This window comes from Mesorhizobium qingshengii, assembly GCF_900103325.1.
Taxonomy (GTDB): domain Bacteria; phylum Pseudomonadota; class Alphaproteobacteria; order Rhizobiales; family Rhizobiaceae; genus Mesorhizobium; species Mesorhizobium qingshengii.
In genome coordinates this window covers 1-110,008 of sequence record NZ_FMXM01000008.1, presented here as the reverse complement: position 1 = coordinate 110,008, position 110,008 = coordinate 1, and the positions used below count along the sequence as shown (strand labels likewise).

Below are 110,008 nucleotides of genomic sequence, written 5' to 3'. Positions count from 1 at the left end.
GCAGTCCGCCCCAGAGCTTGTCGAAATGCCGCCAGATCAGGTTGAAATTGAGGGCATAGCCCATGCGTCCGCCTCAGTGCCGAGGGCCGTCGGGAGGCGGAAGGGCGCTGGATACGCCCTTCCGCCCGTTGCAGATCAGATGGCCGGGAAGCCGGGGTGGCGCGCCGGCGGCTCCTGCCCGAAATAGTCCTTGAACGCCGCGTCGTAGAGGGCGTTTTCGTGACCGAACATGGCGATGGTGAAGGTTGCGTTGACGAAGGTCAGCCAGTCAAGGTCGCCTTGCCGAAGTGCCGCGCCGTAAAGCATGCTCAGCCAGCTCTTGCCGGCGTCGAAGTATTTGTCCGGATTGCGCGAAGCGAGCCAGCGTACCGTGGACAGATCGACGGCGGCGGCGTCGACGCGCTTGGATTCCAGCGCCTGCAGCACGTTGGCCTGGGTATCGATCTGCATGACCTGGCACTCAGGCAGGACCGAATGCACCTGTGCCTCGGCATCGACATTCTGCAGGATGGAGACGCGCGTCGCGGCGCCGCCGGCAAGCAGCTTGTCGAAGGTCTTGTTCTCGGCGGTCGGAAGGCTCAGCAGGGCGACGCCCTCGACATAGTAAGGCCGGGAAAAATTCACCAGCTGCGAACGCTGCGCGCTCATCGTCATGAACTGGATGGTGATGTCGACCTTGTTGGTGGTCACGTTCGGAATGCGCTGCGCGGGGTCCTGCATGACAAATTCGACCTTGGTCGGATCGTCGAAAAGTCCCTTGGCAAGAATGCGTCCCATGGTGATGTCCATGCCGACGAGTTCGCCGGCGTCGTTCTCGAAGTGCCAGGGCGCGTTGGTGCTGCCGGTGCCGACGATCAGCTTGCCGCGGTCGAGCACCGTGCGCAGCAGGCTGTCGGGTGCTGCCTGGGCAGCGGCCTTCTGCGCATCGACCGTAGCCAGTACGCCGGCCGTGGCCAGCCCTGCCATTCCCAATTTCAGAAAATCACGTCTTCCGGATGTGTCGTTCACGGCGACCTCCTTTCGTGTTGTGTTCCCCTATGCACAGACAATACACGCATCGGTGGACTTCAGAGCGATCGTCTCTTACAAGAGACGTTTGTATCCTGTACAAGACAGATACTAACATCAGGAATCGACAATGCAAGATGGCAGTGCCTTGGCAGTTTCAGTTGGCCAGAAGACGGGTGGCTCCCGTGAAAAGGGCCTTAACCGGGTGCTCGAGATTCTGGAGTTTCTTCACACGACGCAGCGCGCGATCGGCATTGGCGACCTTGCCAAGGGGGTGAACGCACCCCGTTCGACGACCTACACGGTCGTGCGTTCGCTGGTCGAGGCCGGCTTGCTGGAAATGGCTGGCGACGGCAATCGCGTCTATTTCGGCAAGAAGCTCTACCTCTACGGAATGGACTATGTGCGGGGTAACGACCTGCTGAGGCGAGGGCGTCAGGAGGTCGACCATCTTTCGCGCGAAACCGGCGAGACCTCGGAGCTGTGCATGCTGCAGAGCGGCCGCTACACGATCGTCCATTCGAGTCCGGGAACCAGACCCTTCCGTATCAGTTCGGCCACCGGCCTGCAGATACCGCTGCCCTGGACCGCCTCGGGCCGGCTGCTGCTGGCGGGCCTGGAAAGGGCTGATATCGAGGCCATGGTGTCGGAAGACGATCTCACGCTGCCCGACGGCCGCCGACTGCTGTTGGACGACTTCATCACCGATATCGCGACCGCCCGGGCGACCGGCTATTGCGTCACATCCGGCCTGGTCGACGCCTATACGAAATGCCTGGCCGTTCCGGTGTTTTCCGCGCCCGGCAAGATTGAGGCGACGATGTGCCTGGTGGTTCCCATCGACACGTCAGAGGAACGGACCGGCAATCTCCTGGGCCTGTTGCGCGACCGCGCGGCCAGACTTTCGATCGGCGGATGAAGCGACCGGGCGTTGCCGCTCACGCGATGATGTCGGGAATGATCTTATCTTCCAGCGCCATCAGCCGGTCCTTGAGAACCAGCTTCTTCTTCTTCATGCGCTGGATCTGGAGCGGGTCGCAATTCGTGGCGATCATCGCGTTGATCGCCGCGTCGAAATCGGCGTGTTCCTGCTTCAGCCGGGAAAATTCGAGGCGAATATCGGCCTGTTCCTGATCGGACATTCTCTACCGTCTGCACGTCTGCGGCGCCCAAAAATGGGCCTGATTTGGGCGGGGCCGGCAACTTCTGCCACCGGCGCGCAGCCCATATCACATTTCACATTGTCGTGGAATGCTACCACGCAGCATTCGACATCGATGTCGGATGGTGGCACAGTGTCATGGTGCCGTCACAGAAGCGAGCCTGCGGTGGACGCGCCTTTGGCGGTTGCAATCGAGGAAACCATGAAAGGGAGAACCAATCATGTCTCTTGCTTCCCATCTTGATGAGTTGCAGCGGAAACACGGCGACATCGAACGTGAAATCGATGACGCGATGAACCACCCGTCGGTGGACGACCTCGAAATCGTGAATCTCAAGCGACGCAAGCTGGCACTCAAGGACGAGATTGAAAAACTGAGGGCGCAACCAACCACGCATTGATGCCCTTCTGACATAGCCGCTCACCATCCGCGGCCTCTCTTGCCGGCGGCAACTGCCGCCGGTGTGGTGGTTTTTGATTTTCAGTGCTGGCCACGATGCGAGTTGGACCTCCGTTCAGCTCCATTTTTTGCTTCGGCCGTCTCAAGCTCCATGGGTTGTTTCTGATCCCGGCGACAGGCCAATTGCGGCCAGTGGCGACCTGTCGCCATTGACAAGCCATCTTTGCTCCTCCACCTCATGCCGAACTTTAGCGCATCGGCCCGGGGCGCATTTTTGTGCGTCCAAGTGGACGCACAGTGCTCCAGAGACAAAAGGCTGCCGGCATGACCGGATATTTTTCCTTTCCCTTTCCTCGCCGCACGTCGGTCGGCGTTGATGTCGGCGGCGTGGTTGTCGGCGGCGGCGCGCCTGTCGTCGTGCAGTCGATGACCAACACCGACACCGCCGATGTCGACCAGACGGTCGCGCAAGTCGCGGCGCTGCACCGCGCCGGGTCCGAGATCGTGCGCATCACCGTCGATCGCGACGAGAGCGCGGCCGCCGTGCCACGCATCCACGAAAGGCTGGCTCGGCTCGGCATCAACGTGCCGCTGGTCGGCGATTTCCATTATATCGGCCACAAGCTCTTGGCCGACCATCCGGCCTGCGCCGAGGCGCTGGCCAAATATCGCATCAACCCCGGCAATGTCGGCTTCAAGGACAAGAAGGACCGGCAGTTCGCGGCGATCGTCGAGATGGCGATCAAATACGACAAGCCGGTGCGCATCGGCGTCAACTGGGGCTCGCTCGACCAGGAGCTGCTGACCCGGCTGATGGACGACAACCAGGCGCAGGGTTTTCCGCTGACGGCGCAGGAAGTGACCCGCGAGGCGATCGTGCAGTCGGCGATCCTGTCGGCGGAGATGGCGGAAGAGATCGGCCTTGGCCGTGAGAAAATCATCCTGTCGGCCAAGGTCAGCGGCGTGCAGGACCTGATCGCCGTCTATACCGAACTCGCCACCCGCTCCGATCATGCCCTGCATCTCGGCCTCACCGAAGCCGGCATGGGGTCGAAAGGCATCGTGGCTTCGTCCGCCGCGATGGGCATCCTGCTGCAGCAGGGCATCGGCGACACCATCCGCATCTCGCTGACGCCGGAGCCGAATGGCGACCGCACGCGTGAGGTGCAGGTGTCGCAGGAGCTGCTACAGACCATGGGGTTCAGGCAGTTCGTGCCGATCGTCGCCGCATGTCCGGGCTGCGGCCGCACGACCTCCACCGTGTTCCAGGAACTCGCCCAGAACATCCAGGCCGATTTGCGGAAGAACATGCCGGTGTGGCGCGAGAAATATCCCGGCGTCGAGAACCTCAAGGTCGCGGTGATGGGTTGCATCGTCAACGGTCCGGGCGAGTCCAAGCATGCCGACATCGGCATTTCGCTGCCCGGCACCGGCGAGACGCCGACGGCGCCCGTCTTCGTCGATGGCAAGAAGGCGGCGACGCTACGCGGGCCATCGATCGCGGCGGATTTCGAGAAAATGGTCACCGACTATATCGAGCAACGGTTTGGTCGCGGCAAGGCCGCGGCCGAATGAGCCCATGCGGAAAATCTACTCCGGCGGCCACCTGAGGGCGTCTTCTGCGCTTCCGGTGCTCACGGACCAAATGTCCGCTGCGCTCCGGTTCTCGAAGCCACCATCATGTGGCGCGCCGGAGCGACTTTCGGCACGGGCTCAGCGCGCGGTGCAGCGTTTCCTCAGGGCGACGCTGGTTCTGCTTTGCGCCCTGGTCTGCTCGACAGCTGTGCAGGCCGATCCGCCGCAATCGGCCAGGCAGAGGCTCATCGACAGGATCTGCAACCTGATCCAGGCCCATGCCGACCAGAACGGCCTGCCGCGGGATTTTTTCGCCCGCCTGATCTGGAAGGAAAGCCGTTTCGATCCCGACGCCGTCAGTCCGGTTGGCGCCGAAGGCATCGCCCAGTTCATGCCGGGGACCGCCAAGATGCGCGGCCTCGCCAATTCCTTCGACATCAGCCAGGCGATCCCGGCGTCGGCGAAATACCTCGCCGAAATGAAAACCAGCTACGGCAATCTTGGCCTGGCGGCCGCCGCCTACAATGCCGGCGAAAGCCGGGTGTCGCGCTGGCTGGGCTCCGGCGGCTTCCTGCCGATGGAGACCGAGAGCTATGTTTTCGACGTCATGGGCGAGCCGGTCGACAACTTCACTGACCGGGCCCATGCCGGAAAGGTCGAGCCGCTCGACGCAAAGGCGGATTTTGCCGTGGCTTGCCGCAAGCTGCCGGTGATCATGTCGCAAACCGTGGCGATGGCTTCGATCAATATAAAACCATGGGGCATCCAGGTGGCCGGCAACTTCCGCCGCAGTGCCGCGATCAGCCAGTGGCTGCGGGTGAGAGGCCGGTTTCCGGCCTTGCTTGGCGGGCATGATCCGGTGGTCAGCCGGGTGCGTACGCCGATCGGCCGGCGCGGCATCTACGCGGTCAGGATCGGCGTCGACGACCGCGCCGCCGCCAATGTCATCTGCCAGAGATTGCAAAGCGTCGGCGGGGCGTGCGTGGTGGTGCGCAACCGGTAAGGCCAAACCAACAAGCCCGCAGTCGAATCCAATAGAAATTTCGGTTATAGGCGCCCGCCATGACCGACAGACTCTACAGCGACCCCGATCTGGTCCAGTTCTACGATATGGAGAACGCAGGCGGCGACGATTTCAATTATTGTCTTGGATTCGCTGGCAATGCGCGCTCGGTCCTTGACCTCGGCTGCGGCACCGGTCAGCTGGCCGCGTCGCTCAGCGACGGGCGCAGCGTCACCGGAGTCGATCCGGCATCGCCGATGCTCGATGTCGGGCGCGGCAGGCCTGGCGGAGACAAGGTCGATTGGGTCGAGGGCGACGCGCGAACCGTACGGCTCGGGCGACGCTTCGATCTGGTGCTGCTGACCGGGCATGCCTTCCAGGTCTTCCTGACAGCGAACGATCAAGCGTCGGTGCTGCGCACCATCGCTATTCATCTTGCTCCAGGTGGACGCTTCATTTTCGACACCCGAAATCCCGCCGTCGAGGAATGGCGCGAATGGACGCCACAGCGCTCCGCACGGAAAGTGGCGCATCCCAGTCTCGGCACCGTCAAGGCCTGGAATGACGTGGAACACGATGTCGCCACTGGCGTCGTCACCTATTCGACCTTTTATGAAATTCCAGGCGGCGGATCGGCTCTGGGCGCTGAATCGAAGATCGCTTTCCCGGCAAAGGAGGATCTTGCCGGAATGCTGGATGACGCCGGCCTGCTCGTGGAGCAATGGCTCGGCAGCTGGCAGGGCGAACCTTATGTCGCCAACTCGCCGGAGATCATCCCGATCGGCCGGCTGCGCTGATCCGGCAGCCGGACTGGGCCTGAATTTACGCGGTCTTGGCCACCACCGTCTCGCTGAGCCAGGTGCCGATCTTGGTGCCGAGGCGGTCGGGCGAAACCGGTTTCGGCAAATAGTCGTCCATGCCGGCCTCGATGCACTTGTCGCGATCACCCTTCAGCGCATGCGCGGTGACGCCGATGATCGGGATGTGCGTGCCCGTCGAGACCTCGATCGCCCGGATGGCGCGGGTTGCTTCGTAACCGTTCATCTCCGGCATCGAGACGTCCATCAGGATCAACTTGGGGCGAAGCGACCGGTACATCTCGACCGCCGTGCGGCCATTGCCGGCGATGCGATAGCTGAGGCCCAGTCCATTGAGGATCTGGCCGAACACCAGCTGGTTCACGTCATTGTCCTCGGCAATGAGGATATCGATCGGGCCGTTCGGCGTGGCTGTCGATGCCGGTGCCGTCGCGGCTCGTATTGCCGGGCCGCGGATGACGGTGAAGGCGGGCGGTGCGGCCTGTGGAAGCGGCGGGACCGGTTCGCGGACGAACTGCGCCTTGCCAACCTGCGAACGGGCCTTCTGGACGACCGAAATGACGGTGCCGAGCAGGACGGCCGAGCGCGCCGGCTTGGTCAGATGCGCGGCAATGCCGAAGTCGAGGATCATCTTGCCGAAATCGACCTGGTCGACAGAGGTCAGCAGCACCACCGGAATCGAGGACAGCCGGCTGTCGGCGGCAATGGCCCTGGCGACATCGGCGCCGTTCATGCCCGGCATCTGGTAGTCGAGGATGATGCAGTCGACGGCGGCTCCCAGCTGGCAGGCGCGATCGAGGAAGGCCAGGCCCACGGCGCCGCTTTCGGCGGCGGCACAATCGAAGCTCCAGCTCCTGAGCTGCTCGAGCAGGATCTCGCGGTTGACCGGATTGTCGTCGATGACCAGCACGCGCGCGCCGGTGACGTCGACCGGCACGATTTCATCGCGCGCGGCGGCATGATGCGCGGGCAGCGGCACGGCAAACCAGAACACCGAGCCGCGACCAATCTCGCTCTCGACGCCGATCTTGCCGGCCATCAGGTCGACGAGGCGGGCGGCGATGGCGAGGCCGAGGCCGGTGCCTTCGTGGCGGCGGGTCGATGAGCCGTCGACCTGGGCGAATTTCTCGAACACGTTCTGCAGCTTCTCGGCCGGTATGCCGATGCCGGTGTCCTCGACGCGGACCTTGAGCTGGACGACATCCTTGACGATCTCGCCGCCGACATCGATCAGCACATGACCCTTCTCGGTGAACTTCACCGCATTGCCGAGCAGGTTGGTGACGATCTGCCGGAACCGCCCGGCGTCGCCGACGACATAGGCCGGCAGGCGCGGGTCGACACGCACGATCAGTTCGAGGTTCTTTTCGGCGACGCGCGCCGATACCAGCGTCGCCACATCCTCGACCGCTTCGGCGAGACGGAAGGGGGCTGGATCGAGGGTAAGCTGGCCGGCATTGATCTTCGAGAAATCGAGGATGTCGTTGATGATGGTGAGCAACGCATTGCCGGATTTGACGATGACTTCGGTGAAAGTCTTCTGGCGTGGGGTCAGGTCGGTCTTGGCCAGCAGTTCGGCCATGCCGAGCACGCCGTTCATCGGCGTGCGGATCTCGTGGCTCATATTGGCGAGGAATTCCGACTTGGCGCGGTCTGCGGCCTCGGCCTTGAACAGGGATTCGGCGGATTCGGCAAAGGCGCGGCGGATTGCCGATTCCATGGGGCGGAAGATCCAGAAGGCGACGACGGCAAGTGCTGCGAACAGGATGCCGCTCGCCCAAAGCAGCAGCCTGTCGCTGGAGGCATCGGCCAGGTGACGCTCATCGTCCATGGCGGTGCGGACGCGAACCAGCATGGGCTGGGCAAACAGGTCGTTCTGGTTGCGGATTTCGCGATAGCTCCATTCATCGACCTTCTGCGCCATCGACATCAGGTTGAAGTTGCGCACCATGTCGCGCGGCGACCAGAACAGATCGCCGTTGACGGAAGCGGATTCGAGCTCGTTGATGGTCTTGCGCGAAAGGCGCGGCTTTATCGCGGCAAGCTGCGCGGTCAGCGTCTCGATTTCGCCGGTCAGCCGCTCCGAATGGCCGCGCGCCGATGAGGTCAGGGCATCGCGTGTCTCGGCCCGCCAGGCGGTACCGGTCGTTTCGGCAAAGCTGGTCGCGTTGCGCAGGTCGCGGGTGAAGGCGACGAGATTGCTGCTCAGCGCGTCGATGTCATGGCGAAAGGAATTGACGCGATCGAGCGCAATCATGATGACGGCCGAAGCCAGCGCGAAGATCAGCAATCCTGAAATATAGCGCATCCGGACCGACCGGATGAAGGACGAATATTCCGGCATGCGCAACCCCAACACATACGCAACATTTTAATGGCCGGGATTACGCTTCATTTACATTAAAATTTCGTTCGTGCGGACAGGCATCAGCTTGCCGTTTTCGCGTTCGGACAAGGGTAGCCACGCCCTCCCGTGCGAAGCCGAAAGGCGGAATGAAATATTTTGCAGTGCAACATTGTGCGCTGCAGCAATCTCTGTTTTAGTCGTGACTTGACGACGGGGCGATTGGGGTCGCGGCGACTCGCACAACGTGCAGGTTCGCCGATGGCGATTGGGGCAGTGGATAACGTATATGGCTGATCGAGAGATTTGGCTTGATGCCGGCAGGAGGGCCGGCATCTTGCTCGACTTTGGCATGTCGAACGAGATTGTCCTCATCGTCGCTTCCATATCGATCCCTTGCGCGATCTTTGTCCTGTTTCGACGATCGCCGGCCTCATGGTTCCGGGGCGCGCCGTTCGGCGCGCTGGCCCGTTTCATTGCCACGATACGGCATGGAATTGGATGGAGGCTCGACGCATATGCCCGGTATGCGTCACTTCACCTCAAAGGCTATATGGCCAAGCAGTCGATTTCGCTGAGGTGGCTTTTCAGGCGGAAGGGTCGGCCAAGCGGATTGCAGGAGGGATTGATCATTTCCCTGACCTCATATCCGCCCCGTTTTGCCAGCCTGGCGCTTACGCTTCGATGCCTGCTTTCGCAGACCGTCTCCGCCGACAGGACCATTCTTTGGGTCACCGCAGAGGATTACAGGCTGCTGCCAGCGTCCGTTATCGATCTCAGGGATGAGGGACTGGAAATCCGATTTTGCAAGAACATCCGGTCATACAAGAAAATCATACCGGCGCTCCTGGCCTTTCCCGATTCCTATATCGTCACGGCGGATGACGATGTTTATTATTCTTCCAGGTGGCTCGAAGAACTTGTTGAGCTCGCCGGCAAGGGCACCATCGTTTGCCATCGCGCCCATTCGGTCAAATTTGACGAAGGTGGTCAGATCGAGCCCTATGACAAATGGGGCTACGAAGCAGCAGGCAAGGGGTCGCTGCTTTTTCCAACCGGCGTCGGAGGCGTGCTTTATGGTCCGGGCTCGCTTTCTCCCGATGTGCTGGACGAAGCCTTTATGCAGCTTTGTCCGCAGGCCGACGATGTATGGCTGTTCTGGATGGGCCGGCGCGCAGGCAGCGACTACGTCAAGACCAGGAAACGCTGGTCCGAGGTGCCGTGGAGCGGGACGCAAGGGTCGGCGTTGCATCTGACCAATGTCGCCGGCAAAGGGAATGACGAACAGATCAAGTCGATGGTGAACCGGTATGGGTTGCCCAGTCGGTCGGGTGAGCTGAAGCGACGGCCTTTCAATGCCGACGAGATGATCGCCAGGATTCAGCGGATGCTCGACACGCAGGGCATTTTGACCGCGGACGAATGTCGTTCGATATGGGCGGATGGCCCGACAATCACCGCGCCAATCCCACTTGCCGTGTCTTCTCCCGCCACTACCGGAATGGTCGAGGCGCCGGCGGATGTCACAGCCGATGCGGCTATTCCAGCCGCCCACTCCTGAGGCAAATCGGTGCCGAGGTGACGAAATGTCCGGCGCCTCTCGCGGTCAGCTGTTACGCGCGGCCACGAATTTCGCCGCTTCCTTTAGAAGCAGGGCACTGTCGCCGTAAGGCTCGAGCAATTCATGGGCCTGTTCGACAAGGCCGTTAAGCTGGCCGCGCGCCCAGGCCGCACCGTGCAGCGCCACCAGCGTCGCCTTGCCGGCGGCGGCGTCCTTGCCGGTCGCCTTGCCCATCTGGCTGGCATCCGCGGTCAAGTCGAGCAGGTCGTCGGCGAGCTGGAAGGCGAGGCCTATCGCGGAGCCGAATTCGGCCAGCCGCTCACGATCCTCGGCGGCAGCGCCGGCAATGAGCGCGCCGGCCTCGCAGGCAAAGCGGATCAGCGCGCCGGTCTTCATCGCCTGCAGCCGGATGATGCCGGCCTCGTCCGGCGGGGCCTGCTCGGCTTCGAGATCGAGCTTCTGGCCGCCGACCATGCCGCCGGCGCCGGCCGCGCGAGCCAGCGCCAGCACAAGGGCGGCCCGCCGCTCCGCCGGCAACACGGTCGCCTCGCCGGCGATGATGTCGAAGGCCAGCGTCAGCAAGGCGTCGCCGGCCAGGATGGCGGTTGCCTCGTCGAAAGCCTTGTGCACGGTCGGCTGGCCACGGCGCAAATCATCGTCGTCCATGGCGGGCAGATCATCGTGGATCAGCGAATAGCAATGCACGCATTCAAGTGCCGCCGCGACGCGCAGCGCTGCCTCGCCATCGGCGGAAAAAAGTGCCGCACTTTCCATGACCAGGAAAGGGCGCAGGCGCTTGCCGCCGTTCAGCACGCCGTGGCGCATCGCCGCCATCAGACGGTCGGGCCGCGCGATCTCGCCCGAAAGCGCGCGGTCGTCGAGCAGCCGCCGCAGCAGCGCCTCGACGGCGGCTGCCCGTGCAGTAAGCGCCATTTCGAACGCTGTTTCGTCGTCATTCGTCATGGTCGGGACCGGTAGCCGACACTCAGACGTTGCGCAAGAAGCCAAGCGCCATTATGCCGGAGCAGGGAGAAGCACGGGTTGGGCGGCTTGGCGGAACCGATCGTCGATCATGAAACCGAAAAGCTGGACATGGCGACGAGATCGAGAGGCGTGAACCGTCGCGGTCTCAAACGCTGGGTCCGGCGCGGCATCGTCGTGGCCGCGGTGCTGGCGCTTATACCAACGGTGCTGACGTTCCTCTATCTGCCATCGTTCGTGCATCCGGTATCGACGCTGATGCTGAAGGACCTGGCGACGTTCTCCGGCTATGACCGCCGCTGGGTTTCGATCGATGATGTCGCGCCGGTGCTGGCGCATTCAGTCATCATGTCGGAGGACGGGCAGTTCTGCTTTCACCGTGGCGTCGATCTCGGCGAGTTGAGGGGTGTTGTCGACGACGCGCTGGCTGGCGAGGCGACGCGCGGCGCCTCGACCATTACCATGCAGACGGTGAAGAACCTTTACCTCTGGTCGCGGCCGCTGGGCTCGGTGCGCAAGATCGTCGAACTGCCGCTGGCCGTCTATTTCGACGCGGTGATGTCGAAACGGCGCATCATGGAAATCTATCTCAACATCGCCGAATGGGGGCCGGGCATCTATGGCATCGAGGCGGCGGCACAGCACCATTTCGGCATTTCGGCAAAACAGCTGTCGCGGCGGCAGGCGGCACTGCTCGCCGTCACCTTGCCAAATCCGATTGCCCGCAATCCGGCCAAGCCCGGGCCGGGCCTGAGACGACTCGCCAATTTGATCGAACGGCGCGCCGGCCGCTCAGGCGCTTATGTCGGCTGTCTGCAGTAGCCAGCTCAAAAAAATTCAAGGCAGTGCTGGCCAAAACGGCACAGGGCGTGTATAGGCACCCGACTTTCTCAGATTTAGGCCCCGACATGGCCCTTTCACGAGGGCGGGCGGGGCTTTTGACCATGTAGTGGAGCATATCCATGGCCGTTCCGAAACGCAAAACCTCTCCGTCCAAGCGCGGCATGCGCCGCTCGGCCGACGCCCTCAAGGCCCCGACCTATGTCGAGGACAAGAATTCCGGCGAAATGCGCCGTCCGCACCACATTGACCTGAAGACCGGCATGTATCGCGGTCGCCAGGTGCTGACGCCCAAGGAAAGCTGAGACCAGCTTTTTTAAAGTCTTGAGTTAGCGAAGACCGGCCAGTGGCCGGTCTTTTTGCGTTTGGCGGTGCCGATAGCCTGCGTCTCGCGGCTCGGGCGGCATCGCCGGCACCTTCCATGCCTTTGCGATTGAAGCCCGCCTTTCTTTGGCGGTGAAGGGCCACCGCGCCGATCCATTCAAGTGTCGAGCTGCAACCGTGTCAGCAGGGCATCCGGCTGACACGGTTGTTGCATGCGGTCTTCGACCGTGTTCAGCGCTCCAACCGAAAAATCTTGACGGCGTGCCTGTGGCGCATTCTACAAAGGATTGCCCCACATGGAGACGCCAGATGTTCGGTGCCGTCCCGCTGCTGATCGTGCCTTTCGTGCTCTACAATCTCGGCTTGCTCGGGATATTCGGCAGCGGTGACGATCCGTGGGCGAGCGAAATCTTCTCGTTCCGCATGATGTCGGGCGGCGTATTCTCGATGACGCTGGGCGACCTGATGGTGCTGATCGGGCTGATCTTCCTGTTCGTCGAAATGGTGAAGTCAGTGCGCACGACAAACGCCTCGATCATGGACCATCTTCTGTCGACGCTGGTTTTCGTCGCCTTCCTGGTCGAGTTCCTGCTGGTGAAGGGCGCCGCCCATTCCGTCTTCTTCACGCTGATGGTCATCGCGCTGTTCGATGTCCTGGCCGGCTTCTCCGTATCGATGCGGTCGGCCAGCCGGGACATCAATTTGAATTAGAGCCGACCCTCAGCCTGGATCGGCGGTGAAGCCGGCGGCCTCGATGCCGGCGATCGCTGCGGCTTCGTCATTGTCCGAGGTGTCGCCGGAAATGCCGACGGCACCGATGATGGTGCCGGCCTTGTCGCGGATCAGCACGCCGCCGACGACCGGCAGCACGCGTCCACCCGACACGTCGGAGATGCCGGCGACGAGATGCGGACGCTCCTTGGCGAAGGCCTCGACCCGGCGCGAACCCATGCCGATGGCCAGCGCGCCATAGGCCTTGCCGGCCGACATCTGCGGGCGCAGGAACGAAGCGCCGTCCTGGCGCTGGAAGGCGACCAGATGGCCGCCGGCGTCAAGCACCGAGACGCCGAGCGGCTTGAGCTTGAGATCGGCGCCCTTGGCAAAGGCGGCATCGATGATCTCGATGGCTTTTTCGAGCGGCAGTGCGGTCATGGCAGTCTCCTGGTTGAAAAGCGCGTCAATCATCGACCGTCGGCCGGCAAGGCGAAATCCCGGTTTCGGTTGAAATTGCTTCGCGTGATGGGGTGGAATGGAAAACGGCGGCATGGCCTGGATAGTGTCCTTTACCGACACCATCCGGACATGGCGTTGCCGTTTGCATGGTCCAGACAGGCAGTCGATGGTAGCGGCCGGTCGCGTTATTTCTTCTTGGCGCGTGCCGGCTTCTTGGCCGGTGCGGCAGGCGCGTTGGCAAGGTCTTCCGCTTCCTTGGCGAGCCGGAGCGCCCGCAACTTGTTGGTCTTGGCCTGGCGGGCGTCGCTCTCGGCGACATATTCGGCCATGGCCTTCTGGCGGACGGTCGCCGCCTCTTCCTGCTTCTTGAAGCGCAGGTCGGCGCGCGCGCGGGCAGCATCCCGAGAGTTCTCAACCAAGACCTTATCCAATCCCGTGAATTGTGATTTTCCGCTTCTTCTAGCAGAGCCGGGCTCCAAACGGGAAAATAAGTTGGTCAAGCGGTCGTGCTGGCCCCGAGGGCCTTGCTGGCGACCACGGCCTCGTAGGCGGCCTGCAAGGTCGCTCGCACGGTGGCATCCGCCGGCGTATCGAGCGGCATGCCGAGATGCTCGTGGCGCAACTCGTCCATGAACTTGTCCCACATCGGCGGTCCGCCCTTTTCCAGCAGTTCGGCGCGGATCGACAGTTCCTCGCTGACCGGCAACCAGACGCGTCCCCAGGCGCCGAGATGGGCGAGGATCGGTACCAGCGTGATCGCCATCTCGGTCAGGCTGTAGATCGCCTTCTGCTTGTGCGAGGGATCGTCGGCCTTGGTCAGCATGCCGAGTTCCATCAGCCGCTTCAGCCGGTCGGCGAGGATGTTGGAGGCAATGCCTTCCATCGATCCGTTGAGCAGTTCGCGAAAATGGCGCCTGCCGCCGAAGATCATGTCGCGAAGGACGATCAGGCTCCAGCGATCGCCGAACACTTCGAGCGACAGATTGATCGGGCAGCCGGATCGGTGATCGAGGCTCATTCAATTTTCTCCGCAAAACCGGTTGCATTATCGTATCGGTTTTATTATCGTGCAACCGATTGCAAAATGCAATCAGTATTGCAGGAGAGGAGACCGCGCCATGACGACGACCGAACGCCCTGAAATCATCTCCGAGGCCTTTGGCGATCCGCAAGACCCGCCGCTGCTGCTGATCATGGGCGCGATGGCCTCGATGCTGTGGTGGCCGGAGGCGCTGTGCCGGAAGCTCGCCGACGCTGGCCTGTTCGTGATCCGCTATGACAATCGCGACACCGGCCGCTCGACCAAATATCCGCCGGGAAAGCCGTCCTACACGTTCGACGATATGGCGGACGACGCGATGCGTGTTCTCGACAGCCATGGTCTCCATAGCGCGCATGTGGTCGGCATGTCGGCGGGCGGGATGATCGCCCAGTTGGTGGCGTTGAAACACCCCTCACGCATCATCTCGCTGACGGTGATCAGCAGCTCGCCAATGGGGATGGACACGTCGCATCTGCCCGGCACGACCGCGGCCATCGAACACTCCGCCGAGGGCGCTGATGTCGACTGGTCGGATCGTAGCCAGGTGGTCGATTTCATCGTCAAGGATGCGCGGGCGATCGCAAGCACCGCGCATCCGTTCGACGAGGCGCGGATGAGAGCCTTCGTCGAGCAGGACTACGACCGCTCCGGCGGCTTCGAGAGCGCGACCAATCATTTCATGCTCAAGGGCGGCGACGCTTGGAAGGGCCGCCTGCGCGAGATGACGGCGCCGCTGCTGGTCATCCACGGCACGGCGGATCCGATCTTTCCGGTCGAGCATGGCGAGGCGCTGGCCGAGGCGGTGTCCGGCGCGAAAATTGTCCGCATCGAAGGCGGCGGCCACGAACTGCATCCGGACGACAGGACGGTGATATCGGCGGCAATCGTCGCCCACACCCGAGCCGGCTAAGGCGGGATGGGGCGGGGTCTTGACGAGCAAGTCTTGCCGCAATAGTTAAGTAAATGCTTCAGTGTTTAACCCTTGGCAGATGGCAAGGCACCCGCCACCGACGAACCGCGAAACAGGCGAGAAAAAATGTCCCTGACGCTTCATTTCCATCCGCTGGCCTCCTTCTGCTGGAAGCCGCTCATCGCGCTCTACGAGAACGGCATACCGTTCACTCCGGTCATCGTTGATCTCGGCAATGCCGAGTCGCGCGCGGCCTTCCTGAAGATTTCGCCGAGCGGCAAGATGCCGGCGCTGCGCGACGATGCGCGCGACCGCACGGTGCTGGAATCAACCATCGTCGTCGAATATCTGGCCGCGCACTATCCGGGGCCGGTCGAACTCGTTCCCGCCGACACCGACCTGGCGCTGGCAGTCCGCCAGGCTGATCGCTTCCATGATTTCTATGTACAGGAGCCGATGCAGAAGATCGTCGGCGACCGGTTGCGCCCGGAAGGCAAGACCGACCCGTTCGGCGTCGAGCAGGCTCGCGCCCAACTGCGCAATTCCTACGCCATCATCGAAGAGGACATGCGGTCGAAGAACTGGGCGATGGGCGAGGTCTTCACCATGGCCGATTGCGCGGCGTCTCCCGCGCTGTTCTACGCCAACAAGGTCGAGCCGTTCGGCGAAAAGTACCCCGCCGTGAAACGCTATCACGACCGGCTCGTGCAGCGGCCCGCCTTCGCGCGGGTGATCGAGGAAGCGCAGCCCTACTTCAAGTTCTTTCCCTACAACAACGGCTGATCGCGATGCTGCACGATCCTGCCCAGCTCGACCTGATGTTCCAGGCGCTCGCCGATCCGGCACGACGACAGATGGTCGACCGGCTGTCGCGGGGCCCCGCTTCGGTCAGCCAGCTGGCCGAGCCGCTGGCGATGTCGCTGTCGGCCGTCGTCCAGCATCTGAACCTGCTGGAGGCGAGCGGCCTTGTCCGCACACAGAAGCTTGGCAGGGTGCGCACCTGCCAGATCGAGCCCACGGCGTTGAGAGCGGCGGAACACTGGATCAATGAGCGGCGGCTCGCCTGGGAGCGTCGGCTGGATCGGCTGGGCGAGTTTCTCGCCGAAACCAAGGATGAGACCTGAAGGAGGCAATCATGACCAAACGATCCGTCGTCCATTCCACCTTCGTCGTCGAGCGCCTCTATCCGGCGGCGCCGTCGAGGGTCTTCTTCGCGCTCAGCAATCCGGCCGCAAAGCGGCGCTGGTTCGTCGATCCTCACGACCCGACACCCAGCCGGCATGAAATGGACTTCCGCGTCGGCGGCAAGGAGGTCAATGCCGGCTGCCCGAGCGACGGGCAGATGCATTATTTCAACGCGGTCTATCAGGACATCGTGCCGGACCAGCGCATCGTCTACAGCTACGAGCTGCTGTTCGGCGAAACCCGCGTCTCGGTGTCGCTGACAACGATCGAACTTGTTGCCGAGGGCAACGGCACGCGGCTTGTCATGACGGAACAGGGCGCCTTCCTCGACGGTCATGATACGTCCGCCACGCGCGAACATGGCACTGGTGAGCTGCTCGACGCGCTCGGCGCGTTCCTGGGTGCCGAAGCCTGATCGTGTGCTGCTTCAGTCAGGCTTCCCAGAACTGATCGAGCCAGATGTTGAGTTTGAGGAAGCCGGCATTGCTGACCGCATAGACGCGCCTCGTTCCTTCCGGCCTGGCGTTGACCAGGCCGGCTTCGAGCAGCACTTTCAGATGCTGCGACACGGCTGGACGCGAGACCGGCAGTCCGGCGGCCAATTCGTTGACAGTTTTAGGGCCGCGCCGAAGCTCTTCCAGAAGATGGCGCCGGTGGGGGTCGGCAATCGCCATGAAGGCGTCGGAAATGATCATGCCTTACTTGTGCGGCAAAGCTTTTCGAATCTCAACCGTCTGCTTCTGCTTTTCTTCGCGGGTCAAGCCGCAATGCTTCCGGTGTCACCGAGCGATCGGCCGGTTGCGTCGTGAACGCGTCGCGATCTCCGACCGGCACCGGGGCTCGGCGGCTGATGCGCAGCAGCGTATAACCCGCCAGGCACAGATGCGCGAAGGCGGTCGCCAGGAACAGGCCTTCCGGACGCATCCAGCCCATGAGGGCCGCTGCCAGCAAGGGGCCGATCATCGTGCCGAAGCCATAGAGCAGCAGCAGGCCGCCCGATACCTTGACGAAATCCTCTGATCGGGCGTGGTCGTTGGCATGCGCCACCGCGATCGAATAGAGCGTGTAGGCGAACGCGCCGTAGGCGGCGGTGAAGACGATGACAAAGACGCCGGAGCGTGGCTCGAAGAGGAAGATCGCCAGCGCGAAAAAGGCCGCGCCGAAGGCCGCACCGGCCAGCACGAAACGCCGGTCGGTCTTGTCAGAGAGACGCCCTGCCGGAAGCTGCATGGCCGCACCGGCGACGACCACAAGGCTCATCATCAAGGCGATCTCGGCGGTGGAAATGCCGATGCGGGCGCCATAGACGGCGCCCAGCGTGCCCCAGGCGCCGTTGGCGATGCCGATCAACACGCAAGCGACCGCCGAGACCGGCGAATTCGCATAAAGCCCCCTGACGTCGAGCGAGACATCCTGCAGCGGCTTGGGATGCGAGGCGGTCGAGACCGCGGTTGGAATAAGCGACAGGCAAAACAGGATGCCGGTGATCATGAACAGTGACGCCGATTTCACGTCGCCGCCGGCGACGATCATCTGCCCGCCCATGATCGAAGCGTAGGTGACCATCATGTAGAGGCCGAAGACGGTGCCGCGGTTCTCGTTGGTGGCCTTCTCGTTGAGCCAGCTTTCGATGACCATGAAGGCGCCGGCCATGGTGAAGCCAGTGAAAGCGCGCAGCAGGATCCAGACATATTCATCGATGATCAGCCCGGTCAGCAGCGCCACGATGGCGCCCGACGCGGCAAAGGCGCCGAAGGCCCGCACATGGCCGGCGCGGCGCACGATGCGCGGGGCGAAGAAGCAGCCGGTGACGAAGCCGCCGGCCCATGCCGTGCCCATCAGGCCGAGCGATGCGGTCGAGAAGCCTTCCAACTGACCGCGCAGCGGCAACAGCAGCCCGTGCAATCCAGACGCCGCGAGTAGGAAGGCGGTGCCGCGAAGCAGCGAGAGGATCGGTCTGTAGGTTGCGAACATTTTTTGATCCGGCTCGAGTTTGGCGGGGCGCTGGGTCTGAAGACAGTCGCATTCGGGCTTTTCGGCGGCGGGCTTTCGGCCCACCCGTCTATCCGCGGCGGAACAGTGCCTCGGCGGCCGATTTGGTGTTGTCCTTGGCCTTGAGTTCGCTTTCCAGCCGGGCGATCTCGTCGCGCAGGATGCCGATCCGCTCGGTCAATTCACCAACCGAAAGCAGCGACAGGTCCTGCCCGATCTCGTGCGGGCGCGCCTTCTTCTTGGGTTCGTCGTCGAAGATCGCCATCGTCGCTCCTCCCTCCGCCAAACCAGATTGGCCATTTGCCTGATTTGCCAATGAGCATACATAGGGCAAGGGCGCCGATGCAAACAGCCGATCGGACAACGGCGAGGAAAGACGGGAAACTTCATGGCGAGCGGACAGAGAATTCCGGCAAGGATGACGGTCATTGCGATCTCGGAACCCGGTGGTCCCCGGGTGCTGAAACCGGAAACGCGTGACGTGCCGCAGCCAGGACCCGGCGAGATCTTGATCAAGGTGCATGCGGCAGGCGTCAACCGGCCCGACGTGCAGCAGCGCAAGGGCGCCTATCCGCCGCCGCCCGGTGCGTCGGACCTGCCGGGCCTCGAGGTATCGGGCGAAGTGGCTGCCCTTGGCGACGACATATCGCGCTGGCGCATCGGCGACCGCGTCTGCGCGCTGACGCCGGGCGGCGGCTATGCCGAATATGTCAGGGTTCATGCCGGCAGCGTGCTGCCGTTGCCTGCCGGCTTTACCCACACCGAAGCGGCGGCGGTGCCGGAAAACTACTTCACGGTCTGGCACAATGTGTTCGAGCGGGGCGGCCTGAAGAGCGGCGAGACACTGCTCGTCCATGGCGGCTCGTCCGGCATCGGCACCACGGCGATCCAGCTTGCCTCGGCCTTCGGTGCCTATGTCATCACCACTGCCGGCAGCAAGGAAAAGTGCGACGCCTGCCTGAAGCTCGGCGCCGACCGGGCGATCAATTATCGCGAAGAGGATTTCGTGGCCGCGGTGAAGGAGGCAACGGGCGGCAAGGGCGCCAATGTCATCCTCGATATGGTCGGCGGCGACTATGTGGCGCGAAACTACGAGGCCGCGGCGATAGAAGGCCGCATCGTCCAGATCGCCGTGCAAGGCGGCGCGGTAGCCAGTGCCGACTTTTCGAAGATCATGGTCAAGCGGCTTACCCACACCGGGTCGACGTTGAGGCCGCGCACGGTCGAGTTCAAGGCGGCGATCGCGGCCGCGCTGGAGGCGCAGGTGTGGCCGTTGCTCGGCACACGCAAGGTGGCTCCCGTCATGGATATGATCCTCCCGCTCAGCGAGGCCTGGCGGGCGCATGAGCGGATGGAGGAAGGCGAACATATCGGCAAGATCGTGCTCGACGTCGGCTGACGGCGACATTGCCCGGACTCGGTCAGCAGGCTGACCGAGCGGCCCCTGCCTACAAGCTGAACAAAAGCTTAATGGTGCAATGCAGCATTTGCATCATTGGTATGCAAAATCGGTCATTCAAGTCCCGATCGATGATCACTATTTGTGCATCATCGAAACGAACAATCCTTGGAGGACTATCATGAACCCGATCCGCGCTTTCCGTAACTGGCGCATGTACACTGAGACCGTGCGCGAACTGAACCGCCTTAATGCACGTCAGCTCAGCGATCTCGGCATCAACCGCGCCGACATCGAAAAGATCGCCCGCAAGGCCATATGATGTTGAGCGTGGTCCGTTCCAAGAACCGGACCATGCTGTAGAAAAGCAAGAGCCGAAGCAGGCGGTTTAGCCGTCGCCGGTTCCGAGCCCGCTGGACCCTGTCCGGCGGGTTTTGTCTTTTTTGGGCCGGTTGGCCTCAGTTTCCAGCAAGAAATCTCGGCAGGCGAGGGATCGGTTGCCGCCGACGTCAGCATCAAGACCGGGTGTGCCTGTCTCGACCGGTTTCTCGCCAGACCGCCACCCGCCAGCAAAGCCAGCTTGTCGCACTGCCAAGGCGTGCGGAGCCGTTTCGATAACCGCAGGGTCCCCGGCTTCTGGCCGATTGCTTCCAAAAACATTGCGAAACGACCCGAGAGAGGTTATACAAGCCGCGAATTTCCCATTTTGGTGGCTCTAAACCACCGCCCGCGCGGGAACGCGGGCGAACGAGAAGGATTTTTGAATGGCCAATACGCTGCTGATGCCCAAGGCGACCGCCGTCTGGCTGGTCGACAACACCGCGCTCTCCTTCGAGCAGATCGCGCAGTTCTGCGGGCTGCATCCGCTCGAGGTCAAGGCGATCGCCGACGGCGAATCGGCGCAAGGCATCAAGGGCATGGATCCGATCATGACCGGCCAGTTGACCCGCGACGAGATCGCACGTGCCGAAAAGGACCCGAACCAGCGCCTGAAGCTTTCGGATCCCAAGGTGCGGGTGCCGGAATCCAAGCGCAAGGGGCCGCGCTACACGCCGCTGTCGAAGCGCCAAGACCGGCCGAACGCAATCCTGTGGCTGGTGCGCAACCATCCCGAGCTCAAGGACGCGCAGATCTCGCGTCTGGTCGGCACCACCAAGTCGACCATCGAGCAAATCCGTGAGCGCAAACACTGGAACTCGGCCAATTTGCAGCCGATGGACCCGGTGACGTTGGGCCTTTCCTCGCAGATCGACCTCGACATGGAAGTCAACCGCGCTTCGCGCGGACGCGAACAGGCGCAGCCGGTCGGCGACACGCTGCTGCCGGCGGCCCTGACCGAGCGGCTGGTGCCGGCTCCCGAGAAGCCGAAGGATGAGGATGCCGAACTCGACGCCAACGCCGTCTTCGCCAAGCTCTCGGCCTTGAAGTCGAAGAATACGGACAACGACGACGACCAGTGAGGTCTTTGACCACGCAAGAAAAAAGCCCGCTACGAGCGGGCTTTTTTGTGCGGTCCAGCAGTCTCAGGTCCGCGCCGCGCGATCCGGCGCCATGCCGTAGTCCTCGCTGCGTTCCACGGCCCGGTAGAAGTCGGCAAGCTGCTTGCCGCGCTCCGGCTTGAAGATGCGGCCGGCGATGACCACCGAGGCGATGCGATCGATGCGGAAGGCGCGAAAGTCGTCGCGCATCTCGCACCAGGCGACCAGCGTCCATACCTTGCCCCAGAACCACAGGCCGAGCGGGCGGATATCACGCGCGGTGCCGCGTCCGGCCTCGTCCGAATAGTCGATGGTCAGCACCTGGCGCTTTTCGACCGCTCGCTCGATCAGGTCGATCGCTTCGCGGGCGGCGTCGCTGACCACCCACATCGGCGTGTGGATCTCAGTGCGGGCGATGCGGTCCTTTTCGGCGTCGGGCAGCACGGCGCCGATCTTGACCAGCGCCTCGTCGGCGGCACGCGCCATGGCAGCGCCGCCAAAGGCGCGCACCATGCGGGCGCCGGCAACCAGCGCCACGATCTCGTCACGCGTGAACATCAGCGGCGGAAGGTCGAAGCCCTCCCTCATCATGTAGCCAACGCCGGCCTCGCCGTCGATCGGCACCCCGGTCGACTGCAGGTCTGCGATGTCCCGGTAGATGGTTCGCTCGGAAACCTCGAGCCACGTGCCGAGCTTCTGAGCGGTGACCAGACGGCCACCACGCAGATGCTGCACGATCTGAAAGAGCCTGTCGGCGCGGCGCATCGTATGGTTCCTCAATGTTGTTTCTATGCATGTCGTGGCCCCAAAAGCGGTGCCCGTTCCTGGGCGGCATGCACTATGGTTTCAGTCCTTCGCGCTTGCGCTGCGCGGCGACGAATTCCGCGCCGAAGGACAATTTCCTCGTTGTCGGCGTCTTCGCGTCGAGCACGCGCCAGAAGGGTGCTATGTCGCTCAACGCCATGCCGCGCTCGAGATCCTCAATGGCCGCTTCAGCAACAGTGCGCGAATGATAGCCTGTTGTGACCGGGCATGTCACTTCGGCGCCATGCTCGACGGCAAGTGCCGTGCGCAGTGCACGGACGTCCATCTCGACGCCTTCGGGAATCGAGCGGATGAAATCGTCGACCTGTCGCGGCGTCGGCACCAGCATCGGCTGGCCCTCGATGACGTCTCCCATCGTGCGGTGTCGGCCTGACGCCATTGATCCCAGGCGTGTTCAGCCTGTCATTCCAGCTTTTCATCGATCGTCAACTCCACAGCCGATGTGCAGTAATCTGCACCATCGCACGCGGCTCCTGACAGCATTCTGTCAGGAGCATTCAGCATATTCCTTGGCAAACAGCGTCCGCATCTGCGCGAGATCGCTGTCTCTTCCGGGATAAAGCGTCTTCAGAAAGGCAAGAGCGAAGGTGCCGGGCGCCGAACCCGGCGCGGAAACGACCGTGCCGTCGGCCACTGCATGCGGCACGTCCTGATAGTTGCGGTCGCCGGCATAGCCGGCTTCGTAACGGTTGATCCAGTCGCGGCCATTGCTGGTGTGCCTGGCCTTCTCGAACACGCCCGCCCGGGCCAGCGCCAGCGTCCCGGCGCAGATGCCGCCAACGACGCCGCCGCGCGACGCAACGGATTTGAGCAGTTCGGCGACATCCGGTGGCGCCTTGCCAAACCACTGGTCGGAGCCGATGACGGCGACGGCGTCGAGATCGGCATTCTCATCGGCGCCGGCCGAGCGATCAGGCACCAGCCGAAAACCGCTGATGCCTGTCACCGGCTTGCTGTCCGGCGTCAGCGACACGGCGCGGGCACCGAACCATTCGACCGCCGATGCCGCCAGCAGCCCATACTCCCAGTCGGCAAAGCCTTCGATGAAAAGAAAGCCAATTGTCTTCTGCTCGGACACAAGCTCGCTCCATTCCACGCACGCCGGACTTTGTTTTCATATCTGGGCGTTGGCAGGCCCACATCCAACCGCTGTGGCGAAAAATTCGTCTCAATTGCCGCGATGGCGACGGTCGGCATACATGTCCGGCCAGCCGATATCCTTGCGAATGTCCGCCGGCAGCGAGTTCATGAACCGCTGGGTGCGGATCTCATTGCGCATCGTGCGTATCTTGCCGACATAGTGCTGCATGCCGCGCAGAATGGTAAAACCGTTCATGGCTATTCTCCTCTCTATGACTGGAGGCATTATCGCATACCCCTCCTGACAGCAGTCTGTCAGGAGGATGGCAGGGCGCGCGACGATAGCTGCGACCGGCACATTTCCCTGGAAAAGCATCGGTTTCGACACATCATGCCCTGCTCTCGGCAGGCTGCGCAGGGAGCCGATTGTTCACTGATAGAAGAACGATTCGGTCGCTATTGTTCATAGTTCGGCGACGGACCGTCAGGATATATGGCCTTCAGCGACGTGGCCGCGATTCTGATATGAAGGGAGAAAATTCTTCCCCAGAAACAGGGAGACGACCATGAGCCTGCAACTGACAGGAATCCACCATCTGACCGCCATCACCGCCAATGCGCCAGGTAATCTTCACTTCTATACGAAGGTGCTGGGCCTGCGGCTGGTCAAGAAGACGGTCAACCAGGACGATACCTCGGCCTACCATCTCTTCTATGCCGATGGCGAAGCGACACCGGGCACCGACCTCACCTTCTTCGACTGGCCGGTTGGCCCTGAGCGGCGCGGGACGCACAGCATCGCGCGAACCAGCCTCCGGGTCGGCAGCCGGGAGAGCCTTGCCTGGTGGAAGCAGCACCTCACCGGTGAAAACGTCGTGACAGGAGAGATTGCCGATATTGGCGGCTATCCGTCGCTGGATCTCGAGGACCCCGAAGGCCAGCGCCTGCGGCTGGTCAGCGATGGCGGCAAGGGCGACAGCCATGCCTGGGCGCAAAGCCCGGTGCCGGTCGAACACCAGATCCGCGGGCTCGGGCCGATCGTCATCAGTGTCCCCGACATCACCAACACCGAGGCGGTGCTGACCAGGGTGATGAACATGCGCAAGGTCCGCGACTATGCCTCGCCGGACGACGAGGGCCACGTTCATGTCTTCGAAATGGGCGAGGGCGGGCCGGCGGCGGAGCTTCATGTCGCCGTGCAGCCGGGGCTGGCGCCCGCAAGACAAGGCGCCGGCGCGGTTCATCACGTTGCCTTCAGGGCGCCAGACCAGGAAACGTTGCATCAGTGGACCGCCCGTCTGGCCGAATTCCGTCTGCCGTCGAGTGGCGAGGTCGAGCGTTACTACTTCCGCTCGCTCTATTTCCGCGAGCCGAACGGCATCCTGTTCGAGATCGCCACCGACGGGCCGGGGTTCACCGCCGACGAGCCGCTGGAAACATTGGGCGAAAGCCTTGCCCTGCCGCCGTTCCTCGAACCGAAACGCGCCTCGATCGAGGCCGGGCTGAAGCCGCTGAAGTAGATCGCTTTTCGGTCAAAGGCTGGCGCCGCGTTCCGACTCTGGATCGCGGCGGCTATTCTTTCTCAGGGAAGGAAAGAGGTGCTTTGACAGCCGGCCGCGTTGCTGGTCAAAGGCGGCATGTCGAAACTTCTCGCGCTCGTCATTGTTGGCATCATGGTCATCCAGCTGATCAAGCCGCTCGGCTGGCCGGGGCTGAAGCGGCGCAGTGACTTCTGGAAGCTCGCGCTGCTGGCGATGGCGGCGATTTCGATCACGGCGGTGCTGGGGCATTGGACGTAGCGGGGTGGCGACGGATGTTTGCCGGTCGCCCGCTACACCGGGCGTTGCTCGCCCAGCACCAGGCCGACCAGATGTTCCGCCCAGGCGCGGTAGCCGGCCTCCGAGGCGTGAAAGCCGTCGGAAGCAAAACCAGCCTCGGGATTGGTAATTGGCAGCCGCGGCGCCGGCACCGCGCCGCGTTCGAGGCAAAGGCGTTCGCCCATCCGGTTCATCTCGGTGGCGCGGATCTCGAGGATCTTGCCGAGCAGCGAGGGCATGGCCGGTGCGCGGGTGAATTCCAGCACCGGCGACCAGACCACGCGCGCTTCCGGCCATTTGGCACGCAGCGCGTAGAGCAGGCCGCCGAACTCCTTCTTGAAGCGCGGCACGGAATGAAAATTCTTGGTGTCGTTGGTGCCGATGGCCAGCACGATATGCGTCCACTGATCCGCCGACAGATTGGGCAGGACATGGTCGCGGATCTGGCCCGATGTTGCCGAATTGAAGCCGGCCGCTCGCCAGCGCACGGCGCGGCCGGTGCCCTGCGAAATCAGGACGGCGAGTTGCGCGGCAAGTCCGTCCTCGGAATTGCCGATACCGACCGAGGCGGCCGAGGAATCACCAAGCACCAGAAGCGAGATCGCCGGCGCCTTGCCGGCGATCTCGTGCATGACTGGCCCCTGCGCAGGCAGCATGCGCGTCGTGCGACGGCGCACGCCCAGCCCCTGCCAGACGTAGATCGGGAAGGCGAGCCAGGTGAGAAGGGCCGGGAAGCGCATGGCAATACCGTGGAATGATCTGCGGCACCTTTAGCGCATGTTTCGCCGAAGATGAACGCTCTTCAATCGCAGCAACTTGGCGGCGTTACCAGCCTGTCCTGATATTCGTCGTGCAGCCGCACCCAGTCCATCAGGCCGTTGTAGGGGCCAGTTTCGTTGCGGCCCTTCGGCGTCATGTCGAGGTAATCATAGGTGCCGATCAACGCCTCGCCACCGCGGGCGCGCGACATGAAGGTGAGGAAGATGTCGCCATATTCATCTCGGTAGAAAACACTGGTGCCGGGAAGTTCTTTTGACGTCCGGGGACGGGTCTCGAAATTGTAGGTGGTTTCACCGGCGGCGATCTGCTTGTCTGTGAAGGAGACCTGCATATCGAAGTTGAAATCCGAGGCGTAGGACGACACCCAGTCGAACTTCCAGCCCATGCGTCGCTTGTAGGGCAAAAGCTCAGCCAGCGGCGCGCGCGAGACCACGATCAGCGACACGTCGTGGTGCCTCAGATGCTGGTTGGCGCCGTCGATATGGTCGGCAAGGAACGAGCAACCCTCGCAATGATGCGTGCACCCCGGCCCGAACATGAAGTGATAGACGATCAGCTGGCTGTTGGCGCCAAACAGGTCGACCAGTTTCCTTGGCCCTTGCTCCGTCTCGAAAACATAGTCCTTCCTGATCTTCAGCCAGGGCAGTTCACGCCGTTCAGCCGCGATGCGTTCGCGAAGCCGCGTCAGTTCCTTCTCACGTGCCAGATGCGCCTTGTGCGCCTGGTACCAGTCTTCGCGCGAAACCACTTTGTTGCGATGCATGAGCCCCTCCCTGTCTGTCATCCCAAGGACGTTCGGGATGGGCACAAACCGACATCGCCGACTGCTTGTTTGAGCATCATCCTCCAAACAAAAACCCGGGCGCATCGGCCCGGGTTTGAGGGGGAGACGGAAGAGCGCGGATCAGGCGGCCTGTTCGAGGCTAACCTTCCATTTTCCGAGCGCCGCGAGGTAATTCATGTGGGCGCGGTGAGTGAAGGCGGCCTGGCCGGCGGCGACATTCGACGCCTTGCCACTCCATGCTTTCTGCGGGGCTGCCTGCAGCGCGCGGCCATAGGAAAAGGTCAGCTTCCAGGGATGCGGCCCGATGGCATTGATGGCGTTGAGATTGGCGGTCGCTTCCTCGTCCTCCTGGCCGCCGGAGAGGAAGGCGATGCCTGGCACCGCCGCCGGTACGGTCTCGCGGAACAGTTTTATGGTCTTCTCCGCGACTTCCTGCGGGCTGCTTACCTTGCCCGATTTCTTGCCGGCCAGCACCATATTGGGCTTCAGGATCGTGCCTTCGAGGACGACCCGCGCCGCGTAAAGCTCGTCATAGAGTTTCGTCAGCGTCGCCTTCGAGACTTCATAACAAGTGTCGATGTCGTGCGCGCCATCCATCAGCACTTCCGGCTCAACGATCGGGACGATGCCGGCTTCCTGGCAAAGTGCGGCGTAGCGGGCAAGCGCATGGGCGTTGGAGCCGATCGAGGTCGCCGAAGGCACGCCCCTGGTTGTGTCGATGTCGATCACCGCGCGCCATTTGGCGAAGCGGGCGCCGAGCTTGTAGTAGTCGGCAAGGCGCTCGCGCAGGCCGTCCAGACCCTCGGTGACGGTGTCGCCGGGAAAGCCGGCCAGAGGCTTGGCCCCGGCGTCGACCTTGATTCCGGGAATGGCACCGGCTGCCTTGATGATGTCGACCAGCGGCGTGCCGTCGGCGGCCTTCTGGCGGATGGTCTCGTCATAGAGAATGACGCCGGAGATGTATTTCGTCATCGCGTCGGAGGCGCGAAACATCATCTCACGATAGTCGCGGCGGCTGTCCGCGGTCGATTCGACGCCGATGACATCGAAGCGTTTCTTGATGGTGCCGGAGCTTTCGTCGGCAGCCAGCAGGCCCTTGCCACCGGCCACGATCGCGGCGGCAATGTCTTCGAGACGTTCGCTCATTGTGCTTCTCCTGAAGGGTTTGTTCCGCGCTTAACGGAAGTCTACCGCCAAAGGAATGGCATCGGAAAGCTCGAATCGATTGAAAGTCTCCGGCGCCCGCTCGTTCTCTTTGTGTTGATCGTCTCAGCGCTTCAGCACATCGACGCCGGGCAGCGGCTTGCCTTCCATCCATTCCAGGAAAGCGCCGCCGGCGGTCGAGACATAGGTGAAGTCGTCGGCGACGCCGGCATGGTTGAGCGCCGCCACCGTATCGCCGCCGCCGGCGACGGAGACCAGCTTGCCTTCCTTGGTGCGCGCCGCAGCGTGCTTCGCCGCCGCCACGGTCGCGTGGTCGAAGGGCTCGATCTCGAAGGCGCCGAGCGGGCCGTTCCAGACCAGCGTCGCGGCGCGGTCGATCCATTCGCCGACGGCTTTCACCGTCTTGGCGCCGACATCGAGGATCATGCCATCGGCTGGCACGTCCGAGATGGCGACGGTCTCGCAGGCCGCGCCTGCCTTGAATTCCTTGGCGACGACGCCGTCGACCGGCAGGATGATGGCGCAGCCGGCCTCGGCCGCCTCGATCATGATCTGCTTGGCGGTCGAGGCCAAGTCATGCTCGCACAGCGACTTGCCGACATCGGTGCCGCGCGCGGCGAGGAAGGTGTTGGCCATGCCGCCACCGATGACCAGGGCGTCGACCTTCTTGACCAGGTTCATCAGCAGGTCGATCTTGGTCGAGACCTTGGCGCCACCGACGATGGCGACGACCGGACGGACCGGATTTCCCAGCCCCTTCTCCAGCGCTTCGAGTTCGGCCTGCATGGTGCGGCCGGCGAAGGACGGCAAGAGATGCGCCAGCCCCTCAGTCGAGGAGTGGGCGCGATGCGCGGCGGAGAAGGCGTCGTTGACGAAGATGTCGCCATTGGCGGCGAGCTTTTCGGTGAAGGCCGGATCATTCTTCTCCTCGGCCTTGTAGAAGCGGGTGTTTTCGAGCAGCAGGACGTCGCCCTTGTTCATGGCGGCGACGGCGCTCGCCGCCGTGTCGCCGACGCAATCGCCGGCAAAGCCAACAGGACGGCCGAGCACGTCAGCCGTGGCCCTGGCGATCGGCTCCAGCGAGAATTCAGGCGAGGGGCCATCCTTGGGCCGGCCGAAATGGGCGAGCAGGATGACCTTGGCGCCCTTGCCGGACAGTTCAGCGATGGTCGGGGCGATGCGTTCGATGCGGGTGGCGTCGGTGACCTTGCCGCCGGCGACGGGAACATTGAGGTCGACACGCACCAGAACGCGCTTGCCGCTGATGTTGCCGATATCGTCCAGGGTCTTGAAGGCGGCCATGCGGGTTCCTTTCGCGGAAAAATCGCCGGGACCATACCCCGCGCCAACGATGATGCAAGCCTCCAGACGCGGCCCGCGCGGAAAAATGATCCAGCCCGTTGTGTCTGGCGCGGTCAGCCTTCGGTTGTCGCCTTTTGTGTCTCGGGCGCCGGGGGCGGCGTCACTTCAGACTGCGCCTCCGCCATCTGCGTTTCAGTCGGCTTGCGCCAGTTGCGGACAAAGGCGGAGACACGGTCGCCGATTTCGCCGGCGCTCAGGAAAACCGGCACCCGTGCCACCGGTGCGGTCGGTTCGAAGGAAAGGCCGAGCCCGGTAATTCTGCCCTTGTCGTCGACGTCGCGGACGATCAGCTCGATCGGACCGAGCAGCACGCGGTCGGCATATTCGGCATGGCCGCCGAGCCGTGCCGTGACCAGGGCGCCGACGGTGAGCTTTTGCTCCGCTTCGGTCAGTCCTGGCGCGTAAGCCGCCTCCAGTTCAGCGGCGGAGCGCGCCGGGTCCACCGCGAAGGCGCCGAAGAAATCGGCATCTTCGGGATCGACCACGGCGCGACTGGCGAACAGCTTGTCGAGCAGGCGCGGGTAGCGGTCCGGCACGAAGATGTAGACCTGATCGCCGGCGGTGAGCCGGCCCATGTCCTGGAAGCGCATCGAGCGGCCGTCGCGCAGCACCAGCGAGGGCCGCGCCCAGCGCGGGATGCGCTCGCCGCGCGCCACCGGGCTGCCGGGCGCCACGCGGTAGGCAAGGAGCTCGTGATGGGCGGAGCCCGGCAGTTCGAGCTCGACCTTGTCCAGCGGTCCGAGCCGCGCCGGTACGATGAGGCCGAGGCGGCGCGCCAGCGGCCCGACCGTCCAGCCCTGGATGACCAGCGACACCAGCACGATGATGAAGGCGGTGTTGAAGATGAGGCGGCCGTTTTCCAGCCCGCCGAGCAGCGGGGTGATGGCGAGCAGGATCGAGACCGCGCCGCGCAGGCCGACCCAGGAGACGAAGGCGACCTCGGGGCGTGGCAAGCGGAACGGGATCAGGCAGACCCAGACCGCGATCGGCCTGGCGACGAACATCAGGAACAGGCCGAGCAGAACCGCTGGCACCAGGATCGCCGGAAATTGCGAGGGCGTCGCGAACAGGCCCAGGATCAGGAACATGATGATCTGCGCCAGCCATGACATGCCGTCCTGGAAGCGCTTGAGGATGGTGACGGCGCGGATGTCGGAATTGCCGGCGACCAGGCCGGCAAGATAGACCGCCAGGAAACCCGAGCCACCGATGGCGCCGGCGGCGGCAAAGACCATCAGCGACAGAGTGAGGACGAAGATCGGCAGCAGACCGTGGTCGAGATTGAGCCGGTCGACGAGGCGCACGATGGCGAGGCCGCCGAGCACGCCGACGACGGCGCCGAGGCCCATGTTGAGGAGGAAGCCGAGGATCAGGCTGGTGACCAGGACATTGGTCTCGGGATTGGCGTGGGCGGCGATGATCTCGACCAGCGTGATGGTCAGGAAGATGGCGATCGGATCGTTGGTGCCGGATTCGACCTCGAGCGTCGAGCGCACGCGTTCGCGCAGATTGATCTCGCCGGCGCGCAGCAGGAAAAACACCGCGGCGGCATCGGTGGAGGCCACGGCGGCGCCGAGCAGGAAGGATTCCAGCCAGGTGAGGTCGAGCAGATAATAGGCGGCGGCGCCGAACAGGCCGGTGGTCAGCAGCACGCCGAAGGTCGCCAGCGACAGCGCCGGGCCCGCCGCCTGCCGCAAGGCGTTGAGCGGCGTGCCGAAACCGGAATCGAACAGGATGACGGCAAGCGCCAGTGAGCCGGCAAAATAGGCGATGCGGGCATTGTCGAACTGGATGCCGAGGCCGTCCGTTCCGGTGGCGAGCCCTATGCAGAGAAACAGGAGCAGAAGAGGGGCGCCGAAGCGGAAGGCGATCAGGCTCGAAAACGCGGCGGCGACAACAAGCGCGGTGCCGACCAGCGTCACGACATAGATCGCATGCTCCATCCGAAAATCAGCCCCTCAAATTCGTCTGTCTCCTGGTTTACGGGAGAGTGGGGCGAAGACGTGACCAGTGCAAGGCGGTGGGGTGGCATTTTGACCTATGCTGATTTTCGGGTGTTTTGGCGCTCGGGACACAAATCGGGAAAGTGACCCTCATTCTCATGAAAAACGCCCGGACAAAGCCGGGCGTTCGAGATCTCGAAAAGTAGGGTCCGCGATCAGGCGATGGTCTTGCCGAAGGCGACCGACGTGTCGGACATGCGGTTGGAAAAACCCCATTCATTGTCGTACCAGGACAGCACCGATACGAAGTTGCCGTCCATCACCTTGGTCTGGTCGAGCGCCATGATCGAGGAACGCGGATCGTGGTTGAAGTCGATCGACACGTTCGGGTGATGGGTGACGCCGAGAATGCCCTTCAGCTTGCCGTTGGAAGCGGCGATCACGGCCTCGTTGATCTCCTGGACGGTGGTCGACCGCTTGGCGATGAACTTGAAGTCGACGACCGAGACATTCGGGGTCGGCACGCGGATCGAGATGCCGTCGAGCTTGCCCTTGAGATCGGGCAGGACCAGGCCAATCGCCTTGGCGGCACCGGTCGAGGTCGGGATCTGCGACAGGGCGGCGGCGCGGGCGCGGTAGAGATCCTTGTGCATGGTGTCCAGCGTCGGCTGGTCGCCGGTGTAGGAATGGATCGTCGTCATCATGCCTCTTTCGATGCCGACCGTCTCGTGCAGCACGGCGGCCAGCGGCGCCAGGCAGTTGGTGGTGCAGGAGGCATTCGAGATGACGATGTGGTCCTTGGTCAGCTTGTCGTGGTTGATGCCGTAGACGACCGTGAGGTCGGCGCCGTCCGACGGAGCCGAGACAAGCACGCGCTTGGCGCCGGCGGTCAGGTGCGCGGCGGCCTTGTCGCGGGCGGTGAAGATGCCGGTGCATTCAAGCGCGATGTCGACGCCCAGTTCCTTCCACGGCAACTGCGTCGGATCCTTGATGGCGGTGACCTTGAACTTCTCCTTGCCGACGGTGATCTGGTCGCCGGAAACCGAAACCTCATGCGGGAAGCGGCCGTGCACGCTGTCGAAGCGCAAGAGGTGGGCGTTGGTCTCGACCGGGCCGAGATCGTTGACGGCGACGACGTCGATGTCCTTGCGGCCGGATTCATGGATGGCGCGCAGGATGTTGCGGCCGATGCGGCCGAATCCGTTGATGGCAACTCTGACGGTCATTTTTCTCTCCCTGGGAGCTGGAAGGCAGATGATTGGTCCGCAGCTTCATAGCGGCGGACGGGCAAAGAATCCAGCCGCTGCGGCCTGGATTTAAATCGATTAGGTTGGGCCAGTCCCGCGAAACCGCTGTGCGCGATTTCGCGGGAGCATTTTTGTTCGTGCATGTCGTTATCCCAAAACCGCGATACACTTTTGGGCGACATGCATGGGCCTTACTTGCCGTGCAGGCGGGCTTCCGCCGCCTTGGCCGCCGCTTCGGCGGTGATGCCGAAATGCGGATAAAGCTGTTCGATCGTACCCGAGGCGCCGAAGCCGGTCATGCCGACGAAGATGCCGTCGGAGCCGATGAGATGATCCCAGCCCTGGCGGATGCCGGCTTCGATCGCCATCTTCACCGGCGCGTTGCCGATCATCTTCCTGCGATAGTCGTCGCTCTGTTGGTCGAACAGTTCGAAGCAGGGCACCGACACGACGCGGGTCGGGTGGCCGTGCTTTTCCAGCAGCTCGCGGGCAGCAAGCGCGATCTCGACCTCGGAGCCGGTGGCGAAGATCGTCACCGCCGCTTCGCCGCTGGCTGCGGCCAGCTCATAGGCGCCCTGGCTGCTCAGGTTCTTGGCAACGAATTCGGTGCGTACCGTCGGCAGGTTCTGGCGGGTCAGCGCCAGCGTGGACGGGGTCTTTTCCGACTCGAGCGCGATCTGCCAGCACTCGGCGGTCTCGACCGCGTCGGCCGGACGGAAGACATTGTGGTTGGGAATGGCGCGCAGTGCCGCCAGGTGCTCGACCGGCTGGTGGGTCGGGCCGTCTTCGCCCAGACCAATGGAATCATGGGTCATGACGAAGATCGAGCGGATGCCCATCAGCGAGGCCAACCGCATCGACGGACGAGCATAGTCGGAGAAGCACATGAAGGTGCCGCCATAGGCGATGAGGCCGCCATGCAGGGTCAAGCCGTTGAGCGCGGCGGCCATGCCATGCTCGCGGATGCCGTAGTGGACATAGCGCTGGCCATAGTCGTCTGATGTGATGTTCTTGGTCTGGCTGGTCTTGGTGTTGTTGGAGCCGGTCAGGTCGGCGGAGCCGCCGATCGTCTCGGGCACGGCGCCGTTGATGACTTCCAGCGCCATCTCGGACGATTTGCGGGTGGCGACCTTCGGCTTGTCGGCCGAGAGCTTCTTCTTGTAGTCGGCGATGACGGCGTCGAAATTGGACGGCAGCTTGCCGGCGAGCCGACGCTCGAACTCGGCCTTCAGCTTTGGTTCGGCCTTGGCGAGGCGGCCTTCCCAGTCGGTGCGGGCCTTGACGCCGGCCTTGCCGGCGGTGCGCCAGGCGTCGAGGATGTCGGCCGGAATCTCGAAAGGCGGCGAATCCCAGTTGAAGAACTTGCGCGCACCGGCGATCTCGTCGGCGCCGAGCGGTGAACCATGCGCCTTGTTGGTGCCGGCCTTGGTCGGCGCGCCGAAGCCGATGGTGGTCTTGCAGGCGATCATCGTCGGCTTGTCGGAGTGGCGGGCGGCTTCGATGGCATAGGCGATCGCCTCCGGATCCGTGCCGTCGATATGGCTGGCGTTCCAGCCGGAGGCCTGGAAGCGGGCAACCTGGTCGGTATTGTCGGCAAGCGAGACCGGGCCGTCGATCGAGATGTTGTTGTTGTCCCAGAAGACGATCAGCTTGTTGAGCTTGAGGTGGCCGGCAAGCGCGATGGCTTCCTGGGAAACGCCTTCCATCAGGCAGCCGTCGCCGGCCAGCACATAAGTATAGTGATCGACGAGGTCGTTGCCGAAGGCGGCGTTCATGATGCGCTCGCCGAGCGCGAAGCCGACCGAATTGGCGAGACCCTGGCCGAGCGGGCCGGTCGTCGTCTCGATGCCGGTGGCATGGCCGTATTCGGGGTGGCCGGCGGTCTTCGAGCCCAACTGGCGGAAATGCTTGATCTGGTCGAGGGTCATGTCCTCGTAGCCGGTCAGATGCAGCAGCGAATAGAGCAGCATCGAACCGTGGCCGGCCGACAGGATGAAGCGGTCGCGGTCGGCCCAGTGCGGGGCCTTGGGATCATATTTCAGGAAGCGCGTGAACAGCACCGTGGCGATGTCGGCGCAGCCCATGGGCAGACCGGGATGGCCGGAATTTGCCTTCTCGACGGCGTCCATGGAGAGAAAACGGATCGCATTGGCCATCCGGTCATGTTGTTCACGCGACGTCATGGTACCTCCGGGGTGGGGGTTTGGGGCCTTGGGAGAGGCCTTGAAAGGGGTGCGCGACACATAGCAGGCGCGGGCTTTTAGTCAACAAACCGGTGCGCATTTGCCGGCCTTGGAATGCCGCTGGCGGGTCTACATTAGCGTTAGCGGGGGACAGTCGCGAGAGCTTTGTTGACGTTGCCTTCACCCGGTGCCTAATGTTTCTCACATAACGCGTTCTGAACGCGAACGATTCGGTGATGGGCAGGGCACAGGACGAAGCCATGACCGGGGAAGCCACGCTCAAGGAAGTGATCGCCAGGCTGGGTAAAGCCATCGAGGGCCTGGAAAATGCCGTCGCGGCCAAGCTCGAGCACGAACGCGACTACTCGGAAGCCGAGGCCGAGGTGCAGCGGATGAATGCCGACCGCTCCCGGCTGGCACAGGAACTCGACAATTCCGAAGCGCGCGCCGAGCGGCTGGAAGACGCCAACAAGGAAGTGTCGCGACGGCTGGTGACCGCCATGGAAACCATCCGCGCCGTGTTGGACAGGTAGGGGCTGGACAGGTAGGCCAATGGCACAGGTCACGGTTTCAATCGACGGCAAGCAGTATCGGATGGCCTGCGACGAAGGCCAGGAAGAGCACCTGATCGACTTGGCCGAACGCTTCGACCGCTACGTCTCGCATCTGAAGGACTCTTTTGGCGAGATCGGCGACCAGCGGCTGACCGTGATGGCCGGCATCATGGTGATGGACGAACTCTCCGAGCTCCAGAAGCGCGTCAAGGGCATGGAAAGCGAAGTGCTGACACTGCGCAAGACGCGCGATGACGCGCTGACCAAGGCCGACAAGAACGACAGCGTGCTGACCAATGCGCTCGGCGCGCTGGCGCAGCGGATGGAAGACCTGACGACGACGCTGGCCGTGAAGTCCTAGGCTTCATCGCTGCCGGCAGGTAAATTTCCGCATTCTCCAGCAAAAGGCGAAAATTTTTCGCGGGCCGCGTCGCTGCCGGCGGCTGCGGCGTTTGAAGGTCGCCGCCGGAGTGGTAAAAGGGTCCGAACCCGCCAGCCGGCGGCATTTCACAGGGGTAGGGACCATGAGCCTTCGTATCAACGACATCGCACCGGATTTCACCGCCGAGACCACGCAAGGGACGATCAAGTTCCACGAATGGATCGGCGACGGCTGGGCGATCCTGTTCAGCCACCCGAAGAACTTCACGCCGGTCTGCACGACCGAGCTTGGCACGATGGCCGGGCTGGAAGGCGAATTCAAGAAGCGCAACGTCAAGATCATCGGCATCTCCGTCGATCCGGTTGCGAGCCACGACAAGTGGCAGGCCGACATCAAGACGGCGACCGGCCATTCGGTGCACTACCCGCTGATCGGCGACAAGGACCTCAAGGTCGCCAAGCTCTACGACATGCTGCCCGCCGGTGCCGGCGAGACTTCGGAAGGCCGCACGCCCGCCGACAACGCCACCGTGCGCTCGGTCTACGTCATCGGGCCGGACAAGAAGGTCAAGCTGGTGCTGACCTACCCGATGACCACGGGCCGCAACTTCGACGAAATCCTGCGCGCGGTCGATTCCATGCAGCTGACCGCCAAGCACCAGGTGGCGACGCCGGCAAACTGGAAGCAGGGCGAGGACGTCATCATCACCGCCGCCGTTTCCAACGAGGACGCCATCAAGCGTTTCGGCGCCTTCGAGACCATCCTGCCCTATCTCAGGAAGACCAAGCAGCCGTCCGCCTGAGCGCATCGGAACGATTTTTGGCTTTCTTGCCCTTGTGAGCCAAGGGATGCTTGACTGGGCCACCCGAGTGGACAACCATGCTCCTCTCGGGTGCCGCCAGAGAAAATCATTCCTGTCGGCTGGAGCGGTCCATCGTTTCACGGAAACGTGGAACCACTCTAACCCGTTGTTTCGACGCAATTCCGGACGGGAAACCGTGTCCCGCTTTTCCAGGAATTGCTTCAGGGGTTTGGGGAAGCCGAAATTGGACGTAGCTTTGGCCAGGCCGCAGGTCAGCGGCTTCTATGACAAGCCGACCGGGGCCATCCAGTATGTCGTCGCCGACCAGGCGACGAAGCGATGCGCCATCATCGATCCGATCCTCGATTTCGACGAGAAGTCCGGTGCGACCGGTACGAAGAACGCAGACGCCTTGCTCGATTTCATCCGGGACAACGGGCTCGAACTCGAGTGGATCCTCGACACCCATCCGCATGCGGATCATTTCTCGGCGGCGCATTACCTGAAGCAGAAGACCGGGGCACTCACCGCCATCGGCGACAGGGTCGTCGAAGTCCAGAAACTATGGAAGGCGATCTACAACTGGCCGGATTTTCCCGCCGACGGCTCGCAATGGGACAGGCTGTTCGGGGAGGGCGAGACGTTCCGGATCGGAACCGTTCCAGTCAAGGTGCTTTTCTCACCCGGGCACACGCTGGCTTCGATCACCTATGTGGTCGGGGATGCCGCCTTCGTCCACGATACGCTGTTCATGCCCGACAGCGGCACGGCGAGAGCGGATTTTCCCGGCGGAAGCGCCGCGCGGCTCTGGCACTCGATCCAGGACATCCTGGCGTTGCCGGACGAGACGCGCGTCTTCGTCGGCCACGACTATCAGGCCGGTGGGCGCGAACCCTTGTGGGAAAGCACGATCGCGATACAGAAGGCCACCAACATCCACCTCGTTGCCGCGCGTACCGAGGCCGATTTCGTCGCCCTGCGCGAAGCCCGCGACAGGACGCTGCCGATGCCGAGGCTGATCCTGCATGCGCTGCAGGTCAACATGAATGGCGGCCGGCTGCCGGAACCGGAAGCCAATGGAAGGCGATACCTGAAGTTCCCGCTGGATTCGCTTTGAGGGTGCGCCGTTGCTGAAACTGCCAATCTCCCCCGCAAGGGGAGATTGGCTGTAGCCTCGTCTTCGCCAACCGACGGCGCCGACGCTAAGACACAAAAAAGCGGCGCCAGTTTCCTGACGCCGCCGTTCTGTTTCGTTGCCGAAGCTGGCTTCAAGCCGCCGGCTGTGCCTCGATGGTACGCAACGCCTGGGTCTGGCGCTTGGCAGCGGCCTTGACCGCGTCCTGCACCTTCTCGAAGGCGCGCACCTCGATCTGGCGCACGCGCTCGCGGCTGATGTCGAACTCCGCCGATAGCTCTTCCAGTGTCAGCGGCTCTTCGGCGAGGCGACGGGCCTCGAAGATGCGCCGCTCACGCTCGTTGAGCACGGCAAGAGCGCCCGACAGCATACCGCGCCGGTTTTCCAGCTCGTCCTGCTCGATCAGCATATCTTCCTGGCTTTCATGGTCGTCGACCAGCCAGTCCTGCCATTCGCCGGACTCGCCTTCGCTCGCCCGGATCGGCGCGTTGAGCGAGGCGTCTCCCGACAGGCGGCGGTTCATCGACACCACTTCGGCTTCGGACACGTTGAGGCGGGTGGCGATCTCGGTGATCTGGTCGGGCTTCAGGTCGCCATCGTCGAGCGCCTGGATCTTGCCCTTCACCTTGCGCAGGTTGAAGAACAGACGCTTCTGGTTGGCGGTCGTGCCCATCTTGACCAGGCTCCACGAGCGCAGGATGTACTCCTGGATCGAGGCCTTGATCCACCACATGGCATAGGTCGCAAGGCGGAAGCCACGCTCGGGTTCGAATTTCTTGACGGCCTGCATCAGGCCGACATTGCCTTCCGAGATCACCTCACCGATCGGCAGGCCATAGCCGCGATAGCCCATGGCGATCTTGGCGACGAGCCTGAGGTGGCTGGTGACGAGCTTGTGCGCCGCGGTGGTGTCTTCATGCTCGGCGTAACGCTTGGCGAGCATGTACTCTTCCTGCGGCTGCAGCATTGGAAAGCGGCGGATTTCTTCCAGGTAGCGGCTGAGGCCGCCTTCGCCGGAAACGATACTGGGTAATGACTGGGCCATGATAGCGCCCCCTCTCTATTGGAGTGATGCCCCCAAAACGCGGCGGGCATGTGACACGAGCACCAAAAGGCTCGCTCGCGACGTCAGGTGTTATACAGGAACAAAACCAGAAAAGACAGGCGTTTGTTCAACACGAAACAGTGTGTCACGTCAAAGTGAACAATGCGGGTCAGGTTTTGAAGGTTAGCCTTGAAGGGTGTTGTTGACGGGGCTCAAAGCTTGCGGAAGCCGCCGACGAGTTCCTCCATATCCCCCGGCAACGGCGCCTCGAACCTCATCGTTAGATGGGTAGCCGGGTGACGAAATGCAAGGAGCCAGGCATGCAAAGCTTGCCGGGAAAATGCCTTGACCTGGCTTTTCAGCGGTTCAGGCAGCCGATTGGCCTTGGTGCGGAACGCCTGGCCGTAATCCGGATCACCGATCACCGGATGGCCGATATGCGCCATGTGGACGCGGATCTGGTGGGTGCGGCCGGTCTCCAGCCGGCATTCGACCAGGCTTGCCGTGGCGAATTCCTGCTGTTTCTCGCCGAAACGCTCCTGTACGGCAAAGTGGGTGACGGCATGGCGGGCATCGTCGCGCCCTTCCGGCACCACGGCGCGGCGCACCCGGTCGGCGGCGCGGCCGAGCGGCGCGTCGACCGTTCCCGTCGGCCGCTGCGGGATGCCCCAGACCAGCGCCAGATAGGCGCGTTCGAGATCGCCGGTCAGGCCGTGATCGGCGAAGGCTTCGGACAGCGACTTGTGGGCGCGGTCGGTCTTGGCGACCACCATGACGCCGCTGGTCTCCTTGTCGAGGCGGTGGACGATGCCCGGCCGCCGCACGCCGCCAATGCCCGACAGGCTGTCGCCGCAGTGATGGATCAGCGCGTTGACCAGCGTGCCGGTCCAGTTGCCGGCGCCGGGGTGCACGACGAGCCCGGCCGGCTTGTTGATGACGATCAGTTCATCGTCCTCATAGAGCACATCGAGTGGGATGTTTTCGCCTCGCGGCTCGGCCGGCTCCGGCTCCGGCATGGCGACCGACACGCTTTCGCCCGCGGTCATCTTGCGCTTGGTCTCCTCGACAGGCTTGCCGTCGACCTTGACCGCGCCCTGCCTGATCAGCATCTGCACGCGGCTGCGCGACATGTCCGGACCGAGGTTGGCCGCAAGCCACTGGTCGAGGCGCTGGCCGGCCGCATCCGCGCCCGCGACCAGCACGGTGGGTACTGCCTCCATGAATTGGTCCTCTATCAATTCGGGGGCCTCTTCGCTATGAGCGCTCATCGAAAATCGTTCCGGAATGCTTTGCCATGGCCATCGCCGAGGAAGACCCAATTGTCGAAGGTCGGGAGAAGCCGCTCGACCCCGAGGTCGAAAAGGTGCGCAAGAAACTCGTCCGCTTCGTCGGGATCAATCTCGGCCTGCTGGTTCTTGCCCTTATGGTGGTGATCGGGGCCCTTGTCTACAAAGCGCGCAACGCACCGCCCGCGACCCCGCCGCTGGCCGGCGACATCCAGGCGCCTGCCGGCGAGCCGGTCAGCGGCGACATCGTGCTGCCGGTCGGCGCCAAGGTGGTCAGCCAGTCGCTGTCCGGCAATCGCGTCTCGATCGACGCCGAGCTTGCCGACGGCAGCCGCACGATCTTCGTCTATGATATCGCCGAGCGCCGCCTGATCGGCCGTTTCGCGATCCGCAACAAATGAGCCGGCCGCAACAAATGCGTAGGCCTCGGACATGACCGGGTTCGCCGAACATCGCCGGGTCGCCACCGTGGCACTGGTCGTCACCAGCTATGACGAGGCGATCGCCTGGTATGTCGAGCGGCTCGGCTTTCAGCTTGCCGAGGATGTCGATCTCGGCGGCGGCAAGCGCTGGGTGACGGTGGCGCCGGCCAACGGGCAAGGCGCCAGGCTGCTCCTGGCCGAGGCTTCCGACGAGGCACAGAGGAACAGCATCGGCAACCAGACCGGCGGCCGGGTGTTTCTGTTCCTTGAGACCGACGACTTTGCCCGCGACCATGCGGCGATGCTGGAGAAGGGCGTCGAGTTCCGCGAGGTGCCGCGCTTCGAGTCCTATGGCACGGTGGCGGTTTTCGCCGATCTGCACGGCAATCTCTGGGACCTGATCGAGCCGAAACGATAGGCTTGCAGCCGACTTTTCCTCGACAAGAGAAAGCGGCCGAACCCCAGTTGCTTTTTCCCAGCCGTCAGCCTATATCGCCGGTTCTTGAACGCGCCCATCGTCTAGCGGTCAGGACACCGCCCTCTCACGGCGGGAACAGGGGTTCGATTCCCCTTGGGCGTACCAAGGATTTTCTGCCAGATGTGATGCTTGCGCAGCAAGGCCTGTTGCAGCAAGTTGGCCGCATGAAACAACTGGCCTTGACCCTCCTCGTCTCCGTGTCCGTGATTGCCCAGTGTAACCCGTCGTTCTCCAAGGACAGGAAGATCACGGGTACTATTCGAGGCTTCGAATGTGGTGACAATTGCTATCTGACCATCGTCGACCGCAAGAAGGCCGAGCAAGTTGGCCTGTGTGCCGCGCCCGAGTGCGAAAGCTGGAACGAGCAAACCGTGATGCCGTCTCGCTACAAGGGAAAACGCGTGACGGTTACGGTCGGGCAAGGGCAGCAGGTCGATGATAGTGGCAACGTCATGGGAGAGATGATGGCGTTCAAGAAAATCATCTTTCTTGACTGACGAATGTGCTAAGCGGCCGAAACTAAGGTTTCGTTCCCAATCGCCTATCTTCAGCGTCTTGGGCAAACCTTTCTCAGAGCTCTCCACCAATCGTCCAACCTAGATCGCATTCGCCGCTTCTGGCGCAGCGGGGCCGATTGGATTAGCATCGCGCGTCATGGATCCTCAGGCTCGGCTAGAGCGGCGCGCAGAACGCCGTTGCCCGAGCAGATCCGGACGGGCAGTTGATGCCTCGGGAGGGAGACCAATGCAGAAACTGCAATCGCAAGGTGTGCATCACATCACGCTGGTCGGCGCCGGACGCCAGACCTCGATCGATTTCTGGGAAGGCGTGCTCGGCATGCCGTTCATCTTCGAGCAGCCCAACCTCGACAAGGCCAAGGAAAGCCACCTCTATTTCGATCCGGGCGACGGCCGGCTGATCACCATCTTCACCGACGAGAGCCGCACGCCGGAGAAACGGCGCACGCCGACCGATCCGGGTTGCGTCCATCACATCGCCTTTGCGGTGTCGCGCGTCACCTTCCTGCAGGCGGTCGGCCGGCTCGACGAGCGCGGCATCAAGCACAGCGGCGTCAAGGATCGCGGCTTCATGGATTCGATCTATTTCGAGGATCCGCTCGGCCTGCTGATCGAGCTTGCCTCCTACCGCTTCGAGCCGCCGGCGGGCTTCACCCATGCAGACGTGCTGATGGAAGCGCACGGGCTGCGTGTCGCGCGCGGCGACTATAATATCGCGGAAGTGCATCTCGCCGATGCGATCCAGGCGCTCATCGAGCGTTCCCGCGCCACCCTGTCGAACGACCGGGCACCGAAGAACCCATACTGACGATAGCCAAAACAAAAGGGAGGAACACAATGGCAAAGACTGTAACCAAGAGCGCAAAGAAGCCGGCGGCCAAGGCAGCCGCAAAGCCGGTGGGGAAGGCTGCGAAGCCAGCAGCCAAGCCAGCACCAAAAGCTGCCGCGAAGGCGGCGACAAAGCCTGCAGCCAAGGCGACCGCCAAACCCGCACCGAAGGCCAAGGCGAAGTCGGCGAAGAAGCCGGTGCTGAAGCTCAGCATGCTGAAGCCGAGCGTCAACAACATGACCGTTCGGGTGTTTGCGAGAGCGGCCGGGTTCGATCATGCCGAGACCGACGCCTGGGGCAACACGCGCTCGCCCGAATACATGGCGCGCAACCCGGCGCATCTGACGCCAATGATAGAGGACAAGAGCCTGCCACGCGGCGTTCTGTGGGAAAGCTGCGCCATCATGCAGTATCTCGCCAACAAGCATGGGCTGGAGAAGTTCTATCCGAAGGCACCGGCCAAGCGGGCCATGATCGACAGCGCCATGTTCTATCTGATCGGAACGCTCTACCCCTATGTCGCGCGCGCCACCTATCCGGCGCTCGGCTTCCCGCAATATGCCGGCGAGGTCGGCCACAGCGACGCCCACCCCGACAAGAAGTCCGAAGCCCAGAAGGCCGCCATGGCCGCCATCGCCGAACCGCTGGAGGTGTTCCACAGCTTCTTCAGGGACGGCAAGCCGTTCATCGGCGGCACGAGCCCTTCGATCGCCGACATCCGTCTGGCGGCGACGCTCGAATTCCTGGCCGTCATCGACTACCCCTTGCCCAAATGGGCGAAGGACTATGTGGAGGCGATCGAGAAGAAGCTCGGCAAGGCCTACGCCGAGCCGGCCGCCGACGTGCGCGGCTATATCGCCTATGTGAGGTCGCAGCCCAAAGCATGAGGTTAAGGACTCGTTAACCAAAACCCTGTCTACTACCGGCAATTCACCCCGCGACCACGGATGTACTGGCGCCGAGGTGAAAGGAAAGGTCGGCGCAATGCCGGCCTTTTTGCTTTTTCGCACGCTATCGCCGGCGATGAGGCGAGCAGGCGGTGCAAGCGCTCTTCGGGGTCAACTTTTTACCGAGAGATATTGTCATTGCCGATGTTGGCCTTACCATCCATTTCGGCAGTCCGGCAGGGATTGTCGGTTGACGGTGAAGACGTGGGGATTGCGATGAAAAGCGTGGCCAGACTTGCGATTGCGGGCGTGATGTCGGCAGGCATTGCCTGCCCGTCGTTTGCCGCGTCGCTCAACACCATGAACGAAGTCAGGGCCGCGATCCAGGCATGCTGGACACCGCCGGCCGACGCCGGAAATGCCAGCGTCACCTTGAGCTTCAGCTTCAAGCGCGACGGCACGCTGATCGGCCCCCCGAGGCCGACGGCAATCAAGGTGGACGGCGACGCCAAGGCGAAGAAAACATTCGTCGAGGCCGCCACCACGGCGTTGCAGAATTGCCTGCCCTTATCCTTTTCGCCGACGCTGGCGCAAGGCATGGCAGGCAACGTGTTCACGCTGCAATTCACCTCTCCCAAAAAATAGGCCGAAGCCAGGCATGCCCCCGACGGGTGCGCACGACCCCTTGAGCCGTTCGGGCTGGTGATGATTACGCGGGCTTAGTGGTGACTGCGCCTGGCATCTGCATGGCGCGCAAGATCAGGCGTCTCGAAGACGTAGTCATTCCAGGCCGATTCCGGGATCTGGCCGGCCAGATAACATTCCAACAGCAGCTTCTGCTCAGGGCTGAGAGGCCTAGGCGCGCGTTCGTGATCCAGCCCAAGTGAGTGAAACAGGTTTCTTGTCAGGTCCGAGACCGTGAAATGGATCGACATCTGCGTTCTCCTTCGACCATCAACGCCGCAGGTCGGGCAAAGGTTTCAGGAGGGCGGCCGGTAACGATGGTTTGATCGCGGCTTCGTCGCGCTGCCAGCCACCGGCAATCCGAGGCCGCCCAGCACCAGTCAATCGAAGCCAGCAAGCGGCCATTGCGCGTGGTCGGCCCGGCCTTCTTTCCGGCCGATTGACCTACAGCCGTTCCGAATTCGATGGCTGATCGGTTGCGGCGAGCCTGCCGGAAATAGGGCCCACGATCCGCCTGGAACGGAGGAGCGTTCACGGCGTTGTCATCGACATCAGCCAGGAGAAACGCCATGGCCACATTCAGGGAAATGAGGGTGCTGGAGATCGTCGAAGACGACGCCCTGACCTCCGAGCAGAAGATCGCTGGGCTACGCGAGATCGAGTCCGAGGCGCGGGGATTGCAGCGAGCCGCGTCGGAGAGCCCGATGAACGACGATGACGGCTGGCAGGACGATTTGCGCCAGGTTCGTCTTGCGCTGGACAAGCTCGGAGCCACAGAGCCCAAAAAGGGAGCAGCTTCGTTGTAAAAGCAACGCCTTTCGTCAGTCGCAGACCATGCGAATTCTCTTGCCGGGTTCGCTGACGTTCCTGCAGGTCAGCGGCTTCTCGGGGCCGGAAGACAGCGATGGCGGCGTCGAGACCCTCGTCTGGTGTCGTCTCGGCGCGGTGCCCTCGGACAAGCGCCTCGGCGGCTGCGGTGCCACCGGAAAGGCGCCGGTTTCGGCCTGCGACTGTGCGTATTCGACATTTGGCGGCGGCCGATCCCAGAAACGCCGGACATCGAGCGGCCTCGGGATGACGACGGTGCCATCATAGGTGCGCGAGCAGCCACTGCCAGAAAGCAGCGACACGCCCACGAAAAAAGGCACAATCCGTCCGAACATTAGCAACACCCCTAGGTGCTTATATAGCGGCTACGAGCTCGCCGACAACCGGGCGGAATAACGCAGGCCGGGCCGGCAGATCGCTCTCTAACCAGCCGTTAAGGTTAGCGGATCGTTAATGCTTATCGGGCACATTCCGCCGACGAACCGCGGAGGGGGGTTCGGCCTTGGTTTTCGGGGTGGGGATGGCATGGCGGACGCGGACGAAGCAATCGGCACGCGCGGCAAACGTGGGACTCGCAAATCGACGTCGCATGGCGACGGTGCACCATCGTGCGCCGCGGGCATGGATTCGGCCGACGCGCTTCGCCAACTGGTCGAAGCCAGTTCGGACTGGATCTGGGAGACCGACGCCGAGTTGCGATTCTCCTGGCTGTCGCAAAACTACAAGGCAGCCACCGGCATCGATCCAGCTGATGTGCTTGGCCGATTCCGCTTCGACTTCCTCAAGCAGGTCCTGAACGGCGACCGCAGTGCCGCCGCGCATCTGGAGGATCTGCAGGCGCACCGGCCATTTCGCGACTTCGTCTATGAGCTGAAAGGCGGTCGCGCCGATTGCCGCTGGGTTTTGACTACGGGTTTTCCGAGGTTTGACGACACGGGACAATTCACCGGCTATCGCGGCATCGGCCGCAACGTCACGGCGCTGGCCGGCGCCTTCGAGAAGCTGGAGCAAGGGCCGCCGGCGGGCGGCGAGCCGGCCCAGTATCTTGCCGATCTCGAGCGGACGATGGACGCCATGCACATGGGGGTCGTGCTGCTTGACGCCCGGCTCGACACGCTGATCGTCAACAAGGCCTATCGCGACCTCTCCAGGATTCCGGACGGCGCGGTGACCGTCGGCGCTCCGTTCAGCCTGTTGATGGAGCTCAACCGCCGCAACGGCATCTACGGCGACATCGACGAACAGCAATGGCAGCGCTACCTCGCCACCCGCATCGAGGAGATTCGCGCCGGCTCCGTCGCGCCCCGCGAGTTTTCCCATGCCAACGGGAGGACGATGATGTTCTCGGTGACGGCGCTGTCCGGGGGCAAGCGGCTATTGACCTATTATGAGGTCACCGAGGTCAAGCGTCGCGATGCCGAGATCGAGAGCGCCAACGCCAAGATCGCCGAAACCTTCGCCAATCTCCGCACCATGGTCGATCAGATGCCGATCGGTGTCCTCGTCCTCGACGCCGACATGCGCGCCGAAGTCATCAACCGTGCCTTCTACGATTTCTGGCAGATCGACGCCCGGCGCGCCGAGATCGGCTGCAACTTCCGCGATCTGATGAACGCCAGCCGCGACGTTGACCCGTATGGCTCCGAGGACGCGACGTGGCAGCGGCATATCGCCGATCGCGAGGCGGAAATCAGGGCCGGCACGGCCGGATCGCGGCAGTTCCCGCGCAACGACGGCCGCACGCTGATCTCGTCGATGGCGCCGCTGGCCGGGGGCAGGCGGCTGATCTCCTATGTCGACGTCACCGACATGAAGGACCGCGAAGCCGAACTTGCCGACGCGCTGGAGAAAGCGCGGCTGGCGGAAGCGGTCATCAACGCCGTCAAGGATCCGATCTTCGTCAAGGACGACAATCTGCGCTTCGTGTTCGTCAACGAGGCGTTCGCCACCTTGTTCGGCCAGACGCCTCGGGCCATGCTCGGCAAGCCCGGCGGCGATTTCCTCACGCTCAACGACGTCGCGCTTTTCGAACAGAGCGAACGGGACGTGCTGGCCACCGGACGGCCCTACGAAGTGGAAGAAAATTTCGAGGCCGATGGCGCCGGCCGCTCGCGTATCGTCAGGAAGAGCCGCGTCGGTATGGCCAGCGGCCGCAACTATGTCGCCGGCTTCATCTTCGACATTTCCGACATGAAGCGCCGCGAGACGGAAGCCGAGGATGCCCGCAAGAACCTTGCGACCGTGCTGGAATCGTTGCCGGCCGCCGTCATCATCTATGACCGTGACGACAAGTTCGTCTTCGCCAACCGCAAGCTGCAGGACACGCTGCCGGAATTGAAGCCCGTATGGCAGGCAGGCCGCACCTTCCGCGAGGCTTTGGCGCTTGGCCATTCGGTCGGCTATTTCCGCCTTTGTGGCGACCCCGAAGTCGACAAACTGTACGACAGCGATCCCGAGCGCTGGCTCGACGGCATTCTCGCCCGCTACCGCTTGCCCAACTCATCCTATGAGCGTCTCAATCCCGATGGCCGCTGGTATCAGGTCTACGACATGCGGACGGAGGATGGCACCTTCATCGGCGTGCGCGTCGACATTTCCGAGATCAAGAGCCGCGAAAAGGCGCTGCAGGAAAGCATGCGCCAGATCGATCTGTTCCGGCACGTTCTGGACGAGCTGCCGGTGGCCGCCTTCATCAAGGCGCAGGATCTGAGCATCGAATTCGTCAACAAGGCCTGGTGCGCGCTGACCGGCATTGCCAAGGAAGACGTCATCGGCCGCACCGACCGCCAGCTGTTCGGCACCGATGATGCCGAAAGCTACAGCCACGACGACACCGAGGTCGTCGTCACCGGTCGCGTCAGGGAGATCGAGGAGCCGGTCACCCATCGCGACGGCACGCTGCGGCAGTTGATGACGCGCAAGAGCCGCCTGGTGGCGCTGGACGGATCGGTGCATCTGGTCGGTTCGAGCACAGACATCACCGAGGTCAAGGCGCGCGAGCGTGCGCTGGAAGAGAGCATGCGCGAGAACGAGGTGTTTCGCAGCCTGATCGACAACGTGCCGGTCTCGATCTACGCCAAGCGCTCCGACCTCAGGCAGTTCTACGTCAACCAGGGCTGGTGCGATCTCACCGGTCTTAGTAGGGAATATGCGCTCGGCAAGACCGACATCGAGATTTTCGGACAGGATGGCGAAGCCTTCGTCAATAGCGACCTCGCCGTGCTGCGCAGCGGCGAAACCCAGGAGGTCGAGGAAACCGTGACGCTTGCCGACGGCAGCGTGCGCCACCAGTTCGCCCGCAAGGGGGCGATGATCGCGTCCGACGGTTCGCTCTACCTGATCGGGTCGACCACCGACATCACCGAGCTGAAGATGCGCGAGGCCGAATTGCGCGAGGCGCGCCAGCGCGCCGTGCTCGCCGACCGCGCCAAGTCGGAATTCCTCGCCAATATGAGCCATGAAATCCGCACGCCGATGAACGGCGTGCTCGGCATGGCCGAACTGCTGGCCAAATCGAACCTCGACCCGAAGCAGAAGACGTTCACCGACATCATCGTGAAATCGGGCAACGCGCTGCTGACCATCATCAACGACATCCTGGATTTCTCCAAGATCGATGCCGGCCAGATGGTGCTCGATCCGGCGCCCTTCAACCTTGCCGAGGCGATCGAGGATGTGGCGACGCTGGTGTCGACCCGCGCCAAGGAGAAGGACCTCGAGCTCATCGTGCGGGTCGAACCTCGTCTCGAAAGCATGTTCATCGGCGATGTCGGCCGCATCAGGCAGATCGTCACCAATCTTGTCGGCAACGCGGTGAAGTTCACCGATGAAGGCCATGTGCTGGTCGACGTCACCGGCGAACGGGTTCCGACGGGAACGAAACTGACGATCTCGGTTACCGATACCGGCATCGGTATCCCCGAGCAGAAGCTGAAACTCGTGTTTGAAAAGTTCAGCCAGGTCGACACTTCCTCGACAAGACGGCACGAGGGGACAGGCCTCGGCCTCGCCATCACCTCGCGGCTCGTCGATCTGATGGGCGGCGACATGGGTGTCGAGAGCGCCGAGGGCAAGGGCTCGACCTTCTGGTTCACGGTCACGTTGCCAAGGGCCGGGCAGCAGGACGGGCAACGCATCATGCCCGTGGACGTGACCGGCGCGCGGGTGCTGATCGTCGACGACAATGCCGTGAACCGGGCCATCCTGACCGAGCAAATGGCATCGTGGACCTTCGATTCCTGCGCCGCCGAAAGCGGTGCCGAGGGCCTCAAGGTGCTGTTCGCCGCCGCCGCCTACGACGTGCCGGTCGACTGTGTCGTGCTCGATTATCAGATGCCGGGCATGAGCGGCGCCGAAATGGCGCGGATCGTGCGCAACACCGCCGGCCTTGCCGAGACGCCGATCATCATGCTGACCTCGGTCGACCAGTCGCTCGCCAACACCAGCTATCGCGATCTTGGCATAGATGCCCAGCTGATCAAGCCGGCGCGGTCGTCGGTGCTGCTGGAAACGCTGGTCGCCACCATCCAGCGCCATCGCCACGCGACCGGTAGCGAGGCCGAACCGCTCGCGACCGATGGCCCTCGAAACGACGTTCCGCGGCCGCCGCCGTCGACGCCATCGGCACAACGGGCGCTGCTGCAGCCACCGGTGGTTCGCCCCCGGCTGCCGGCGACCGGCGGTGGCGGGGACAGGCTGGATATACTGGTGGCCGAGGACAATGAGGTGAACCAGATGGTCTTTACCCAGATCCTGGGCGAGACCGGTTATGGCTTCGAGATCGTCGGCAATGGCCGCAAGGCGCTCGACGCCTTCGGCAGGCTCAATCCATGCATGATCCTGATGGACGTCTCGATGCCGGAGATGAACGGGCTGGAGGCGACCGCCGCCATTCGCCGGCTGGAGGAAGAAACCGGAACGCATGTGCCGATCGTGGGCGTCACCGCGCATGCGCTGAAGGGCGATCGCGAACGCTGCCTGGAGGCCGGCATGGACGACTATCTGCCCAAGCCGATCAGTCCCAGGGCCCTGCTCGAGAAGGTCGAGCGCTGGATCGGCGCTGGTCGCCAGGTTCAGCGCAACGCCGGCTAGCATCGCATCCGCTCATTCACGGGGGAATCAACCCGGATTCGCCGCTGCCCCTGCGTGCAAGACTATGGCGCGATCGCACCATAGCAAAGGCGGCGCCCAGCCGAGACAATGACCATATTCGAATTCCGCTCTTCCAGTTACGGGCGGGAGCAGCGACCGCCGGCATGAAACAGCGTCAATCTACCCCAACGGACCTGTTTTCGGCGATGGCCCGGCCAAGACATCCTCTGGCCGAGAGCAACGCGCTCCCGTCCGGATTTTCTTTGCCAGGGCAGCGACCCGGAAACGGCAGGCCGGTCCCGGTCTGAAACGGTGCAAGTGCCTGATTCCGGGAGCAAAGCCAGGCTCCCTGGCGAGCACCAGTTGGCCGGCGCCTTCCCTTCCCCTGTGACGCGTTACCGGGGTGACATCAAACTGTCATGCGACTGTAATAATCGAAGGCTATTGGCCTCAGCGGGCGCCGAGAGGAATGGCGCCGAGAGACCACATTCCGAACAGGAGCAGGCCACATGAGACATTTCATCCGCTCGGCGGCCGTTGCGATTGCAATGGCTACGGCGTCTACCTTCACCCTTTCCGCGGCAATGGCAGCTGATCTTTCCGGCGCCGGCTCGACCTTCATCTATCCGGTGTTCGCCAAGTGGGCCGACACCTACAAGAAAGACACCAACGTCGGCCTCAACTACCAGTCGATCGGCTCGGGCGGCGGCATCAAGCAGGTCATCGCCAAGACCGTGACCTTCGGCGCCACCGACAAGCCGATGTCCGATGCCGACCTGGAAAAGAACGGCCTCGTCCAGTTTCCGATGGTGATGGGCGGCATCGTGCCGATCGTCAACCTCACCGGCATCAAGCCGGGCGAACTGGTTCTTGACGGCAAGACGCTGGCCCAGATCTACCTGGGCGCCATCACCACCTGGGACGATGCCGCGATCAAGGCGTTGAACCCCACCCTCACCCTGCCGTCGACCGCTATCGCCGTCGTGCATCGTTCGGATGGCTCGGGCACGACCTTCAACTTCACCAACTACCTGGTCAAGCTGTCGCCCGACTGGAAGGACAAGATCGGTTCCGACACAGCGGTCGAATGGCCGGTCGGCGTCGGCGCCAAGGGCAGCGAGGGCGTTGCCAATACCGTCAAGCAGACCGACGGCGGCATCGGCTACGTCGAGTATGCCTATGCGTCCCAGAACAACCTGTCCTACTCCAAGATGTTGAACGCCGCCGGCAAGGTTGTTGAGCCGTCGCTCGAATCCTTCGGTTCGGCTGCTTCGAACGCCGACTGGAAGGGTGCGAAGAACTTCAACGTCATCATCACCAACGAGCCCGGCGACGCCACCTGGCCGATCGCCGCGTCGACCTGGGTGCTGATCCACAAGGCTCCCGAGGATGTCGCCGCCACCGGTGAAGCGCTGAAGTTCTTCGCCTGGGCCTACAAGGACGGCAAGGACATCGCCAAGGGCCTCGACTACGTTTCGATCCCCGATAACGTCGTCGACCTGATCAAGGCTTCGTGGAAGTCGGATATCGTCACCGACGGCAAGCCCGTCTACGCTGGCGAGTAATATCCTCCAAAGGAGCGCCGCGCCGCGGCGCTCCTTTTTTCTCAACACAAAGAGCCGAGCTTCACATGAGCGCTGTCCAGGAAGCCTTGCCAGCCATTCGAGGTTCGCGCGATGCCACTGTCAGGCGGTTCGCGTTGACCGACGCGATCTTCCACGGGCTTACCCGCGCCGCCGCCATATTGGTGCTGGTCCTGCTCGGCGGTGTCGCGATCTCGCTGTTTGCCGGTTCCTGGCAGGCGCTGTCGACCTTCGGCTTCTCGTTCCTGACCAGTGAGAGCTGGAATCCGGTCACCGAGAAATTCGGTGCGCTGGCGCCGATCTACGGCACCATCGTCACCTCGGCGATCGCCATCCTGATCGCCGTTCCTCTCGGCATCGGCATTGCCATCTTCCTCACCGAACTTTGCCCGCGCCCACTTAGGCGCCCGATCGGCATGGCGGTGGAACTGCTCGCAGGCATCCCCTCGATCATTTACGGCATCTGGGGCTTGTTCGTGCTGGCGCCGTTCCTGCAGACGACCGTGCAGCCCTTCATCATCGGCGTGTTCCACGGCATTCCCGGTCTCAACAGCCTGTTTGCCGGCCCGCCCTACGGCATCGGCCTTTTGACCTCGTCGCTGATCCTGGCCATCATGGTGCTGCCCTTCATCACCTCGATCACCAAGGACGTCTTCGACACGGTGCCGCCGGTGCTGAAGGAATCCGCCTACGGTATTGGTTGCACGACCTGGGAAGTGACCCGCCGCGTTGTCATTCCCTACACAAGGATCGGCATCATGGGCGGCGTCATGGTCGGCCTCGGCCGCGCGCTCGGCGAAACCATGGCGGTGACCTTCGTCATCGGCAACGCGCATCGGATCAGCACCTCGCTGTTCGCGCCGGCGACGACGATCTCCGCGACCATCGCCAATGAATTCACCGAAGCCGTCGGCGATCTCTACACGTCTTCGCTGGTGGCGCTCGGCCTGATCCTGTTCGTCATTACCTTCCTGATCCTTGCCATCGCACGCTACATGCTGATGCGCATCGACGCCCGCACGGGAGCCTGATCGATGTCGACAGCCTCATCGCTTCACCAGAGCCGCAAGAGGAAGAATGCCGTGATGATGACGCTGTGCGTCATCGCCGCGGGCATCGGACTTGCCTGGCTGGCGCTCATCCTCGGCGCGCTGGTCTACAAGGGTACCGCCGGCCTGTCCCTCGACGTCTTCATGCAGATGACGCCGCCGCCCGGCGACGCCGGCGGTTTGCTCAACGCCATCTACGGCAGCGTGGTGATGACGGTCATCGCCGTCATCGTCGGTACGCCGATCGGCGTGCTTGCTGGAACCTACATGGCCGAATATGGCCGGTTCTCAAAACTCACCACGGTGGTGCGTTTCATCAACGACATCCTGTTGTCGGCGCCATCGATCATCATCGGCCTGTTCGTCTACGAACTGATGGTGCGGCCGATGGGGCATTTCTCGGCCCTTGCCGGTTCTGTCGCACTCGCCATCCTGGTCATCCCGGTCGTCGTGCGCACCACCGAAGACATGCTCAACCTGGTGCCGAACGCGTTGCGCGAAGCCGGCACCGCGATCGGCGCGCCGCGCTGGGTTGTCATCAAGTCGGTGGCTTACCGCGCAGCCCTTTCCGGTATCGTCACAGGCATACTGCTGTCGATCGCCCGTATCTCGGGCGAGACCGCGCCATTGCTCTTTACAGCGCTCAACAACCAGTTCTGGTCGAGCAATCTCAACGCGCCGATGGCCAGCCTGCCGGTGACCATCTTCCAGTTCGCTCTCAGCCCTTACGAGGAATGGCAGCAACTGGCCTGGACCGGCGCACTCATAATCACATTGACGGTTCTCGCGCTCAGCATCTTTGCGCGCAGCCTGACCGGACGCAGAGAGGACAAATGAGCCAGATGTTGTCTCCAGACATGACGATCGCCGCAGAGGCAACCGCCAAGGCCAAGATCGAGGTCAAGAACCTCAACTTCTACTACGGCCAGAGCAAGGCGCTGAAGGACATCACCCTGTCGCTGCCCGAGCGCAGCGTCACCGCCTTCATCGGACCCTCGGGCTGCGGAAAGTCGACGCTGCTGCGCGTCTTCAACCGCATCTACGAGCTCTATCCGAAACAGACCGCCGAGGGCCAGGTGCTGCTCGACGGCCAGAACATCCTCGACCGGTCGCAGGACCTCAACCTGCTGCGGACAAAGATCGGGATGGTGTTCCAGAAGCCAACGCCATTTCCGATGTCGATCTACGAAAACATCGCCTTCGGCGTCAGGCTCTATGAGAAGATCAGCAAGTCCGAGATGGACGGCCGTGTCGAGCAGGCGCTCAAGCGCGCCGCACTGTGGACCGAGGTCAAGGACAAGCTCAACGCCAGCGGCCTCAGCCTTTCGGGCGGCCAGCAGCAGCGGCTCTGCATCGCCCGCACGGTGGCGGTGAAGCCGGAAGTCATCCTGCTCGACGAGCCGGCTTCGGCGCTCGATCCGCTGTCGACCGCCAAGATCGAAGAGCTGATCGACGAGTTGCAGGCCGACTACACGATCGTCATCGTGACCCACAACATGCAGCAGGCGGCGCGCGTCTCGAAGCAGACCGCCTTCATGTATCTGGGCGAACTGGTCGAGTTCGACCGCACCGAGAAGATCTTCACGTCGCCCCGCGAGAAGCGCACGCAGGATTACATCACCGGCCGCTTCGGCTGAGCTCAGACACACGAGGACTAAGATCATGGGCGAACATACAGTCGCTTCTTTCGACGAGGATCTCGGACAGATCAGCAGGCTCATCAGGGATATGGGCGATCTCGCCGGCTCGATGGTCGGCGGTGCGACCAAGGCGCTGCTGAATTCCGACAACGCCCTGGCGCAGCGCGTTGTCTCCGACGACGCGATCATGGACGCGCGCCAGCGCGAACTCGACGACCGCGCCATCACACTGATCGCCAAGCGGCAGCCGATGGCCGACGATCTACGCCATGTCGTCGGTTCGATCCGCATGGCCGGCGACCTCGAACGCATCGGCGATCTTGCCAAGAACATCGCCAAGCGCGTCGGCACCGTTGGTCTCAGCGTCACGCCTCGCGACCTTTCGCACTCGATCGATGCGATGGCGCAGCTGGTGCTGATCCAGGTGCAGGGGGTGATCGAGGAATATGCGGCGCGCGACGCCGCCGCACTGGCGAAGCTGCGTGCCGACGACGAACGCATCGACGTCAAGTACACGTCGGTGTTCCGCGAACTCTTGACCTACATGATGGAGGATCCGCGCAACATCACCGCGTGCACGCATCTGTTGTTCTGCGCCAAGAACCTCGAACGCATCGGCGATCACGTGACCAACATCGCCGAAAATGCGTATTATGTTTTGACCGGCACGCAACTGCCCGCCAATCGCCCGAAGCAGGACGAGACGGCAATGTCCGCGCCGGCGGCATGACGACAGGGGTGAGCAGCCGATGATCGCGCCACGCATCATGGTGGTGGAGGATGAGGAGCCGCTGGGTGTGCTGCTCCGCTACAATCTGGAGTCCGAGGGTTACCAGGTCGAGGTGGTGACGCGCGGCGACGAGGCCGAGATCCGGCTGCAGGAGAACGTCCCCGACCTTCTGGTGCTGGACTGGATGGTGCCGGCGGTTTCAGGCATCGAACTCTGCCGGCGGCTGAGAATGCGTCCCGAGACCGAGCGGCTGCCGATCATCATGCTGACCGCGCGCGGCGAGGAGAGCGACCGCGTGCGCGGCCTTTCCACAGGCGCCGACGATTATCTGGTCAAGCCGTTCTCGACACCGGAGTTCATGGCCAGGGTCAAGGCGCTGCTGCGCCGCGCCAAGCCGGAAGTGCTGTCCAGCGTGCTCAAGGTCGGCGACATCGTGCTCGATCGTGAATCGCACCGGGTCTATCGCAAGAAGAGCGAGATCCGGCTCGGACCGACCGAATTCCGCCTGCTCGAATTCATGATGCGCCATCCCGGCCGCGTCTTCTCGCGCAGCCAGCTGCTCGACAATGTCTGGGGCGAGACGATCTATATTGACGAGCGCACGGTGGACGTGCATGTCGGCCGGTTGCGCAAGGCGGTCAACAACGGCCGCATGCCCGATGTCATCCGCACCATCCGCGGAGCGGGTTACGCGATCAGGGAAGACTGAACTCCCCTGGTTGAAATCACGCCACGTTCTTGCTGACCAGGCCGGATCTTGTCTGCGCGCCCGGTGCGAAAATCTCCTGGTCGACGAAGGTGAGTGCCCGCATGGCGCAGCCCTCGCGGATCAGCGGCAATTCGTTCGGCTCGGTGTCGAAGGAAATCCATTCCGAATGCTGGCCGCCGGCGGTCTGGGCTATGGCCTCGCGCAATGCCGGCTCGATCAGGTCGAAGGCCGCGGCGCTGACACCGACCATGGCGACGGGCGCCGGATCGATCAGCGCGAACAGGCTGCCGAGACCGTAGCCGAGCGCTTCGCCGGCCTTGCGATAGGCCTCACGCTCGGGGCCTTCGCTGTCGCGCGCCGCGGCTGCCAGCGCGCGCATGTCCGCGTCGCTGACATCGGCAACCGGCTCGGTGTCCTCGCCCAGCTGCCTTGCATTGCGCCAGATGGCGTAGTTGCCGGCATAGGCCTCGACGCAGCCGCGTCGCCCACAGCGGCAGAGCGCGCCCTTCGGCTGGTGGATCATGTGGCCGAACTCGCCGCCCGAGGAATGAGTGCCGGTGAACAACTGACCCTTCAGCACCAGGCCCATGCCGATGCCGTGCGAGAGCAGGATGGCGATGAAGTCATCGCGGTAGCGCTGCGGATCGCGCCAGCGCAACGCCACCGCCATCATGTTGCAGTCGTTCTCCATGGTGGCGGGGATGCCGAACTCGTCCTCGAGGATGTCGGCGAAGGCGATGTCGGTGTGCGGCGTGATCGGCGACCACAGCATGGCACGAGCACGGGTGTCGGTAATGCCCTGGATCGCCAGCGCGATGCGGGCGACGCTGCGAACGTCGAGATCGGGGTCTTCGAGACGGCGCCGCACGATGGCGACGCATTCACCGATCAGTGTGTCGCGCGGCATCGTCAGCGTGTCCAGCCGGCGCTGTTCCTCTGATATCACCTGGCCGGCATAGTCGATGACGGCGACGGACAGGAAGTTCAGCGACAGCACCACGGTCATCACCGCAGCGGCTTCCGCATTGAGGCTGAGGCCGACCTGCGGCCGGCCGCGTTTCAGCGAACCGGCCTCGATCGGCTTGCTTTCGGCCAGGATGCCTTCGCCAATCAGGTCGGAGGAAATCGCAGATATGGTCGAGTGGCTGAGCCCCGTGGTCGCGGCGATCTCGGTGCGTGACGGCTGTCCGGCCCGGCGCACGGCCGCAATCACCATTGCCCGGTTGCGCCGGCGCAAATCGTCGTGGCGGATTCCGACCGACATGCTTTCTCACATCCTCCCGGTCGCCGCGGCCTTTCGTGCCCTCCGAAGGCCGTCGGCGAAGCCTGAAGCGCGTCGCGCCCCAGGTCGTCATTTTCGCGCGTGTCGTTGTTCCCGAAACCGCTGCCCACCATTTGGGCGACACGCGCCAGCCGAATACTGGCAGAAGCGAATTATCCTGTCATTATTTATTCCGGGGCTCGAAAAAAATTCGGAGGGACATCAAAATCCATCAGAATCGATGTTGACAGCGTTCCGGTGTTGGATCAGTATTTTTTCGAGGCTCGAAAAAAAGAGCCTGTGTGCCGGCCTTCGGGTCAGTTTGGTCGCGCCATACGCGGCGCAGGGAGGATAACATGAAGAAATTCACAGCCGCCATCCTGGCGGGTGTCGCCATGTCGCTGACGCTCGTGTCGGTCGCGCAGGCGAAGGACAAGGTCATCGGCGTCTCGTGGTCCAACTTCCAGGAAGAGCGCTGGAAGACGGACGAGGCCGCCATGAAGGCGGCGATCGCGGCCGCCGGCGACAAGTATATCTCCGCCGACGCGCAGTCCAATCCCGGCAAGCAGCTTACCGATGTCGAGAGCCTGATCTCGCAAGGCGCCAACTCGCTGATCATCCTGGCGCAGGATGCCTCGGCCATCGGCCCGGCGGTGCAGAAGGCACTGGACGAGGGCATTCCGGTCGTCGGCTATGACCGGCTGATCGAGAACAAGGATGTCTTCTACCTGACCTTCGACAACAAGGAAGTTGGCCGCATGCAGGCCCGCGAAGTGTTCAAGGTCAAGCCGGAAGGCAATTATGTCTTCATCAAGGGCTCCGGTGCCGATCCGAATGCCGACTTCCTGTTCTCGGGCTCGATGGAAGTGCTCAAGGAAGCCATCGACAGCGGCAAGATCAAGAATGTCGGCGAGGCCTACACGGACGGCTGGCTGCCCGCCAACGCCCAGAAGAACATGGAACAGTTCCTCACCGCCAACGACAACAAGGTCGATGCCGTGGTCGCGGCCAATGACGGCACCGCCGGCGGCGTCGTCGCGGCGCTGACGGCGCAGGGTCTGGCCGGCACCGTGCCGGTGTCGGGCCAGGACGGCGACCACGCCGCGCTGAACCGTATCGCGCTCGGTACCCAGACCGTGTCGGTCTGGAAGGACGCGCGCGAGCTCGGCAAGAACGCCGCCGAGATCGCATCGCAGCTGGCCGACGGCAAGAAGATGACCGACATCGCCGGCGTGAAGGATTTCACGACGCCGGGCGGCAACACCGTCAAGTCGCTGTTCCTGACCCCGGTTGCCATCACCAAGGACAATCTCAACGTCGTCATCGACGCCGGCTGGATCAAGAAGGATGAGGTCTGCGCGGGCGTTGCCGCCGGCACCGTCGCTGCCTGCAACTAAGCCGGGACCGTTCCTGCTCGATATCAACGCCGCGGCCCAAAGCCGCGGCGTTTTCTCAAAAAGATTTGTGTTTCCGCATCGTGCGGATAGCTTCTAGGCTGGTTGCGGCATCCGCGTCAGACGGCCAGCCGGTGGGAGGAAATCATGACCGACACGACGTCCAACCCGCAGGCCGACATCGCGCGTGCGTCGGAGCTCGGCGTGGTTGCCCGGTTCCTCAAGGCAACCGAGATCGACACCCGCATGCTTGGCATGATCGGCGCCCTGCTGCTGATCTGGACCGGGCTGCATGTCATTTCCAGCCTGCGCCTCGGCGTCAATCCGCTCGATTTCGACAGCCGTACCTTTCTCACGCCGCGCAATCTGTGGAACCTGTCGGTGCAGACATCGGCGGTCGCCATCATGGCCTGCGGCATGGTGCTGGTCATCGTCATGCGCAACATCGACCTGTCGGTCGGCTCCGCCGAGGGCCTGATCGGCATGGTGATGGGCTTTGCACAGGTACATTTCCTGGTGCGTTTTGTCGGGCTCGAACTCGGCAATCCCTGGATATGGGTCCTGGCGCTGGTCATCGGCCTGGCGCTCGGCCTGCTGATCGGGGCCTTCCAGGGCTTCATAATCGCCTATCTCGAGGTGCCGGCCTTCATCGTCACGCTGGGCGGCCTGCTGGTTTGGCGCGGTGCCGCCTGGTGGGTGACCAGCGGCCAGACGGTGGCGCCGCTTGACGCAACCTTCCAGCTGATGGGCGGCGGTCCGGCGGGATCGATCGGCGCGACCTGGAGCTGGATCGTCGGTATCGTCGCGTGCCTTGCCGTGGTGTTTGCGCTGTTCAACGGGCGGGTGCAGCGCAAGCGGTTTCGTTTTCCGCTGCGTCCGATCTGGGCCGAGACGCTGCTTGGCGTGGTCACCTGCGCCGTCATCATGGGCGCCGTGTGGCTCGCCAATTCCTATCCCTGGCCGATCGGCATCGTGAACAGATACGCGGCCGCCAACAACATCACCGTTCCCGAAGGCGGCCTGTTCATCGCCCATGGCATCGCCATACCGGTGCTGATGGCGATCGCCGTCGGCCTGATCATGACCTTCATCACCAACCGCACGCGTTTCGGCCGCTATGTCTTTGCCATCGGCGGCAATCCCGAGGCCGCCAACCTCGCCGGCATCAACACGCGCTGGATCACCATGAAGGTGTTCATGATCATGGGCGTGCTAGCGACGGTTGCCGCGTCGATCTCCTCGGCGCGACAGAATTCATCGACCAACGTGCTCGGCACGCTCGACGAACTGCTGGTCATTGCCGCTGCCGTCATTGGCGGCACGTCGCTCGCCGGCGGTTCGGGAACGATCATCGGCGCCATGCTTGGCGCGCTGCTGATGCAGTCGCTGCAGTCCGGCATGGTGTTGCTTGGCGTCGACTCGCCGTTGCAGAGCATCGTCGTCGGTGCCGTGCTGGTCATCGCCGTGTGGCTCGACACCGTCTATCGCAAACGCGTTTAGGGAGGAGAAGCGACCATGGACAAGACCGCTCCCACCGGCACGCCGCTGATCGATATGCGCAACATCTCGATCGCCTTTGGTGGCATTCGCGCCGTCGACGACGCCTCGATCGATCTTTTCCCCGGCGAGGTCGTGGCGCTGCTCGGCCACAACGGCGCCGGCAAGTCGACATTGATCAAGATCCTGTCCGGCGCCTACAAGCGCGACTCAGGGCATATCTTCGTCAACGGCGAGGAGGCATCGATCTCCAACCCGCGCGACGCCAAGAGATACGGCATCGAGACGATCTACCAGACGCTGGCGCTGGCAGACAATGTCGACGCCGCCGCCAATCTGTTCCTTGGCCGCGAGCTGATGACGGCCTGGGGCACGCTCGACGACGTTGCCATGGAAGCCGAGGCGCGCAAGGTGATGGGGCGGCTCAATCCCCGTTTCCAGCGCTTCAAGGAGCCGGTCATCAAGCTGTCGGGCGGACAGCGGCAATCGGTGGCGATCGCACGCGCGATCCTGTTCAATGCGCGCATCCTGATCATGGACGAGCCGACGGCGGCACTTGGTCCGCAGGAAACCGCGCAAGTCGGCGAACTGGTCAAGCAGCTCAAGTCCGACGGCATCGGCATCTTCCTGATCAGTCACGACATCCACGATGTGTTCGACCTTGCCGACCGGGTCTGCGTGATGAAGAACGGCCAGGTCGTCGGCACCGCCCGCACCACCGACGTGACACAGGACGAGGTGCTTGGCATGATCATTCTGGGCAAATGCCCTCCCGGCGCCATTCCTGGACCGGGCGCGCTGAAGATCGCCGCCTAGATCCGGTTCCATCCCAATAGGATCGGGATGGGGCTCTATCCCGGTTCGAGCATGATCTTTCAAAAAAACCGGATTCCACTTTTCGGGATCATGCTCCGGATCGCGGCAAGCAATACCGCCCTGCCAAGACGACGCGGGCCGCTGGTTGCCGCTCACGTGATGTGCCAGCCGTCAGGATGGCTTGGCCTTGCCATTGTGTTGGCACGGCGACTTGCCCATAAAGGTCCGATATTGCCCAGGGACCGCGTCATCCGTTGAAGAAGCTTTTCCCCATCGTCGCGTTCATCGCCGTTGCGCTGATCAGCATGACGATGGCGGGGTTTGCCTATTTCGCGACACAGGAGGCCGCCCGCATCAAGTTCGAAGGGGCGGCCGACGACGCACTCAACCGGATCGAGAGCCGCATCGACCTGCACCTGTCGCTGCTGCGGTCGACGCAGGCCCTGTTCGACGCCCGCAACGGCGACATCTCGCAGAATGAGTTCAAGGCATTCTTCAACGCGCTGGATGTCGACAACAATTTTGCCGGCTTGCGTGGCATCGGCTTTCTCAGACTGGCCAAGGCGGGCGACGAGGCGGCGATCGAACGCGACATCCTGCACGACCATGGCGTCAGCCATCCGGTCTATCCGGACACGACACAGCCCTGGCGCGCGCCCATCGTGCTTTTCGAACCGCTTGATCCGTCCAATCAGACCAGTATCGGCTACGACATGTTCACCGAACCGGTGCGGCGCGAAGCGATCGAAAAGGCAATGTCCGACGATCAGCAGCACGCCAGCGGGCTGCTGCAACTGGGCCAGGGTACGGGCGCCGCTCAGACCTTCACCGGCTTCCTGGTCTTCGTGCGGCTCAATGTCGAAACCGCGCCCGATGTCATCAATGCGTCGAGATCCTCCACTGCCGGCTTTCTCTATGCGGCGTTTCGGGCCCGTGACCTGTTCCAGATCGCGCTCAGCCGCTCGCCGCTGCTGCCGGTCAACACCGAAATCTATGACGGCGCGGTGGATGGCGACAAGCTCCTGTTCCGCTCGGAGACGCCGCCGGCTTCCTCCTTCGGCGACAGACTGCTCGTCACCCGCAAGATCGTGGTGGCCGGCCGGCCGTGGACCGTCCTGTTCCGGCCGACAAGCGCCTTCTCGCAGCCGTCGTCGCGTGCCATTCCGGTGATGCTGGGACTGCTCGGCCTGCTGCTGGCGGGGGCCATCGCGCTGGTGGCGCGCTATCAGGAGCGGGCCTATGAGGCGGCCTCGCGCCTGCACGAAACGACCGAAAAGAGCCTGATCGAAAAAGACCTGATGCTGCAGGAGATGAAGCATCGCATCAAGAATTCGATCACCCGGGTGCTGGCGATCGCGCGCCAGACGGCTTCGCGGGCCACCGACGTCAACGAGTTTTCCTCCTCCTTCTCGGCCAGGCTGCAGGCGATGGCGGCGTCCCAGGATATGCTGACGCGCTCGCGCTGGCAGAAGGCCGATCTCGGCGATCTGCTGCGCATCGAGCTTGGTCAGGTGTTCGGCAAGGAACTGCCCGAAGGGCTGTTGTCGGGACCGGAGGTGCTGCTCGACGAAACCACGACGCAGGCGCTTGGCCTCACGTTCCACGAACTGGCGACGAATGCGTTGAAATATGGCGAAGCGGGCAATTCGGTTGGCGCGCTCAAGGTCGACTGGTCACTCGAAGGGCGCGGAAGCGAGAGGACGCTTGCTCTCAACTGGCGCGAAACCGGGCAGAAGAACTTCGAAGTGCCGGCCACTACAGGCTTCGGCACCAAGCTGATCGACCTGAACGTTACGCGCGAACTGCGCGGCACGATCAAGCGCGATTTTCAAGCCAATGGGCTGAACGTGGAAATAAGAATTCCGCTAACGGGTTGAAAACCTGTTGGCCGGCATCGACGACTATGGCGTCAGGCCGCGAAAACCCGGAGACGGCAAGGCCGGTCTCCGGGTCGACGTTTCGATTATCGCTGAACTAGTTGCAGCGGGCCGTGTAGATCCGGCCGCGATGATCGCGATACTGGCAATAGCCGTTCTGCAGCCTGCGAACGAGCAGGCCGGACCCGGCACCGACAGCCGCACCGATCAGCGCGCCCTTGCCGCCGCCGACCAGGCCGCCGACACCTGCGCCAATCAAGCCGCCGCCAACCACATCCTGCTCGGTCGAGGTGCAGCCGCTAAGGGCAGCTACGGCGAGCACGGCAATAATCATCTTCCGCATAGAGTCACTCCTCACTTTGTGTCCTCACTTTAGCAAGTGCCAGCCGCCATTTAGCACGAAATATCGGCCTTTGCTGCTGGAATTTATTGTTGGCGAAGATAGTCTTTTTCGGGGCGCACGCCGTTCGACGCCACCACGAGGTCGGAAACTGCCAGAGAAGCGTCGAGCGTGCCATCCGAACGTACGTTCCAGACGATCTGATCGTAGTCGTCTTCCAGCGCCGGATCGACGGCAAGGCACTTGGCAATGATGTGCTCGGCCTGCCCTTGCACGTCGCCCATGGCAAACGGCCGCTCGGCAACGCATTGGTCGGCTGTTGCGAAAACGCTTATAGGCACCGGCAATTCATGGCAGTCGGCCATCGTGTTCGAGCAACCGATGACCAGCAACAATGCAGCGATGTGTTCCATGGCGACATGTCCTCTCGCCACAGTAACGGTCCATGGTCGCCAAAGTTCCTGTGCTGCCGGGCCGTCCAGCGAATTAAGAGGCGCGCCGGGCCGCGGGCGCCGCCACGACCGGGTGGCGTTGTGGAATTTCAGTAGGCCAGCGGGAGGAGGACGACCGCGACGATCACCGCGGCGAGAGCCACAGCGACAAGGCGTAGCGAGACGTTAGGAGCAGGAAGTAGCGGCGGCGCGGATGCTTCGGAGTCCTGAAACTCGCCCATCGAAACACGAGCGGCCTGCTCCAGTCTGTTCATGTCGGCAACCGTCAAGGCATTCCTCCCACACCGTCCTGCAAGTCCTGCTGCGGAAATGTCCGGCGACGCTGCAGGTTCCAGCGGTCCCTGGGAAAAACAGCATCTGCTTTCATGGTGAACAGCCGGTTAAGGATCTGACGGGCGCGGGCGCTCATTCCGTCTCGAAATTGCCGTGCGGAACGACAAGGCGGTATTCGAGGCGGCCGGGCCCTATCTCAAGGGTCGCCGTTCCGTTCAGGGACGCGGGCACGACGCGCTCGAGCGCGACGCTGCCGAAACGCTTCTGGTTGCGCTCGATGGTGTCGTCGGCTCCTATCGCTTCGGCCCATGTCAACGCCAGCGTGGTACCGTCGGCCGCGGCCGTCAGATCGGCCGTCACTTCGACGAAGCCGTTTGCCCGCGACAGGGCGCCATAGCTGACCGAATTGACGGCGAGCTCATGCATGGCAAGGCCGATATGGAGAGCGGCGTTGGGATTGAGATAGGGATTTGCCCCGCGGAAGCGCAGGCCGTGCGACGGATCCACTCCGTTCCGGCCGACCTGGCCTGATACCAGTTCGTGAAGTGCCGCGCCTCGCCAGTTGGAGGAGGTTACCAGATCCTGGGACGAGGCCAGCGATTGCAGCCGGCCGCGAAAGCGTGTCAGGAAATCAGTGATGCCATCGGAGTAGCGCCCGGTCTGGGTGGCTATGCTCTGAATGATCGCCAACAGGTTCTTCGAACGATGACTGACTTCGCGCAACAGCGTCGTCAGGGTCTGCTCACGGCGTTTCTGCTCGGTTGTTTCGACCATGGTGGTGACGACACCTTGCACCGAGCCGCCATCGCCATGGTCGGCGTCGACCCACACCTGAAACCAGCGAAAGCCGTCTTCGGCGGGAACACTGATTTCGAGGCGTTGTGGGTTGCCGGATGCGATGACATCGCGCTTGGCCGCGCCGATGCGGTCGGCCTGCGCCGCCGGCAGGACGCCGCTGCCGTCAGTGGTGTCGGAAACCCAGGGTGCGCGCATGTTGCGCGCCCATACCGTTTTCATCTCGCGATCCTGATAGAGAACGGAAATGCCGGCATTGTGCAATGCGTGGAGCAGAGCCCGGCCAAGCTGCATGCCAGTCTCGGCGGGATGCAGGGCGATGACTTCATTGCCCTGCGCGTCGTCTTTCATGTCTCCGGTTTTGGAATGCATCGGTCAACCTGTCCACCCAGTTCAGGCTGAACGGCTCACCGTCAAATGGGTTCCCAAAAGAGGGTTTCCGAAACCAGCCTGCAAAAAGCGGTCCGCCGAGCGGTGTCCTTTGCAGGATACCGCCCGGCGGTGGCTGGAAACCGTTTGAGGGGTGCGGCTTCCAGTGTTCAGTCGCCCTCTTCGTTACGACGCCCGTTTGAACAGGCCGGCGAGAAGCGAGATGATCAGGAAGGCGAGAAAGATGAAAAACAATATCTGGGCTATGCCGGCCGACGTACCGGCGATGCCGCCGAAACCAAGCGCGCCGGCGATGATCGCCACGACGAGAAATACGAGCGCCCAGTAGAGCATGATCCATCTCCTTCGAATGGTGCGATAAAAACGTGGTTAGATGCGGTTTGTTCCACCATTTGCCGAAAAAGACGACCCCCGCTGACCCGTGGCGCCAAGATAAAGATCACGCGCGGGCTCGCACGACCACACCGCCGCCGTTGCCCTGCTTCGGTACGTGGTTCGCTTTTTGCGCGTGCTCGGCAAACGGGGGCGTTGCTGCGGGCAACGCCCTGCGCGCTATGCGGCGGCTTTCGCCTGGCGATCGAAGAAAAGCGCCTGGCTGATCAGCGCCTTGACCATATCGGGATTGAACGGCTTGGTGACCAGGAAGGCCGGTTCGGGGCGTTCACCGGTCAGGAGACGCTCGGGAAATGCGGTGATGAAGATGACCGGCACCGATGTCGACGACAGGATTTCGTTCACGGCCTCGATGCCCGAACTGCCGTCGGCGAGCTGGATGTCGGCCAGCACCATCTTCGGCCGCATCTTGCCGAACATCATCACCGCCTCGGCATGGGTGCGCGCCGTGCCGACGACGCGATGCCCGAGGCTCTCGACCATCTCTTCTATGTCCATGGCGATCAGCGGTTCATCCTCGATGATCAGCACGTCAGTCGCCACCTGACGGGAAATCTCGTTGCTTGCCTGGGCAAGCAGCTCTGAAAACTCCTGGTCGCCGACATCGAGGATCTCGGCTGCCTCGTCCTCCGTGAAACCCTCAACGGCCACCAGCAGGAAGGCCTGGCGGGGCCGCGGCGCGAGCGCATTCAGATTGGCAGCGGCGCGCTGTTCCCATGCCGACTGCGCCTGCTCCTGCGGAACGCGGATGGCCACCGATGTGAAAAGCTTGGCGAATACCTTGTATAATGCGATGCGGTCGTTCGATGCCTCGGGGAAGATGTCGACATCGGCGATGATGGCTTCGAGCATCGCGGCGACCAGCGCATCACCACTCTCCTGCGATCCGGAAACAGCCCGCGAGAAGCGGCGCAGAAACGGCAGGTTTGGTGCGATGGTGGCGGATAAGCTCATGGTAAGACGTCTCCCTCAGAATGACGTGATTGCATAGGTTGCAGGTCAAGCTGATTGCAAGCCCCGATCAAACAACGCGGGTTGCGCGAGAAAGTTCCGGCCTTGCATGGAACTAATGCGCCGGGGCGGCGTTTGAGTTCGGGATGGGCGACTAGACGATGATGCCGCTGGCGTTGTGTTGAGTAATTTTATGAGCGGCTTGGGTGCTGGGAATACAAGGGCGAAATGAAGGATATGACGAAAGATATTCTGGCTGGCGTCGCGGGCAGGCGCCGGGATGGTTCCGGCGACCCGCTTGGGCCGAATTCCGAAATCGGGCGCAAACTCAAACAATATTACGACGAGCTGGTCTCCGACGATGTGCCGGATCGCTTCGCCCAGTTGCTCAGCCAACTGGAACAGGCCGAACCCGCACAGAAGAAGGACTGAGGCATGGCAGCGGTCTCCCAGGGCTTCAAGACCGATCTGCTTGGGGCAATCCCGAGCTTGCGCGCCTTTGCCGTCTCGCTGGCGCAGAATGCCGACAAGGCCGACGACCTGGTCCAGGAAACGCTGGTCAAGGCCTGGGACAAGCACGAGAGCTTCCAGCCCGGCACCAATATCAAGGCATGGCTTTTCACCATCCTGCGCAATGAATTCTATTCGCAGATGCGCAAACGCGGACGCGAGGTGCAGGACAGTGACGGCATCATGACGGCCAGGCTTGCCGTTCATCCGGCCCAGCACGGTCAGCTCGACCTGAAGGATTTTCGCGGCGCTCTCGAACAATTGCCGGAAGACCAGCGCGAAGCCATCATCCTCATCGGAGCGTCGGGCTTCTCCTACGAGGAGGCGGCCGAGATCTGCGGTTGCGCGGTCGGGACGATCAAGAGCCGTGTCAGCCGGGCCCGCACGCGATTGCAGGAGATCCTGAAGATCTCCGGCGAGGACGAGTATGGTCCGGATGCGATTTCGGCCCAGGTAACGGGATCGCCGGCCCACTGACCTGGGCGCGGGATCGTCTTTCAATCAGCAGTACCGAGCCCGCAGGCAGTGGCGACCGCTTGCACGAGGTCTTCACCCGAATAGGGCTTGCCGACCAGCCTGACGCCCGGAAAGGATTCCTTGATTTCATCGGCATCCGAATAGCCCGAAGCAAATACGAACGGGACGCCCGCCGCGCGCAGCCCGGAGGCGAAATCGAGTGTCGAGGCGCCGCCCACCATGAGGTCGACGATGGCCGCGTCGAATTGCGTGGCGACCTGCCGGTCATCGATCTCGGCCAGATCGCGGGCGATCACCACCTCGCCAGCGCCATGGTCGCGGCAAAGCTGCTCGACATCCATGGCGATGAGAAATTCATCCTCCAGGACCAGAATCCGCAATCCGTCAAGCAAAGGGGGCACAGGCAAGGACTCCTTGAAACACCCGGAGTCATGATCGTTATTTGGCAAGCTGTCATTTAAAAAAGACATGTGGTCGAGAGCGGAACCTCGACCCTTGCAACGCGTTTGAAGCTCAGCCCCTCTCTGCTCCAAAGAGCGGGCTTTCGAAGAGGGGTCGAAATGTCGGGCCAGAACGGTCGCGCTGTCTCCAGCCGTCAGTATCCTTGCGAGAAATGCCCGTTGCGGCCATTGCCGGTTTTTCGCGAGTTCGAAAAGCAGGAACTGTCCTTCATCAGCACATTCAAGAAGGGCGAACTCTCGGTCGACAAGGGCGCCACGGTGCTGGTGGAGGGCAGCCATAGCGCCCATCTCTACACCGTGCTCTCCGGCTGGGCGTTCCGCTACAAGCTGTTGCGGGATGGTCGCCGCCAGATCCTCAACTATCTCATGCCCGGCGATCTGATCGGCCTGCAAGGCAGTGTGATGGGCGAGATGCAGCATTCCGTCGAAGCCCTTTCGCCAATGCTGCTTTGCGTTTTCGAACGCGAGCATCTCCATGAGCTCTACCGCAATCACCCCGGGCTGGCCTACGACATCACCTGGATCGCATCGCGCGAGGAGCGCATGCTGGACGAGAACCTGCTCAGCATCGGCCGCCGCAGTGCGATCGAGCGTGCCGCCTATCTCATCGCCTTCATCGGCAGCCGGGCCAAGGTCGTCGGGCTGAACGGCAAGCAATCCATTCAGATACCGGTCACCCAACAACACATCGCCGATACGCTTGGCCTGTCGCTGGTTCACACCAACAAGACGATCCGCAAGCTGATGGATCGCAAGCTGGTCGTCTGGCGTGACGGCGGTTGCGAGGTCATCGACAATGAAGGACTCAAGAGGCTCGCCGGCTGGGACGGGCTGGGCGAGGCGCGCCGGCCGCTGATCTGACGATGCACCTTTTTATCAAGGGGTTGGCGCATCAAGGTGCGCGCGCCCGCGTTTTCAGGTACTTTGTCCCAGTCTCGGAACCTTGAGACGTGCGGTGCGTTTGAAATCAAGCAATCACAAGGAGTTAAGCAATGGCAGCTACCGCAGGGAAGACCGCAAGCGAAGGCCGGGCGAGTGCGGATCTCGAAGCCGATATCAAGCAGTTGAAGGCCGATATCGAAAAGCTCACGAAGCAGTTGGCCAAGACCAGCGAGCACGGCTATGGCACTGCCCGCCGCGCGGCCACCGAAGGGGTCGAGCAGTTGCGTGCCCAGGGTGAAGCCGCGTTTGACAGCCTGCGCAGCAACGCCAAGGACATCGAAGCACAGATGATGGCAAGCGTACGCGAAAAGCCGGTAACATCGCTGGCAATCGCCGCCGGCGTCGGCTTCCTCTTCGCGCTTCTCGCGCGTCGCTAGTCCCGCCGATGGGACTGCTGGTATCCCTGCTCTCGGGTTTCGCCTCGGGTGAAACCGCAGCCGCCATGCGCCGCGCGCGCACGGCGGCCATCATCTATGTGCTGGCCACGCTGGCAGCGCTCTGCGGTCTCGGCTTTCTGGTCGGCGCGGCCTATATCTGGGCGGCGGCCCGCTACGGATCGCTGGCGGCAGCACTTGGCTTCGGCGCCGGCTTTCTGATCATCGCCGGGCTGATCCTGTTGATCCATCAGCTGATGTCTGGCGCCCGCGCCCGCCGCGAGGCGAGACGACGCAACGCCGACATGAAGATGATCGGCATCACAGCCGCGCTCGCGGTGCTGCCGGCGCTGCTCAAGGGAAAAGCCGGTCTCGGCCTCATTCTGGGTCCGGCGGCGGCGCTCGTGGCCTACGCCATCTACCGCGAAAACGTGAAACCCGATGATCCGGATGAAGGCGAACGGAGATAACCGAAAACCGGTTTCCACTTTTCGGGATGAAGCTCTGTCACTTCGACAGATCTTCCAACGGCATGGATATTTCGGCAAACACGCCTTCCGGCCGGAACTCATGCGTCACTTCGCTCGAGATGACCTTGGCAAGGCTGCGGCGGATCAGGATCGAGCCGAAGCCGTGTCGCTCGGGCGGGGCAACCTCGGGGCCGCCGCTTTCGCGCCACGTCAGCACAAGGCGTCTGTCACCCTTCCTGCCTTGCGCCTTCCAGTTCAGGTCAACCTTGCCGGACGCCACCGACAGCGAGCCATATTGCAGCGCATTGCTGGCCAGTTCATGCAGGATCAGGCCCAGTCCGACGGCCTGGTCGGGCGATAGCAACAGGTCGGCGCCGGAGATCGTCATGCGCGGCTGCTCGGCGGTGTCGAAAGGCTTCACCTCGATCTGGACCAGTTCGCGGATGCCGATGCCGCGCCACTCGCGGTCGGACAAGAGATTGTGGGCGATGCCGAGGGCCTGAAGCCGGGCGCCGAAGGCCTCGAGGAACTCGCTCGGTTGGCGGGCGTGGCGCACGGTCTGCGTCGCCAGCGCCTGGACGGTCGCCAGCGTGTTCTTGACGCGGTGGTTGAGCTCACGCAGCAGCAGCCGTTGCCGCTCGTCGCCAAGCTTGCGCTCGGTGATGTCATAGTTGACGCCGAAGATCAGCGTCGGCTTGCCGTCGCCATCGCGCTCGATGACACGACCGCGCGTGGCGAGCCACCGCGGTGGATGAAAGCCCTTCACCCGGTATTCGCCGAAATAGTCGTCGCTGCCGGTCAAGGCATCGCGAAAGCGGGTTTCGGTCTGGTAGACGTCGCGGGGATCGATGGCGGTGAGGATGTCGCGCGCCCGCAGCCGGTTCGAGCGCGGCAGGTTGAACAGCTCCGACAGCAAGGTGTCACATTCGATGATGTCGCTGCGGATATCCCACGCCCAGCTGGCCAGCGACGCCGCATCGAGCGCGATGGCGCGCCGTTTCTCCTCGCGCGCCAGCGCTGCCTCGGCGATGGCGCCGCTGCGGGTCGCGTCCTTCAAAGTGAACAGGCTGCCGGCGAGGCCGGCGAGCGCCTTCAACTGGTCTAACTTCGCGCGGGATGGAAAGACATGCGGCTTGCGGTCGAGCACGCACAGCGTGCCGATCCGGACGCCAGCCACGATCATCGGCGCGCCCGCGTAGAAGCGGAGATGATGCTTGCCGGTGACCAGCGGGTTGGCCTTGAAACGTGGGTCGACCGTTGCATCCGCCACCACCATCGGCTCGTCGCCAGCGGCGATCGCATGGGCGCAGAAGGAGATGTCGGTCGCGGTTTCGGTCTCGTCCAGGCCGATGCAGGACTTGAACCATTGCCGCTCGATGTCGACGAGCGTAACCAAAGCGATAGGTGCCCGCATCACCGCAGCGGCAAGGCCGCCTATGCGGTCGAAATCCGGATCGGCCGCCGTGTCCAGCATCTGCAGCCCGTGCAACACGGCCAGCCGGTCCTCGTCCTTTACCGCGCGTACAACTTCGGCCGGCAAACCCGGCACTGTTTTCGTCCTGCTATTCACCCAAGTCCCCAATGCCCGCCCTGGTCTTCGCCGCCGCCTCGCCGGTCCGCCAGCCCCGCGCCGGCCCGCCGGCCCGGAACCATCGTAGCGAGGAACCGTTACCCGACCATGTTGTTTTGCCGGACGCGCCAGCTGGCGCAAAACGATCCGAGGGCCGACCATGATCAAGATTATTCCTGAGGACAAAGCCCGTCAGGGGCGTTGGGGCCGACACGGCCTGCGCATTCTGATCGCAGCGTTGCTGCTGGCCTTCGTAGCGTGGGGCGCCGCCGAGATTTATGGCGAGTTGATCAAGAAGGACACGACCCAGCAGGGCAATGCTCCCAGCGAGTAGGGTGTCGGCTGCAATGGGCTCAGATCGCATCAGGCAGCCTTTGCCTCGGCGACGCTGGCCGGCACCAGGACATTCAATGCGCCAGGCTGGATCTCGATCGTCGTCTCGCGGTCAAGCCTGACCAGTTCACCGTCCATGACGGCGCGGAATTTCCTGATGCCCGAATGGATCTTCAGGACTGTTCGGTCAGCCTGATGGATTTCGACATGCTCGTTGTCACGCCATTTGCCGCGCGCCACGTTGAAGAAGAATTTGACCAGTTCGGCGCGCTGCCGCGCCACGGTGACGTAAACGCCAAGCACGCCACCCGCCGGGTTGTCGGCGTAAGGCAAGTGACCTTCGCCGAACAGATTGTTGGTGATGCCGATGCCGGTTATGCGGGCCGTCATCTCGGCTTCGCCGATGCCGAGCGTCACGTTCATCGCCGGTGGGTTGTTGATCGTCGCCCAGGCGGCCTTGGCCGAAGCGCTGATCTTTCCGAGGCGCGAGCCGAATTCCATCCCTTGGCGCAGTTGCACCATCCTGGCATGCATGCCGATCGAGAACTGGTGGACGAAGGGCCGGCCGTTGGCCGTGGCCATGTCGACCGCGATGATTTCGCCGTCGGCAAAAGATTTCAGCGCGGCATCGAGGGATTGCGGAATGCCCAGCCCGCGCGCGAACAGGTTCATGGTGCCGGCTGGCAATATGGCAAGCGCCTTCTTCTTGCCCATCAGCCGGGCGGCTGCCGCAGAAATGGTTCCGTCCCCGCCACCGGCCAGCACGACATCGACGGAGCGGCGCGAAGCAGCATTGTCGAGCGCTTCGACCACGTTCTTGCCGGTAACAATATCAATGACGAGAGAGTGGCCTGCCGTCTCCAGGTACTGGTGCATCCTGTCGGAAAAGGCGGCAAGGTCGGTGGTGCGCAAGGTGCCGCCGTCCCGGTTCAGCACCGCTGCGAATTTCATGCCCAGCTCCGCTTTCTCAGCCCAATTCGGGCCGGGACACGCCCAGCCGCAGGCTGAACGCGGCGAAGGAAGAAAAGTTCCGAGGAGGCCTCGCAATTCGGCGGAGTGTATTTTGACCGACGCGCAACTGTCGCGCGTTCTGGTCACGAAACCGGCAGCGTTTTTGTCGGAACAACAGCATGGTCACGACGTTGTGAACTCGTACAAGATGCCGCGTCCGATCTTCCCAGGGACAGTTCAACCGGGCGCGGCGTGCACGAAATCACGCACGAGGAGAGACTATCATGACCCGCAATCTCTTAGCCACGACAGCACTCATAGCGCTGATCGCGACCGGGGCCCATGCGCAGAGTGCGACAACGCCGGCGCCCGCGCAGACCCCTGCCGTCCAGGAGCCGGCCGCTGCTCCAGTAGCGCACGCCGAAGGCAGCATCGTCACCAATATCATCGGCGAATCCGTCTACAACGGCACCGGCGATGACGCTGAGGACATCGGCAAGGTCAGCGACGTCGTCTTCGACAAGGATGGCATGGCGAAATCCGTCGTCATCGGTGTCGGTGGCTTTCTGGGTGTGGGAGCGAAGAATGTCGCTTTCGACTATGACAAGTTGCAGTGGGCCGAGAAGAACGGCGATCGCTGGCTGGTTGCCCAGACGACCAAGCAGGAGTTGACGGCGCAGCCCGAGTTCGACAGCAAGCCGTACGGCCCGGCGCCAGCGCCCGCGGCGTCGACTGATGCAACGGCTCCGACGCAGCCAGCGACAACGGACACCGCACAGAAGCCCGTCGACATGAATGCGGCCACGGCCGAGCCCGTGAAGCGTGCGGATGGCAATCTGGCCACCAACATCATCGGCGAAACCGTGTATAACGGCACAGGCGATGACGCGCAGAATATCGGCAGCGTCAACGACATCGTGCTGACGAGGGAAGGCAAGGCGCAATCGCTGGTCATTGGCGTCGGCGGCTTCCTTGGCCTCGGCGCCAAGAACGTCGCCTATGACTTCGGCAAGGCCCAGTGGGCCGAGAAGAACGGCGACCGCTGGTTGGTGGCACAGACCACCAAGGAAGAATTGCTGGCGCAGCCGGACTTCAATCGCAAGGCCTATGATCCGGCGCCGGCAACGACGGCGTCCAATGAGCCGGCAGCAACCGCACCGGCCGCTGCACCGTCCAACACCACGGCTCCCGCTGTCGCCCCCGCCAAGACGGCTGAGGCTCCGGCGGCCCCTGATGCCTCGGCTCCCGACCAGACGCAGACGGCAGCGATCGACAAGTCGACCTTGACCGAGATGCCTGTTGGTGAGATTCGCGGCGATGACCTGAAGGGCACGACTGTCTATGGCGCCAATGACGCCAAGGTCGGCGAGATCGGTGATGTCGTATTGACGCCCGATAACAAGACCGATGCGGTGATCGTCGATGTCGGCGGCTTCCTCGGCATCGGCGAGAAGGAGGTCGCGGTTGGCATGGATAACCTCAAATTCATGACCGACAAGGATGGCAACAAGTACCTCTATACGACCTTCACCAAGGAACAGCTGGAGGCTCAGACCGCCTACGACAAGGGCAGCTATGCGCAGCAGCGCGACCAGCAGCGCTTGATCGTTCGATAGGGCAGTAGTAGTAGGCAGTAGGCAGTGGGGTAACCCTCTAGCTGCCTACTGCCCAAGTCCCTATTGCCTTACTGACATAGCCGGCAACCCCATGTTCGGTCAGTTCGGCGAGCGCCAGCGACTGATCGAGATGTTCGGCCCGCCAGGCAAGAAGCCTTTCCGCGAATTCAAGCCGCACCACGAGGTGCGCGGGGTCGGCGGCGAGATTGTTCAGTTCCCCTGCGTCTCTTTCCAGATCGAACAGCAGCGGCGGCAGGCCGCCGCCGAAATGCACATATTTGAACTTTTCGGTGCGGACGACGGCGAGATTGCATTGGCGTGATGCGATGCCGAAATGCCGTTCGGCCTCGCCGTCGGCGATCGAGCGGAAATCGAACTCCCAATGCGCGGCGTCGCGCCAGCCTTCCGGTTTCTCGCCCTCGATGAACGGCTTCAGCGAGTGTCCGTCGAGGTGCGGTGCAGGATCCTCGCCGAGCAGGTCGAGCAGGGTCGGCACTATGTCCACCGCTTCGGTGAAGCGATCGATGCTGGCGCCGGCGGTGTTGCCCCGGCGCGGGTCGCGGACGATCAGCGGAATGTGGTAGCTGCCGTCGAAATAACCGCCCTTGCCGAGCATGAAATGGTCGCCCATCATCTCGGCATGGTCGGAGGTCAGCACGATGATGGTGTCCTCCCACGCGCCCGCGGCCTTGACCGCTTGCCAGATGCGGCCGAGCTGCGCGTCCATTTCGGAGATCATGCCGTAATAGATCGCGCGGATGCGGCGAAAGTCGTCGTCGCTCCAATCGTGCACCTTGCCCGCGACACCAGGCCGGAACTTCGTCCGTTTCTGCAGGCTGAGGTCATAGGCGAGATAGGGATGGCTCTCCGCCTCCGCCTGCCAACTTGCCGCACGCCGGAAGGCGGGACCGTCGGCTGGATCATAAAGGGTGTTGTATGGCTCCGGCACGATGAAGGGCGGGTGCGGGCTGATGAAGGAAAGATGGGCGAACCATGGTGCATCCTGCTCCTGCTCGCCAAGCCAGCGAGAGAATTCGCCGGTCAGAAAAGCGGCCGGGGTCTCGTCCCTGGAATAGACGGGTGGTGCACTGCTGACCCTGGCGTCGGCCTTGCCGCCGTCGTGCACCGGGCGATGGATGTCGGGCGATCCGGCGCTGGCATCGATGCCCCGCTGCTTCAGCCAGGACAGCCACTGCTTCTGATGCTCAGGCAGCAACTGGCGCACCGTGAATCCAGGCAGCACGCCTTCATAGCTTTGCAGCCGTGGGTCGCCCGGCGCCAGCAGGCGCGGATCGAGCGACACATCGGTGTAGCCGAACAGCGTTGGATCATAGCCGAGGCTCCGGGCATGCAGCGCGATGTTGCCGTGACGGGCATCGAGCGGCGTGCCGTTGCGGCAGACGCGGTTGTTCATCTGGTAGAGGCCGGTATAGAGACAGGCGCGGGCCGGCGAGCAGGGCGCAGCGCCACCATAGTGCCGCCTGAACAGCACAGCCTCGGCCGCCAGCGCGTCGGCGTTCGGCGTCTTCACAACCGGATGGCCGGCGACCGACAGGCAATCGCCGCGCCACTGGTCGCAGGTGATCAGGAGAACATTTGGGCGCCTGCCTTTTCCAGTCACTCGCGATACCTTATCCCTGCATGGTCGAACGCCGCTCATGGAACCGAATTTTGGCGTCGGCGCAAGCCCGGACCTGTTATTGGATTGGTGAACAAATTCCTGTTGATTGTTCACCTTATAAGCACAGTCCATTCTGTGTTTGCCGCCTTTGCCGCAAGCTGTCGCGTTCTCATATTGGCGTGGACAGCGGCGAGGGCCGCACAAGCACCAAGGGAAGGAGCAAGACAATGCTCGACCAGATCAAGGGCCTGCATCACGTGACCTCGATGGCCAGGGATGCGCGCCAGAACAACGAGTTCTTTGCCGGAAAACTCGGCCAGCGCCGGGTCAAAAAGACAGTCAATTTCGATGCGCCCGACGTCTACCACCTCTACTATGGCGACGAGGCCGGCACGCCGGGTTCGGTGATGACGTATTTTCCGTTTCCGAATATCGGCAAGGGCCGTCATGGCGTCGGCGAGGTCGGCACCACCGTCTACTCCGTGCCTGAGGGCACGCTCGCCTATTGGGAAAAGCGTTTCGCCGATGAAGGCGTCACCGGCCTGTCGCGCGGAGAGACGTTCGGCGAGAAGCGCCTGGCCTTTGCCGGTCCCGATGGCGATGACTTCGCGCTGGTCGAGGACAAGGCCGACGCCAGGGTGCCGTGGGCAAAGGGCGGCATTCCTACCGACGAGGCGATCCGCGGCTTTCATTCCGTGTCGCTCCGGCTGAAGGACGGCGGCGCCACGGAAGAGCTGCTTAAGTTCATGGGCTACGAGGAGGTCGACAAGTCGGGCAATGTCAGGCGGTTGGCGGTGAAGAACGGCAACGGCGCCGATATCGTCGACATCGAATCGCTGCCGGGTGCGGCTTTCGCCGGTCTCGGTGCCGGCTCCGTCCACCATGTCGCCTTCGCCGTCGAGAACCGCGCCAAGCAGCTCGAAGTGCGCAAGGCGTTGATGGACACCGGCTACCAGGTGACGCCGGTGATCGATCGCGATTATTTCTGGGCGATCTATTTCCGCACGCCGGGCGGCGTGCTGTTCGAGGTCGCCACCAACGAGCCGGGTTTCGATCGCGATGAGGATACCGCTCATCTCGGCGAGGCGCTGAAACTGCCGACGCAGCACCAGCACCTGCGGCCCTACCTCGAGCAGCATCTGCAGAAGCTGGAAGGCTGAAGCCATGAGCAAGGACGCTTACATCCACAAGCTGCTGCCCGGTTCGCCGGGCGGTCCGCTGCTCTTCGTCTTCCATGGCACCGGGGCCGACGAGAACCAGCTTTTGTCGCTGGGGCGCGATCTCGCGCCCCAGGCAACCATCATCTCGCCGCGCGGCGATGTTTCCGAACATGGCGCCGCGCGCTTCTTCCGCCGCACCGGCGAGGGCGTCTACGACATGGGCGATCTAGCGCGGGCGACGGACAAGATGGCGGGCTTCGTCAAGGCGCATGTCGAGGCGGCGAAGCCGTCGGCGGTGCTGGGCCTTGGCTATTCCAACGGCGCCAACGTCCTGGCCTCGGTGGTGTTTGCCGCGCCATTGCTGTTCGACGCCACGGCGCTGATGCATCCGCTGATCCCGTTCGAGCCGCAGGTCGAGGGCAGCCTCGCCGGCCGCCATATTCTGGTGACCGCCGGCAAGCGCGATCCAATCTGCCCGCCGAACCTGACCACGCGGCTCGAAGCCTATTTGCGTGCCGACGGCGCCGATGTCACAGTCGAGTGGCATGAAGGCGGGCACGAGGTGCGGCCAAACGAGATCGAAGCGGCACGGCGGCTTTTTGCCGGTGCCACCCAAGGAGTGTAGCGATGCCGGATCAACTGCCCGAGGTCGAACTGGAGGATCGCGGTTCCAAGGGTCGCTACCTCCTGCGCGGGCCTAATGGCGCCGAGGCCGAGATGACCTTCACCAAGATTGGCGAGCACCAGATCATCATCGACCATACCGAAGTGCCGGACGCATTTCGTGGCCAGGGTGCCGGGCTTCGGCTCGTCACCCGCGCCGTCGAGGATGCACGTGCGGCGGGCAAGAAGATCATTCCGCTCTGCCCGTTCGCCAACGCGCAGTTCCGACGTCACCCGGAATGGGCCGACGTGCTGAAGCAATAGGGATCGGCCGGAATTCGTCCGACAGGAAACGGCGCGACAAGCGACTGTCATCCCGCCGGCATGGCTTTGTCATTTGCGCGGCTCGCGCATCTTGCCTAAGTAGTATGATAGATCGCAGCGCCGACAAACGAACCGAATGATCCCCCATGACCGAATCCGACCTCGTTCCCGTCTTCGACGGCCACAACGATACGTTGCTCAGGCTCTACCAGTCGAAGGACACGGACGCCGAAAAGTTGTTCATTGAGGGGAAATCGGGCGGCCATATCGACCTGCCGCGCGCCAAGGCTGGGGGCTTTGCCGGCGGCATGTTCGCCATCTTTCCACCGCCTGTCGAGAAAACCAGGCGCAGTGCCGTGCCCTTGGCGCCGAGCGACACCGAGCCGTTGCCGCCCGAGGTTCCGCGCGCCGATGCGCTCAACTCGACGATCGCGATGGCCTCCATCCTGTTCAGGCTGGAACGGGCCGGAGCGTTGACGGTCTGCCGCAGCGCCGGCGATGTGCGCGACGCGATGACGCAAGGGTCGATCGCGGCGGTGTTCCACATCGAGGGGGTCGAGGCGATCGATCCTGAGCTCACCATGCTCGACGTGCTGCATGCCGCCGGCCTGCGCTCGCTCGGCATCGTCTGGAGCCGGCCGAATGCTTTCGGCCACGGCGTGCCGTTCCGCTTTCCGTCCTCGCCCGACACCGGGCCCGGCCTGACGGATGCCGGCAAGGCACTGGTCAAGGCCTGCAACCAGCTGAAGATCATGATCGACCTCTCGCATCTCAACGAAAAGGGCTTTCGCGATGTCGCCGCGCTCAGCGATGCGCCGCTGGTGGCTACCCATTCGAACGTGCATGCGCTCTGCACCCATTCGCGCAATCTCACCGACTGGCAGCTCGGCGCGATCCGCGAAACCGGCGGCATGGTCGGGCTGAACTTCGCCACCGGGTTCCTGCGCGAGGACGGCCGCATGAATGCCGACACCAGCCTCGACATCATGGTACGCCATGTCGATTCGCTGCTGCAGGCGCTGGGTGAAGACGGCGTCGGCCTCGGCTCGGATTTCGACGGCGCCATGATCCCGGCGGTCATCGGCGACGTCGCCGGCCTGCCGAAGCTCATCGACGCATTGGCGGCGCGTGGCTTCGGCCGCGCTCTGATCGAGAAGATCGCCTACCGCAACTGGCTAAGCGTGCTGGAAAAGACAATTGGGTAGCGGGTAAGCGCTATTCGAAACCGATTCTTCTGAGCCAGTCCCTGCCGATGCCGCGGTCGCGGATGATCGGCAGCGGATTTTCCGAATCGAGCCGCGCGCAGATGCGGTAGACCTCGAGCGTTTCGGCGCTCATCTCGCCGCGCTTGTAGAAGAACATGGCGGCGGCATAGCGTGTGCGGCCAGACCATTTCTCGCCAAGCGGGGTGTTGACCAGCTCCCACTGTTCGGCGGCTTCGCCATCCTCTTGCTGCCCATCTTCTTGCTGCTTGTCGGCTTCGTCGGCCATGGTCAGAAGTCCGCCGGCGGATTGGCGGTCCGGCGGTCAAGCCTGATGAAGGGCCGCGCCACCACCTTGGCCCGCTTCATCAGCTTCTGATATTGCAGCTCGCGCATGGCGTAGATCTCGACCCAGAGGTCCTCGGCGATGGTATCACCGAACGGCCGCTCCAGCGAGGCGATGGCGATGTTGCGCTTGGCCATCGGCGACCACATGGCGGCGCTGACCAGGCCGACCTCCTGGCTTTTCTTGTAGTAGACGATGGCATGTTCGGCCGGGATATTGCCTTCGATTTCCAGCCCAACCAGCACATGGCGCAGCTTGCGCTTTGCGCGCGCTTCGAGAATGGCACGGCGGCCGTTGAAATGGCCTTTTTCCAGATCGATCATGAAGCCGAGACCGATTTCGTCAGGCATGCGCAGGCGGTCGGCGCGGATGGCGTGCTCGGCGGTGGTGAAATCCGCATTGGCGACGATCAGTCCGGCTTCGAGCCGGGCGCGGTTGAGCGCGGTGTAGCCGATGGCGCGGATGCCGCGCAGTTCGCCCGCAATCATCAGCCGGTCCCACAGGCTCAGCGCCTTGTCGGCCGAAACGAACAGTTCGTAGCCGAGATCGCCGGTGAAGCCGGTGCGTGAAATGGTGACGATGCCACCGTCATGCGGGAAATCGGCGAGGTCGAATATTCTGAGCTTCTCGACGCCGGCGAAACCGGCATCCCGCAGCACGGCGAAGGATGTCGGACCTTGCAGGGCGAGCCCGGCGACGGCCTCGGTTTCCTCTTCGACCGTCACATCGAAGCCAATGGCGCTGTCGAGGAGCCAGGGCAGATGCCGCTCCTGCGAACACAGCCGGAAGCGTGTCGGCGAAAGCCGGAACAGCGTGCCGTCGTCGAGGACGAAACCCTCGTCGTCGCACCACGCCGTATAGTGGACTCGGCCGGGCTTGAGCTTGGCGACATCGCGCAGGGTGACGCGGTTGAGCAAGGCCTCGGCGTCCGGCCCTTCGATTCGGTACTTCGTCATCGGCGAAATGTCGAACAGGGCGGCTTGGCTGCGGATGGCGAAGTATTCGAGTTCCTCGTCCCACAGCGAATGCGGCGCGCGGTAGCCGGCCCAATTGTACCAGTCCTGGGTTCTGGCCAGCGCATTGATGCGCGGCTGGAACGGCGTACCGAGACGCAGGGTGCGGAAATGGCCCTGGGCAGCGATGCGTGCCGAAACAACCGTGTTGGCTGTCTTTGAAGCGGGCTTCTTCCTGATTTGCCGGGCCATGGTCACCCTTTCATCGCGATGATGCGTCGCGCGGCGTTGAGGCCAGGTGCACCGGAAACACCGCCACCCGGATGCGAGCCGGCCCCGGCAAGAAACAACCCTTCGATCGGTGTGTCGTAGCCGGACCAGCCGGAGACCGGCCGCGAGATCAGCATCTGGTCGGCCTGCAATTCGCCATGGTGCCAGTGGCCACCCGGCATGCGATAGCGCACCTCGATGTCGGCTGGCGTCAAAAACTCGGCATGGACAACGCATTTGCCGATGCCGGGAGCATAGGCTTCGAGCTGAGCCATGATCGCCTGGAGGAATTTCGGCTTGCCGGCGTCCCAGCCTTCCTTCAACCCGTAGGGCGCGTATTGCACCACCGCCGACAACACGCAGGCGCCGCTCGGCGCGAGCGACGGGTCGGCGAGGCTGGGCAGCGTGATCTCCATCACCGGTTCGGGCGAGAACTCACCGTATTTGCATGGGTTGAAGGCGCGCTCGACGTGATCGGGCGAGGGGGCGATGACCAGCCGGCCCCTGTGGCCGGCGGCATCGACGCCAGTGAATTGCGGTGGCCGGTCGAGCGCCAGATTGAGCTTGGCCGCATCGCCCTTCATGCGGATGTTTTTCACCTTGCGCATGAACCCTGTGTCGATCTCGCGCGGCCCGACAAGGTCGAGGAAGGTGGTCGCCGGATTGATCGCCGAGACGATGGTCCTGGCGCGCAGCACTTCGCCGCTGTCGAGCGCGACGCCGACGGCGCGGCCTTTCTCGATGATGATCTTTGCCACCGGAGCCGATGCGCGGGTCACCACGCCTGCCTTTTCCGCCGCGGCGCGGATGGCGGCGATCACCGCGCCCATGCCGCCTTGTGGCAGTGCCTGCGCTCCGGCCGCTCCGGCGGTCTCGCCGGCCAGGCGAGAGTAGAGGCCGAGCAGTGAGGTCGGCGAGCGCGGGCCGAGATGGCTGCCAAGCGTCGCATCGAAGGCGAGCAGGCCTTTCAGCCTGATATCGGCAAGCTGCTCGTCGAGCAGGTCGGCCACGTTCATCAGGAGTACGCGCAGGAAGTCGCGCATGTCTTCCTTGCCGAGTTTCTTCAGCGTCAGCGTGGTCTGGCCGAGCGAAGCAGTATCGAGCAGCGACATGCCGGCGAGATCGGGCGGCCGGCGGGAGAGGAACGGTTTCAATATGCCGGCATAGCGCAGCAACTGCGCGCGCAATTCCTTCCAGGCGGATTGCTCGGACGCGCTGGCGCCGGTCAGCACCTCGCCATAGGCGCCATGCAGGACAAGCGGCGGGCCGTCCTTCGACAGCGCAACCGACGGCATGAAGTCGGCGCGAGCGAATTGCAATCCGTGTTTCTCAAGCTCCAGGGTCTTGACCATTTCGGGGTGCAGCCGGTTCAGCAGATGGGCGACTGAGGAGACGCGAAAGCCAGGTGCGAATTCCTCGGTGCGCGCGGCGCCGCCGACTTCGCGACCAGCTTCCAGCACCAGCACCTTGCGGCCGGCTTTCGCCAGCGTGGCAGCAGTGACGAGACCGTTGTGGCCGCCGCCGATGATGATGGCATCAAATGACGTCATGGGCCGGGCTCATATGCGAGGTGGACTTGGCGAGGTCGCGCAGGATCTCGGCGGCGGCATTGCGGCCGGGCGCACCCATGACGCCGCCGCCGGGATGGGTCGAGGAGCCGCACATATAGAGGCCACCGACCGGAGAGCGGTACTGCGCGTAGCCCGGCACCGGGCGGTTGAACAGCAGCTGGTCGAAGGTCAGTTCGCCTTGGAAGATGTTGCCTTCGGTGAGGCCGACCTCGGCCTCGATCTCGCGCGGGGTGCGAACCTCCATGTGGACGATGCGGTCGCGGAAGCCGGGCGAATAGTCCGCGATCTGCGCGATCACGCTTTCGGCGAAGCCGTCGCGGTCGGCATCGGTCCATTCGCGGCCGTTCACCTTTGGCGGCGCGTATTGCACGAAGCAGCTCATGAAGTGTTTGCCAGGCGGCGCCATGGTCGGGTCGAGCGTCGTCGGGATGACCATGTCGAGGAAGGGATCGGCCGACCAGCGCCCGGCTTTCCAATCGTCATAGGCGCGCTCCATGCGCTCCATCGAATCGGTGAAATGCATGTCGCCGCGATAGACCGGCGAATCCTTCGGCAGCGCCGGGAATTCCGGCAGCGAATCGAGCGCGATGTTGACCTTGCCGGACGAGCCGCGGATCTTGAAGTTTCTGACCCGGCGCAGGAAGATGTCGGGCAGTTCCTTCTCCTCGATCAGCTTCAGGAAGGTGCGCTTCACGTCGGCATTGGAGACGACGAGCTTGCCATGGACCTCCTCGCCGCCGGCCAGCACGACGCCCCTGGCCTTGCCCCTGCTGACCAGCACATGGTCGACCTCGGCGCCCGTGCGGATGGTTCCGCCCGACGACTTGAAGGATGCGGCCAGCGCCTTGGTCACCGCGCCCATGCCGCCGCGCGCATAGCCCCAGGCGCCGACCGAGCCATCGACCTCACCCATGTAGTGGTGCAGCAGCACGTAGGCGGTGCCGGGTGACATCGGCCCGAGCGCGGTGCCGATGATGCCGGACAAAGCGAAGTTCGCCTTGATCACATCGGTCTCGAAATACTCGTCGAGGAATTCCGAGATCGACATGGTCCAGAAGCGCAGTGTCAGGGCCATTTCCTGCGCCGACAGTCCGGCGAATTTCTTGCCGAGATAGAGAAGCTCGCCGAGGTCGCGCGGCCGCAAGCTTGTCGGGTCGGGAGCGGTGCGCATCAAGAGAGGCTGGATGAAGCGGCACTGCCGCGTCACGTCGCGGGCGTAGCGGTCATAGGCTTCGGCATCGCGCTTGGAAAAGCGGGCGAATTCGCGCCGGTGCGCGTCGTGATCACGGTAGTTGGCGAGGTAGTCGCCGTCGCGGGTGAACACCGCGCCGCCCTCATAGGCGATGACCTGCAGGCCGAAGCGCGGCAATTCAAGGTCGCGCATGATCTCGGGGCGGAACAACGAACAGACATAGGAGCAGTTGGAGTAGAGGAAGCCCGGCGTCAATTCCCTACTGGTGGCGGCACCGCCGACCCAGTCATTCTTCTCGACGACCAGCACATCGAGCCCGGCGCGCTGCAGATAGCAGGCGTTGACCAGGCCGTTATGTCCGCCGCCGATGATGATCGCATCCCAAACTTTCATTCTGGCCCGCTCATCCTATCCGCCGCCATTTCATTTTTGCGCGATCTGTCCCCGAATACGCGGAATTTTGGCACGCCGCTCGCCATTTTGTCCAGCTATTCTGAATGAATGTTCAACAAATGATATTGCGTTTTCCCGGGTATGCGCTACGCTTTGCCGGCATTCGACAGTGCGCAATTCGGCGATTGGGGACCGAGGGCCGATGATCGAAACGGCAGATGCCGAACCGGAGTATGACGACACCGCCATCCGCTTCCTCGAAGCGCTGTGGGGTGATGGTTATCTGTCGCCGGGCGGGCCGGACGAGGTCGACCGGGTGCTCGAAGGGCTTTCGCTCGAGGGCAAGACGATCCTCGACATCGGCTGTGGCTCCGGCGGCATCACCCTGCATCTGGTCGAACGCCATGGCGCTGCCCACGTCACTGGCTTCGATGTCGAACTGCCTGTGATCGAGACAGCCAGGCAGCGCGCCGCCGCGCGCGGGCTCGCGGATCGCACCAGTTTCATCCAGGCGGCGCCCGGGCCCCTGCCTTTCGCCGACCACGCCTTCGATGCCGTCTTCTCCAAGGATGCGCTGCTGCACGTGCCGGACAAGGACGCGCTGTTCGCCGAGATCTTCCGGATGCTGAAGCCGGGCGGCGTTTTCGCCGCCTCCAACTGGATGATCTCGCATGACGGCGAACCATCGCCTGACATGAAGGCCTATGTCGCCGCCGAAGGCCTGTCCTTCGCCATGGCGTCACCGGCACGCTACGCGCAGGCGATGCGCCGGGCCGGCTTCGCCGATGTCACGGTCAGGGATCGCAATCCGTGGTATCGCGACGTCGCGCGTGGCGAGCTGGAAAGGCTGAAGGGACCGCTCTACCCAACGGTCGCGGCCGCGGTTGGCGCGGCCTATGTCGACAAGAACATACGAACCTGGGAAGCCATGCAGAAGGTGCTTGACAGTGGCGAGCACCGCCCCACTCATCTTCGCGGTCGAAAGCCGGTTGGATAGCTGGCGATGCTGGAGACCATCAGACCCATGAAGACAGCAGAGGCCAGGGAAGCCCGCCTCGAACCGGAGCGGAAAAACGAATCCGAAAAGCGTGGCCGTAAGGCCTCGAAGGAGGTCAGGCAGCTTCAGCTCATCGAGGCGACGATCGATTCGCTGGCCAAGCGTGGCTATTCGGAGACGACGATGGCCGATGTGGCCGACGGCGCCGGTCTGTCGCGCGGTATCGTCAACTTTCATTTCGAGAGCAAGGAAAAGCTGCTCATCGCGACCTTGCAGCATATGTATGACGAGTACTCGGCGCATTGGCGCAATGCCCTGCAAAAAGCAGGCGATGATCCCGCCCATCAGCTTCAGGCTCTCGTCGCGGCCGATTTCGACCGGTCGATCTGCAACAAGCGCAAGCTGGCCGCCTGGTGCGCCTTCTGGGGCGAGGCCAAGTCGCGGCCGACCTACCAGGCGCTGAGCAGTGCCCGCGATGCCGTCTATCAGACCATCTTCATCGACCTTTGCGCGACGCTCAAGCAGAGCGGCGGCTACGCCTATGAGCCGCAGGTCATGGCGCTGGCGCTGAGCGCCATGCTGGAGGGTTTGTGGCTGCGGTTGATGATGGGGACCGAAGACACCACCCGCGAGACCGCCTTGCAGGCGGCGAACGAATTCCTGTCGGCGGCGTTCCCGAGACACTATCCGTTGAAGACCGCCGGCGCGACGGAGCCATAAGAAATCAGAACAAGACAGAGGATGGAACAGCAATGAAGACATTGACTCGACGCCTGACGCTGACACTGGCTTTGGCGGGAACGTTGGCGGCCTCGGCCGCCGCACTGGCGATCGCCGCCGACAAGGACCTGATCGTGTTCGACTGGTCCGGTTATGAAGATCCCAGCTTCCATCCGAAATATGTCGAGAAGAACGGCGATTCGCCGACCTTCGCCTTCTTCGGTGACGAGGACGAGGCGTTCGAAAAGGTTCGCTCCGGCTTCAAGGCCGATCTTGGCCATCCCTGTTCGCAGAGCGTGGTGAAATGGCGCGAGGCAGGCCTGCTGCAGCCGCTCGACACCTCGAAGATATCAGGCTGGAAAGACCTCAATCCCGGCATCATGGCGATGAAGGATCTTGCCACCACGTCGGACGGCAAGGCGTGGTTCATGCCCTGGGACTGGGGCAACACGCAGCTCACCTACAACTCTTCCAAGATCGACGCCAAGGATGTGCAGTCGCTGAAGGCGTTCGCCGATCCGAAGTTCAAGGGCAGGGTGTCGATCGGCGACAATGTCGACGACGCCTATGCGCTGGCGAGCCTTGCCATCGGCCTCAAGGACTGGACCAAGATGACCGACGACCAGTTCAAGCAGGCGTCCGATTTCCTGCGCCAGGTGCACAAGAACGTGCGCTCCTACTGGACCGATACCACCGACGTCGTGCAACTGCTGAGCGGCGGCGAGGTCGATCTCGCCTGGGCATGGAATGATGCGACGGTGCAGTCGGTGGCTGCTGGCGTGCCGATCAAGGCCATGAAGGATACCAACGAAGGCATCTCGACCTGGGTCTGCGGCTATGTGCTGTTCAAGGACGCGCCCGGCAACATCGACAAGGCCTATGATTATCTGAACGCCGTCAACGATCCGGATACCGCCAAGGTGCTGGTCAAGGACTGGGGCTATGGCCAGGCCAATGCCAAGGGCATGGCCGGCGTCGACCAGGCGGTCCTGAAGGAAAAGGGCTATGACGACGTGCAGAAATTCATCGACAAGACGCTGTTCCAGTCGCCGGTGCCTTCCGATCTCAAGCTCAAGATGATCGCCGAATTCGAGAAGATCAAAGCCGGATATTGAGGCGTGTTTCGACGGCCCGTTCGTTCGCCGACAAGGCGAGCGGACGGGCTCGCCAAGTGAGCGGAATTCTCCTAACCTCGCAGCAGCTTTTTCGCGGTGGGGGAATTTCGCGCCATGAAGTCAGTGCTACGCCGCCTTGCCCTTGCAGCCGTGTGCATGATCGGCGCCGGCGCGGTCTATGCCTTCGCGGAAGGCGGTGGTGATCTCGTGGTGTTCGATTGGTCGGGCTATGAGGATCCGCTGCTGCATCCCGCCTACACCGCCAAATACGGCGCCGAGCCGACCTTCGCTTTCTTCGGCGATGAGGATGAAGCCTTCGAAAAGATGCGAGCGGGCTTCAAGGCCGATATCGCCCACCCCTGTTCGCAAAGCGTGGTCAAGTGGCGCGAGGCCGGCATGTTGCAGCCGCTCGACACCTCGAGGATATCAGGTTGGAAGGACCTCAATCCCGGCATCATGGCGATGAAGGATCTCGCCACCACCGCCGACGGCAAGGCCTGGTTCATGCCGTTCGACTGGGGCAACACCTCGCTGCTCTACCGCACCGACAAGGTCACGGCTGACCAGGCGCAATCGCTCAGGATCTTCGCCGATCCGAAATTCAAGGGCCGCGTCACCATCGGCGACAATGTCGACGACGCCTATGCACTGGCAAGCCTGGTCATCGGGCTGAAGGACTGGACCAAGATGACCGACGCGCAGTTCCAGGAGGCGTCGGCCTTCCTGCGCGATGTGCACAAGAACATCCGCTTCTACTGGACCGACGACACCGACCTCAACCAGGCGTTCATCGGCAATGAGGTCGATCTCGTCTGGGGCTGGAACGAGACCTTCGTCACGCTGAAGGGGCAAGGCATGCCGATCGCCATGAACCGCGACACCAAGGAAGGCATTTCGACCTGGGTGTGCGGCTATGCGCTGATGAAGGATGCGCCGGGCAAGCTCGATGAAGCCTATGATTTCCTCAGCGCGGTCAATGCACCTGGCGTGTCGGACTACATGGTCAAGACCTTCGGCTACGGCCACGGCAACGGCGCCGGCATGGCAGCAATCGACCACAAGGTGCTGGTCGACCGCGGCTTCGACAATCTCGACAAGTTCCTCGACAAGACGCTGTTCCAGCAGCCGGTGGCGCCGGAACTCAAGCAGCGGATGGTCGCCGAGTTCGAGAAGATCAAGGCCGGCTATTGACGAGCGAACCGGAAAGAACCGACGTCGTCATCGTCGGCGCCGGCTTCACCGGCCTGTCGGCCGCGCTTGAGTTGAAGGCAGCCGGCATCGATTTCGTCCTGCTCGAAGCGCGCGACCGTGTCGGCGGTCGCGTCGAGGCGACATCAAACGGCCTTGGCGAGCGCGTCGACAGCGGCGGTCAGTTTCTGTGCGAGGACATGCCGGAACTGATGGCGCTGCTGCAGGCGCGTGGCAAGACGCTGGTCGAGACTTTTGTCGACGGCGAATTCGTCTCGCAGCCAATCCTGTCCGCGAGAGAGGCCGAGCGCACCTATCTCGCCTCGATGGCGATCCGCGACCGCATGAATGCGATCGCACCGGACGATCCGACCATTGCCGGCCTGACCGTCGCCGCATGGCTCGATCTTCAGAGCGACCCTGAAGCGGCCAAGGCGGCGTTTCGCTCGATGATCGAAGGCCTGTGGTGCCAGGCACTGGAAAAGATGCCGCTCTGGCATCTTATCGACAATGATCGCCGCATCACCAATGAGGTGTCGGAACTACAGTATTTCGTGCGTGAAACCATGCATTCTCTGGCCGACGATCTGGCCCGCGATCTCGGCGATCGGCTGCGGTTGAGCGCCGCGGTCACGGTGATCGAACACGGACCGGGAAGGGTTCGGCTCGCCTCGACGGCGGGCACCATCGAAGCTCGGACGGTGTTGATCGCCGTGCCGCCGGTGATGGCCGCGAAACTGGATTTTTCGCCACCGCTGCCGGCGGCCTTGGCAAGGTCGCTCGGCGTCTGGGAAAGCGGCGCCGTGATCAAGGTGCTTGTGCGCTATCCCACAGCCTTCTGGCGCGACCACGGCCTGAGCGGCATGGTGATGTGGCGCGACCTGCCTGGGCTTTTTGCCTGTGATGTCGGCAAGGACGATGGCCATTCGGCGCTGGTGGTCTTCATCGGCGGGCCGCTCGCCTTGCGCTGGCGCGAACTTGGCGATGCGGCACTGCGCACCGAAGTGACCGCCAGGCTGGTGGAGGCGCTTGGTACCGAAGCTGCCGACATCATCGATCTCAGCTATCGCGACTGGACGAATGACCGCTGGAGCGGCGGCGCCTATGGTGATCTCATCGTCGATGCGACGGCGACCGACGCCGAGCGCACGCTCCTGGCAGGTGCTGCGCCAATCCATTTCGCCAGTTCAGAACTGTCGCCGTCATTTCCGGGCTATGTCGAAGGCGCGATCGTTGCCGGGCGCATCGCTGCGCGCAAGGTCATGGCGCAGCTTCAGTCCGCCATCGCCACCAGTGCTTCTGGATCATAGGCGAGGCGGATCGAGGTGCCGACCGGGATGTCGTCGGCGCCGAAGTCGTTCGTCTCGGTCACCGATAGCGGCTTTTCCAGTCCCGGTATCTCGACGATCAGATGGGTGATCTCGCCGAAATAGTGGCGTTCGACCACCTTGCCGGCGACCTCGAACTTGGCTGTCGCATTGTCCCATAGCACGCGCAGGCGTTCAGGCCTGATGCCGAGTGTGGCGGCGGCGCCGTTGCGCACAAAGGTTTTCGGCTTGTCGGTCTTGACGCGGCCGAAGCCCAGCGTGTCGACGACCAATGAGGCGCCGTTCTCCTCGACGATCTCAGCCTTGACGAAATTCATGCCGCCAAGGAAGTCGGCGACCTGGCGGTTGACCGGCCGCTGGTAGATTTCCTTGGGCGAGGCGACTTGCGCGATCCTGCCGCCGAACATCACGGCGATGCGGTCGGACATGGCCAGCGCCTCATACTGGTCGTGGGTGACAAGGACGAAGGTGATGCCAACCGCCTGCTGCAGGCGGCGCAGTTCAACCTGCATCTGCTCGCGCAGCTTCTTGTCGAGCGCCGACAGCGGTTCGTCGAGCAAGAGCACCTTGGGACGCATCACCAGCGCGCGGGCGAGCGCGACGCGCTGCCGCTGGCCGCCGGAAAGCTCGGTGGCAAGGCGCTTGCCGAGCCCGGTCAGCGAGACCTGCGCCAGCGCCTCCTCGACACGGCGCTTCTCTTCGCCGCCCTGCAGCTTCAACCGTTTCAACCCATAGGCGACGTTCTGCTCGACATTGAGATGCGGGAAGATCGCATAGCTCTGGAACACCATGTTGGTCGGTCGGCGATTGGCCGGGATGCCTTCCATTGGTTGCCCGCCGACCGAGATCGAACCGCTGGTCGGGTTGTCGAAGCCGGCGATCATCCGCAGCAGCGTGGTCTTGCCGCAGCCGGACGGGCCGAGCAGGGAGAAGAATTCGCCCTCCTTGATGGTCAGAGAAGCGTCGTCGAGCGCCTTGAACGCCCCATAGCTGCGGGTGACGTTGCGGATCTCGATCATCGGTCGATCGGATTGGGGCCGCTCGGTCTGGGGCTGCTCAGGCATAGAGGCCTCCCTCGTTCTGGGTGCGTCTGGCGGCACGGCGACGCAGGATTTCGGCGATTGTCATCAGCAGGAAAGAGGCAACCAGCAACAGCGTGCCCAGCGCCAGCACGCCGGGCAGTTTCGCCGCGAAGCGCAGCTGGCCCCAGATGTAGATCGGCAGCGTCGCATCGGTCCCGGTCAGGAAGAAGGCGATGATGAATTCGTCGAGAGAAATGGTGAAGCAGACCAGAAGGCTGGAAATGATGGCCGGCGCCACCATCGGCAGCGTCACCCGCCGGAAGGTGCCGAAGGCACTCTCGCCGAGATCGGCGGAGGCCTCTTCCAGGCTGCGGTCGAAGCCTTCGAAGCCGGACGTCAGCACGGTCATCGAATAGGGGATGCAGACCAGCACGTGGCCAAGCACCACAGTGAAGAGCGACAGGCTCAAGCCCAGTTGCAGCATCACCAGCAGCATCGAGATGGCGACGATCACCTCGGGCAGCACCAGCGGCGCCATGATCAGGCCGTTGATGGCGCGGCGGCCGGGGTAGCGGTAGCGGGTGATCGAACGGGCGGCGAGGATGCCGAGCACGGTGGAGAGGATCGCGGCGGACACGCCGACGATCAGGCTGTTCCAGGCGGCGTCGAGCAGGGCCGGGGTGCGCGGCAGGTCCTCGTACCAATGCAAGGTGAAGCCGGTGAGCGGGAATTTCGGCGTCGCCGCCGTGTTGATCGAGAAAATCGGCAGGAAGATCACAGGCAGATAGAGGAAGACCACATAGAGGAACGCGTAGGCCGGCAGCCAGCCGCCGGCCAGGAAGCGCCGCGCCGCCGTCATCGCGCCAGCCTCTGCAGGGCGCGGATGATCAGCACCGTGGCGCCCGCCATCAGCGTCACGATCACCATGGTGGTGACGGAAAGGGCAGCGCCCAGCGGCCAGTTGGATGCCTTGCCGAACTGCGCCTGGATGGCGTTGGCGATCATGACGCCGTCCTTGCCGCCGACGAGCTTCGGCGTGACATAATCGCCGACGGTGGGAATCATGACGATCAGTGCCGCCGAGATGACGCCCGGCGCCGACAACGGCAATGTCACGCGCAGGAACGAACGCAAGGGGCCGTCGCCAAGGTCCTTGGCCGCCTCGACCAGCGTGCGGTCGACCTTTTCCAGCGAAACGAAGATCGGCAGGATGGCGAAGGCCGCCCAGGCATGGGTCAGCGTGATGATGACGGCGCTGGAATTGTAAAGCAGCGCCGTCGACGGTTCGTCGATGATGCCAAGGCCCATCAGGCCGGAATTGAGCACACCGTTGTAACCGAGGATGACCTTCCACGACATCACGCGCAAGAGATAGCTGGTCCAGAACGGGATGGTGATGAGGAACAGCCACAGGCTCTTGTGACGGCCGCCATGGAAGGAAATGAAATAGGCGATCGGATAGGCCAGCAGGACGGTGAGCAAACTGACCGTCAGCGAGATGTAGAGCGAGCGCCACAACAAATCCCGGTAGATCGGCTCGGTCAGCGCAATGCGGTAGTTCTCCAGTGTGAAGCTGCGGTCGATGGTCAGGTAGTGCTGCGTCCAGAAGGAATGGGCGATGACCACCAGGATCGGCAGGACCAGAAGGATGAGCGCGTAGACAAGGGTCGGGCTGATCAGGGCAAGACCCTGCACGGGTTCGGACTGCAGAAGGGCATTTCGTCTGGCCCGCGTCATGCGCAACGGGGGCGACCCTTCCGCAGTCGCCGTCATTGCAGGGCTCCGGGTGTGACCTCGGTTGCTGGCCTGGACCGTTCCGCCATGCGGCATCCCATTGTGCTGGCGCCGGCTCTCTGTTCCCCTTGCCGGCTTTCTTTCATCATGCGCGCATACGCGGATTGAAATCAAGCGCCAATTCTGCGATATTGATTGAACGGACATTCAAAATTCGATGGAGTAAGCCGGCATTTCCGGCGTTAGCGCCGAATTTCATGTCCGAGAAAAATTCGACGAAATGGTGCGAGGCAATGATGGCGGCTGCCAGGGATATGAAGGCGACGGAAATGGCCCGGGCCGCGGATGACGATGCGGTCGAACTGGCCAAGCGCCATCTCATCCAGCCCTGGCCGTTCGCCGGCTCGGTCGGTGCCGAGGCGCGCGCGCTGATCGGCGAAGGCGACGGCATCTACATCACCGACAGCACCGGCAAACGGTTGATCGACGGGCCTGCCGGCATGTGGTGCGTCAATGTCGGCCACCGCCGCGAGGAACTTGCCAAGGTGATGTACGACCAGGCGATGGCGCTGTCCTACAACACGCCCTGGTACACGATGAACGCGCCGTCGGCCGAACTTGCCATGCGCATAGCCGGCCATGCGCCGGGCGATCTCAGCCACGTCTTCTACACCACCGGCGGCTCTTCGGCCGTCGAGACGGCGCTGCGCTTCATGCAGTTCTACAACAATGTGCGTGGCCGGCCGGAAAAGAAGCTGATCCTGAGCCGGGGCGGCGCCTATCACGGCTCGACCTATCTGTCGGCCTCGCTCAACGGCCGCCCGCGCGACCGCGACTGGATGGACGGCGCCGACGAGTTGGTGATCAAGCTGTCTTCGCCGGATCCGTTCCGCCGTCCACAAGGCATGAGCCTTGCCGCCTTCACCGATTTCCTCGTCGATCAGTTCCGCGATACGGTTGCCCGCGTCGGCGCTGACAGGATCGGCGCTTTCGTTGGCGAGCCGGTGCAGGCATCCGGTGGCGTCGTCGTGCCGCCCGACGGCTATCTCAAGCGCATCCGCGAGATCTGTCGCGACAACGACATCCTCTATGTCTCCGACGAGGTGGTGACGGCTTTCGGCCGGCTAGGCCATGTCTTCGCCTCGGGCGACGCGTTCGGCATCGATCCGGACATGATCACCTTCGCCAAGGGCGTCACCTCGGGTTACTTCCCGCTTGGCGGCGTCATCATCTCGGAGCGTCTACTGAAGGAACTGCGGCGCTCGAACCATCCGGACGCGATGTTCGGCCATGGCCTGACCTACACCAGCCATCCCATCGGCTGCGCCGTGGCGCTGAAAAACCTCGATCTGCTGGAGGAGGATGTGCTTGCCCACACGCAAGAGGTCGCGCCCTATTTCCAGGCGCAACTGAAGACCTTGGAAGAGCTGCCGCTGGTCGGCGAAGTGCGGGGCATGGGGCTGATGGGCTGCGTCGAATGCGTTGCGGACCGCGAAAGCAAGGATCCGCTGCAGCTCGACAAGGATGTCGGCAAGCGCATCGACGCGCATTGCCATGAGCTTGGCCTCCTGGTCCGGCCGCTGATCAACATGTGCGTGATGTCGCCGCCGCTGATCATTTCGCGAGAGCAGATCGACGATATGGTCGGCATTTTGCGCGAAGGCATTTCGCGCACGATGGATGATCTCAGGAAAGAAGGGGTGTGGCGGGGATGACTGCCGATCTCCCCCACGTGGGGAGATCGCCAGCTTTGCCCTCGTGCCTACGACCGCGACCTGAGCGCGTCGTTCAAATTCCACATGTCCTTCTCCTCGGGCGCGGTCTCCAGCCCCAGCACCGGCAGCATCTTGCGCAGATGGTCGTGATGGGTGCGCACGCCGTATTCGAGGTCCGAGAGGTAGAAACCCTCGAAGGCTTCGGACAGCATGGATTCGTTCGACCACACCGAGAGCTGCACGTCTTCCGACATTGTATCGCGGTCGATGCGGAAGGAGAGGTAGCGGGCGGCGGCCTGCTCGCGGCTCTCGTCGCGGTAGCGGTAGATGGCGCCGCGCAGCAGCGTCTCACCCGTCGAGAGCGGAAACTCCTGATAGAACTGAACCGATTCCGGCATCACCGAGATGACCGCATTGGGGAAGATGCCGTAGTAGACCCAAGCCCTCTTCAGATAGTCCGGCAGGTGCGCCGGCTCCGGCGCGATCTTGACATAGTTCCTGACGCTCCAGCGGCGGCCGGCATGCGGGTTGTAGGTGGCGAAGGAGCGTGACACGCCATTGATGAAGGGTTCGTCGAAATAGGTGGCGCCGTAGAGATCCTGCAAGGCAGGATGCGCCATGGCGACATGGTAGCCCTCATTGTCGACGTCACGCACCGACTTCCAGTTGACCGGGGTCTTCTGGGTCCAGATACCCCAGGAAGGCACCATGTCGGCGGCCTTGTAATGCGCGAACTCGGGCTCGATCGGCTTCATCAACTCAGCGACCGACGGCTGCGGGCCACCGTTGCGGAAGCGGATGAAGATGAAGCCCATCCAGACTTCGAGATCGAGCGGCATCAGGCCGAACTCGGTCTTGTCGAGATCGGGGAAGGAGCGCGGGCGCGCGGCACCGCGCAGTGTGCCGTCGAGATTGTAGACCCAGCCGTGGAAGGGGCAGACCAGGGCGTTCCTGCAATTGCCCTGGGTGTCGGCGACGACGCGGCTGCCGCGATGGCGGCACATGTTGTTGAAGCCGCGCACCACGCCATCCTTGCCGCGCACGATCAATGCCCGCTCCCCAACCACGTCCATGGTCAGATAGTCACCGGCATTCGGCAGGTCGGAGACGTGGCCGACGATCTGCCAGTGATTGCGGAAGACATGCTCTTTCTCGAGCTCGAGAAGGGCGTCGGAGTGATAACTCCAGCCCGGCAGGCCTCGCCTGTCCCAATCATTGGGGATCGCCACGTCACGGAGGTGCGGGTTCATGGAGTTTCTTCTTTTTATTGAATGACTGTTCAATAAAATCATATTTTGCATTGAAATGCAATGGCTTGTGGAAATATCAGGCTTGCAGAAACCCTCATTGCAACCTCCCCGAAACCGGTGCGGCCGAAGAAAATCCCGGGAATTCCGAGCCTTAACATGGGTTTTGGATCGAGCTTTCTGCGTGGAGATCGACGCTTGATGCGGGAAAAATCTCGCCCGTTTCCCGTACAAAAAATGTGCGTCGCTGGCCGGAGTGTGAGGTCGCTCATAGTTCGACCGGCTGAGTTTCGGCTTTGCTGCCTGACATCGATATCACGGCAACATCGTGCACATGAAACAGTTTCGCAAACGAACCAAAGCATCGGGCGATGACCGGTTTTGCCCGGATATGCCCGTATTTGTTGTTTCGGAACTGTTACACGGGCAGCAGTTGCGTATCATTCGCCTGTTACCATGTGCGGTTAAATTCGTTTTATAGAAAAAAGAAAATCGACGAAGGGAACGACGATGCATGCGAAAGTCAAGATTACCAGCGCCGAGCGCCGCCTCCAGGCTCCAGAGCGCGCTGACCGCCGCCCGAAACTGGCGCTGCGCCAGCGCGCCAGCGACCACCCCATGGCGATGTTCATGGCGCTGGCTGCTTGCGCCTTCGCCGGCATGGCGTTCACCCCGACGGTCGGGCCAGCCTTCGCTTCGTTGAATCCGCCAGCCAACATCGTAGAAGGCGCATCGACAACGACGAAGACCGCGCGCCTGCCGGTGCCGGCGATCGATTTCGCCTGCAAGGGGCAGTCCTGGGGCGCCGAGAGCGTGGATTGCCTGCGCGCCATCGCCGAGCAGTCCGGGACGCACAAGGCCCGCGCCATCCGCATGATCGCCAACGCCGCGCCGCTGACCAGCACGCCGAACATTTTCTGATTTTTGTCGAAGCGTGATCCCGAAATTCGGTTCCCACTTCGGGGACCATGCTCTGACCTCCCCGAGCGCTTCCTCCAGCGCTCCCTTCGGCTCCCGCCGCATGTCGGCCGGGAGCCTTTTTTCTATCCTTTGGATGCCGCCTGTTCGGCAATGGCGGACAGCACGCTGCGCACATCCAGCGTGCTGAACGGCTTTTCCAGGATCTGCGGCCGCTGCTGCGCCGGCAGGGCCTCGATTTCGGCTTTTGCGCCGATCAGGTCGCCGGTGACCAGCACGAAACGCCGGGCTAATCCGGGCCTTTCGGCAAGCAGCTCCCGATAGATTGCAATGCCGCTGGTGCCGGGCATGCGCAGGTCCGAAAAGACGATGTCCGGCGGCATATGGCCGTCCAGGGTGGCAGTCCCCGATTCCCAGACGGGCGCGACCCGCGACTTGATGCCCATCAATTCGAGAATGTCGGAGAGCGAGCCGGCGACATCCGGCTCGTCATCGATGATCAAGGCATGGCGCAAGCCGCTCGAGCGCGGCTGGTTCTCGCCGGCCGTGGCGATGCCAGCCGAAATGGCCGGCAACTGGACGACGAAACGCGCGCCTCTCGGCAGCACTTCCTCGAACCAGACATTGCCATTGTGCCGCTCGATGATCGATTTCGAGATCGACAGGCCGATGCCGGTGCCGACGCCGACAGGCTTGGTGGTGAAATAGGATTCGAAGATGCGGGCGCGGATCGCTTCCGGCACGCCGGGCCCATTGTCCTCGACCGAGAAGCCGGGGTTGCCCCGGTCGCTGCGGAACGTCCGCACCTTGATCAGCCGGTCGCCGGCAACGCCCGCCAGCGCATGCTGGCTGTTGATGAGGAAGTTGGCCGCCACCTGCGTTACATGATCGGCGTCGGCCATGGCCAGCAGCGGGCCGGGGGCGAAATCCGTGTCGATGATGATGCCGCTTGATCGTGCGCCATAGGCGGTCACCTCGAGTGCCGCGCGGATCACCTGGTTGAGGTCGGTCTCGGCTTGTGCCGCGGGATGAAGGCGGACCATCGACAGGAAGCTTTTGACGATGCGGCCGCAGCGCTCGGCGGCGGCACGCACCTTCTCGGCGCGGACCTTGGTCTGCGGATCCGAGGCGAATTCGTGCAGAAGCGTCGATTGGGCCACCACCACGGCCAGCGGGTTGTTGAGCTCGTGCGAGACGCCGGCGAGCAGCGAGCCCATCGCCGCCATCTTCTCGTTCTGATGCAGCTTCTCGCGCTGCCGGTTGATCTCCTCCTCGGCGCGCAGCCTGTCGCGCAGGTCGCGGATCGAGCCGAAGATCAGGCGACGGTCTGCGACGCGCATCTCGGTCGCCGTCAGCTCGATCGGAAACACCTCGCCAGCGGCATTCTGCGTCACCGTCTCGAGCCGCTGGCCGACCATCGGCGCGCCGCGGCCCGACATATAGTCGGCGCCCGATGAATAGCCCTTGCGATAGTATTCCGGGACGACGGTATCGAGCAGGTCCTTGCCAAGGATGTCGCTGCGCTGGAAGCCGAACATCTTTTCGGCGGCCGGGTTGAATTCGATGATTGATCCGGCCTCGTCAATGACGATGATGGCGTCGAGCGAGGCCTGCAGCATGGTGCGGCGGATGACCTCGCTGGCATGGGCGTCGGAGGGCGAGCGTTCGATGGCGTCGCCGATGGCCAGCGCGATGATGTGCAGCGTCGCCTCTTCCTCGTCGGTCCACTCCCGCTCGTCGACGCAATCGTTGACTGCCAGTGTGCCCCAGAGATGGCCATGCGCGAAGACGGACACCGACAGGAACGACTTGATGTTCTGCTTTTCGAAATCGGTTCGCAGGAAGCCTTCGAGATCGCGCGTGTGTCCAGCGAAGACCTTGCCTTGCCGTTCGTCCTCGGCCAGCCGCTCCAGCAGCGGGTCCGAATTGACGATCGATTGCATGATGACGGTGGGCGACGCCAGTTCGCCGCCGAAATCGGGGTCGATCCAGTAGGCGGCGACCGACTGGGCGAAACCCTGGCCGGGCAATTCGCGCAAGCGGAACAGGATGCCGCGCTGGCATTCCATGGCGCGGCACAGCGTTTCGAGGATGCCCTCCATCTCTCGCTGCCAGTCGCCGGCCTCGCGCAGCCGTCGAACGACACGCACGGCCGCCATCGCCGCGCCCTGCCGGGCGCCGTGCATGTCCGTGCGTGCTGCGTCAGCGGTCATGGTCAGCAGTCATGGTCAGCCGTCATCGAGATCCACATTAGCAAATTTTGGAATTTGGTGGGTCTGGATTTGTAAATTCCCGGCGCAGGGACCGCCAAGGTCGCCTGAACGCCAAACCCTCTCACCAGGCCGTTGTTGCGCGGCTCAGTTGCCGTCGCCGGCCGGCAACGAGAAGATATAGCCTTCGCCGCGCACGGTGCGCAGGAATTTCGGGTTGGCCGGGTCGGTCTCGATCTTCTTCCTCAGGCGCATGATGCGAATGTCGACCGCGCGCGATGATTCAGGATCCTCGGTGAAGCCGATCGCCTCGGAGATCGCAGCACGTGTCAGCAGCCGATTGGCGCGGGTCAGGAAAACCTCCAGCACGTCGAATTCGCTCTTGGCCATATCGATCACCGCCCCGTTGGCGCCGGTGACCAGCCTGCCGTCGAGATCGGCCTGGAAGGGACCGAAAGCAACGGAACGGCGGTCCGTCCTGGCCTTCTTGTCCTGCAACTCAGTCGGCTGCGGGACGCGGCGCAGCACACTGCGGACTCTCGCCAGCACCTCGCGCAATTCGTATGGCTTGACGATGTAGTCGTCGGCGCCGAGTTCCAGCCCGACGATGCGGTCGAGCGCGGTGCCGGCGGCGGTCGCGTAGATGATGCCGATCGGCAGCCGCGAGCGCAGCCAGCGGCCGAGCGAGAGGCCATCCTCGCCCGGCATGGCGATGTCGAGAATGGCGAGATGGAACGACTGCGTTTCGAGCAGGATTCGCGCCGCGGCAGCGCTTTCAGCGGTGACCGTGTCAAAGCCGGCGGCGCCGAGATATTCGGCGACCGCGTCCCTCAGGTCGGGCTCGTCCTCGACGATGACAATTCTTGCCCGCACGATGCTCTCGCTCCCACTTTCAGTGGAAAGTAGATTGGGTATAAACATGATGTCCAGCACTCATATCTGGTTGCCAGGAAACGGTTGGAAAACATGGCCGCACGATCCGTCATCGCGCTCGTTTCCGTAGCCGAAGTGGTCGCGACTGAACTCGCCGACCATCTCGAGCGGCGTGGCCACGATGTGCGTCAGGCGCGGCAGCCGTGGGAGGCCGAATCGCTGCTCTCGGGGAAGGGCATCGAAGTCGTCGTCGTTGGCGACAGCCTCAGCCAGGCGGAAGGGCGTGATCTGCTGCGGCGCCATGGCGGCGAGGACGGGCCGGATTTCATCCTGATCTGCCGGCCGGCCGATCTTGTCGACAAGGTGCTGGCACTTGAGCTCGGTGCGGCCGATGTCGTCGAAAGCCCGCTCAATGTCAGGGAGCTCGCCGCTCGTGTCGGCGGCCTGCTGGCGCGGCGTGGCAGGCCCGCCCAGGAGTTGATTGTGCTGGAAAATGCGACCGTCGATCTGAGGTCGGCCATGGTCATGCATCGGTCCGGCACGGAAGAGCAGCTTTCGCCGGGTCAGGTGGCGCTGCTCAGGCTTTTCCTGGCCAGTCCGCGCAAGGTGCTGACGCGTGACGACATCATCGCCGCGGCGCCAGCCGAAAACGCCGACGCCTTCGACCGCTCGATCGATTCGCGCATCGTGCGGCTGCGCCGCAAGCTCGATACCGAGACCATCATCACCATACGCGGCGCCGGTTACCGGTTTGATCCGCCGCGACAATTCGACGACTGACGGACGGGCGCTCGCGCTATTTCCTTGGCTGAGCATCGGATTCTCCACCTGGCCCGATGCCCCCGAAGCTTAGCGCACCACGAGAAGCGATGGCCCCATGGGCATGGCGTTGCCCATGGTGAGTTCGCTTGCATGGGCGCGGTCCCTGAGGAGCACGGTGGCGAGGCCGGCAAAGCCGAGCAGGCCCTGCGCGTAAAGCAGTGCGGAAAGCACCGAAGCTGCGAATTTCGATTTCATAGCAATTCCCCAAAAAATGAATGTGTTGCAGGTCGCTTCAGGAAACCTCCGAAGTGCCCGCGCCGCCGGTGGAGCCCCCCATCGCGGCGCGGGCACTCGGTCCTCTCGGCAGCAAGTAGCCGGAGGGGCCGCGCATTCTCATCAGCCGAAGGCCGACCCGCCAGAGGGCCTTGAGCCGGGTGATGCGCAGGCTGGAAACAATCCAGACCGTGGCGAAAAACAGGGTGGCGTGCAGGGTTGAAACTTCGCTCGAGGTCATCGCCGCGAGCTTGCCAGCCGGACTGCCGGCGATCGTGCCGACGCCGCCAATGGCTGCTGCCGCGATGCTGATCCTGAGAAACCAGGACCGCGTGTTCGATTTCGTTCCCATGGTCATTGCCGTCTGCTTTCGTTACGTCAACTCTGACGGAGCGCTGTTTCCGCATCATGCCGCCTGAAGCCGCGCTTTGTTGCAGTTTGGTTTCGAAACTGACGGCGGTTCTTTCGTATGCAGGAAATTCGCACTTTCGTTTAAGGGCCGGTCACTATGTTCCTGGCCCAGTTTTCGTCATCGGATGGTACCGATCCTCTCTTTTCGACGCCGCGAACGGTTCCGTTTGTTAACTAGGGGAAACATATTCGAAACATAAACGAGCATTTTGCGAAATCTGCCCGAAACATGACGCAGGGATAAGCGGCCATCGAATTGGAGCCGGCCAAGCCCGGCAGAGAGGGGACATCATCATGCACACCGCCATTTCCGCCAAGCTCATCCACATCACCGCCGCCGCCCTGACGGGTGCTGCACTCCTGTTCGGCGCCGGCTCAGGCGCTGCCCACGCCGCCAACAAGATCGTGGCGCGCGTATCGCTTTCACAGCAGATCATGGAGGTCTTGGTCGATGGCAGGCCGACCTTCGCGTGGAAGGTTTCCACTGGCGACAAGGCGCATGTGACGCCGACCGGCTCGTTCAAGCCGACGCGCATGCACGAGATGTGGTATTCGAAGAAGTACGACAACGCGCCGATGCCGCACTCGGTCTTCTTCAGCGGCGGCTATGCGGTGCATGCCACCTACGCGATCAAGCGTCTCGGCCAGCCGGCTTCGCATGGCTGCGTGCGGCTGCATCCCGACAACGCCGCCGATTTCTATCAACTTGTCGAAACGTTCGGGCCGACCAACACCAGCATCGTCATCGTCAAGTAGCAGGCTGCGAAGGCCGGCCTACCGCCGTGCGCTTCTCATGGCTCCCACCGGAAAGTGTCCAAACCGGCGGTATCGAGCCCAGCCAAAAAAAGAAGCCGGAATTTTCCGGCCTCTTTTTTTTATCGTCTGTCCTTTGCGCAATTCCGGGCGGAAAAACCGCTACACACTTTTCCTGAGATTGGTCCTAGTTCGGCAGTGCCGGCATCAGCTTGGGATCCGGCTTCTCGGCCAGATGAGGCAGGTCCTTGCTGGCGATGAAAGTGTAGAACATGGGCACGACGAAGAGCGTGAATATGGTGCCGACCAGGATGCCGGTGAAGATGACCAGGCCCATCGAATAGCGGGCTGCGGCACCCGCGCCACTGGAAACGATCAGCGGCACCACGCCAAGCGCCATCGCGGCCGTCGTCATCAGGATCGGCCGCAGGCGCACCTTGGCCGAGGCGATGATGGCGTCGCGCCGCCGCATGCCATGGATTTCACGCTGCTGGTTGGCGAACTCGACCAGCAGGATGCCGTGCTTGGTGATCAGGCCGATAAGCGTGATCAGGCCGACCTGCGTATAGATGTTGAGCGTGCCCAGACCCAGATTGAGCGGCACGATCGCGCCGAAGATGGACAGTGGCACCGCCATCATGATGATCAGCGGGTCGCGGAAGCTTTCGAACTGCGCCGCCAGCACCAGGTAGATGACGAGAACGGCGGCGGCAAAGGCGATCAGGATGGTGTTGCCCTGTTCTTTCTCCTGCCGGGACTGGCCGGAGTAGTCGATGAAGAAGGTGTCGGGCAGGCTCTCCCTGGCGATGTCCTCGAGGGCTTTCAATCCATCGCCGGTGGTGACACCGGGCAGCGGAAGCGCGGAAATCGTCGCCGAATTCAGCTGGTTGAACTGCTCGATCGCGGCCGGCGACGCATTGGTCGAAATCTTCACCACCGCCGACAGCGGCACCATCTCGCCCGTCACGCTGCGCACGAAGTATTGGCCCAGCTTTTCGGGATTGTCGCGGAACTCCTGTGGCACCTGCGGGATGATGTCGTAGCTGTTGGAGTCGCGGTCGAACTGCGCCACTTCGGCGCCGCCGACCAGCAACGTCAGCGTCCGCCCGATATCGGCTATCGGCAGGTTCAGCGCCGCGGCGCGGTCACGGTCGATGGTTACCGTCACCTGCGGCGCGTCATAGGCCATCGAATTCTGCACGACGATGAAGCGGCCGGAGGCCTGCGCCTTGTTCTTGATCTGCTCGGCCGCCTCGTAGACTTCGGAGGCATCGCCGGTCGAACGCACCACCATCGCAATGGGCAGGCCGCCACCGGAGCCCGGCAGCGTCGGCGGCGCAAAGACGAAGGCCTGGACACCCGCCACCTTGGCGATACGAGCCGTTATGTCGGCCTGCAGTTCCTTCGAATTGCGCTTGCGCTCCGCCCAGTCCTTGAAGGCAAAGCCAACGAAAGCGCTGTTTGTCTGACCCCCGAAGGCGACGGCCGAGAATTGCGCCCGCGTCTCAGGAATATCCTTCACCAAACCGAGAATCTGGTTGACGTATGTCTCGGTGTAATCGGACGTCGCATAGCGCGGCGCTGTCACGATCGAGAGCAGAAAGCCCTGGTCTTCTTCCGGCGCCAGTTCGGTCGAGGTCTTGGTGAACATGAAGCCAGTGACGCCGACAAGCGCAAGCACGATGATCAGGGTCAACGGACGATAGTTCAGCGAGCCGGTGACGGCCCGCTCATAGACATGCTCGACCCGTGCGAAGGTGCCGTCGACAATGCGCTGGAAGCGGCCGGGCGTGCCGGCCTTCAGGAGGCGTGCCGACATCATCGGGGTAATGGTGATGGCGATGACGCCCGATAGCACCACCGAGCCGGCGAGTGTGACCGCGAATTCGCGGAACAGCGCGCCGGTCAGGCCGCCGGTGAAGGCCAGCGGCGCGAACACCGCAGCCAGCGTCATCGTCATGGCGACGATGGCCGACGCGATTTCGCGCATGCCGCTGAATGCCGCCTGCATAGGCGACATGTGGTCTTCCTCCATATGGCGATGGATGTTCTCCACAACCACGATGGCGTCGTCGACGACAAGGCCGATCGCCAGCACCATGGCCAGCAGGGACAGAAGGTTGATCGAATAACCGACCGCAAACAAAAGGAAGCAGACGCCGATCAGCGACAGCGGGATGGTGATGATCGGCATCATCACCGATCGGAAAGAGCCAAGGAAGAGCAGGATGACGACGACGACGATGGCAACCGCTTCGGCGATGGTCTTGAACACTTCTTCGATCGAGGCGCTGATCTGCCCGGTCGCATCGTAGACGACCTCGATCGTCATGCCTTTCGGCAGCGTCTCCTGAATCTGCGGCACGAGCTTGGTGAGCGCTGCCGCCGTGGTCAGCGGATTTGCTGCCGGGGTCGGGAAGATGGCGAGGAAGGTACCGGGCTTGCCGTTGAAGCTGACCCTGGTGTCGGTGTTCGCTGCGGCGAGTTCGACGCGAGCCACGTCGCGAAGGCGCACCACATTGCCGTCGGTCGAGCGCAGCGGCAGCTCGGCGAACGCCTCCGGCGTCTGCAGCGTCGAGCGGACGGTGATCGAGGAGACGACATACTCGTTCTGGGTGTTGCCGGGCGCGGAGAGGAAGTTGGAATTGTTGATCGCCGTCAGCACGTCCGATGCCGTCACGCCCCGCGCGGCAAGCTTGACCGGATCGATCCAGAGACGCATCGAGTATTCCTGCGCGCCGAAGATCTGCACGTCGGCGACGCCTTCGACCGTCGACATGCGTGGCCTGATGACGCGTTCGATATACTCGGTTAGCTGCTCCTTCGTCATGTTCGGATTCTGCATCGAGATGTACATCATCGCGAACTGCTGGCCGGTGCCCTTGACGATGACCGGGTCCTTGGAGGCGTCCGGCAAGGTGCCGCGTACGCCCTGGACCTTGGACAGCACTTCGGTGAGCGCGACGTCCGGGTTGGAGCCGAGTTTCATCTGCACCGTCACGGTGCTGGAGGAGGGTCGGCTAGACGAGGTGACGTAGTCGATGTTCTCGGTCGAGGCGACGGCGCGCGCGATCGGGGCGGAAATGAAGCCCTGGATCAGGTCGGCGCTGGCGCCCGGATAGGCCGTCGTGATGGTGATCGCCGTTTCGTCAACCTTCGGATACTGCCGGATCGACAGGTTGAAGATGCCCTGGAAACCCAGGAGCAGGATCATGCAGGCAAGGACCGTCGACAGGACAGGCCGGCGAATGAAGAGATCGGAAAAGCTCATTGCTGGTCGGCCTGCTTGTTCGCCGATTTGGTCGGGTCGATGGTGTTGTCGACGGCGACGGACATGCCATTGAAGAGACGGTTCTGCCCGGCGGTGACGACCTCGTCGCCAGCCTTCAGTCCCTCGATGATCTCGACCATGCCTTCATTGCGGCGCCCCGGCTTGACGAATACCTGCGAAAGCACCAGGGCAGGCTTCTCACCTTCCGCCGCCGGCTTGGCCGCTTCGGCTGCCGCCTTGTCGGCGGGCTTGGCCGCGTCGGCGGCAGGCTTCGCGGCATCGGCCGCCGGTTTCATGGCGTCGGCCGGCTTTGTATCTGCTGGCTTGGTGTCCGCCGATTTGTCGGCGGCCGGCGCGGCAGGCTTTTCTTCCGGCTTGGCTGCCTGCGCAGGCGGCGCGTCGGCTGGCTTTGCCGGCTGCACCACGAATATGTAGTCGCCATAGAGGCTCGTGGTCAGTGCCGTCTGCGGCAGCGTCAGCACGTTCTGCTCTTCGGGCAGCTCGACACGCACCTGCACGAACTGACCAGGGGTCAGCTTGCCGTCAGGATTGGCGACTTCCGCCCTGACATTCACCAGCCGGCTGGTCGCGTCGATTTTCGGGTCGATGCCGCGAATGGCGCCGGCAAACGGCATATCCCCACCGCCGAGGCCCAATCGAACCGTCTGGCCGATCTTGAGCAGCGGCAGCTGTTGTTCGGGGACCGAGAAATCGACCCGCATCGTGTCGAGATCCTGCAGTGTCACCACGGCGGTGCCGGGCGCCAGATACTGGCCGATGTCGATCTTCGGAATGCCCACCGTGCCGCCGAAAGGCGCCGTCAACAGCTTCTGGTCGAGCACCGCCTGCAGCTTTGTGACCTGAGACGCCGAGGCCGAGGCCGCCGCGCGCGCGGTGTCCAGCGTGCTGTCGGAACCGACGCCACGCTTGGTCAGTTCGATGGCGCGGGCCAGCGATGTCTGATCGAGCGCGGCCTGCGCCTTCTGTGCGTCGAGATCGGCGCGCTCGACGGCGTCGTCAAGCTGCAGCAGGATCGCGTTGGCCGCCACCTTCTGGTTGGCATGGAAAAGGATGTCCTTGACGATGCCGGTGGTCTCAACCGTCAGGTCGACACCGCGCACCGCCTTGACCGTACCGATCGCCTCGACGCCCGGCGTCCAGCTTGACGGCTTGGCGATCGTCGTCGACACGGTCGCCGCCGGCGGTTTCATCGAGGCGAAATACTGCTTGATGCCGTTGTCGCGCAGGAAGTTGAAGCCGACGATGCCGCCGACCACGACGATGAGCACGGCCAGGACCAGAACGATGAGAAAGATACGGAGTATGCGCTTAAACAAGGAAGTCCCCTCGGTCGAAATCCGGCGCGAAGCGCGGACATCGGGACACATATCGACTGCGGATCCCGATTTCAAATAACGGCGGCCTTACTGTACCGTCTGGACGGTCTTGTCAATTGGGCCTAAGCTTGCGATGGGAGGCGCCATGAGAGTCCGAAGATCGAATTCGCGCGAGAAAATTCTTGCCGCGGCGGCCGATGTTGCCCGGGAAACAGGGCCCGGCAGCCTGTCGCTGGAGGCAGTCGCCAGCCGCGCCGGCGTATCGAAAGGCGGCCTCCTCTACAATTTTCCGACCAAGGCCAAATTGATGCAGGGGTTGGTCGAGGAGTATCTGCGCGAGTTCGAGCAGGCGCTCGAATCCGCCCGCACCAACGACAGGGGCGAAAACCCGCTCGCCGTCTATATCAGGCTGTCGGCCAATGACTGCGAGGAAACGCAACCGTCCGCATCGTGGATCTTTTCGGCGATCGCCGAGGATCCCGATTTCATGACACCGATAAAGACATTCAAGCGGCAGCTGTTCGAGCGGCTGAAGGGAGAGACGCCGGACCTCAAGTCGCTGCTGGTCTGCTATGTCGCCATCGAGGGGTTGCGCAGCATGAACCTCTTCGATTCGGATGTGCTGTCGAAAGACGAACGCCAGTTGCTCGTATCGTCCTTGCTGGAAATCGCCGGCTCGATGTCGCCCGTGCTTCCCTGAAGCGCTCCTGACGGCGGCCCATTGCGCGTAAGACGCGATCCGGCGGCGCCTGAAAGGCCACGCTTTGTGAGTCACGAGCCGCCCGCCTATGACGTGATCTTCATCGACGCGGATGGCGTGGTCGTGCATTTCCACGATTTCCCAATCGGCGCCGCCTTTACGCACTGACCGTCCAGCGAACAAGCTCCGGCTGTCCCTGCCAGGAATGGCGGCGTTCAAACGCCTTCATGTCAGGGCCGCGTGCTTCCCCAGCGAACCGATGGGCTGCGCGAGATCAGGCTCCCCCAGCCACTTTTTTCGCCCCCGGACCGGGCTGCTTGAAAGTGCCCTAAACGCATGCAAATTGGACATTAGTCTTGACAGAAATACAGATGTTCAATACCCGTCAAGCAATTGAACAGCCTGCAATGTGGGAGGAATGAGCGGTATGGCTTCCAATGTTTCGTTGACGGGCCTTGCCCGTGATCTCGATGATCGCGCCAAGTCGGGCAAGCCCATCCGCATCGGCCTGATCGGCTCCGGCGAGATGGGGACCGATATCGTCACCCGCGTCGCCCATATGTCCGGCATCGAGATCGGCGCCATCTCCGAGCTCAACCTTCCCGCCGCCAGCAAGGCGGTGGATATCGCCTTCCAGGAAATCGGTCATGCGCGGGAGGTGTCGAACGCTTCGGCGATGACGGCGGCGATGGAGGCCGGCAAGATTGCGGTAACCAACGATGCCAGTCTGGTCATCGGCAACGACCTCATCGATGTGGTGATCGACGCCACCGGCGTCCCCGCCGTCGGCGCCGAGATCGGCCTGCGCGCCATGGAGCATGGCAAGCATCTGGTGATGATGAATGTCGAGGCCGACGTCACCATCGGCGCCTATCTGAAGAGCGAGGCCGACCGGCTTGGCGTCACCTATTCGCTGGGTGCGGGCGACGAGCCGTCCTCCTGCATGGAACTGATCGAGTTCGTTTCGGCGATGGGCCATCCGATCGTCGCCGCCGGCAAGGGCAAGAACAATCCGCTCAACGTCGATGCCACGCCGCCCGACTATGAAGAGGAAGCGAAGCGGCGGCATATGAACGTGCGCATGCTAGTCGAATTCGTCGACGGGTCGAAGACCATGGTCGAGATGGCGGCGATCGCCAATGCTACCGGGCTGGTTCCCGACAAGGCCGGCATGCACGGCCCGGCGGCGACGCTTGGCGAATTGTCCAAGGTCCTGGTGCCGCAGAAGGATGGCGGCGTGCTGTCGAGGGTCGGCGTCGTCGACTACTCGATCGGCAAGGGTGTGGCGCCCGGCGTGTTCGTCGTCGCCGACATGTCGCATCCGCGTATCTCGGAGCGCATGGAAGATCTGAAGATGGGCAAGGGCCCGTACTTCACCTTCCACCGTCCCTATCATCTGACCTCGCTCGAAGTGCCGCTGACCTGCGCCCGCGTCGTGCTCTACGGCAAGGCCGACATGGTGCCGCTGGCGAAGCCCGTGGCCGAAGTCTGCGCCGTGGCCAAGAAGGACATGAAGCCCGGCGAGAAGCTCGATGCGATCGGCGAATATTGCTACCGCGCCTGGATCATGACAGCGCCGGAGGCGCGTGCCGCCAAAGCCATTCCCTGCGGCCTGCTGCAAGGCGGCTCGGTGACCGCGCCGATCAAGAAGGGCGAACTCATCACCTATGCGAACGCCGCCCCGGCGGCGGGCTCCAAGATCGCCGAACTGCGCGCCCGCCAGGACAAACTCGTCTACGGTACCGTGGGAGCGTGATCATGGCCGGAGCCAGCAAAGCCGTCGCCGACAGTCGTGCCAACCTGCCCTTCGTCTATCGCCAGTACAGCGCCGAGCAGCTCAAGCAGGTGCTCCACAAGATGTACCTCATCCGCCGCTTCGAAGAGGGCGCGGAGGAGTGCTACACGCGCGGCCTCATCCACGGCACCATGCACCTGTCGATCGGACAGGAAGCCAGCGCGATGGGCATCTGCATGCCGCTTGCCGAGGATGACCAGATCACCTCGACGCATCGCGGCCACGGCCACTGCATCGCCAAGGGCGCCGAGGTCAAGCGCATGTTCGCCGAGTTCTTCGGCAAGACCACCGGCTATTGCAAGGGGCGCGGCGGATCGATGCACATTGCCGATGTCGCCAAGGGCAATCTCGGCGCTAATGGCATCGTTGCCGGCGGCATCCCGATCGCCGTTGGCGCGGGGCTGTCCTCCAAGATGATGAAGACCGGCAAGGTCGTGGTCTCCTTCTTCGGCGACGGCGCCAACAATGAAGGCGCCTTCCACGAGGCGCTGAACATGGCCGCGATCTGGAAGCTGCCGGTGATCTTCGTGTGCGAGAACAACGGCTACGGCATGTCGACATCGACGGCCCGCTCGACCGCCGTCAAGAACATTGCCGACCGCGCCGCCGCCTATTCGATGCCGGGCGTCATCGTCAACGGCAACATCTTCTCCGAAGTCGCCGAGGCATCGCACCAGGCTGTCGCCCGAGCCCGCGCGGGCGAGGGGCCGACGCTGATCGAATCTAAGACCTATCGCCATCGCGGTCATTCCAAGAGCGACCGCAATCGCTATCGCACCAAGGAGGAGATCGAGGACTGGATGTCGAACCGCGATCCGATCACCCTGTTCGAAAGCGAGCTGCGCGAATTCGGCTTCATCGACGACAAGGGCATCGAGGCCATTCGCGACGCGGTGGCGCAAGAGATCGCCGACGGCATCGAGTTCGCCAAGGCGAGCCCGTCTCCGGATATCCGCACCGTTCAGGATTATGTCTATACGGAGCAGGCTTGATGGACGCGATGGTGCGTGAACTGAGTTACGCCCAGGCGATCCAGGAAGCCATGGCGATCGCCATGGACATGGATGAACGCGTCTTCCTGATGGGCGAGGATATCGGCGTCTATGGCGGCGCCTTCCAGGTGACCGGCGATCTGGTCGAGCGTTATGGCACCGAGCGGGTGATCGATACGCCGATTTCGGAGCTGGGCGGCGCCGGCGTCGCGGTGGGTGCTGCCGTCACCGGCATGCGGCCGATCTTCGAATTCCAGTTTTCCGATTTCGCCACGCTCGCCATGGAGCAGATCGTCAACCAGGCGGCGAAGATGCGCTTCATGCTGGGCGGCGAGGTTTCGGTTCCGGTGGTGATGCGTTTTCCCGCCGGCTCCGGTACCGGGGCGGCGGCCCAGCACAGCCAGAGCCTCGAGGCCTGGCTCGGCCATGTGCCCGGGCTCAAGGTCATCCAGCCGGCGACGCCCCATGATGCCAAGGGCATGCTTTTGGCGGCGGTCGCCGATCCTGATCCGGTGATGATCTTCGAGCACAAGCTGCTCTACAAGATGAAGGGCCCGGTGCCGGAAGGCTACTACACGGTGCCGATCGGCAAGGCCGACATTCGTCGCGAGGGCCGGGATCTCACCATCGTCGCCACCTCGATCATGGTGCACAAGGCGCTCGAAGCCGCTGCGGCCCTCGAGGCCGAAGGCATCGACATCGAAGTCGTCGATCTCAGGACCATCCGGCCGATGGACAAGCAGACCGTCATCGACAGCGTCAAGAAGACCTCGCGACTGATGTGTGTCTACGAGGCGGTCAAGACGCTGGGCATCGGCGCCGAGGTCAGCGCCATGATCGCCGAGAGCGAAGCGTTCGATTACCTCGACGCGCCGATCGTGCGGCTGGGCGGCGCCGAAACGCCGATCCCCTACAATCCCGAACTGGAGAAGGCGACGGTGCCGCAGGTTCCCGACATCATTGCCGCCGCGCGCGAGCTCGTGAAAGGGGTTCGCTGAGCGATGCCGACCGAAGTCATTCTTCCCAAGGTCGACATGGACATGGCGACCGGACAGATCTCGCGCTGGTTTGCCGAGGAAGGCGCCTGGGTCAAGAAGGGCGATGTGCTGTTCGAGATCGAGACCGACAAGGCGGCGATGGAGATCGACGCGCCGGCCAGCGGCGTTCTGCGTAACGTCACCGGCAAGGAGGGCGTCGATATTCCGGTCGGAGCACCGGTTGCATGGATCTATGCCGACGATGAGGCTTATGGGGCTGATGCTGCCGCGGCAAAGCAGGACAAAGCGCCAATCTCCCCCCTCGTGGGGGAGATGTCGGCGAGGCCGACAGAGGGGGGCGCTGCCCCGCCAACGTCGTACTCTGTCACGCCCCCCTCTGCCCTGCCGGGCATCTCCCCCACGAGGGGGGAGATCGGCCAATCGCCATCTGTTGCGCGCGCTACACCTTTGGCTCGCCGTCTGGCCCGTGAGGCCGGCCTTGCCCTCGCTAGTATATCCGGCACCGGCCCGCATGGCCGGGTGGTAAAGGCCGATGTCGACGCGGCGATAGCCGGCGGCGCCAAGCCTGGTGCGAAGGCCGCGCCCACTGGCGCTCCGGCCGCCGCGCCTGCCGCGCCGGTAAGGGCGATGTCGGACGATCAGGTGCTGAAACTGTTCGAGCAAGGTTCCTACGAGCTCGTTCCGCATGACAATATGCGCAAGACCATCGCGCGCCGCCTGGTCGAGGCCAAGACCACCATCCCGCATTTCTACCTGACGCTCGACTGCGAGCTCGATGCGCTCTTGGCGCTGCGCACGCAGATCAATGCGGCGGCGCCGGTGAAGAAGACCGAAAAGGG

The 110,008-nt window shown here is 63.1% G+C and carries 118 protein-coding genes and 1 tRNA gene (1 of these 119 cut by a window edge); 67 read left to right on the top strand and 52 right to left on the bottom strand.

From position 1 onward, the window contains the following. A protein-coding gene (locus tag BLS48_RS14795) for an amino acid ABC transporter permease (protein ID WP_091578687.1) crosses the window boundary here: on the bottom strand, positions 1-64 show its 5' end (the start). It extends 602 nt beyond the left edge of the window; the window shows 64 of its 666 coding nt (coding positions 1-64); it begins with the start codon at positions 62-64; its stop codon lies beyond the left edge, outside the window. A gap of 71 nt (positions 65-135) precedes the next feature. Beyond that, positions 136-1,008, bottom strand: coding sequence for a transporter substrate-binding protein (locus BLS48_RS14790; protein ID WP_091578686.1), 873 nt, complete (start codon positions 1,006-1,008; stop codon positions 136-138). 130 nt (positions 1,009-1,138) lie between these two features. Here BLS48_RS14790 and BLS48_RS14785 point away from each other — a divergent pair, with 130 nt between their 5' ends. Next, complete coding sequence (locus BLS48_RS14785; RefSeq protein WP_091578684.1) at positions 1,139-1,927, top strand: IclR family transcriptional regulator; 789 nt, start codon at positions 1,139-1,141, stop codon at positions 1,925-1,927. Positions 1,928-1,946: 19 nt separating this feature from the next. Here the strand turns inward: BLS48_RS14785 and BLS48_RS14780 are convergent, their stop codons facing one another. Further along, positions 1,947-2,150, bottom strand: coding sequence for a YdcH family protein (locus BLS48_RS14780; RefSeq protein WP_091578683.1), 204 nt, complete (start codon positions 2,148-2,150; stop codon positions 1,947-1,949). Between the two features lie 241 nt (positions 2,151-2,391). Between BLS48_RS14780 and BLS48_RS14775 the strand changes: the two genes are divergently transcribed. The 4 genes from BLS48_RS14775 to BLS48_RS14760 all read left to right on the top strand — a co-directional run bounded on the left by BLS48_RS14775 (position 2,392) and on the right by BLS48_RS14760 (position 5,945). Then, complete coding sequence (locus tag BLS48_RS14775; RefSeq protein ID WP_027023510.1) at positions 2,392-2,571, top strand: YdcH family protein; 180 nt, start codon at positions 2,392-2,394, stop codon at positions 2,569-2,571. 323 nt (positions 2,572-2,894) lie between these two features. Then, on the top strand, positions 2,895-4,145 hold the full coding sequence (gene ispG, locus BLS48_RS14770) for a flavodoxin-dependent (E)-4-hydroxy-3-methylbut-2-enyl-diphosphate synthase (RefSeq protein WP_091578931.1): 1,251 nt from the start codon (positions 2,895-2,897) through the stop codon (positions 4,143-4,145). Between the two features lie 148 nt (positions 4,146-4,293). Further along, entirely contained in the window at positions 4,294-5,148 is an 855-nt protein-coding gene (locus BLS48_RS14765; RefSeq protein WP_091578681.1) for a lytic transglycosylase domain-containing protein, read from the top strand. A 59-nt stretch (positions 5,149-5,207) separates the two neighbouring features. Further along, positions 5,208-5,945, top strand: coding sequence for a class I SAM-dependent methyltransferase (locus BLS48_RS14760; RefSeq protein ID WP_091578679.1), 738 nt, complete (start codon positions 5,208-5,210; stop codon positions 5,943-5,945). Between the two features lie 25 nt (positions 5,946-5,970). Here BLS48_RS14760 and BLS48_RS14755 read toward each other — a convergent pair whose 3' ends face one another. Next, the gene (locus tag BLS48_RS14755) at positions 5,971-8,310 is read right to left on the bottom strand and encodes a response regulator (RefSeq protein WP_091578678.1); all 2,340 of its coding nucleotides are present in this window, start codon (positions 8,308-8,310) and stop codon (positions 5,971-5,973) included. A 625-nt stretch (positions 8,311-8,935) separates the two neighbouring features. Here BLS48_RS14755 and BLS48_RS14750 point away from each other — a divergent pair. Further along, positions 8,936-9,871, top strand: coding sequence for a glycosyltransferase family 2 protein (locus BLS48_RS14750; RefSeq protein WP_143019430.1), 936 nt, complete (start codon positions 8,936-8,938; stop codon positions 9,869-9,871). Positions 9,872-9,916: 45 nt separating this feature from the next. Here the strand turns inward: BLS48_RS14750 and BLS48_RS14745 are convergent, their stop codons facing one another. Further along, positions 9,917-10,834, bottom strand: coding sequence for a polyprenyl synthetase family protein (locus BLS48_RS14745; RefSeq protein ID WP_091578674.1), 918 nt, complete (start codon positions 10,832-10,834; stop codon positions 9,917-9,919). A gap of 78 nt (positions 10,835-10,912) precedes the next feature. On the opposite strand from BLS48_RS14745, the gene BLS48_RS14740 reads away from it, so the two are divergent. From BLS48_RS14740 to BLS48_RS14730, 3 genes are all read left to right on the top strand, one after another. Then, positions 10,913-11,674 (top strand): transglycosylase domain-containing protein, encoded by a 762-nt coding sequence (locus BLS48_RS14740; protein WP_091578672.1) that lies wholly within the window; start codon positions 10,913-10,915, stop codon positions 11,672-11,674. Between the two features lie 140 nt (positions 11,675-11,814). Next, entirely contained in the window at positions 11,815-11,997 is a 183-nt protein-coding gene (gene rpmF / locus BLS48_RS14735) for a 50S ribosomal protein L32 (protein ID WP_008834724.1), read from the top strand. Between the two features lie 328 nt (positions 11,998-12,325). Then, positions 12,326-12,727, top strand: coding sequence for a hypothetical protein (locus tag BLS48_RS14730; protein WP_091578671.1), 402 nt, complete (start codon positions 12,326-12,328; stop codon positions 12,725-12,727). Between the two features lie 9 nt (positions 12,728-12,736). On the opposite strand, the gene BLS48_RS14725 is transcribed toward BLS48_RS14730, so the two are convergent. From BLS48_RS14725 to BLS48_RS14715, 3 genes are all read right to left on the bottom strand, one after another. Then, positions 12,737-13,168 (bottom strand): GlcG/HbpS family heme-binding protein, encoded by a 432-nt coding sequence (locus BLS48_RS14725; RefSeq protein WP_091578930.1) that lies wholly within the window; start codon positions 13,166-13,168, stop codon positions 12,737-12,739. A 206-nt stretch (positions 13,169-13,374) separates the two neighbouring features. Continuing rightward, positions 13,375-13,608: a hypothetical protein gene (locus tag BLS48_RS14720; RefSeq protein WP_023810948.1), complete on the bottom strand. Its 234-nt coding sequence runs from the start codon at positions 13,606-13,608 to the stop codon at positions 13,375-13,377. 77 nt (positions 13,609-13,685) lie between these two features. After that, complete coding sequence (locus tag BLS48_RS14715; protein ID WP_091578669.1) at positions 13,686-14,207, bottom strand: winged helix-turn-helix transcriptional regulator; 522 nt, start codon at positions 14,205-14,207, stop codon at positions 13,686-13,688. Positions 14,208-14,307: 100 nt separating this feature from the next. On the opposite strand from BLS48_RS14715, the gene BLS48_RS14710 reads away from it, so the two are divergent. The 4 genes from BLS48_RS14710 to BLS48_RS14695 all read left to right on the top strand — a co-directional run bounded on the left by BLS48_RS14710 (position 14,308) and on the right by BLS48_RS14695 (position 16,741). Continuing rightward, entirely contained in the window at positions 14,308-15,141 is an 834-nt protein-coding gene (locus tag BLS48_RS14710) for an alpha/beta fold hydrolase (RefSeq protein ID WP_091578668.1), read from the top strand. Positions 15,142-15,267: 126 nt separating this feature from the next. Further along, positions 15,268-15,924 carry a glutathione S-transferase family protein gene (locus BLS48_RS14705; protein ID WP_091578928.1) on the top strand — a complete coding sequence of 219 codons (657 nt, stop codon included), beginning with the start codon at positions 15,268-15,270 and terminating at the stop codon, positions 15,922-15,924. Positions 15,925-15,929: 5 nt separating this feature from the next. Continuing rightward, positions 15,930-16,265 carry an ArsR/SmtB family transcription factor gene (locus BLS48_RS14700; RefSeq protein ID WP_091578666.1) on the top strand — a complete coding sequence of 112 codons (336 nt, stop codon included), beginning with the start codon at positions 15,930-15,932 and terminating at the stop codon, positions 16,263-16,265. Between the two features lie 11 nt (positions 16,266-16,276). Continuing rightward, a complete protein-coding gene (locus BLS48_RS14695; RefSeq protein WP_091578664.1) occupies positions 16,277-16,741 on the top strand; it encodes an SRPBCC family protein in 465 nt (154 codons plus the stop codon). Between the two features lie 16 nt (positions 16,742-16,757). Here BLS48_RS14695 and BLS48_RS14690 read toward each other — a convergent pair whose 3' ends face one another. From BLS48_RS14690 to BLS48_RS14680, 3 genes are read right to left on the bottom strand one after another with little or no spacing between them, the layout of a single operon-like run. After that, the gene (locus BLS48_RS14690; RefSeq protein WP_091578662.1) at positions 16,758-17,021 is read right to left on the bottom strand and encodes an ArsR/SmtB family transcription factor; all 264 of its coding nucleotides are present in this window, start codon (positions 17,019-17,021) and stop codon (positions 16,758-16,760) included. A gap of 31 nt (positions 17,022-17,052) precedes the next feature. Further along, positions 17,053-18,384 (bottom strand): MFS transporter, encoded by a 1,332-nt coding sequence (locus BLS48_RS14685; RefSeq protein ID WP_280142527.1) that lies wholly within the window; start codon positions 18,382-18,384, stop codon positions 17,053-17,055. A gap of 4 nt (positions 18,385-18,388) precedes the next feature. Then, the gene (locus BLS48_RS14680; protein ID WP_091578661.1) at positions 18,389-18,583 is read right to left on the bottom strand and encodes a DUF1192 domain-containing protein; all 195 of its coding nucleotides are present in this window, start codon (positions 18,581-18,583) and stop codon (positions 18,389-18,391) included. 123 nt (positions 18,584-18,706) lie between these two features. Between BLS48_RS14680 and BLS48_RS14675 the strand changes: the two genes are divergently transcribed. The 3 genes from BLS48_RS14675 to BLS48_RS14665 all read left to right on the top strand — a co-directional run bounded on the left by BLS48_RS14675 (position 18,707) and on the right by BLS48_RS14665 (position 21,177). Continuing rightward, a complete protein-coding gene (locus tag BLS48_RS14675) occupies positions 18,707-19,717 on the top strand; it encodes an NAD(P)H-quinone oxidoreductase (RefSeq protein WP_091578659.1) in 1,011 nt (336 codons plus the stop codon). A gap of 181 nt (positions 19,718-19,898) precedes the next feature. Further along, positions 19,899-20,039 (top strand): DUF1127 domain-containing protein, encoded by a 141-nt coding sequence (locus BLS48_RS14670; protein ID WP_091578925.1) that lies wholly within the window; start codon positions 19,899-19,901, stop codon positions 20,037-20,039. A 442-nt stretch (positions 20,040-20,481) separates the two neighbouring features. Further along, positions 20,482-21,177: a DUF1013 domain-containing protein gene (locus BLS48_RS14665; protein ID WP_091578658.1), complete on the top strand. Its 696-nt coding sequence runs from the start codon at positions 20,482-20,484 to the stop codon at positions 21,175-21,177. A gap of 63 nt (positions 21,178-21,240) precedes the next feature. Here the strand turns inward: BLS48_RS14665 and BLS48_RS14660 are convergent, their stop codons facing one another. The 4 genes from BLS48_RS14660 to BLS48_RS14645 all read right to left on the bottom strand — a co-directional run bounded on the left by BLS48_RS14660 (position 21,241) and on the right by BLS48_RS14645 (position 23,356). Further along, positions 21,241-21,960 carry a helix-turn-helix transcriptional regulator gene (locus tag BLS48_RS14660; RefSeq protein WP_091578656.1) on the bottom strand — a complete coding sequence of 240 codons (720 nt, stop codon included), beginning with the start codon at positions 21,958-21,960 and terminating at the stop codon, positions 21,241-21,243. Positions 21,961-22,033: 73 nt separating this feature from the next. Continuing rightward, positions 22,034-22,375, bottom strand: coding sequence for a hypothetical protein (locus BLS48_RS14655; RefSeq protein WP_244529609.1), 342 nt, complete (start codon positions 22,373-22,375; stop codon positions 22,034-22,036). 132 nt (positions 22,376-22,507) lie between these two features. Beyond that, complete coding sequence (locus tag BLS48_RS14650) at positions 22,508-23,098, bottom strand: DJ-1/PfpI family protein (RefSeq protein WP_091578924.1); 591 nt, start codon at positions 23,096-23,098, stop codon at positions 22,508-22,510. A gap of 90 nt (positions 23,099-23,188) precedes the next feature. Then, the gene (locus tag BLS48_RS14645) at positions 23,189-23,356 is read right to left on the bottom strand and encodes a hypothetical protein (RefSeq protein WP_091578655.1); all 168 of its coding nucleotides are present in this window, start codon (positions 23,354-23,356) and stop codon (positions 23,189-23,191) included. A 310-nt stretch (positions 23,357-23,666) separates the two neighbouring features. Here BLS48_RS14645 and BLS48_RS14640 point away from each other — a divergent pair, with 310 nt between their 5' ends. After that, entirely contained in the window at positions 23,667-24,620 is a 954-nt protein-coding gene (locus BLS48_RS14640) for a ring-cleaving dioxygenase (protein ID WP_091578653.1), read from the top strand. A gap of 117 nt (positions 24,621-24,737) precedes the next feature. Next, a complete protein-coding gene (locus tag BLS48_RS14635; protein ID WP_082525434.1) occupies positions 24,738-24,899 on the top strand; it encodes a hypothetical protein in 162 nt (53 codons plus the stop codon). A gap of 32 nt (positions 24,900-24,931) precedes the next feature. On the opposite strand, the gene BLS48_RS14630 is transcribed toward BLS48_RS14635, so the two are convergent. The 7 genes from BLS48_RS14630 to tkt form a co-directional block, all read right to left on the bottom strand. Continuing rightward, the gene (locus tag BLS48_RS14630) at positions 24,932-25,657 is read right to left on the bottom strand and encodes an SGNH/GDSL hydrolase family protein (protein ID WP_091578651.1); all 726 of its coding nucleotides are present in this window, start codon (positions 25,655-25,657) and stop codon (positions 24,932-24,934) included. Positions 25,658-25,719: 62 nt separating this feature from the next. After that, positions 25,720-26,460, bottom strand: a complete 741-nt coding sequence (locus tag BLS48_RS14625) for a DUF899 domain-containing protein (RefSeq protein ID WP_091578650.1) — start codon at positions 26,458-26,460, stop codon at positions 25,720-25,722. A 141-nt stretch (positions 26,461-26,601) separates the two neighbouring features. Beyond that, positions 26,602-27,627 carry a class I fructose-bisphosphate aldolase gene (locus BLS48_RS14620; protein WP_091578647.1) on the bottom strand — a complete coding sequence of 342 codons (1,026 nt, stop codon included), beginning with the start codon at positions 27,625-27,627 and terminating at the stop codon, positions 26,602-26,604. A gap of 123 nt (positions 27,628-27,750) precedes the next feature. Further along, complete coding sequence (locus BLS48_RS14615; protein WP_091578646.1) at positions 27,751-28,947, bottom strand: phosphoglycerate kinase; 1,197 nt, start codon at positions 28,945-28,947, stop codon at positions 27,751-27,753. Positions 28,948-29,060: 113 nt separating this feature from the next. Next, on the bottom strand, positions 29,061-30,950 hold the full coding sequence (locus tag BLS48_RS14610) for a potassium/proton antiporter (protein ID WP_091578644.1): 1,890 nt from the start codon (positions 30,948-30,950) through the stop codon (positions 29,061-29,063). 215 nt (positions 30,951-31,165) lie between these two features. Continuing rightward, on the bottom strand, positions 31,166-32,176 hold the full coding sequence (gap, locus tag BLS48_RS14605) for a type I glyceraldehyde-3-phosphate dehydrogenase (protein WP_091578642.1): 1,011 nt from the start codon (positions 32,174-32,176) through the stop codon (positions 31,166-31,168). 212 nt (positions 32,177-32,388) lie between these two features. Then, complete coding sequence (tkt, locus tag BLS48_RS14600; RefSeq protein WP_091578641.1) at positions 32,389-34,380, bottom strand: transketolase; 1,992 nt, start codon at positions 34,378-34,380, stop codon at positions 32,389-32,391. A 260-nt stretch (positions 34,381-34,640) separates the two neighbouring features. Here tkt and BLS48_RS14595 point away from each other — a divergent pair, with 260 nt between their 5' ends. From BLS48_RS14595 to BLS48_RS14580, 4 genes are all read left to right on the top strand, one after another. Beyond that, positions 34,641-34,913 carry a DUF4164 domain-containing protein gene (locus tag BLS48_RS14595; RefSeq protein WP_013529251.1) on the top strand — a complete coding sequence of 91 codons (273 nt, stop codon included), beginning with the start codon at positions 34,641-34,643 and terminating at the stop codon, positions 34,911-34,913. Between the two features lie 19 nt (positions 34,914-34,932). Further along, on the top strand, positions 34,933-35,295 hold the full coding sequence (locus tag BLS48_RS14590) for a cell division protein ZapA (protein ID WP_091578639.1): 363 nt from the start codon (positions 34,933-34,935) through the stop codon (positions 35,293-35,295). A gap of 163 nt (positions 35,296-35,458) precedes the next feature. Then, on the top strand, positions 35,459-36,118 hold the full coding sequence (locus BLS48_RS14585) for a peroxiredoxin (protein WP_091578638.1): 660 nt from the start codon (positions 35,459-35,461) through the stop codon (positions 36,116-36,118). 244 nt (positions 36,119-36,362) lie between these two features. After that, complete coding sequence (locus tag BLS48_RS14580; RefSeq protein ID WP_091578636.1) at positions 36,363-37,235, top strand: MBL fold metallo-hydrolase; 873 nt, start codon at positions 36,363-36,365, stop codon at positions 37,233-37,235. 151 nt (positions 37,236-37,386) lie between these two features. Here the strand turns inward: BLS48_RS14580 and rpoH are convergent, their stop codons facing one another. Further along, positions 37,387-38,298 carry an RNA polymerase sigma factor RpoH gene (gene rpoH / locus BLS48_RS14575; protein WP_091578635.1) on the bottom strand — a complete coding sequence of 304 codons (912 nt, stop codon included), beginning with the start codon at positions 38,296-38,298 and terminating at the stop codon, positions 37,387-37,389. Positions 38,299-38,510: 212 nt separating this feature from the next. After that, positions 38,511-39,566 (bottom strand): RluA family pseudouridine synthase, encoded by a 1,056-nt coding sequence (locus BLS48_RS14570; protein ID WP_091578633.1) that lies wholly within the window; start codon positions 39,564-39,566, stop codon positions 38,511-38,513. 26 nt (positions 39,567-39,592) lie between these two features. On the opposite strand from BLS48_RS14570, the gene BLS48_RS14565 reads away from it, so the two are divergent. The 7 genes from BLS48_RS14565 (at position 39,593) to BLS48_RS14535 (ending at position 43,363) form a co-directional block, all read left to right on the top strand. Beyond that, a complete protein-coding gene (locus BLS48_RS14565) occupies positions 39,593-39,985 on the top strand; it encodes a fimbrial protein (protein ID WP_091578631.1) in 393 nt (130 codons plus the stop codon). Between the two features lie 31 nt (positions 39,986-40,016). Next, on the top strand, positions 40,017-40,424 hold the full coding sequence (locus BLS48_RS14560) for a VOC family protein (protein WP_091578630.1): 408 nt from the start codon (positions 40,017-40,019) through the stop codon (positions 40,422-40,424). 90 nt (positions 40,425-40,514) lie between these two features. After that, positions 40,515-40,589, top strand: a tRNA-Glu gene (locus tag BLS48_RS14555). A 20-nt stretch (positions 40,590-40,609) separates the two neighbouring features. Further along, positions 40,610-40,981: a hypothetical protein gene (locus BLS48_RS14550; RefSeq protein WP_091578628.1), complete on the top strand. Its 372-nt coding sequence runs from the start codon at positions 40,610-40,612 to the stop codon at positions 40,979-40,981. Positions 40,982-41,228: 247 nt separating this feature from the next. Beyond that, positions 41,229-41,810 (top strand): VOC family protein, encoded by a 582-nt coding sequence (locus BLS48_RS14545; protein ID WP_091578627.1) that lies wholly within the window; start codon positions 41,229-41,231, stop codon positions 41,808-41,810. A 29-nt stretch (positions 41,811-41,839) separates the two neighbouring features. After that, a complete protein-coding gene (locus BLS48_RS14540) occupies positions 41,840-42,718 on the top strand; it encodes a glutathione S-transferase family protein (protein ID WP_091578625.1) in 879 nt (292 codons plus the stop codon). Positions 42,719-42,994: 276 nt separating this feature from the next. Continuing rightward, entirely contained in the window at positions 42,995-43,363 is a 369-nt protein-coding gene (locus BLS48_RS14535; protein ID WP_091578624.1) for a hypothetical protein, read from the top strand. A gap of 74 nt (positions 43,364-43,437) precedes the next feature. On the opposite strand, the gene BLS48_RS14530 is transcribed toward BLS48_RS14535, so the two are convergent. Further along, on the bottom strand, positions 43,438-43,653 hold the full coding sequence (locus BLS48_RS14530) for a hypothetical protein (protein ID WP_091578622.1): 216 nt from the start codon (positions 43,651-43,653) through the stop codon (positions 43,438-43,440). 318 nt (positions 43,654-43,971) lie between these two features. Here BLS48_RS14530 and BLS48_RS14525 point away from each other — a divergent pair, with 318 nt between their 5' ends. Continuing rightward, positions 43,972-44,208, top strand: a complete 237-nt coding sequence (locus BLS48_RS14525; RefSeq protein WP_091578620.1) for a hypothetical protein — start codon at positions 43,972-43,974, stop codon at positions 44,206-44,208. Between the two features lie 15 nt (positions 44,209-44,223). On the opposite strand, the gene BLS48_RS14520 is transcribed toward BLS48_RS14525, so the two are convergent. Next, positions 44,224-44,565 (bottom strand): hypothetical protein, encoded by a 342-nt coding sequence (locus tag BLS48_RS14520; protein ID WP_091578618.1) that lies wholly within the window; start codon positions 44,563-44,565, stop codon positions 44,224-44,226. Positions 44,566-44,755: 190 nt separating this feature from the next. Here BLS48_RS14520 and BLS48_RS14515 point away from each other — a divergent pair, with 190 nt between their 5' ends. The 7 genes from BLS48_RS14515 to phoB all read left to right on the top strand — a co-directional run bounded on the left by BLS48_RS14515 (position 44,756) and on the right by phoB (position 55,032). After that, positions 44,756-49,321, top strand: a complete 4,566-nt coding sequence (locus tag BLS48_RS14515) for a PAS domain-containing protein (protein ID WP_244529608.1) — start codon at positions 44,756-44,758, stop codon at positions 49,319-49,321. Between the two features lie 509 nt (positions 49,322-49,830). After that, entirely contained in the window at positions 49,831-50,886 is a 1,056-nt protein-coding gene (gene pstS, locus BLS48_RS14510; RefSeq protein ID WP_091578615.1) for a phosphate ABC transporter substrate-binding protein PstS, read from the top strand. 65 nt (positions 50,887-50,951) lie between these two features. Next, positions 50,952-51,935 carry a phosphate ABC transporter permease subunit PstC gene (gene pstC, locus BLS48_RS14505; RefSeq protein WP_091578613.1) on the top strand — a complete coding sequence of 328 codons (984 nt, stop codon included), beginning with the start codon at positions 50,952-50,954 and terminating at the stop codon, positions 51,933-51,935. 3 nt (positions 51,936-51,938) lie between these two features. Next, positions 51,939-52,790 carry a phosphate ABC transporter permease PstA gene (gene pstA / locus BLS48_RS14500; RefSeq protein ID WP_091578612.1) on the top strand — a complete coding sequence of 284 codons (852 nt, stop codon included), beginning with the start codon at positions 51,939-51,941 and terminating at the stop codon, positions 52,788-52,790. Then, positions 52,787-53,590, top strand: coding sequence for a phosphate ABC transporter ATP-binding protein PstB (gene pstB, locus BLS48_RS14495; protein ID WP_091578610.1), 804 nt, complete (start codon positions 52,787-52,789; stop codon positions 53,588-53,590). The genes pstA and pstB overlap by 4 nt, the downstream gene beginning before the upstream one ends. 25 nt (positions 53,591-53,615) lie before the next feature. Then, positions 53,616-54,323, top strand: coding sequence for a phosphate signaling complex protein PhoU (gene phoU / locus BLS48_RS14490; RefSeq protein WP_091578609.1), 708 nt, complete (start codon positions 53,616-53,618; stop codon positions 54,321-54,323). 19 nt (positions 54,324-54,342) lie between these two features. Beyond that, positions 54,343-55,032 carry a phosphate regulon transcriptional regulator PhoB gene (gene phoB / locus BLS48_RS14485; RefSeq protein WP_010911896.1) on the top strand — a complete coding sequence of 230 codons (690 nt, stop codon included), beginning with the start codon at positions 54,343-54,345 and terminating at the stop codon, positions 55,030-55,032. 16 nt (positions 55,033-55,048) lie between these two features. Here the strand turns inward: phoB and BLS48_RS14480 are convergent, their stop codons facing one another. After that, on the bottom strand, positions 55,049-56,296 hold the full coding sequence (locus BLS48_RS14480; RefSeq protein WP_091578607.1) for an ROK family protein: 1,248 nt from the start codon (positions 56,294-56,296) through the stop codon (positions 55,049-55,051). A 353-nt stretch (positions 56,297-56,649) separates the two neighbouring features. Here BLS48_RS14480 and xylF point away from each other — a divergent pair, with 353 nt between their 5' ends. From xylF to BLS48_RS14460, 4 genes are all read left to right on the top strand, one after another. Further along, positions 56,650-57,690 carry a D-xylose ABC transporter substrate-binding protein gene (gene xylF / locus BLS48_RS14475; protein WP_091578606.1) on the top strand — a complete coding sequence of 347 codons (1,041 nt, stop codon included), beginning with the start codon at positions 56,650-56,652 and terminating at the stop codon, positions 57,688-57,690. Positions 57,691-57,834: 144 nt separating this feature from the next. Continuing rightward, on the top strand, positions 57,835-59,187 hold the full coding sequence (locus BLS48_RS14470) for a sugar ABC transporter permease (protein WP_091578604.1): 1,353 nt from the start codon (positions 57,835-57,837) through the stop codon (positions 59,185-59,187). A 15-nt stretch (positions 59,188-59,202) separates the two neighbouring features. Then, positions 59,203-60,000: an ATP-binding cassette domain-containing protein gene (locus BLS48_RS14465; RefSeq protein WP_091578602.1), complete on the top strand. Its 798-nt coding sequence runs from the start codon at positions 59,203-59,205 to the stop codon at positions 59,998-60,000. 254 nt (positions 60,001-60,254) lie between these two features. Then, positions 60,255-61,877, top strand: coding sequence for a CHASE domain-containing protein (locus BLS48_RS14460; RefSeq protein WP_091578600.1), 1,623 nt, complete (start codon positions 60,255-60,257; stop codon positions 61,875-61,877). A gap of 97 nt (positions 61,878-61,974) precedes the next feature. On the opposite strand, the gene BLS48_RS14455 is transcribed toward BLS48_RS14460, so the two are convergent. The 7 genes from BLS48_RS14455 to BLS48_RS14430 all read right to left on the bottom strand — a co-directional run bounded on the left by BLS48_RS14455 (position 61,975) and on the right by BLS48_RS14430 (position 65,474). After that, on the bottom strand, positions 61,975-62,220 hold the full coding sequence (locus BLS48_RS14455; RefSeq protein ID WP_091578598.1) for a YMGG-like glycine zipper-containing protein: 246 nt from the start codon (positions 62,218-62,220) through the stop codon (positions 61,975-61,977). Positions 62,221-62,303: 83 nt separating this feature from the next. Then, entirely contained in the window at positions 62,304-62,630 is a 327-nt protein-coding gene (locus tag BLS48_RS14450; protein WP_091578597.1) for a hypothetical protein, read from the bottom strand. A gap of 128 nt (positions 62,631-62,758) precedes the next feature. Continuing rightward, positions 62,759-62,938, bottom strand: coding sequence for a hypothetical protein (locus BLS48_RS14445; protein WP_091578595.1), 180 nt, complete (start codon positions 62,936-62,938; stop codon positions 62,759-62,761). Continuing rightward, positions 62,935-63,078 carry a hypothetical protein gene (locus tag BLS48_RS35670; protein WP_167365088.1) on the bottom strand — a complete coding sequence of 48 codons (144 nt, stop codon included), beginning with the start codon at positions 63,076-63,078 and terminating at the stop codon, positions 62,935-62,937. The genes BLS48_RS14445 and BLS48_RS35670 overlap by 4 nt, the downstream gene beginning before the upstream one ends. Then, on the bottom strand, positions 63,075-64,109 hold the full coding sequence (locus tag BLS48_RS14440) for a sensor histidine kinase (RefSeq protein WP_091578594.1): 1,035 nt from the start codon (positions 64,107-64,109) through the stop codon (positions 63,075-63,077). The genes BLS48_RS35670 and BLS48_RS14440 overlap by 4 nt, the downstream gene beginning before the upstream one ends. A 183-nt stretch (positions 64,110-64,292) precedes the next feature. Continuing rightward, positions 64,293-64,460 carry a DUF1328 domain-containing protein gene (locus BLS48_RS14435; protein WP_091578592.1) on the bottom strand — a complete coding sequence of 56 codons (168 nt, stop codon included), beginning with the start codon at positions 64,458-64,460 and terminating at the stop codon, positions 64,293-64,295. A gap of 219 nt (positions 64,461-64,679) precedes the next feature. Further along, positions 64,680-65,474, bottom strand: coding sequence for a response regulator (locus BLS48_RS14430; RefSeq protein WP_091578591.1), 795 nt, complete (start codon positions 65,472-65,474; stop codon positions 64,680-64,682). Positions 65,475-65,699: 225 nt separating this feature from the next. On the opposite strand from BLS48_RS14430, the gene BLS48_RS14425 reads away from it, so the two are divergent. Continuing rightward, the gene (locus tag BLS48_RS14425; RefSeq protein ID WP_091578589.1) at positions 65,700-65,903 is read left to right on the top strand and encodes a NepR family anti-sigma factor; all 204 of its coding nucleotides are present in this window, start codon (positions 65,700-65,702) and stop codon (positions 65,901-65,903) included. A gap of 3 nt (positions 65,904-65,906) precedes the next feature. Then, positions 65,907-66,458 carry a sigma-70 family RNA polymerase sigma factor gene (locus tag BLS48_RS14420; RefSeq protein ID WP_091578588.1) on the top strand — a complete coding sequence of 184 codons (552 nt, stop codon included), beginning with the start codon at positions 65,907-65,909 and terminating at the stop codon, positions 66,456-66,458. A gap of 20 nt (positions 66,459-66,478) precedes the next feature. On the opposite strand, the gene BLS48_RS14415 is transcribed toward BLS48_RS14420, so the two are convergent. Then, positions 66,479-66,859: a response regulator gene (locus BLS48_RS14415; protein ID WP_244529607.1), complete on the bottom strand. Its 381-nt coding sequence runs from the start codon at positions 66,857-66,859 to the stop codon at positions 66,479-66,481. A gap of 159 nt (positions 66,860-67,018) precedes the next feature. On the opposite strand from BLS48_RS14415, the gene BLS48_RS14410 reads away from it, so the two are divergent. From BLS48_RS14410 to BLS48_RS14400, 3 genes are all read left to right on the top strand, one after another. Then, positions 67,019-67,780 (top strand): Crp/Fnr family transcriptional regulator, encoded by a 762-nt coding sequence (locus BLS48_RS14410; protein WP_091578586.1) that lies wholly within the window; start codon positions 67,019-67,021, stop codon positions 67,778-67,780. A gap of 131 nt (positions 67,781-67,911) precedes the next feature. Further along, on the top strand, positions 67,912-68,238 hold the full coding sequence (locus BLS48_RS14405; protein WP_091578584.1) for an ElaB/YgaM/YqjD family protein: 327 nt from the start codon (positions 67,912-67,914) through the stop codon (positions 68,236-68,238). An 8-nt stretch (positions 68,239-68,246) separates the two neighbouring features. Further along, positions 68,247-68,705 carry a hypothetical protein gene (locus BLS48_RS14400; protein WP_091578582.1) on the top strand — a complete coding sequence of 153 codons (459 nt, stop codon included), beginning with the start codon at positions 68,247-68,249 and terminating at the stop codon, positions 68,703-68,705. A 37-nt stretch (positions 68,706-68,742) separates the two neighbouring features. On the opposite strand, the gene BLS48_RS14395 is transcribed toward BLS48_RS14400, so the two are convergent. Next, positions 68,743-70,254 carry a sensor histidine kinase gene (locus BLS48_RS14395; protein WP_167365087.1) on the bottom strand — a complete coding sequence of 504 codons (1,512 nt, stop codon included), beginning with the start codon at positions 70,252-70,254 and terminating at the stop codon, positions 68,743-68,745. Positions 70,255-70,435: 181 nt separating this feature from the next. Here BLS48_RS14395 and BLS48_RS35665 point away from each other — a divergent pair, with 181 nt between their 5' ends. Further along, entirely contained in the window at positions 70,436-70,609 is a 174-nt protein-coding gene (locus BLS48_RS35665) for a hypothetical protein (RefSeq protein WP_091578579.1), read from the top strand. A 29-nt stretch (positions 70,610-70,638) separates the two neighbouring features. On the opposite strand, the gene BLS48_RS14385 is transcribed toward BLS48_RS35665, so the two are convergent. After that, on the bottom strand, positions 70,639-71,559 hold the full coding sequence (locus BLS48_RS14385; RefSeq protein WP_091578577.1) for a diacylglycerol/lipid kinase family protein: 921 nt from the start codon (positions 71,557-71,559) through the stop codon (positions 70,639-70,641). A 284-nt stretch (positions 71,560-71,843) separates the two neighbouring features. Here BLS48_RS14385 and BLS48_RS14380 point away from each other — a divergent pair, with 284 nt between their 5' ends. Continuing rightward, positions 71,844-73,175 carry a PRC-barrel domain-containing protein gene (locus tag BLS48_RS14380; RefSeq protein WP_091578575.1) on the top strand — a complete coding sequence of 444 codons (1,332 nt, stop codon included), beginning with the start codon at positions 71,844-71,846 and terminating at the stop codon, positions 73,173-73,175. 37 nt (positions 73,176-73,212) lie between these two features. Here the strand turns inward: BLS48_RS14380 and BLS48_RS14375 are convergent, their stop codons facing one another. After that, entirely contained in the window at positions 73,213-74,796 is a 1,584-nt protein-coding gene (locus BLS48_RS14375; protein WP_091578574.1) for an alkaline phosphatase family protein, read from the bottom strand. Positions 74,797-75,023: 227 nt separating this feature from the next. Between BLS48_RS14375 and BLS48_RS14370 the strand changes: the two genes are divergently transcribed. The 4 genes from BLS48_RS14370 to BLS48_RS14355 all read left to right on the top strand — a co-directional run bounded on the left by BLS48_RS14370 (position 75,024) and on the right by BLS48_RS14355 (position 78,088). Further along, a complete protein-coding gene (locus BLS48_RS14370; RefSeq protein ID WP_091578921.1) occupies positions 75,024-75,956 on the top strand; it encodes a VOC family protein in 933 nt (310 codons plus the stop codon). A gap of 4 nt (positions 75,957-75,960) precedes the next feature. Further along, positions 75,961-76,581, top strand: a complete 621-nt coding sequence (locus BLS48_RS14365; RefSeq protein WP_091578572.1) for an alpha/beta hydrolase — start codon at positions 75,961-75,963, stop codon at positions 76,579-76,581. 2 nt (positions 76,582-76,583) lie between these two features. Beyond that, on the top strand, positions 76,584-76,883 hold the full coding sequence (locus BLS48_RS14360; protein ID WP_091578571.1) for a GNAT family N-acetyltransferase: 300 nt from the start codon (positions 76,584-76,586) through the stop codon (positions 76,881-76,883). Between the two features lie 146 nt (positions 76,884-77,029). After that, positions 77,030-78,088, top strand: a complete 1,059-nt coding sequence (locus tag BLS48_RS14355; protein WP_091578569.1) for a dipeptidase — start codon at positions 77,030-77,032, stop codon at positions 78,086-78,088. Between the two features lie 10 nt (positions 78,089-78,098). Here BLS48_RS14355 and BLS48_RS14350 read toward each other — a convergent pair whose 3' ends face one another. From BLS48_RS14350 to BLS48_RS14335, 4 genes are read right to left on the bottom strand one after another with little or no spacing between them, the layout of a single operon-like run. Beyond that, positions 78,099-78,374, bottom strand: coding sequence for a hypothetical protein (locus tag BLS48_RS14350; protein ID WP_091578567.1), 276 nt, complete (start codon positions 78,372-78,374; stop codon positions 78,099-78,101). A gap of 2 nt (positions 78,375-78,376) precedes the next feature. Further along, positions 78,377-79,636, bottom strand: coding sequence for an aminomethyl transferase family protein (locus BLS48_RS14345; RefSeq protein WP_091578565.1), 1,260 nt, complete (start codon positions 79,634-79,636; stop codon positions 78,377-78,379). A gap of 2 nt (positions 79,637-79,638) precedes the next feature. After that, complete coding sequence (locus BLS48_RS14340; RefSeq protein WP_091578564.1) at positions 79,639-81,204, bottom strand: phytoene desaturase family protein; 1,566 nt, start codon at positions 81,202-81,204, stop codon at positions 79,639-79,641. Beyond that, positions 81,191-82,810, bottom strand: a complete 1,620-nt coding sequence (locus tag BLS48_RS14335; protein ID WP_091578562.1) for a phytoene desaturase family protein — start codon at positions 82,808-82,810, stop codon at positions 81,191-81,193. The genes BLS48_RS14340 and BLS48_RS14335 overlap by 14 nt, the downstream gene beginning before the upstream one ends. A 202-nt stretch (positions 82,811-83,012) precedes the next feature. On the opposite strand from BLS48_RS14335, the gene BLS48_RS14330 reads away from it, so the two are divergent. The 5 genes from BLS48_RS14330 (at position 83,013) to BLS48_RS14310 (ending at position 88,140) form a co-directional block, all read left to right on the top strand. Further along, positions 83,013-83,807: a class I SAM-dependent methyltransferase gene (locus BLS48_RS14330; RefSeq protein WP_091578560.1), complete on the top strand. Its 795-nt coding sequence runs from the start codon at positions 83,013-83,015 to the stop codon at positions 83,805-83,807. Positions 83,808-83,813: 6 nt separating this feature from the next. Next, complete coding sequence (betI, locus tag BLS48_RS14325) at positions 83,814-84,527, top strand: transcriptional regulator BetI (protein ID WP_091578559.1); 714 nt, start codon at positions 83,814-83,816, stop codon at positions 84,525-84,527. A 32-nt stretch (positions 84,528-84,559) separates the two neighbouring features. Next, positions 84,560-85,642 (top strand): ABC transporter substrate-binding protein, encoded by a 1,083-nt coding sequence (locus BLS48_RS14320; protein WP_091578557.1) that lies wholly within the window; start codon positions 84,560-84,562, stop codon positions 85,640-85,642. 114 nt (positions 85,643-85,756) lie between these two features. Next, the gene (locus tag BLS48_RS14315; protein WP_091578556.1) at positions 85,757-86,833 is read left to right on the top strand and encodes an extracellular solute-binding protein; all 1,077 of its coding nucleotides are present in this window, start codon (positions 85,757-85,759) and stop codon (positions 86,831-86,833) included. Beyond that, entirely contained in the window at positions 86,830-88,140 is a 1,311-nt protein-coding gene (locus BLS48_RS14310; RefSeq protein ID WP_091578554.1) for a flavin monoamine oxidase family protein, read from the top strand. Before BLS48_RS14315 ends, BLS48_RS14310 begins: the two co-directional genes overlap by 4 nt. Here the strand turns inward: BLS48_RS14310 and BLS48_RS14305 are convergent. The 3 genes from BLS48_RS14305 to BLS48_RS14295 are packed head-to-tail and all read right to left on the bottom strand — an operon-like array spanning position 88,104 to position 90,953. Next, complete coding sequence (locus tag BLS48_RS14305) at positions 88,104-89,177, bottom strand: ABC transporter ATP-binding protein (protein ID WP_091578553.1); 1,074 nt, start codon at positions 89,175-89,177, stop codon at positions 88,104-88,106. The two genes, BLS48_RS14310 and BLS48_RS14305, sit on opposite strands and share 37 nt — an antisense overlap. Positions 89,178-89,214: 37 nt before the next feature. Continuing rightward, positions 89,215-90,039: an ABC transporter permease gene (locus tag BLS48_RS14300; RefSeq protein ID WP_091578551.1), complete on the bottom strand. Its 825-nt coding sequence runs from the start codon at positions 90,037-90,039 to the stop codon at positions 89,215-89,217. Further along, entirely contained in the window at positions 90,036-90,953 is a 918-nt protein-coding gene (locus tag BLS48_RS14295) for an ABC transporter permease (protein ID WP_091578550.1), read from the bottom strand. The genes BLS48_RS14300 and BLS48_RS14295 overlap by 4 nt, the downstream gene beginning before the upstream one ends. Before the next feature lie 257 nt (positions 90,954-91,210). On the opposite strand from BLS48_RS14295, the gene BLS48_RS14290 reads away from it, so the two are divergent. Beyond that, positions 91,211-92,629 carry an aminotransferase gene (locus tag BLS48_RS14290; protein WP_091578919.1) on the top strand — a complete coding sequence of 473 codons (1,419 nt, stop codon included), beginning with the start codon at positions 91,211-91,213 and terminating at the stop codon, positions 92,627-92,629. 47 nt (positions 92,630-92,676) lie between these two features. Here BLS48_RS14290 and BLS48_RS14285 read toward each other — a convergent pair whose 3' ends face one another. Further along, on the bottom strand, positions 92,677-93,879 hold the full coding sequence (locus BLS48_RS14285) for an aromatic ring-hydroxylating oxygenase subunit alpha (RefSeq protein WP_091578548.1): 1,203 nt from the start codon (positions 93,877-93,879) through the stop codon (positions 92,677-92,679). A gap of 507 nt (positions 93,880-94,386) precedes the next feature. Between BLS48_RS14285 and BLS48_RS14280 the strand changes: the two genes are divergently transcribed. Then, on the top strand, positions 94,387-94,797 hold the full coding sequence (locus tag BLS48_RS14280) for a hypothetical protein (protein ID WP_091578547.1): 411 nt from the start codon (positions 94,387-94,389) through the stop codon (positions 94,795-94,797). Between the two features lie 122 nt (positions 94,798-94,919). Here BLS48_RS14280 and BLS48_RS14275 read toward each other — a convergent pair whose 3' ends face one another. Next, positions 94,920-97,007 carry a sensor histidine kinase gene (locus BLS48_RS14275; protein ID WP_167365085.1) on the bottom strand — a complete coding sequence of 696 codons (2,088 nt, stop codon included), beginning with the start codon at positions 97,005-97,007 and terminating at the stop codon, positions 94,920-94,922. Between the two features lie 144 nt (positions 97,008-97,151). Next, positions 97,152-97,925 (bottom strand): response regulator, encoded by a 774-nt coding sequence (locus BLS48_RS14270; protein WP_208604619.1) that lies wholly within the window; start codon positions 97,923-97,925, stop codon positions 97,152-97,154. Between the two features lie 45 nt (positions 97,926-97,970). Between BLS48_RS14270 and BLS48_RS14265 the strand changes: the two genes are divergently transcribed. After that, a complete protein-coding gene (locus BLS48_RS14265) occupies positions 97,971-98,657 on the top strand; it encodes a response regulator transcription factor (protein ID WP_091578545.1) in 687 nt (228 codons plus the stop codon). A gap of 69 nt (positions 98,658-98,726) precedes the next feature. Here the strand turns inward: BLS48_RS14265 and BLS48_RS14260 are convergent, their stop codons facing one another. Next, positions 98,727-98,894 (bottom strand): hypothetical protein, encoded by a 168-nt coding sequence (locus tag BLS48_RS14260; protein WP_091578543.1) that lies wholly within the window; start codon positions 98,892-98,894, stop codon positions 98,727-98,729. A gap of 37 nt (positions 98,895-98,931) precedes the next feature. Next, a complete protein-coding gene (locus tag BLS48_RS14255) occupies positions 98,932-99,270 on the bottom strand; it encodes a hypothetical protein (RefSeq protein WP_244529606.1) in 339 nt (112 codons plus the stop codon). Between the two features lie 347 nt (positions 99,271-99,617). Between BLS48_RS14255 and BLS48_RS14250 the strand changes: the two genes are divergently transcribed. Next, positions 99,618-100,079, top strand: a complete 462-nt coding sequence (locus BLS48_RS14250) for a L,D-transpeptidase (protein WP_091578540.1) — start codon at positions 99,618-99,620, stop codon at positions 100,077-100,079. A 184-nt stretch (positions 100,080-100,263) separates the two neighbouring features. On the opposite strand, the gene BLS48_RS14245 is transcribed toward BLS48_RS14250, so the two are convergent. Next, positions 100,264-103,347 carry an efflux RND transporter permease subunit gene (locus BLS48_RS14245; RefSeq protein ID WP_091578539.1) on the bottom strand — a complete coding sequence of 1,028 codons (3,084 nt, stop codon included), beginning with the start codon at positions 103,345-103,347 and terminating at the stop codon, positions 100,264-100,266. Continuing rightward, positions 103,344-104,684, bottom strand: a complete 1,341-nt coding sequence (locus BLS48_RS14240; protein ID WP_091578915.1) for an efflux RND transporter periplasmic adaptor subunit — start codon at positions 104,682-104,684, stop codon at positions 103,344-103,346. The genes BLS48_RS14245 and BLS48_RS14240 overlap by 4 nt, the downstream gene beginning before the upstream one ends. A 145-nt stretch (positions 104,685-104,829) precedes the next feature. On the opposite strand from BLS48_RS14240, the gene BLS48_RS14235 reads away from it, so the two are divergent. The 6 genes from BLS48_RS14235 to BLS48_RS14215 all read left to right on the top strand — a co-directional run. Next, on the top strand, positions 104,830-105,384 hold the full coding sequence (locus BLS48_RS14235; RefSeq protein ID WP_091578913.1) for a TetR/AcrR family transcriptional regulator: 555 nt from the start codon (positions 104,830-104,832) through the stop codon (positions 105,382-105,384). A gap of 66 nt (positions 105,385-105,450) precedes the next feature. Further along, positions 105,451-105,552 (top strand): DUF192 domain-containing protein, encoded by a 102-nt coding sequence (locus tag BLS48_RS36185; RefSeq protein ID WP_244529599.1) that lies wholly within the window; start codon positions 105,451-105,453, stop codon positions 105,550-105,552. 259 nt (positions 105,553-105,811) lie between these two features. Next, positions 105,812-107,140 carry an NAD(P)H-dependent oxidoreductase gene (locus tag BLS48_RS14230; RefSeq protein WP_091578537.1) on the top strand — a complete coding sequence of 443 codons (1,329 nt, stop codon included), beginning with the start codon at positions 105,812-105,814 and terminating at the stop codon, positions 107,138-107,140. Positions 107,141-107,142: 2 nt separating this feature from the next. Next, entirely contained in the window at positions 107,143-108,171 is a 1,029-nt protein-coding gene (locus BLS48_RS14225) for a thiamine pyrophosphate-dependent dehydrogenase E1 component subunit alpha (RefSeq protein WP_091578536.1), read from the top strand. Beyond that, positions 108,171-109,169 (top strand): alpha-ketoacid dehydrogenase subunit beta, encoded by a 999-nt coding sequence (locus BLS48_RS14220; protein WP_091578534.1) that lies wholly within the window; start codon positions 108,171-108,173, stop codon positions 109,167-109,169. Before BLS48_RS14225 ends, BLS48_RS14220 begins: the two co-directional genes overlap by 1 nt. A 3-nt stretch (positions 109,170-109,172) precedes the next feature. After that, on the top strand, positions 109,173-110,008 hold an 836-nt coding region (locus tag BLS48_RS14215), incomplete at its 3' end, for an E3 binding domain-containing protein (protein WP_208604618.1).

Coding starts and splice junctions, on each gene's coding strand:
- rpmF (WP_008834724.1), top strand. CDS start 11,815: ATGGCCGTTCCGAAACGCAAAACCTCTCCGTCCAAGCGCGGCATGCGC.
- BLS48_RS14755 (WP_091578678.1), bottom strand. CDS start 8,310: ATGCCGGAATATTCGTCCTTCATCCGGTCGGTCCGGATGCGCTATATT.
- phoU (WP_091578609.1), top strand. CDS start 53,616: ATGGGCGAACATACAGTCGCTTCTTTCGACGAGGATCTCGGACAGATC.
- ispG (WP_091578931.1), top strand. CDS start 2,895: ATGACCGGATATTTTTCCTTTCCCTTTCCTCGCCGCACGTCGGTCGGC.
- BLS48_RS14560 (WP_091578630.1), top strand. CDS start 40,017: ATGACCGGGTTCGCCGAACATCGCCGGGTCGCCACCGTGGCACTGGTC.
- xylF (WP_091578606.1), top strand. CDS start 56,650: ATGAAGAAATTCACAGCCGCCATCCTGGCGGGTGTCGCCATGTCGCTG.
- BLS48_RS14260 (WP_091578543.1), bottom strand. CDS start 98,894: ATGAAATCGAAATTCGCAGCTTCGGTGCTTTCCGCACTGCTTTACGCG.
- BLS48_RS14470 (WP_091578604.1), top strand. CDS start 57,835: ATGACCGACACGACGTCCAACCCGCAGGCCGACATCGCGCGTGCGTCG.
- BLS48_RS14295 (WP_091578550.1), bottom strand. CDS start 90,953: ATGACGGCGACTGCGGAAGGGTCGCCCCCGTTGCGCATGACGCGGGCC.
- BLS48_RS14705 (WP_091578928.1), top strand. CDS start 15,268: ATGTCCCTGACGCTTCATTTCCATCCGCTGGCCTCCTTCTGCTGGAAG.
- BLS48_RS14785 (WP_091578684.1), top strand. CDS start 1,139: ATGCAAGATGGCAGTGCCTTGGCAGTTTCAGTTGGCCAGAAGACGGGT.
- BLS48_RS14330 (WP_091578560.1), top strand. CDS start 83,013: ATGATCGAAACGGCAGATGCCGAACCGGAGTATGACGACACCGCCATC.
- pstS (WP_091578615.1), top strand. CDS start 49,831: ATGAGACATTTCATCCGCTCGGCGGCCGTTGCGATTGCAATGGCTACG.
- BLS48_RS14595 (WP_013529251.1), top strand. CDS start 34,641: ATGACCGGGGAAGCCACGCTCAAGGAAGTGATCGCCAGGCTGGGTAAA.
- BLS48_RS14285 (WP_091578548.1), bottom strand. CDS start 93,879: ATGAACCCGCACCTCCGTGACGTGGCGATCCCCAATGATTGGGACAGG.
- BLS48_RS14435 (WP_091578592.1), bottom strand. CDS start 64,460: ATGCTCTACTGGGCGCTCGTATTTCTCGTCGTGGCGATCATCGCCGGC.
- BLS48_RS14715 (WP_091578669.1), bottom strand. CDS start 14,207: ATGAGCCTCGATCACCGATCCGGCTGCCCGATCAATCTGTCGCTCGAA.
- BLS48_RS14290 (WP_091578919.1), top strand. CDS start 91,211: ATGGCGGCTGCCAGGGATATGAAGGCGACGGAAATGGCCCGGGCCGCG.
- BLS48_RS14670 (WP_091578925.1), top strand. CDS start 19,899: ATGAACCCGATCCGCGCTTTCCGTAACTGGCGCATGTACACTGAGACC.
- BLS48_RS14225 (WP_091578536.1), top strand. CDS start 107,143: ATGGCCGGAGCCAGCAAAGCCGTCGCCGACAGTCGTGCCAACCTGCCC.
- BLS48_RS14775 (WP_027023510.1), top strand. CDS start 2,392: ATGTCTCTTGCTTCCCATCTTGATGAGTTGCAGCGGAAACACGGCGAC.
- BLS48_RS14655 (WP_244529609.1), bottom strand. CDS start 22,375: ATGGGAGACGTCATCGAGGGCCAGCCGATGCTGGTGCCGACGCCGCGA.
- BLS48_RS14350 (WP_091578567.1), bottom strand. CDS start 78,374: ATGGCCGACGAAGCCGACAAGCAGCAAGAAGATGGGCAGCAAGAGGAT.
- BLS48_RS14515 (WP_244529608.1), top strand. CDS start 44,756: ATGGCGGACGCGGACGAAGCAATCGGCACGCGCGGCAAACGTGGGACT.
- BLS48_RS14570 (WP_091578633.1), bottom strand. CDS start 39,566: ATGAGCGCTCATAGCGAAGAGGCCCCCGAATTGATAGAGGACCAATTC.
- BLS48_RS14585 (WP_091578638.1), top strand. CDS start 35,459: ATGAGCCTTCGTATCAACGACATCGCACCGGATTTCACCGCCGAGACC.
- pstA (WP_091578612.1), top strand. CDS start 51,939: ATGTCGACAGCCTCATCGCTTCACCAGAGCCGCAAGAGGAAGAATGCC.
- BLS48_RS14440 (WP_091578594.1), bottom strand. CDS start 64,109: ATGCATTCCAAAACCGGAGACATGAAAGACGACGCGCAGGGCAATGAA.
- BLS48_RS14645 (WP_091578655.1), bottom strand. CDS start 23,356: ATGAACGGTTTTACCATTCTGCGCGGCATGCAGCACTATGTCGGCAAG.
- BLS48_RS14635 (WP_082525434.1), top strand. CDS start 24,738: ATGTCGAAACTTCTCGCGCTCGTCATTGTTGGCATCATGGTCATCCAG.
- BLS48_RS14255 (WP_244529606.1), bottom strand. CDS start 99,270: ATGACCATGGGAACGAAATCGAACACGCGGTCCTGGTTTCTCAGGATC.
- BLS48_RS14760 (WP_091578679.1), top strand. CDS start 5,208: ATGACCGACAGACTCTACAGCGACCCCGATCTGGTCCAGTTCTACGAT.
- BLS48_RS14360 (WP_091578571.1), top strand. CDS start 76,584: ATGCCGGATCAACTGCCCGAGGTCGAACTGGAGGATCGCGGTTCCAAG.
- BLS48_RS14315 (WP_091578556.1), top strand. CDS start 85,757: ATGAAGTCAGTGCTACGCCGCCTTGCCCTTGCAGCCGTGTGCATGATC.
- BLS48_RS14625 (WP_091578650.1), bottom strand. CDS start 26,460: ATGCATCGCAACAAAGTGGTTTCGCGCGAAGACTGGTACCAGGCGCAC.
- BLS48_RS14280 (WP_091578547.1), top strand. CDS start 94,387: ATGCATGCGAAAGTCAAGATTACCAGCGCCGAGCGCCGCCTCCAGGCT.
- BLS48_RS14615 (WP_091578646.1), bottom strand. CDS start 28,947: ATGGCCGCCTTCAAGACCCTGGACGATATCGGCAACATCAGCGGCAAG.
- BLS48_RS14345 (WP_091578565.1), bottom strand. CDS start 79,636: ATGGCCCGGCAAATCAGGAAGAAGCCCGCTTCAAAGACAGCCAACACG.
- BLS48_RS14665 (WP_091578658.1), top strand. CDS start 20,482: ATGGCCAATACGCTGCTGATGCCCAAGGCGACCGCCGTCTGGCTGGTC.
- BLS48_RS14530 (WP_091578622.1), bottom strand. CDS start 43,653: ATGTCGATCCATTTCACGGTCTCGGACCTGACAAGAAACCTGTTTCAC.
- BLS48_RS14450 (WP_091578597.1), bottom strand. CDS start 62,630: ATGGAACACATCGCTGCATTGTTGCTGGTCATCGGTTGCTCGAACACG.
- BLS48_RS14380 (WP_091578575.1), top strand. CDS start 71,844: ATGACCCGCAATCTCTTAGCCACGACAGCACTCATAGCGCTGATCGCG.
- BLS48_RS14430 (WP_091578591.1), bottom strand. CDS start 65,474: ATGAGCTTATCCGCCACCATCGCACCAAACCTGCCGTTTCTGCGCCGC.
- BLS48_RS14275 (WP_167365085.1), bottom strand. CDS start 97,007: ATGACCGCTGACGCAGCACGCACGGACATGCACGGCGCCCGGCAGGGC.
- BLS48_RS14550 (WP_091578628.1), top strand. CDS start 40,610: ATGCTTGCGCAGCAAGGCCTGTTGCAGCAAGTTGGCCGCATGAAACAA.
- BLS48_RS14335 (WP_091578562.1), bottom strand. CDS start 82,810: ATGAAAGTTTGGGATGCGATCATCATCGGCGGCGGACATAACGGCCTG.
- BLS48_RS14455 (WP_091578598.1), bottom strand. CDS start 62,220: ATGCGGAAGATGATTATTGCCGTGCTCGCCGTAGCTGCCCTTAGCGGC.
- tkt (WP_091578641.1), bottom strand. CDS start 34,380: ATGACGTCGCGTGAACAACATGACCGGATGGCCAATGCGATCCGTTTT.
- phoB (WP_010911896.1), top strand. CDS start 54,343: ATGATCGCGCCACGCATCATGGTGGTGGAGGATGAGGAGCCGCTGGGT.
- BLS48_RS14780 (WP_091578683.1), bottom strand. CDS start 2,150: ATGTCCGATCAGGAACAGGCCGATATTCGCCTCGAATTTTCCCGGCTG.
- rpoH (WP_091578635.1), bottom strand. CDS start 38,298: ATGGCCCAGTCATTACCCAGTATCGTTTCCGGCGAAGGCGGCCTCAGC.
- BLS48_RS14675 (WP_091578659.1), top strand. CDS start 18,707: ATGGCGAGCGGACAGAGAATTCCGGCAAGGATGACGGTCATTGCGATC.
- BLS48_RS35665 (WP_091578579.1), top strand. CDS start 70,436: ATGATCAAGATTATTCCTGAGGACAAAGCCCGTCAGGGGCGTTGGGGC.
- BLS48_RS14355 (WP_091578569.1), top strand. CDS start 77,030: ATGACCGAATCCGACCTCGTTCCCGTCTTCGACGGCCACAACGATACG.
- BLS48_RS14305 (WP_091578553.1), bottom strand. CDS start 89,177: ATGATCGAGATCCGCAACGTCACCCGCAGCTATGGGGCGTTCAAGGCG.
- BLS48_RS14745 (WP_091578674.1), bottom strand. CDS start 10,834: ATGACGAATGACGACGAAACAGCGTTCGAAATGGCGCTTACTGCACGG.
- BLS48_RS14365 (WP_091578572.1), top strand. CDS start 75,961: ATGAGCAAGGACGCTTACATCCACAAGCTGCTGCCCGGTTCGCCGGGC.
- BLS48_RS14250 (WP_091578540.1), top strand. CDS start 99,618: ATGCACACCGCCATTTCCGCCAAGCTCATCCACATCACCGCCGCCGCC.
- BLS48_RS14680 (WP_091578661.1), bottom strand. CDS start 18,583: ATGGCGATCTTCGACGACGAACCCAAGAAGAAGGCGCGCCCGCACGAG.
- BLS48_RS14540 (WP_091578625.1), top strand. CDS start 41,840: ATGGCAAAGACTGTAACCAAGAGCGCAAAGAAGCCGGCGGCCAAGGCA.
- BLS48_RS14590 (WP_091578639.1), top strand. CDS start 34,933: ATGGCACAGGTCACGGTTTCAATCGACGGCAAGCAGTATCGGATGGCC.
- BLS48_RS14730 (WP_091578671.1), top strand. CDS start 12,326: ATGTTCGGTGCCGTCCCGCTGCTGATCGTGCCTTTCGTGCTCTACAAT.
- BLS48_RS14340 (WP_091578564.1), bottom strand. CDS start 81,204: ATGACGTCATTTGATGCCATCATCATCGGCGGCGGCCACAACGGTCTC.
- BLS48_RS14520 (WP_091578618.1), bottom strand. CDS start 44,565: ATGTTCGGACGGATTGTGCCTTTTTTCGTGGGCGTGTCGCTGCTTTCT.
- BLS48_RS14480 (WP_091578607.1), bottom strand. CDS start 56,296: ATGTCGGTCGGAATCCGCCACGACGATTTGCGCCGGCGCAACCGGGCA.
- BLS48_RS14270 (WP_208604619.1), bottom strand. CDS start 97,925: ATGTTTATACCCAATCTACTTTCCACTGAAAGTGGGAGCGAGAGCATC.
- BLS48_RS14300 (WP_091578551.1), bottom strand. CDS start 90,039: ATGACGGCGGCGCGGCGCTTCCTGGCCGGCGGCTGGCTGCCGGCCTAC.
- BLS48_RS14545 (WP_091578627.1), top strand. CDS start 41,229: ATGCAGAAACTGCAATCGCAAGGTGTGCATCACATCACGCTGGTCGGC.
- BLS48_RS14405 (WP_091578584.1), top strand. CDS start 67,912: ATGGCAGCTACCGCAGGGAAGACCGCAAGCGAAGGCCGGGCGAGTGCG.
- BLS48_RS14535 (WP_091578624.1), top strand. CDS start 42,995: ATGAAAAGCGTGGCCAGACTTGCGATTGCGGGCGTGATGTCGGCAGGC.
- BLS48_RS14320 (WP_091578557.1), top strand. CDS start 84,560: ATGAAGACATTGACTCGACGCCTGACGCTGACACTGGCTTTGGCGGGA.
- BLS48_RS14220 (WP_091578534.1), top strand. CDS start 108,171: ATGGACGCGATGGTGCGTGAACTGAGTTACGCCCAGGCGATCCAGGAA.
- BLS48_RS14235 (WP_091578913.1), top strand. CDS start 104,830: ATGAGAGTCCGAAGATCGAATTCGCGCGAGAAAATTCTTGCCGCGGCG.
- BLS48_RS14265 (WP_091578545.1), top strand. CDS start 97,971: ATGGCCGCACGATCCGTCATCGCGCTCGTTTCCGTAGCCGAAGTGGTC.
- BLS48_RS14700 (WP_091578666.1), top strand. CDS start 15,930: ATGCTGCACGATCCTGCCCAGCTCGACCTGATGTTCCAGGCGCTCGCC.
- BLS48_RS35670 (WP_167365088.1), bottom strand. CDS start 63,078: ATGAGCGCCCGCGCCCGTCAGATCCTTAACCGGCTGTTCACCATGAAA.
- BLS48_RS14525 (WP_091578620.1), top strand. CDS start 43,972: ATGGCCACATTCAGGGAAATGAGGGTGCTGGAGATCGTCGAAGACGAC.
- BLS48_RS14690 (WP_091578662.1), bottom strand. CDS start 17,021: ATGATCATTTCCGACGCCTTCATGGCGATTGCCGACCCCCACCGGCGC.
- BLS48_RS14425 (WP_091578589.1), top strand. CDS start 65,700: ATGAAGGATATGACGAAAGATATTCTGGCTGGCGTCGCGGGCAGGCGC.
- BLS48_RS14620 (WP_091578647.1), bottom strand. CDS start 27,627: ATGAGCGAACGTCTCGAAGACATTGCCGCCGCGATCGTGGCCGGTGGC.
- BLS48_RS14245 (WP_091578539.1), bottom strand. CDS start 103,347: ATGAGCTTTTCCGATCTCTTCATTCGCCGGCCTGTCCTGTCGACGGTC.
- betI (WP_091578559.1), top strand. CDS start 83,814: ATGCTGGAGACCATCAGACCCATGAAGACAGCAGAGGCCAGGGAAGCC.
- gap (WP_091578642.1), bottom strand. CDS start 32,176: ATGACCGTCAGAGTTGCCATCAACGGATTCGGCCGCATCGGCCGCAAC.
- BLS48_RS14640 (WP_091578653.1), top strand. CDS start 23,667: ATGAGCCTGCAACTGACAGGAATCCACCATCTGACCGCCATCACCGCC.
- BLS48_RS14410 (WP_091578586.1), top strand. CDS start 67,019: ATGTCGGGCCAGAACGGTCGCGCTGTCTCCAGCCGTCAGTATCCTTGC.
- BLS48_RS14610 (WP_091578644.1), bottom strand. CDS start 30,950: ATGGAGCATGCGATCTATGTCGTGACGCTGGTCGGCACCGCGCTTGTT.
- BLS48_RS14565 (WP_091578631.1), top strand. CDS start 39,593: ATGGCCATCGCCGAGGAAGACCCAATTGTCGAAGGTCGGGAGAAGCCG.
- pstB (WP_091578610.1), top strand. CDS start 52,787: ATGAGCCAGATGTTGTCTCCAGACATGACGATCGCCGCAGAGGCAACC.
- BLS48_RS14710 (WP_091578668.1), top strand. CDS start 14,308: ATGACGACGACCGAACGCCCTGAAATCATCTCCGAGGCCTTTGGCGAT.
- BLS48_RS14660 (WP_091578656.1), bottom strand. CDS start 21,960: ATGCGCCGCGCCGACAGGCTCTTTCAGATCGTGCAGCATCTGCGTGGT.
- BLS48_RS14420 (WP_091578588.1), top strand. CDS start 65,907: ATGGCAGCGGTCTCCCAGGGCTTCAAGACCGATCTGCTTGGGGCAATC.
- BLS48_RS14230 (WP_091578537.1), top strand. CDS start 105,812: ATGGCTTCCAATGTTTCGTTGACGGGCCTTGCCCGTGATCTCGATGAT.
- BLS48_RS14370 (WP_091578921.1), top strand. CDS start 75,024: ATGCTCGACCAGATCAAGGGCCTGCATCACGTGACCTCGATGGCCAGG.
- BLS48_RS14400 (WP_091578582.1), top strand. CDS start 68,247: ATGGGACTGCTGGTATCCCTGCTCTCGGGTTTCGCCTCGGGTGAAACC.
- BLS48_RS14465 (WP_091578602.1), top strand. CDS start 59,203: ATGGACAAGACCGCTCCCACCGGCACGCCGCTGATCGATATGCGCAAC.
- BLS48_RS14695 (WP_091578664.1), top strand. CDS start 16,277: ATGACCAAACGATCCGTCGTCCATTCCACCTTCGTCGTCGAGCGCCTC.
- BLS48_RS14630 (WP_091578651.1), bottom strand. CDS start 25,657: ATGCGCTTCCCGGCCCTTCTCACCTGGCTCGCCTTCCCGATCTACGTC.
- BLS48_RS14725 (WP_091578930.1), bottom strand. CDS start 13,168: ATGACCGCACTGCCGCTCGAAAAAGCCATCGAGATCATCGATGCCGCC.
- pstC (WP_091578613.1), top strand. CDS start 50,952: ATGAGCGCTGTCCAGGAAGCCTTGCCAGCCATTCGAGGTTCGCGCGAT.
- BLS48_RS14385 (WP_091578577.1), bottom strand. CDS start 71,559: ATGAAATTCGCAGCGGTGCTGAACCGGGACGGCGGCACCTTGCGCACC.